99 protein-coding genes, 1 tRNA gene, 1 other RNA gene and 1 pseudogene (1 of these 102 running past the window's edge) are annotated in these 115,343 nt (G+C 67.6%); 31 read left to right on the forward strand and 71 right to left on the reverse strand.

Going from position 1 to position 115,343, the window contains the following annotated elements:
* Window positions 1-329 precede the first annotated feature (329 nt).
* The 18 genes from tyrS to infC all read right to left on the reverse strand — a co-directional run bounded on the left by tyrS (window position 330) and on the right by infC (window position 20,122).
* On the reverse strand, window positions 330-1,598 hold the full coding sequence (tyrS, locus tag ACY48E_RS09060) for a tyrosine--tRNA ligase (protein ID WP_462871826.1): 1,269 nt from the start codon (window positions 1,596-1,598) through the stop codon (window positions 330-332).
* A 21-nt stretch (window positions 1,599-1,619) separates the two neighbouring features.
* Window positions 1,620-2,240 (reverse strand): DNA-3-methyladenine glycosylase, encoded by a 621-nt coding sequence (locus ACY48E_RS09065; protein ID WP_462871827.1) that lies wholly within the window; start codon window positions 2,238-2,240, stop codon window positions 1,620-1,622.
* Complete coding sequence (locus tag ACY48E_RS09070; protein WP_462871828.1) at window positions 2,221-2,454, reverse strand: Trm112 family protein; 234 nt, start codon at window positions 2,452-2,454, stop codon at window positions 2,221-2,223. Before ACY48E_RS09070 ends, ACY48E_RS09065 begins: the two co-directional genes overlap by 20 nt.
* Before the next feature lie 89 nt (window positions 2,455-2,543).
* Window positions 2,544-5,537 carry an AMP-binding protein gene (locus ACY48E_RS09075; protein ID WP_462871829.1) on the reverse strand — a complete coding sequence of 998 codons (2,994 nt, stop codon included), beginning with the start codon at window positions 5,535-5,537 and terminating at the stop codon, window positions 2,544-2,546.
* 117 nt (window positions 5,538-5,654) lie between these two features.
* On the reverse strand, window positions 5,655-7,082 hold the full coding sequence (argH, locus tag ACY48E_RS09080; protein WP_462871830.1) for an argininosuccinate lyase: 1,428 nt from the start codon (window positions 7,080-7,082) through the stop codon (window positions 5,655-5,657).
* Window positions 7,079-8,278: an argininosuccinate synthase gene (locus tag ACY48E_RS09085; protein WP_462871831.1), complete on the reverse strand. Its 1,200-nt coding sequence runs from the start codon at window positions 8,276-8,278 to the stop codon at window positions 7,079-7,081. The genes argH and ACY48E_RS09085 overlap by 4 nt, the downstream gene beginning before the upstream one ends.
* 59 nt (window positions 8,279-8,337) lie before the next feature.
* Complete coding sequence (locus ACY48E_RS09090; protein ID WP_462872056.1) at window positions 8,338-8,853, reverse strand: arginine repressor; 516 nt, start codon at window positions 8,851-8,853, stop codon at window positions 8,338-8,340.
* Window positions 8,850-9,776 (reverse strand): ornithine carbamoyltransferase, encoded by a 927-nt coding sequence (argF, locus tag ACY48E_RS09095; RefSeq protein WP_462871832.1) that lies wholly within the window; start codon window positions 9,774-9,776, stop codon window positions 8,850-8,852. Before argF ends, ACY48E_RS09090 begins: the two co-directional genes overlap by 4 nt.
* The gene (locus tag ACY48E_RS09100; RefSeq protein ID WP_462872057.1) at window positions 9,776-10,963 is read right to left on the reverse strand and encodes an acetylornithine transaminase; all 1,188 of its coding nucleotides are present in this window, start codon (window positions 10,961-10,963) and stop codon (window positions 9,776-9,778) included. The genes argF and ACY48E_RS09100 overlap by 1 nt, the downstream gene beginning before the upstream one ends.
* Window positions 10,964-11,034: 71 nt before the next feature.
* On the reverse strand, window positions 11,035-11,922 hold the full coding sequence (gene argB, locus ACY48E_RS09105) for an acetylglutamate kinase (RefSeq protein WP_462871833.1): 888 nt from the start codon (window positions 11,920-11,922) through the stop codon (window positions 11,035-11,037).
* On the reverse strand, window positions 11,919-13,148 hold the full coding sequence (gene argJ, locus ACY48E_RS09110) for a bifunctional glutamate N-acetyltransferase/amino-acid acetyltransferase ArgJ (protein ID WP_462871834.1): 1,230 nt from the start codon (window positions 13,146-13,148) through the stop codon (window positions 11,919-11,921). Before argJ ends, argB begins: the two co-directional genes overlap by 4 nt.
* Window positions 13,145-14,200: an N-acetyl-gamma-glutamyl-phosphate reductase gene (gene argC, locus ACY48E_RS09115; protein WP_462871835.1), complete on the reverse strand. Its 1,056-nt coding sequence runs from the start codon at window positions 14,198-14,200 to the stop codon at window positions 13,145-13,147. Before argC ends, argJ begins: the two co-directional genes overlap by 4 nt.
* A 47-nt stretch (window positions 14,201-14,247) precedes the next feature.
* Window positions 14,248-16,767: a phenylalanine--tRNA ligase subunit beta gene (gene pheT, locus ACY48E_RS09120; RefSeq protein WP_462871836.1), complete on the reverse strand. Its 2,520-nt coding sequence runs from the start codon at window positions 16,765-16,767 to the stop codon at window positions 14,248-14,250.
* A 46-nt stretch (window positions 16,768-16,813) separates the two neighbouring features.
* A complete protein-coding gene (pheS, locus tag ACY48E_RS09125; protein ID WP_462871837.1) occupies window positions 16,814-17,848 on the reverse strand; it encodes a phenylalanine--tRNA ligase subunit alpha in 1,035 nt (344 codons plus the stop codon).
* Window positions 17,849-17,959: 111 nt separating this feature from the next.
* Window positions 17,960-18,793, reverse strand: a complete 834-nt coding sequence (locus tag ACY48E_RS09130) for a TrmH family RNA methyltransferase (RefSeq protein ID WP_462872058.1) — start codon at window positions 18,791-18,793, stop codon at window positions 17,960-17,962.
* A complete protein-coding gene (rplT, locus tag ACY48E_RS09135; RefSeq protein ID WP_462871838.1) occupies window positions 18,793-19,182 on the reverse strand; it encodes a 50S ribosomal protein L20 in 390 nt (129 codons plus the stop codon). Before rplT ends, ACY48E_RS09130 begins: the two co-directional genes overlap by 1 nt.
* A gap of 46 nt (window positions 19,183-19,228) precedes the next feature.
* A complete protein-coding gene (gene rpmI, locus ACY48E_RS09140; RefSeq protein ID WP_462871839.1) occupies window positions 19,229-19,423 on the reverse strand; it encodes a 50S ribosomal protein L35 in 195 nt (64 codons plus the stop codon).
* Between the two features lie 39 nt (window positions 19,424-19,462).
* Window positions 19,463-20,122 carry a translation initiation factor IF-3 gene (gene infC / locus ACY48E_RS09145; protein WP_462871840.1) on the reverse strand — a complete coding sequence of 220 codons (660 nt, stop codon included), beginning with the start codon at window positions 20,120-20,122 and terminating at the stop codon, window positions 19,463-19,465.
* A 327-nt stretch (window positions 20,123-20,449) separates the two neighbouring features.
* Between infC and ACY48E_RS09150 the strand changes: the two genes are divergently transcribed.
* Window positions 20,450-20,785: a DUF1844 domain-containing protein gene (locus ACY48E_RS09150; RefSeq protein WP_462871841.1), complete on the forward strand. Its 336-nt coding sequence runs from the start codon at window positions 20,450-20,452 to the stop codon at window positions 20,783-20,785.
* A gap of 61 nt (window positions 20,786-20,846) precedes the next feature.
* On the opposite strand, the gene uvrA is transcribed toward ACY48E_RS09150, so the two are convergent.
* Window positions 20,847-23,759 (reverse strand): excinuclease ABC subunit UvrA, encoded by a 2,913-nt coding sequence (uvrA, locus tag ACY48E_RS09155; protein ID WP_462871842.1) that lies wholly within the window; start codon window positions 23,757-23,759, stop codon window positions 20,847-20,849.
* A 162-nt stretch (window positions 23,760-23,921) separates the two neighbouring features.
* Here uvrA and ACY48E_RS09160 point away from each other — a divergent pair, with 162 nt between their 5' ends.
* Both ACY48E_RS09160 and ACY48E_RS09165 read left to right on the forward strand, forming a co-directional pair.
* Window positions 23,922-24,614: an MBL fold metallo-hydrolase gene (locus tag ACY48E_RS09160; protein ID WP_462871843.1), complete on the forward strand. Its 693-nt coding sequence runs from the start codon at window positions 23,922-23,924 to the stop codon at window positions 24,612-24,614.
* Entirely contained in the window at window positions 24,611-26,989 is a 2,379-nt protein-coding gene (locus ACY48E_RS09165; protein ID WP_462871844.1) for a HelD family protein, read from the forward strand. Before ACY48E_RS09160 ends, ACY48E_RS09165 begins: the two co-directional genes overlap by 4 nt.
* Here ACY48E_RS09165 and ACY48E_RS09170 read toward each other — a convergent pair.
* Window positions 26,870-27,322 (reverse strand): universal stress protein, encoded by a 453-nt coding sequence (locus tag ACY48E_RS09170; RefSeq protein ID WP_462871845.1) that lies wholly within the window; start codon window positions 27,320-27,322, stop codon window positions 26,870-26,872. The genes ACY48E_RS09165 and ACY48E_RS09170 overlap by 120 nt on opposite strands.
* Window positions 27,323-27,447: 125 nt before the next feature.
* Between ACY48E_RS09170 and ACY48E_RS09175 the strand changes: the two genes are divergently transcribed.
* Together ACY48E_RS09175 and ACY48E_RS09180 are read left to right on the forward strand one after the other, a co-directional pair.
* Window positions 27,448-30,324, forward strand: coding sequence for an alpha/beta fold hydrolase (locus ACY48E_RS09175; protein ID WP_462871846.1), 2,877 nt, complete (start codon window positions 27,448-27,450; stop codon window positions 30,322-30,324).
* Window positions 30,321-31,178, forward strand: a complete 858-nt coding sequence (locus ACY48E_RS09180) for an ABC transporter permease (protein WP_462871847.1) — start codon at window positions 30,321-30,323, stop codon at window positions 31,176-31,178. Before ACY48E_RS09175 ends, ACY48E_RS09180 begins: the two co-directional genes overlap by 4 nt.
* A gap of 31 nt (window positions 31,179-31,209) precedes the next feature.
* Here ACY48E_RS09180 and uvrB read toward each other — a convergent pair whose 3' ends face one another.
* Window positions 31,210-33,375, reverse strand: a complete 2,166-nt coding sequence (gene uvrB / locus ACY48E_RS09185; RefSeq protein ID WP_462871848.1) for an excinuclease ABC subunit UvrB — start codon at window positions 33,373-33,375, stop codon at window positions 31,210-31,212.
* Window positions 33,376-33,425: 50 nt separating this feature from the next.
* On the opposite strand from uvrB, the gene ACY48E_RS09190 reads away from it, so the two are divergent.
* On the forward strand, window positions 33,426-33,953 hold the full coding sequence (locus ACY48E_RS09190; RefSeq protein ID WP_462871849.1) for a ribonuclease FAU-1 family protein: 528 nt from the start codon (window positions 33,426-33,428) through the stop codon (window positions 33,951-33,953).
* Window positions 33,954-33,979: 26 nt separating this feature from the next.
* On the opposite strand, the gene coaE is transcribed toward ACY48E_RS09190, so the two are convergent.
* Window positions 33,980-35,197, reverse strand: a complete 1,218-nt coding sequence (gene coaE, locus ACY48E_RS09195; RefSeq protein WP_462871850.1) for a dephospho-CoA kinase — start codon at window positions 35,195-35,197, stop codon at window positions 33,980-33,982.
* Between the two features lie 144 nt (window positions 35,198-35,341).
* Between coaE and ACY48E_RS09200 the strand changes: the two genes are divergently transcribed.
* Window positions 35,342-35,557 (forward strand): hypothetical protein, encoded by a 216-nt coding sequence (locus tag ACY48E_RS09200; RefSeq protein WP_462871851.1) that lies wholly within the window; start codon window positions 35,342-35,344, stop codon window positions 35,555-35,557.
* Between the two features lie 83 nt (window positions 35,558-35,640).
* Here ACY48E_RS09200 and rpsA read toward each other — a convergent pair whose 3' ends face one another.
* Window positions 35,641-37,119: a 30S ribosomal protein S1 gene (rpsA, locus tag ACY48E_RS09205; RefSeq protein WP_462871852.1), complete on the reverse strand. Its 1,479-nt coding sequence runs from the start codon at window positions 37,117-37,119 to the stop codon at window positions 35,641-35,643.
* A gap of 177 nt (window positions 37,120-37,296) precedes the next feature.
* Between rpsA and ACY48E_RS09210 the strand changes: the two genes are divergently transcribed.
* Entirely contained in the window at window positions 37,297-38,208 is a 912-nt protein-coding gene (locus ACY48E_RS09210) for a class I SAM-dependent methyltransferase (protein ID WP_462871853.1), read from the forward strand.
* Here the strand turns inward: ACY48E_RS09210 and ACY48E_RS09215 are convergent.
* On the reverse strand, window positions 38,195-39,295 hold the full coding sequence (locus ACY48E_RS09215) for an isocitrate/isopropylmalate dehydrogenase family protein (protein ID WP_462871854.1): 1,101 nt from the start codon (window positions 39,293-39,295) through the stop codon (window positions 38,195-38,197). The two genes, ACY48E_RS09210 and ACY48E_RS09215, sit on opposite strands and share 14 nt — an antisense overlap.
* Window positions 39,296-39,306: 11 nt before the next feature.
* On the opposite strand from ACY48E_RS09215, the gene ACY48E_RS09220 reads away from it, so the two are divergent.
* Together ACY48E_RS09220 and trxA are read left to right on the forward strand one after the other, a co-directional pair.
* Window positions 39,307-39,843, forward strand: coding sequence for a 2'-5' RNA ligase family protein (locus ACY48E_RS09220; protein WP_462871855.1), 537 nt, complete (start codon window positions 39,307-39,309; stop codon window positions 39,841-39,843).
* A gap of 88 nt (window positions 39,844-39,931) precedes the next feature.
* Window positions 39,932-40,297, forward strand: a complete 366-nt coding sequence (gene trxA / locus ACY48E_RS09225) for a thioredoxin (RefSeq protein ID WP_462871857.1) — start codon at window positions 39,932-39,934, stop codon at window positions 40,295-40,297.
* A gap of 49 nt (window positions 40,298-40,346) precedes the next feature.
* Here the strand turns inward: trxA and polA are convergent, their stop codons facing one another.
* Window positions 40,347-43,010 (reverse strand): DNA polymerase I, encoded by a 2,664-nt coding sequence (gene polA / locus ACY48E_RS09230; protein WP_462872059.1) that lies wholly within the window; start codon window positions 43,008-43,010, stop codon window positions 40,347-40,349.
* A 273-nt stretch (window positions 43,011-43,283) separates the two neighbouring features.
* On the opposite strand from polA, the gene ACY48E_RS09235 reads away from it, so the two are divergent.
* Genes ACY48E_RS09235 through ACY48E_RS09250 form a run of 4 tightly spaced genes read left to right on the forward strand, consistent with a single transcriptional unit; the run spans window position 43,284 to window position 47,432 of the window.
* Complete coding sequence (locus ACY48E_RS09235; protein ID WP_462871858.1) at window positions 43,284-44,594, forward strand: branched-chain amino acid ABC transporter permease; 1,311 nt, start codon at window positions 43,284-43,286, stop codon at window positions 44,592-44,594.
* 3 nt (window positions 44,595-44,597) lie between these two features.
* Window positions 44,598-45,587: a branched-chain amino acid ABC transporter permease gene (locus ACY48E_RS09240; protein WP_462871859.1), complete on the forward strand. Its 990-nt coding sequence runs from the start codon at window positions 44,598-44,600 to the stop codon at window positions 45,585-45,587.
* Window positions 45,580-46,587, forward strand: coding sequence for an ABC transporter ATP-binding protein (locus ACY48E_RS09245; RefSeq protein WP_462871860.1), 1,008 nt, complete (start codon window positions 45,580-45,582; stop codon window positions 46,585-46,587). The genes ACY48E_RS09240 and ACY48E_RS09245 overlap by 8 nt, the downstream gene beginning before the upstream one ends.
* Window positions 46,584-47,432: an ABC transporter ATP-binding protein gene (locus tag ACY48E_RS09250; protein ID WP_462871861.1), complete on the forward strand. Its 849-nt coding sequence runs from the start codon at window positions 46,584-46,586 to the stop codon at window positions 47,430-47,432. Before ACY48E_RS09245 ends, ACY48E_RS09250 begins: the two co-directional genes overlap by 4 nt.
* A 62-nt stretch (window positions 47,433-47,494) precedes the next feature.
* Here the strand turns inward: ACY48E_RS09250 and ACY48E_RS09255 are convergent, their stop codons facing one another.
* Window positions 47,495-48,829: an ABC transporter substrate-binding protein gene (locus tag ACY48E_RS09255; RefSeq protein ID WP_462871862.1), complete on the reverse strand. Its 1,335-nt coding sequence runs from the start codon at window positions 48,827-48,829 to the stop codon at window positions 47,495-47,497.
* A 179-nt stretch (window positions 48,830-49,008) separates the two neighbouring features.
* Window positions 49,009-49,620 carry an ANTAR domain-containing response regulator gene (locus tag ACY48E_RS09260; protein ID WP_462871863.1) on the reverse strand — a complete coding sequence of 204 codons (612 nt, stop codon included), beginning with the start codon at window positions 49,618-49,620 and terminating at the stop codon, window positions 49,009-49,011.
* A 137-nt stretch (window positions 49,621-49,757) separates the two neighbouring features.
* On the opposite strand from ACY48E_RS09260, the gene ACY48E_RS09265 reads away from it, so the two are divergent.
* From ACY48E_RS09265 to ACY48E_RS09275, 3 genes are all read left to right on the forward strand, one after another.
* A tRNA-Leu gene (locus ACY48E_RS09265) sits at window positions 49,758-49,831 on the forward strand.
* A 45-nt stretch (window positions 49,832-49,876) separates the two neighbouring features.
* Window positions 49,877-50,077, forward strand: a complete 201-nt coding sequence (locus ACY48E_RS09270) for an IS3 family transposase (RefSeq protein WP_462871864.1) — start codon at window positions 49,877-49,879, stop codon at window positions 50,075-50,077.
* 102 nt (window positions 50,078-50,179) lie between these two features.
* A complete protein-coding gene (locus ACY48E_RS09275; protein ID WP_462871865.1) occupies window positions 50,180-51,526 on the forward strand; it encodes a hypothetical protein in 1,347 nt (448 codons plus the stop codon).
* Window position 51,527: 1 nt separating this feature from the next.
* Here the strand turns inward: ACY48E_RS09275 and ACY48E_RS09280 are convergent, their stop codons facing one another.
* Complete coding sequence (locus tag ACY48E_RS09280; RefSeq protein ID WP_462871867.1) at window positions 51,528-52,706, reverse strand: TRM11 family methyltransferase; 1,179 nt, start codon at window positions 52,704-52,706, stop codon at window positions 51,528-51,530.
* Window positions 52,706-53,962 (reverse strand): DNA methyltransferase, encoded by a 1,257-nt coding sequence (locus tag ACY48E_RS09285; protein ID WP_462871868.1) that lies wholly within the window; start codon window positions 53,960-53,962, stop codon window positions 52,706-52,708. Before ACY48E_RS09285 ends, ACY48E_RS09280 begins: the two co-directional genes overlap by 1 nt.
* Before the next feature lie 567 nt (window positions 53,963-54,529).
* Between ACY48E_RS09285 and ACY48E_RS09290 the strand changes: the two genes are divergently transcribed.
* Window positions 54,530-55,978 carry an NAD-dependent succinate-semialdehyde dehydrogenase gene (locus ACY48E_RS09290; protein ID WP_462871869.1) on the forward strand — a complete coding sequence of 483 codons (1,449 nt, stop codon included), beginning with the start codon at window positions 54,530-54,532 and terminating at the stop codon, window positions 55,976-55,978.
* 22 nt (window positions 55,979-56,000) lie between these two features.
* Here the strand turns inward: ACY48E_RS09290 and pyk are convergent, their stop codons facing one another.
* The 10 genes from pyk to ACY48E_RS09340 form a co-directional block, all read right to left on the reverse strand.
* Entirely contained in the window at window positions 56,001-57,416 is a 1,416-nt protein-coding gene (gene pyk, locus ACY48E_RS09295) for a pyruvate kinase (protein WP_462871870.1), read from the reverse strand.
* A 67-nt stretch (window positions 57,417-57,483) separates the two neighbouring features.
* Window positions 57,484-58,986: a glutamate synthase subunit beta gene (locus ACY48E_RS09300; protein WP_462871871.1), complete on the reverse strand. Its 1,503-nt coding sequence runs from the start codon at window positions 58,984-58,986 to the stop codon at window positions 57,484-57,486.
* Window positions 58,979-63,565, reverse strand: a complete 4,587-nt coding sequence (gene gltB, locus ACY48E_RS09305; protein WP_462871872.1) for a glutamate synthase large subunit — start codon at window positions 63,563-63,565, stop codon at window positions 58,979-58,981. The genes ACY48E_RS09300 and gltB overlap by 8 nt, the downstream gene beginning before the upstream one ends.
* A gap of 250 nt (window positions 63,566-63,815) precedes the next feature.
* Window positions 63,816-64,565 (reverse strand): TM2 domain-containing protein, encoded by a 750-nt coding sequence (locus ACY48E_RS09310; RefSeq protein ID WP_462871873.1) that lies wholly within the window; start codon window positions 64,563-64,565, stop codon window positions 63,816-63,818.
* A complete protein-coding gene (gene lgt / locus ACY48E_RS09315) occupies window positions 64,562-65,581 on the reverse strand; it encodes a prolipoprotein diacylglyceryl transferase (protein ID WP_462871874.1) in 1,020 nt (339 codons plus the stop codon). Before lgt ends, ACY48E_RS09310 begins: the two co-directional genes overlap by 4 nt.
* Window positions 65,578-66,393: a tryptophan synthase subunit alpha gene (trpA, locus tag ACY48E_RS09320; RefSeq protein WP_462871875.1), complete on the reverse strand. Its 816-nt coding sequence runs from the start codon at window positions 66,391-66,393 to the stop codon at window positions 65,578-65,580. Before trpA ends, lgt begins: the two co-directional genes overlap by 4 nt.
* Window positions 66,390-67,712, reverse strand: coding sequence for a tryptophan synthase subunit beta (gene trpB, locus ACY48E_RS09325; protein ID WP_462871876.1), 1,323 nt, complete (start codon window positions 67,710-67,712; stop codon window positions 66,390-66,392). Before trpB ends, trpA begins: the two co-directional genes overlap by 4 nt.
* 71 nt (window positions 67,713-67,783) lie before the next feature.
* A complete protein-coding gene (gene trpC, locus ACY48E_RS09330; RefSeq protein WP_462871877.1) occupies window positions 67,784-68,593 on the reverse strand; it encodes an indole-3-glycerol phosphate synthase TrpC in 810 nt (269 codons plus the stop codon).
* Between the two features lie 107 nt (window positions 68,594-68,700).
* Window positions 68,701-69,387 (reverse strand): TIGR02234 family membrane protein, encoded by a 687-nt coding sequence (locus tag ACY48E_RS09335; RefSeq protein WP_462871878.1) that lies wholly within the window; start codon window positions 69,385-69,387, stop codon window positions 68,701-68,703.
* Entirely contained in the window at window positions 69,384-70,955 is a 1,572-nt protein-coding gene (locus ACY48E_RS09340; RefSeq protein ID WP_462871879.1) for an anthranilate synthase component I, read from the reverse strand. The genes ACY48E_RS09335 and ACY48E_RS09340 overlap by 4 nt, the downstream gene beginning before the upstream one ends.
* A 164-nt stretch (window positions 70,956-71,119) precedes the next feature.
* On the opposite strand from ACY48E_RS09340, the gene ACY48E_RS09345 reads away from it, so the two are divergent.
* Window positions 71,120-71,617: a MarR family winged helix-turn-helix transcriptional regulator gene (locus ACY48E_RS09345; protein WP_462871880.1), complete on the forward strand. Its 498-nt coding sequence runs from the start codon at window positions 71,120-71,122 to the stop codon at window positions 71,615-71,617.
* A gap of 9 nt (window positions 71,618-71,626) precedes the next feature.
* Here the strand turns inward: ACY48E_RS09345 and hisI are convergent, their stop codons facing one another.
* The 13 genes from hisI to nadA are packed head-to-tail and all read right to left on the reverse strand — an operon-like array spanning window position 71,627 to window position 82,406.
* Window positions 71,627-71,971: a phosphoribosyl-AMP cyclohydrolase gene (gene hisI / locus ACY48E_RS09350; protein WP_462871881.1), complete on the reverse strand. Its 345-nt coding sequence runs from the start codon at window positions 71,969-71,971 to the stop codon at window positions 71,627-71,629.
* Window positions 71,968-72,732: an imidazole glycerol phosphate synthase subunit HisF gene (hisF, locus tag ACY48E_RS09355; RefSeq protein WP_462871882.1), complete on the reverse strand. Its 765-nt coding sequence runs from the start codon at window positions 72,730-72,732 to the stop codon at window positions 71,968-71,970. Before hisF ends, hisI begins: the two co-directional genes overlap by 4 nt.
* The gene (locus tag ACY48E_RS09360; protein WP_462871883.1) at window positions 72,732-73,550 is read right to left on the reverse strand and encodes an inositol monophosphatase family protein; all 819 of its coding nucleotides are present in this window, start codon (window positions 73,548-73,550) and stop codon (window positions 72,732-72,734) included. Before ACY48E_RS09360 ends, hisF begins: the two co-directional genes overlap by 1 nt.
* Window positions 73,547-74,293, reverse strand: coding sequence for a bifunctional 1-(5-phosphoribosyl)-5-((5-phosphoribosylamino)methylideneamino)imidazole-4-carboxamide isomerase/phosphoribosylanthranilate isomerase PriA (gene priA, locus ACY48E_RS09365; RefSeq protein WP_462871884.1), 747 nt, complete (start codon window positions 74,291-74,293; stop codon window positions 73,547-73,549). Before priA ends, ACY48E_RS09360 begins: the two co-directional genes overlap by 4 nt.
* 31 nt (window positions 74,294-74,324) lie before the next feature.
* Window positions 74,325-74,555, reverse strand: a complete 231-nt coding sequence (locus ACY48E_RS09370) for a hypothetical protein (protein WP_462871885.1) — start codon at window positions 74,553-74,555, stop codon at window positions 74,325-74,327.
* Window positions 74,556-74,577: 22 nt separating this feature from the next.
* Window positions 74,578-75,207: an imidazole glycerol phosphate synthase subunit HisH gene (hisH, locus tag ACY48E_RS09375; RefSeq protein ID WP_462871886.1), complete on the reverse strand. Its 630-nt coding sequence runs from the start codon at window positions 75,205-75,207 to the stop codon at window positions 74,578-74,580.
* Window positions 75,204-75,818, reverse strand: coding sequence for an imidazoleglycerol-phosphate dehydratase HisB (gene hisB, locus ACY48E_RS09380; protein WP_462871887.1), 615 nt, complete (start codon window positions 75,816-75,818; stop codon window positions 75,204-75,206). Before hisB ends, hisH begins: the two co-directional genes overlap by 4 nt.
* Entirely contained in the window at window positions 75,815-77,020 is a 1,206-nt protein-coding gene (locus ACY48E_RS09385) for a histidinol-phosphate transaminase (protein WP_462871888.1), read from the reverse strand. The genes hisB and ACY48E_RS09385 overlap by 4 nt, the downstream gene beginning before the upstream one ends.
* Window positions 77,017-78,357, reverse strand: coding sequence for a histidinol dehydrogenase (gene hisD, locus ACY48E_RS09390; RefSeq protein WP_462871889.1), 1,341 nt, complete (start codon window positions 78,355-78,357; stop codon window positions 77,017-77,019). Before hisD ends, ACY48E_RS09385 begins: the two co-directional genes overlap by 4 nt.
* A 37-nt stretch (window positions 78,358-78,394) precedes the next feature.
* Entirely contained in the window at window positions 78,395-78,862 is a 468-nt protein-coding gene (locus ACY48E_RS09395) for an SRPBCC family protein (RefSeq protein WP_462871890.1), read from the reverse strand.
* Between the two features lie 37 nt (window positions 78,863-78,899).
* A complete protein-coding gene (nadC, locus tag ACY48E_RS09400) occupies window positions 78,900-79,769 on the reverse strand; it encodes a carboxylating nicotinate-nucleotide diphosphorylase (RefSeq protein WP_462871891.1) in 870 nt (289 codons plus the stop codon).
* Window positions 79,766-81,358, reverse strand: coding sequence for an L-aspartate oxidase (locus ACY48E_RS09405; protein ID WP_462871892.1), 1,593 nt, complete (start codon window positions 81,356-81,358; stop codon window positions 79,766-79,768). The genes nadC and ACY48E_RS09405 overlap by 4 nt, the downstream gene beginning before the upstream one ends.
* Before the next feature lie 13 nt (window positions 81,359-81,371).
* A complete protein-coding gene (nadA, locus tag ACY48E_RS09410; protein ID WP_462871893.1) occupies window positions 81,372-82,406 on the reverse strand; it encodes a quinolinate synthase NadA in 1,035 nt (344 codons plus the stop codon).
* A gap of 88 nt (window positions 82,407-82,494) precedes the next feature.
* On the opposite strand from nadA, the pseudogene ACY48E_RS09415 reads away from it, so the two are divergent.
* Window positions 82,495-83,220: pseudogene (locus tag ACY48E_RS09415) on the forward strand (NUDIX hydrolase); the annotation flags it as partial.
* Here the strand turns inward: ACY48E_RS09415 and ACY48E_RS09420 are convergent.
* Both ACY48E_RS09420 and ACY48E_RS09425 read right to left on the reverse strand, forming a co-directional pair.
* The gene (locus ACY48E_RS09420; protein WP_462871894.1) at window positions 83,160-83,738 is read right to left on the reverse strand and encodes a DUF2567 domain-containing protein; all 579 of its coding nucleotides are present in this window, start codon (window positions 83,736-83,738) and stop codon (window positions 83,160-83,162) included. The pseudogene ACY48E_RS09415 and the gene ACY48E_RS09420 overlap by 61 nt on opposite strands.
* The gene (locus ACY48E_RS09425; protein WP_462871895.1) at window positions 83,735-84,781 is read right to left on the reverse strand and encodes a patatin-like phospholipase family protein; all 1,047 of its coding nucleotides are present in this window, start codon (window positions 84,779-84,781) and stop codon (window positions 83,735-83,737) included. Before ACY48E_RS09425 ends, ACY48E_RS09420 begins: the two co-directional genes overlap by 4 nt.
* A gap of 114 nt (window positions 84,782-84,895) precedes the next feature.
* On the opposite strand from ACY48E_RS09425, the gene ACY48E_RS09430 reads away from it, so the two are divergent.
* A complete protein-coding gene (locus ACY48E_RS09430; RefSeq protein ID WP_462871896.1) occupies window positions 84,896-85,498 on the forward strand; it encodes a TetR family transcriptional regulator in 603 nt (200 codons plus the stop codon).
* Here ACY48E_RS09430 and ACY48E_RS09435 read toward each other — a convergent pair.
* Complete coding sequence (locus tag ACY48E_RS09435) at window positions 85,495-86,589, reverse strand: GGDEF domain-containing protein (protein WP_462871897.1); 1,095 nt, start codon at window positions 86,587-86,589, stop codon at window positions 85,495-85,497. The genes ACY48E_RS09430 and ACY48E_RS09435 overlap by 4 nt on opposite strands.
* A gap of 265 nt (window positions 86,590-86,854) precedes the next feature.
* Between ACY48E_RS09435 and ACY48E_RS09440 the strand changes: the two genes are divergently transcribed.
* The 3 genes from ACY48E_RS09440 to treY are packed head-to-tail and all read left to right on the forward strand — an operon-like array spanning window position 86,855 to window position 92,591.
* Window positions 86,855-88,120 carry an endonuclease/exonuclease/phosphatase family protein gene (locus ACY48E_RS09440; protein WP_462871898.1) on the forward strand — a complete coding sequence of 422 codons (1,266 nt, stop codon included), beginning with the start codon at window positions 86,855-86,857 and terminating at the stop codon, window positions 88,118-88,120.
* Between the two features lie 9 nt (window positions 88,121-88,129).
* Window positions 88,130-90,232 (forward strand): glycogen debranching protein GlgX, encoded by a 2,103-nt coding sequence (gene glgX, locus ACY48E_RS09445; protein WP_462871899.1) that lies wholly within the window; start codon window positions 88,130-88,132, stop codon window positions 90,230-90,232.
* Window position 90,233: 1 nt separating this feature from the next.
* The gene (gene treY / locus ACY48E_RS09450; RefSeq protein ID WP_462871900.1) at window positions 90,234-92,591 is read left to right on the forward strand and encodes a malto-oligosyltrehalose synthase; all 2,358 of its coding nucleotides are present in this window, start codon (window positions 90,234-90,236) and stop codon (window positions 92,589-92,591) included.
* A gap of 9 nt (window positions 92,592-92,600) precedes the next feature.
* Here treY and ACY48E_RS09455 read toward each other — a convergent pair whose 3' ends face one another.
* The 12 genes from ACY48E_RS09455 to ftsE all read right to left on the reverse strand — a co-directional run bounded on the left by ACY48E_RS09455 (window position 92,601) and on the right by ftsE (window position 103,868).
* Window positions 92,601-93,416, reverse strand: coding sequence for a DUF1295 domain-containing protein (locus tag ACY48E_RS09455; RefSeq protein WP_462871901.1), 816 nt, complete (start codon window positions 93,414-93,416; stop codon window positions 92,601-92,603).
* A gap of 3 nt (window positions 93,417-93,419) precedes the next feature.
* Window positions 93,420-94,706 (reverse strand): class I SAM-dependent methyltransferase, encoded by a 1,287-nt coding sequence (locus tag ACY48E_RS09460; RefSeq protein ID WP_462871902.1) that lies wholly within the window; start codon window positions 94,704-94,706, stop codon window positions 93,420-93,422.
* Window positions 94,703-96,007 (reverse strand): class I SAM-dependent methyltransferase, encoded by a 1,305-nt coding sequence (locus ACY48E_RS09465; RefSeq protein WP_462871903.1) that lies wholly within the window; start codon window positions 96,005-96,007, stop codon window positions 94,703-94,705. Before ACY48E_RS09465 ends, ACY48E_RS09460 begins: the two co-directional genes overlap by 4 nt.
* The gene (locus ACY48E_RS09470; protein WP_462871904.1) at window positions 96,004-96,783 is read right to left on the reverse strand and encodes a DUF1365 domain-containing protein; all 780 of its coding nucleotides are present in this window, start codon (window positions 96,781-96,783) and stop codon (window positions 96,004-96,006) included. The genes ACY48E_RS09465 and ACY48E_RS09470 overlap by 4 nt, the downstream gene beginning before the upstream one ends.
* A complete protein-coding gene (locus tag ACY48E_RS09475; protein WP_462871905.1) occupies window positions 96,783-98,081 on the reverse strand; it encodes an NAD(P)/FAD-dependent oxidoreductase in 1,299 nt (432 codons plus the stop codon). The genes ACY48E_RS09470 and ACY48E_RS09475 overlap by 1 nt, the downstream gene beginning before the upstream one ends.
* A gap of 38 nt (window positions 98,082-98,119) precedes the next feature.
* Window positions 98,120-98,794 carry an alpha/beta fold hydrolase gene (locus ACY48E_RS09480; protein ID WP_462871906.1) on the reverse strand — a complete coding sequence of 225 codons (675 nt, stop codon included), beginning with the start codon at window positions 98,792-98,794 and terminating at the stop codon, window positions 98,120-98,122.
* A gap of 80 nt (window positions 98,795-98,874) precedes the next feature.
* Window positions 98,875-99,245, reverse strand: a transfer-messenger RNA (tmRNA) gene (gene ssrA / locus ACY48E_RS09485).
* 59 nt (window positions 99,246-99,304) lie between these two features.
* Window positions 99,305-100,816 carry an SDR family oxidoreductase gene (locus ACY48E_RS09490; protein ID WP_462871907.1) on the reverse strand — a complete coding sequence of 504 codons (1,512 nt, stop codon included), beginning with the start codon at window positions 100,814-100,816 and terminating at the stop codon, window positions 99,305-99,307.
* 31 nt (window positions 100,817-100,847) lie between these two features.
* On the reverse strand, window positions 100,848-101,711 hold the full coding sequence (locus ACY48E_RS09495) for an EamA family transporter (RefSeq protein WP_462872060.1): 864 nt from the start codon (window positions 101,709-101,711) through the stop codon (window positions 100,848-100,850).
* Between the two features lie 8 nt (window positions 101,712-101,719).
* Window positions 101,720-102,193 carry an SsrA-binding protein SmpB gene (gene smpB / locus ACY48E_RS09500; RefSeq protein ID WP_462871908.1) on the reverse strand — a complete coding sequence of 158 codons (474 nt, stop codon included), beginning with the start codon at window positions 102,191-102,193 and terminating at the stop codon, window positions 101,720-101,722.
* Window positions 102,194-102,225: 32 nt separating this feature from the next.
* Window positions 102,226-103,131, reverse strand: a complete 906-nt coding sequence (gene ftsX / locus ACY48E_RS09505; RefSeq protein WP_462871909.1) for a permease-like cell division protein FtsX — start codon at window positions 103,129-103,131, stop codon at window positions 102,226-102,228.
* Between the two features lie 47 nt (window positions 103,132-103,178).
* Window positions 103,179-103,868 (reverse strand): cell division ATP-binding protein FtsE, encoded by a 690-nt coding sequence (ftsE, locus tag ACY48E_RS09510; protein WP_462871910.1) that lies wholly within the window; start codon window positions 103,866-103,868, stop codon window positions 103,179-103,181.
* Window positions 103,869-103,963: 95 nt separating this feature from the next.
* Here ftsE and ACY48E_RS09515 point away from each other — a divergent pair, with 95 nt between their 5' ends.
* From ACY48E_RS09515 to ACY48E_RS09530, 4 genes are read left to right on the forward strand one after another with little or no spacing between them, the layout of a single operon-like run.
* Entirely contained in the window at window positions 103,964-104,719 is a 756-nt protein-coding gene (locus ACY48E_RS09515; protein ID WP_462871911.1) for a glycosyltransferase family A protein, read from the forward strand.
* Between the two features lie 28 nt (window positions 104,720-104,747).
* A complete protein-coding gene (locus tag ACY48E_RS09520; protein ID WP_462871912.1) occupies window positions 104,748-106,169 on the forward strand; it encodes a class I adenylate-forming enzyme family protein in 1,422 nt (473 codons plus the stop codon).
* Window positions 106,169-107,263: a hypothetical protein gene (locus ACY48E_RS09525; protein ID WP_462871913.1), complete on the forward strand. Its 1,095-nt coding sequence runs from the start codon at window positions 106,169-106,171 to the stop codon at window positions 107,261-107,263. The genes ACY48E_RS09520 and ACY48E_RS09525 overlap by 1 nt, the downstream gene beginning before the upstream one ends.
* Before the next feature lie 4 nt (window positions 107,264-107,267).
* Window positions 107,268-108,194, forward strand: a complete 927-nt coding sequence (locus tag ACY48E_RS09530; RefSeq protein WP_462871914.1) for an NAD-dependent epimerase/dehydratase family protein — start codon at window positions 107,268-107,270, stop codon at window positions 108,192-108,194.
* 16 nt (window positions 108,195-108,210) lie between these two features.
* Here ACY48E_RS09530 and ACY48E_RS09535 read toward each other — a convergent pair whose 3' ends face one another.
* From ACY48E_RS09535 to prfB, 4 genes are read right to left on the reverse strand one after another with little or no spacing between them, the layout of a single operon-like run.
* Window positions 108,211-110,235: a glycoside hydrolase family 31 protein gene (locus ACY48E_RS09535; RefSeq protein ID WP_462871915.1), complete on the reverse strand. Its 2,025-nt coding sequence runs from the start codon at window positions 110,233-110,235 to the stop codon at window positions 108,211-108,213.
* Between the two features lie 11 nt (window positions 110,236-110,246).
* Window positions 110,247-110,507: a hypothetical protein gene (locus tag ACY48E_RS09540; protein ID WP_462871917.1), complete on the reverse strand. Its 261-nt coding sequence runs from the start codon at window positions 110,505-110,507 to the stop codon at window positions 110,247-110,249.
* Window positions 110,508-110,521: 14 nt separating this feature from the next.
* On the reverse strand, window positions 110,522-111,424 hold the full coding sequence (locus tag ACY48E_RS09545; RefSeq protein ID WP_462871918.1) for a mechanosensitive ion channel family protein: 903 nt from the start codon (window positions 111,422-111,424) through the stop codon (window positions 110,522-110,524).
* Window positions 111,424-112,539 (reverse strand): peptide chain release factor 2, encoded by a 1,116-nt coding sequence (prfB, locus tag ACY48E_RS09550; RefSeq protein ID WP_462871919.1) that lies wholly within the window; start codon window positions 112,537-112,539, stop codon window positions 111,424-111,426. Before prfB ends, ACY48E_RS09545 begins: the two co-directional genes overlap by 1 nt.
* A gap of 102 nt (window positions 112,540-112,641) precedes the next feature.
* Between prfB and ACY48E_RS09555 the strand changes: the two genes are divergently transcribed.
* From ACY48E_RS09555 to ACY48E_RS09565, 3 genes are all read left to right on the forward strand, one after another.
* Window positions 112,642-113,445, forward strand: a complete 804-nt coding sequence (locus tag ACY48E_RS09555) for an inositol monophosphatase family protein (protein ID WP_462871920.1) — start codon at window positions 112,642-112,644, stop codon at window positions 113,443-113,445.
* Window positions 113,446-113,514: 69 nt separating this feature from the next.
* Window positions 113,515-114,915 (forward strand): acyl-CoA dehydrogenase family protein, encoded by a 1,401-nt coding sequence (locus tag ACY48E_RS09560; RefSeq protein ID WP_462871921.1) that lies wholly within the window; start codon window positions 113,515-113,517, stop codon window positions 114,913-114,915.
* Between the two features lie 45 nt (window positions 114,916-114,960).
* Window positions 114,961-115,343, forward strand: the 5' portion of a protein-coding gene (locus tag ACY48E_RS09565; protein WP_462871922.1) for an acyl-CoA dehydrogenase family protein. The gene runs 841 nt beyond the window's last position; 383 of the gene's 1,224 nt are visible here — the first part of the coding sequence; it begins with the start codon at window positions 114,961-114,963; its stop codon lies off the right edge, out of view.

Consider the following 115,343-nt stretch of genomic DNA (forward strand, 5'->3'; position numbering starts at 1 on the left):
CCACGCCAGCACAAAAAATGTACTGACAAAAACCAGCCCCCCACACACAGCACGGAGGACCAGCAAACCAAAAAAAATTGGCACTGACATTCATCGACACACTGTTGAGTTCTCAAAGAACACGCACACACCACCACGCACCACACACAGCAGCACGATCCGGGGCAACCGAGCTAGGCTAACCACCTCGCGGCCCAGAGTCAAAGCCCGGAGTCTGCGAGCGAAAGCCTGGCGGAAGTTCGAAGACAACCGCTCCTCGCTGGCTCCCGCTAAGTTACGCGACGGATAACAGCTCGTCAAATCTGCAGGTCAACCCGGTGGCCGGCCGATCACGCCAGGCGGACGCCCGCGAAGTTGCGCCTCCCGCGTCTGAGCACGAGCAGGGAACCGTGCAGTGCATCGGCACGGTCCGGAACCCATAGCTCATCGGACACCCTGTCGTTGTTGACCGACACACCGCCCTCTCGAACCGCACGCCGCGCGGCGCCCTTGCTCTCGCACAGCCCGGTCGCGACCAACAGGTCCACGATCGACGAGTCGGCTCCCGAGCGATCGACGTCGATCAGCGTGGCTTCTCGCAGCGCCGCCACGAGCGTCGACTCATCCAGGTCGGCGAGGTTGCCTCGACCGAACAGCGCCGAGCTGGCCAACTCCACCGCCCGAGTGTTGCCCTCACCGTGAACCAGCGTGGTCATCTCCGCCGCAAGGCGCTTCTGGGCCGAGCGCAGTTGCGGCCTCTCGCTCAGTTCGGAGGCCAGATCGTCGATCTCGTCCCCGGTGAGAAAAGTGAACCAGCGCAGGTATCGGATCACGTCTGCATCAGCGGTGTTGACGAAGTACTGGTACCACGCATACGGCGAGGTCAGGTCCGGGTCCAGCCACAAACTCCCGCCACCGGTGGACTTGCCGAACTTCGTTCCGTCCGCCGCGGTCACGAGGGGGACGGTGAGCGCGTGCGTCGATTCGCCGTCCACGCGGCGATTGAGTTCGACGCCGCCGACAATGTTTCCCCATTGGTCCGACCCGCCGACCTGCAGCGTGCAGTCGTACGTGCGGCGCAAGTGCAGGAAGTCGTACGCCTGCAGGAGCATGTAGCTGAACTCGGTGTACGACATCCCGTCGCCGTCGAGCCGTCGCCTGACGGTCTCGCGAGCGAGCATCACGTTGATGGAGAAGTGCTTACCCACGTCTCGAAGAAGCTCGATCGCCGACATCGACGCTGTCCAGTCGAGATTGTTGGCCACGATCGCCGACGTGGGGCCCGACCCGATCTCGACGAACCGCTCGAGCTGCCCCCGAATGCGTTCCGCCCACTCCGCGACGGTGTCGACCGAGTTCATCGTGCGCTCAGCCACATCGCGCGGATCGCCGATCAGGCCCGTGGCACCGCCGGCGAGCACGATCGGACGGTGCCCGGCCAACTGGAACCTCCGGAGGACCAGCAGGGGCACGAGGTGTCCGGCGTGCAACGACGGCCCGGTGGGATCGAAGCCCGTGTAGAGGGTGATCGGACCCGCTGCGACCGCCGCGCGCAGGGCGTCGACATCGGTGGACTGTGCGATCAGGCCGCGTTCGGTCAGGTCGTCGATGATGCTCACTGCTCGATCTTGCCGCACGCGCTACCCCCGCGGGGCCCGGGGGCTACGTCGATAGGTCGAGACCTCGGGTGCACCGTCAATCCAGAATCGCCACGGGCGGTCCGCTGCTCGCGACACCCCGACGCGCGGCCCGCAGACGATCGGGACACCTGGATCGGTGGCCACCAGACGGATGGGTGCACCACCGGTCAGCGCAGACGTCCCCGACCACTGCAGGTCAGCACCGAGCACGCGGCCCAATGAACCGGGCCCGCGCCCGAGAGCGCTGTCTCGATCCACGCCCGGGCGACGGCGACGAGCACAGGACACCCCGCCCGTCACCGCGGCAGCGCGCAGCAGTACCGCGGCCGCCTCGCCGTCGGGTCCGCACGAGATGTTGACGCACAGGTGCACGCCGTACGAGCGGTAGACGTACAGCTGCCCGGCCGGTCCGAACATGGACTGGTTGCGTGCCGTCGGCCCGCACCAGGAGTGGGACGCCGGATCCGGCCATCGGCCGTCCGCCGGCCCTCCGTACGCCTCGGTCTCCACGACGACGATCCGGACGTCGTCGGTCTCGAACGTCGCCCCGACCAGCCGACGGGCGGCGGTTTCGGGGTCTGCGTCGGCGAGTAGACGCTGATCAGGAAAGTTCGGACGCATCCGACGATGGAGCGACCGCGCGAGCGAGGATCCTCTCGTGCTCGCTGTCGTCGACATCGCGCGCATCGTCGATCAACAGAACGGCGATCCCGTCGACGATGGGGTACGACCTGCGCAGGCGAGGGTTGTAGAGCAACTCGCCCTGAACGAGCAGCAACGGGCCCCGATCCTGCGGACAGGCCAACATCCTGTGCAACTCGGAGTCGATGATCACGAACTACCTCTCGACGGGGCCGAATGGATGGAGCGAACGAATTCTCGAAGACGTCGAACCCTGTCCGTCTCCTGAGGCAAACCCTACCGTCAACCCGCGAATCGCTCGGCGACGACGGCCTTGGTGAGCCGCCGGTAGGTGGCCGACGACGGATCGAAGTACCAGGTTCGAACACCCGGGCGTGGAAGACCCTGTTCGATGAGGTCGGATACGACCGGGCGGAAGGACGCACCCAGGGAGATCTCGGGGACGACATGCACGACGTCCGGACGCTCGCCGGGCAGCAGGGTGCCGACGGCCTCGGTGATCTCGCGCGCCGACAGCGCCACTGCTCCGCGGCTCCTGGCGCCACCGCCCGTCGGCCCGCCGGCCGTTCGCAGGGTCACCGCGCACACCGCGTACTGGTGGCCCACCGGGCCGACGCCGTACGCGACCGCGAGGTCCACCTTGTCGAGAACGCCGACCGCGTCTGCGATGGACTGCGGGAACATCGGTCCGCGAGAGGTCGTGATCACCGCGTGGCGATTGCCGAGGTACCAGTAGTCGCCGTCGGAATCGCAGCGAAACATCAGGTCCGTCGGGACCCACATGTCGCCGGGTGCGAACACCCCGCGCATGACCGCGGTGCTCGGATCCACGTCCAGGCCCGGGCGCGCGAGCAGCAGCCCCGGTTGGTCGACGCCACTGCGACGTACGAATCCGTCCTGCTGGATCTCGACCTTCGCCGTGACGGGGTCGTATGCGGCGATGGCCAACTTCGCGCTGCCGGGAAGCGGGCGGCCCTTGGAGCCGATCTTGGCACCCCGAACGTTGGCGAGGATGATGTCACCCTCGGTGGAGGCGTAGAACTCGAGAACCCCGGCGGGAGCGAACTTCTCGAGGCATCGGCGCCACAGACCGGTCGGCATACCGGATCCGATGAGAAGACGCACCGAGTGCGTACCGGGCTCCGGGAAGGCGGGCGAGTCGACCAGCGCACGCATCATCGCCCAGGTGTACGAGACCACGGTGACGCCGTACCGCAGAACCTCGCCCGCAAATCGTTCCGGGTCCACCCCGCGCGAGAGCGCAATGCGCGATCCTCCTGCGAGTGCCCCACCGACCGCCACCAGCAATCCCGCCGAATGGTGCAGTGGTGCAAGGCAGTAGACGGTGTCACCTGAACCCAGACCCGCCGCGCTGGCAGTGCCATAGGCGGACAGGGCCCACCGGTAGTTGGTGATCGGCCGGGCCTGCATCCCACCGTGTGCCACACCGAAGATCACGAAGGCCAGCTCGCCCGCCAGACCCGGATTGGGGGTGTACCAGGCAGGTAGTTCGACCGAAGTGTGGTCGAAGAACTCGAGATCGACCACACCCGCCGACGTTCGGGCGGTTGCCGGGGGGCGGTGGTCGCCGCCACCGAGAACCATCAGGTCGAGCTCGAGCTCAGCGGCGGCCGAGAGGTTCTCAGGGTCGACCACGACGGATTCGACGCGCCCGAGTACCACCGCCTGCGCGAGATCGCTGCCCGGTTGCATCAACACTGCCACCGCACCGATCCGCGACAGGGCGGCGACTGCAGCGAGTCCGCTCGGTCGGGTCTCCATCAGCACACCGACCCGGGTGGCCGGGCGAACCCCATGACCGATGAGACCGGCGACAACTCGGTCGATCCGGGCGTCGACCGCCGAGTACGAGTAGACACGGTCGTCGAAGACGAAACACTCGTCGTTCGGTGAGCGACGCGCCTGCTCGGCGACCAGTCGACCGAACGAGACCTGCGAGTGAGGCTGCAACTGGCCGAGTCGAGCCAGACGCGGAAGGGTCCGCACGGCCTCCGACGAGATCTCCCGCGTCCCACGCACCGCACCGATCGCGGCCGCGACGACACCGCGACCGATTCCGACCCCCACCTCGGCCACCGAGGCGGCCGTGTGGAGCACTCGGTCGGTGACGGAGACACCGGACGTGTCCTCGGCGTGCACGTCGTGAACCATCGGAGCAATGCCGGGCGGACGCGGCCCGAGGTCCTCACGCCACCGGATCCACGCCGCGGTGGTCGGCCATGTCTGGGCAGCTGCGGTCGAGCCGACGACGAGACCGAAGTGGCCGGCGCGCAATGCGGCTTCGAACACCTCCGAACGCGGCGCGGCCCGCTTGATGCCGCGGACCGCGAGGGGCTGACCGATGTCGTCGACCTCACCCACGAACGCGAGGATCGGCACCGTCAGCTCGGCCAGAGTCACAGCCTTGCCGTCGATGACGAACCCGCCGGTCATCATCCGGTTGTGGACCACGAACTGCTTCAACAGCTCCGCTACTGCGGGGCCGGACCAGGCAACCCACCCGTCCATCGCCAGGAATCGGCGCTGCTGCTCACGCGGGAGCAGGGCATCTCGGTCGTGCAGCTGCATCAGGAAGTCGATGCGTGACTTGACCGTCTTTGCCGGATCGAGCAACTGGAACCCGGTACGAGCCATCCAACCCGACACCGCGAGACGGGTGAAGACGTGGTCTGCGAGGAACTCGGCAGTGCGTGTTGCCACCCCCGCCGGGATGCCGAGCGGCAGAGCCGCCAGGGTGTCCACCGGCGCCCCGAATGTGATGATGCCGGCCAGGTTCCTGCTGGCGCGGTACGCGGCGGCCTGATAGCAGAACATCCCGCCCTGGGAGTAGCCGGCGAGATGTACCTTGCGGCCGGTGTGCTCGCTGACGGTGTCGACGATCTCGCTGATCGCGACCACATGGTCGGCCAACGTACGGTTCCAGCCGCCCTCCTCGGTCTCCGGTGAGCCGAAGTCGACGACCCACGGATCGAGCCCGGCAGCATGCAGGATGCCCACGGCGCCCTGGTCTCTCGTGACGTCGTACACCTCGGCGGACACCATCATCGGCGGGACGAGAATCACCGGGGGTCCGTACTGCTCGGAGTCGGGGAAGTAACGCCGGAGCCGGTACATCGGGGTGCGGTCGACCACACGGAAGGGCGAGGGCGCGACGTCGGTCTCGAGACCGCCGAGGCGGATGACCTCGAGGCCGTTCTGCGCCGTCGCCACCAGCCGCTTGAGCTGCGAACCGATCGAATTGTTGCTCACGCCCACCGGATCCCACTCATCACACTCACCGATCTGCTCCCCACATCATTGCCACCGGGCCGAGGCGGTTCGTAGCGTCTCACACGATGCTCGGACCCGACCGCCGTTTCGCTCACGAGCGACTCAGGTCACTGTCCAGCTGCGCAGCACCTCGGTACGAGTGCGTGCCCGTGCGAGTTGCTCGGCCACTCTCGCCGGGGATGTTCCACCCGCGGCGTCGCGCGCACCGACGGAACCGTCGACCGTCAGAACCTCGCGCACGGCGGGCGTGAGGTCCACCGAGACGGCGGCGAGCTCGTCGTCGGTGAGCTCCTCGAGTCCCACCCCCCGCGCCTCGGCCATCCGCACGCACTCACCGGCGGCCTCGTGCGAGACCCGGAACGGCACACCACGACGCACCAGCCACTCCGCTATGTCGGTTGCAAGTGTGAACCCGGCGGGGGCGAGTTGCCGCAGGCGAGCGGTGTCGAAAGTCAGGGTGCTCACCAGACCTGCCAGCGCCGGGAGCAGGAGTTCGAGCTGCGCAACCGAATCGAACACCGGTTCCTTGTCCTCCTGCAGATCGCGGTTGTACGCCAACGGCTGAGCCTTGAGAGTGGCGAGCAGACCCGTGAGATTCCCGATCAACCTCCCGGTCTTCCCGCGCGTCAGTTCTGCGACGTCCGGGTTCTTCTTCTGCGGCATGATCGAGCTGCCTGTCGACCATTCGTCGGCGAGCGTGACGTATCCGTACTCCGGAGTGCACCAGTAGACGATCTCTTCGGCCAGTCTCGACAGGTCCACCGCCGTCATGGCCAACACGAAGGCGGCCTCGGCGGCGAAGTCGCGTGCAGAGGTTGCGTCGATGGAGTTCTCCGCCGATGCACTGAATCCGAGCTCGGCGGCGATCTTCCCCGGATCGAGGCCCAGCGATGATCCTGCGAGGGCGCCCGACCCGTAGGGCGACACGTCGGCCCGTCGGTCGAAGTCCTGGAATCGCTCGACGTCGCGAAGCAGCGGATGCACGTGTGCCAGCAGGTGGTGCGCCAGCAACACCGGCTGGGCGGCTTGCGAGTGAGTCTTTCCGGGCATCACCGCGTCCGGGTGCGCCGCCGCCTGCACGACGAGCGCATCGACCACGTCCAGGACCCCGGCACAGACGCGACGTGTGGCATCGCGCAGCCACATCCGAAACAGCGTGGCGACCTGGTCGTTGCGCGATCGTCCGGCCCGCAGTCGACCACCCAACTCCGCGCCCACACGCTCGATCAGCCCGCGCTCGAGTGCACCGTGCACGTCCTCGTCGAATTCGGCCGCGGTGAAGGCGCCCGAGACGACATCGTCCAGGAGGCTTTCCAGTCCGCCGAGCATCGTCTCGAGATCGCTCGCTGTGAGCAGTCCCGCCGCGTTGAGCACGCGGGCGTGAGCCATCGACGCCCGAACGTCGTACGGAGCAAGAACCCAGTCGAAGTGGGTGGACTTGCTCAGCGCTGCCATCGCGTCCGCGGGCCCTGCCGCGAACCTGCCGCCCCACAGAGCGCCGGTGTTGGTCCCGTGCGAGTTCGCACTCACGCGCGGCGGTCCCGCTCTGCCGAGATCTTCGACGACAGACCGTGCAGCTGGACGAATCCTTTGGCGGCGGACTGATCGAAGGTGTCACCCTCGTCGTAGGTGGCCAGGTTGAAGTCGTAGAGCGAGGACTCGCTCCGGCGGCCGTTGACGATGATCGAGCCCGCGTGCAGAACCAGTCGGATCTCGCCGGACACGTACTGCTGCGTGTGGTCGACGAACGAGTCGAGAGCGGCCTTCAGCGGCGAGTACCAGAGGCCGTCGTAGACCAGTTCCGCCCACTTCTGATCGGTGCGGCGCTTGTACCGGCCGAGCTCGCGCTCGAGGGTGACGTGCTCGAGCTCCTCGTGCGCGCGAATCAGCACCATGGCACCGGGTGCCTCGTAGATCTCTCGACTCTTGATGCCGACGAGACGATCCTCGACGACGTCGAGGCGCCCGACGCCCTGCGCCCCGGCTCGGGTGTTGAGCTCCTGGATGGCCTCGAGTACCGAGACCGGGCGACCGTCGATCGCAGTGGGTCGGCCCTGGTCGAAGGTCAGGATCAACTCGTCCGGTGCGTTGAAGTTGACCGTCGGATCCTGCGTGTAGTCGTAGACATCCTTGGTCGGTGCGTTCCAGAGGTCCTCGAGGAACCCTGTCTCCACGGCGCGGCCCCACACGTTCTGGTCGATCGAGAACGGCGACTTGGTGGTGACGTTGATCGGGATGGCGTTGTCCTCGGCGAACTTGATCGCCTTCTCGCGAGTCCACGCGTAGTCCCGCACCGGGGCGAGGACCTCGAGCTCGGGAGCGAGAGTGTTGAACCCGACCTCGAATCGAACCTGATCGTTGCCCTTCCCGGTGCACCCGTGTGCGACGACGGTTCCCCCGTGGGCCCGAGCGTTGGCTACCAGGTGCTTGACGATGAGAGGTCTGCTGATGGCCGAGACGAGCGGGTAACGGTCCATGTAGAGAGCGTTGTTGCGCACGGTGGGCAGGCAGTACTCCTCGGCGAACTCGTCGCGGGCGTCGACGACGACCGACTCGACGGCACCGCAGTCGAGGGCGCGCCGGCGGACCACCTCCATGTCCTCGCCGCCCTGCCCCAGGTCGATGGCCACCGCCACCACCTCCTTGCCGGTTTCCCGACCGATCCAGCTGATGGCGACGGAAGTGTCCAATCCGCCGGAGTAGGCGAGAATGACGCGCTCGGCCATGGGGTGTGTGCTCCTCGATGATCAGGGTTGGGTGTGGTGTTGGTTGTGTAGAGCCCGGCTCAGGCGAGCCGTTCGATTCGGTCTGCGACCTCGCGCCCGGTGAGCGGTTCACGCGCGATCACGAGAATGGTGTCATCGCCGGCGATGGTTCCCACCACCTCCGGCAGGCATGCCCTGTCGAGCGCACTGGCCAGGTAGTGGGCAGCACCCGGCGGCGTGCGCAGAACAGCCTGGTTACCGCTGGCATCGGTGGAGACCAGGAGTTCCCCGAGCAACCGGCCGAGGCGATCGGTGCCTCCGGAGACCCCGCGCACAGGGCTCCCGTCCTCGGGCACCACGTACACCCCGGCTCCGCCATCGGCTGCTCGCAGCTTCACCGCCCCCAACTCGTCGAGATCACGCGAGAGGGTCGCCTGAGTCACCTCGATCCCCTCTTCGGCCAGCAGCCCGGCGAGTTCGATCTGGCTGCGTACCTGATGCGCCGACACCAGCGCCACGATCCGCGACTGTCGGCCCGATCGAGTGTTGGCCACGACGGGCGACGCGCTCGGAGTCGGCTCCGATCCGGCGGTCATGATCGGTCGAGCAGCCATGTCAACACCGCCTTCTGGGCATGGAGCCGGTTCTCGGCCTCGTCCCACACCGCGCTGGACGGGCCGTCGAGAACGTCGTCGGTGATCTCCTCGCCGCGGTGGGCGGGCAGGCAGTGCAGGACGACGGCGTCGGGATCGGCTCGATCGAGAAGCGCCGCGTCGATGCGGTACGGCAGGAACGGCGCTGTGCGATCGCGCCCGTCGTTCTCCTGACCCATCGACGTCCAGGTGTCGGTGACCAGGGCGTCGACACCGGCAACGGCAGCCGCCACGTCGGTGGTGACCGTGATGCGCCCGCCGGTGGCCTCGGCGCGCGAGGACGCATCGGCCACGACGGCCGGATCGGGTGCGAACCCGGGCGGTGACGCGACGGCGATCTCCATACCCGCCGTCGCGCCACCGAGAAGCAGGGAATGGGCCATGTTGTTGGCGCCGTCGCCGACATAGGTCAGGCGAAGACCGGCCAGTGCGCCCTTGCGCTCGGCGAGGGTCTGCAGGTCGGCGAGCACCTGGCAGGGGTGGAACTGGTCGGAGAGAGCATTGATCAGTGGAACGGTGGCCCCGGCCGCCATCGCCTCCAACCGATCCTGACCGAACGTGCGCCAGACGATCGCGTCGACGTACCGCGAGAGCACCCGTCCGGTGTCCTCGAGGGTCTCCTCACGCCCCAGCTGCGTGGTGGAACCGTCGACGACGACCGCGTGACCGCCGAGCTGCGCGATGCCGAGTTCGAAGGAGAAACGGGTCCGCGTCGAGTTCTTCTCGAAGATCACCCCCACCCCGCGAGGCCCGTCGAGCGGACGCCGCGAGAATGGCGCTGCCTTCAACTCCGCTGCCAGCGCCAGGATCTCGGCTTGCTCACCGGGCTGTAGGTCGTCGTCGCGAAGGAAGTTCCGCACGGTCATCACTGTGCCTCCTGTGTCGCGGTGTCGAGGATGGTCGGCAACGCGTCGACGAACGAGTGCGCCTGCTCGTCCGTGAGGACCAGGGGTGGAGCCAACCGGAGTACGCCCGGCTGGGCTGCGTTGAGCAGGAAGCCGGCCGAACGCGCCACACGTTCCACGACAGGAGCCACGGGGCGGGTGAGGGCGACGCCGATCAGCAGGCCCGACCCCCGAACATGGTCGACGAGCGGATGATGGAGATCCTCGATGTCCTGCCGGATCGTCTTGCCGAGACGGTCGGCATGCGCGAGCAGATCGTCGGCGTCGAGGGTGTCGAGCACGGCCAACGCGGCCGCCGCACACACCGGGTTGCCTCCGAACGTGGTGCCGTGCTTGCCCGGCTCGAGCAGATCGGCAGCGCGGCCGATACCGATGCACGCGCCGATCGGCAGTCCACCGCCCAGACCCTTGGCAAGGGTCATCACATCGGGAACGATGCCAGCCGCCTGGTGTGCGTAGAACCAGCCCGTTCGACCGATACCGGTCTGGACCTCGTCGAGGATCAGCAGCGCGCCGCGTTCGGCGGTGATGGCCCGGGCGGCGGCGAGGTAGCCGTCGGGCGGAACCACCACGCCACCCTCGCCCATGATCGGTTCGAGGAACACCGCAGCGGTGTTCTCGTCCACCGCGGCCGCGAGCGCGCCGATGTCTCCGTAGGGAACGTGCGAGACACCGGCAGGCATGGGCTCGAACGGTCGCCGCTTGTCGGGTTGCCCGGTCAGCGCCAGCGCACCCATGGTCCGGCCGTGGAACGAACCCTCCGCAGCGATGATGTGGGGTCGACCGGAGGTGCGGGCGATCTTGAAGGCGGCCTCGTTCGCCTCGGCACCGGAGTTGCAGAAGAAGACTCGTGCGTGCAGGTCGTCACCGCTCGACCCCAGCCGGCTTCGAAGGCGCTCGGCCAGTTCCACCGTGGGACCGGTGGCATACAGGTTCGACGTGTGTCCGAGCGTGCGAAGCTGCGCGGTGACGGCTCCGACGATGGCCGGATGCGCATGCCCGAGAATGTTCACCGCGATACCGGCCAGCAGGTCGAGGTACTCGCGGCCGTCCGCGTCGACGACCACGGCGCCGGATCCGGACACGAGTGCGACGTTCGGCACGCCGTAGTTGTTCATCATCGATGCAGCCCATCGCTGCTTGATCAGCGTGGTGGGCGTGTCATCGGCGGTGCTCGTGTGCTGAGTACTCGTGTGCTGAGTGCTCGTGTGCTGGGTGCTCACCGGCAGACCTCCTCCGTGTGCGTGACCATGGTTCCGATCCCCTCACCGGTGAACAGCTCGAGCAGCACCGCGTGCCGCACCCGACCATCGATGACGTGCGCCGACGGCACACCACCGGTGACCGCCCGCAGACATGCCTCCATCTTCGGGACCATGCCCGCATCGAGCGAGGGCATCAACGCCGACAGCGCTGCGGAGTCGATTTCCGACACCAGCGACGAGCGATCCGGCCACGACGTGTACAGACCTTCGACGTCGGTGAGAACGACCAGCTTCTGAGCGCGAAGAGCCTGCGCCAGGGCTGCAGCGGCAGTGTCGGCGTTGATGTTGTACACCACGCCGTCGGCGTCGGGAGCGATGGTCGAGACCACCGGGATACGTCCTGCGGCAAGCAGGTCCAGCACGGCGGCCGGATCCACCGAGGTGACGTCCCCCACCAGACCGATGTCGGTCTCACGCCCGTCCACGGACACGGTTCGGCGGGTGGCGGTGAACAAACGGGCATCCTCGCCCGAGATGCCGACGGCGAGGGGGCCGTGTGCATTGATCAGCCCGACCAGCTCCCGGCCCACCTGACCGAAGAGCACCATGCGGGCGACGTCCATGACCTCGGGGGTGGTCACGCGGAACCCACCGCGAAACTCGCCCTCGAGGCCCAATCGGGTCAGCATCGCGGTGATCTGAGGCCCACCGCCGTGTACGACGATCGGATTGATCCCGACCGTTCGCAGGAAAGCCATGTCCGCGGCGAACCCGCGCTGGAGGTCACGATCGATCATCGCGTTGCCGCCGTACTTGATCACGATGGTGGTGCCGGCCCACTTCTGCAGCCACGGCAGAGCGCCCGCCAGTATCTCCGCCTTGTCGACGGCCGTGATGGTCACGACGAGTACGCCGAGTTCTCTTCGACGTACCCGTGCGAGAGGTCCGTGGTTCTGATCGACGCGCTCCCGTCACCGAGTCCGAGATCGATCTCGACGGTGATGTTCGTGCCCGAGAGATCGACGTCGCGGGCTCCGGGAGCGCCGACGCCGTCGACGCACACATCGGTCCCGTTGAACGAGACCGCGATGAGGTTCGGGTCCAGGTCTATCGGGGCGATCCCGACGGCGGCCACCACGCGACCCCAGTTGGGGTCCGAGCCGAACAGTGCCGTCTTCACCAGGCTGTCGCGTGCGACGGTGCGAGCCGCGACGAGGGCGTCGTCGATGGTTCGTGCACCCGTAACGCTCACCTGCACATGCTTGGTCGCACCCTCCGCGTCGGCCATGAGCTGATCGGCGAGGTCGTCGCACACCGCGAGTACCGCGGTATCGAGGTCGGCCTGTGCAGCCGCGACACCACTGGCCCCGGATGCGAGAAGCAGAACGGTGTCGTTGGTGGACGTCGCGCCGTCCACGTCGAGGCGGTCGAAGGACAGCGCGGTGGCGGCGCGCAGGGCACGATCGAGTTGGTCTGCGGTGGCCACCACATCGGTGGTGATCACGGCGAGCATCGTGGCCAGAGCGGGCGCGAGCATCCCGGCGCCCTTGGCCATACCACCGACGTTCCAGCCGTCGGCGTGATGGATCGCGGCCTGTTTCGGGACCGTGTCGGTGGTCATGATGGCGCGTGCGGCGTCGTCACCGCCGCCGAGTCCACCCGCGAGTTCGTGCACGATCTCGGAGACCGCGGGCAGTACGCGGTCCATCGGCAGCCGATCACCGATCAGGCCGGTCGAACACACCGCCACCTCGACAGCGCCGGTCTCGGTTCCCCAATTGCTGAGCGCTTCGGCGAGCGCCTCGGCGGTGCGATGGGTGTCCTGGAATCCCGGCGCCCCGGTGCACGCATTGGCGCCCCCCGAGTTGAGGATCACTGCACGCAGGCGCCCGGTCGTGAGGACCTGCTGCGACCACAACACCGGCGCGGCCTTGACCTTGTTGACGGTGAAGACCCCGGCGGCAGCGTGATCGGGACCCTCGTTGAACACCAGCGCGAGGTCGAGTGCGCCGCTCGCCTTGATGCCCGCAGCGATCCCGGCGGCACGGAAACCTGCGGGCGCGGTCACTCCCTGCGTGCGAATCAGGACACCGGGAACCGGCGTCTCGGAGCCGGGTGCAGCGCTCACGGGGCCACTCCTACGGTGCTCAGGCCGTCGGTTTCCGGGAAACCGAGGGCGAGGTTCATCGATTGCACGGCAGCTCCTCCCGTGCCCTTCGTGAGATTGTCGAGTGCGCACACGGCCACCAGGAGCCCCGCGCGGGCGTCGACGTCGACGGTGAGGGCAACCGCGTTCGATCCGACCACCGCTCCTGTCTGCGGCAGGGCACCCGCGGGCAGCAGGTGGACGAAGGGCTCCTCGGCATAGGCCTTCTCATAGACCTCCCGCACCTGCTCCACCCCGGCCGAAGTGACCGCGGTACAGGTGGTGAGGATGCCGCGCGGCATCGGCGCCAGAACCGGCGTGAAGGAGACGGTGACGGGCTCGCCGGCGAGCGCCGAGAGGTTCTGCGCGATCTCGGGGGTGTGCCGATGCCGACCGGCGATCGAGTACGCCCGCGCGGAGCCCATCACTTCCGACGCGAGCAGGTCGACCTTCGGGGCACGTCCCGCCCCGGAGGTCCCACTGACGGAAACCACGGTGACCCTCGGCTCGACGAGACCGGCGGCGACCGCAGGGGCCAGCGCGAGGGTGGCGCCGGTCGGGTAGCACCCCGGCACGGCGATGCGACGCGCCCCCACCAGTTGCTCACGTGCGCCGGGTAACTCCGGCAATCCGTAAGGCCAGTGACCGGCGTGTTCGCCTCCGTAGTAGTGCACCCAGTCGGCCGGGTCGACGAGGCGGAAATCCGCGCCACAGTCGATCACCACGGTGTCCTCCCCCAGCTCGACCGCCAACGCAGCCGAATGACCGTGTGGAAGCGCGAGGAACACGACCTCGTGCCCGGCGAGGGACTCCGCGGAGGTCTCGACGAGCGCCTTCTCGGCCAATGGGAGAAGGTGCGGATGGTGGTCGGCGAGCAGGGTGCCCGCGTTGCCGCCGGCCGTCAGTGCCCCGATCTCGAGATCGCCGCGCACCAGTGCCGGATGGGCGAGCAGGAGCCGCAGAATCTCTCCACCGGCGTACCCACTCGCCCCGGCGACAGCGACCCGGACGGGCGTGGAGTTCGTGGACTGCATTCGATGATTATGCATGAGCATGCAAGCTCATTCACATTCGGGTCTGGCTACGACCGCAGGTCGGCCCCCACTGCCTCGTGAGCAGCTGCCACGGCGCTGTCGCGGGCGGCGCTCGCCTCACCTTCGGTGAGGGTGCGGTCCGCAGCCCGGAAACGGAGGGCGTACGCCAGAGACTTTCGTCCCTCGCCCACCTGTGAACCCGTGAACACGTCGAACAGTCGAATGTCCTCGAGGAGTTCCCCCGCTCCCGCACGCAGAGCAGCCTCGACATCCGCCGCCGGGACGGACGCGTCGACGACCACCGCCACGTCCTGCAGCACCGCCGGGAAGGCCGACACCGATGGTGAGGGCAGTGTCTGCGTGACGGGAATCGCATCGAGATCGAGCTCGAGAGCACACGTCCGGGGCGGCAGAGATGCTCGCTCGAGCATCGCCGGGTGCAGTTCCCCGGCCCACCCGACAACGGAGCCGTTCACCAGCACCTGCGCACAGCGACCCGGATGCCACGGATCATGTTGCCCTGCACGCAGTTCCACCTCGACCCCCGAGGCATGTGCGATCGCCTGCACCGCGGCGAAGGCGTCGGACGCCTCCACCGGACGTCCGGGGCCCCACGGTCCAGCGGGATCACGCAGCCCGGCGTACACCGCGCACACGTGCACGGGCTGTTTCGGCAGCGAGTGGTCGAGTTCGGCGATCTGATCGTCGGTCGGGCGCCGGTCGACGGGCAACGCCGGCACTGGCGCGGTTCCCTCGTGCGGCTGGACCACCTGCGCCACCGCGAACAGGCTCACATCCCGCTGCCCTCGCGCGACGTTCCTCGCGAGAATTTCCAGAACGCCGGGGAGCAGGGTGGTTGCCAGTTCGGGGCGGTCGGCCTCGAGAGGGTTGAGTACCCGTGCGGTACGGCGTCGCGGATCGTCCGCTGCCAAACCCCACACGTCGAACACGCCCGCCGGCAGGAACACCGGAGCGAGGACCTCCACGTGACCGCTGTGTGCAAGAGCTCGCCCGATCGCCCGGCGCCGCCTCTGCTCGGCGGTCAGGCCACGGCCCGCAGGCGCGGACGGCAGGATCGACGGAATGCGCTCGAGGCCCTCGAGCCGCAGGACCTCCTCGACCAGATCGGCAGGTTGGGTCAGGTCGGGACGCCATGTCGGCGGCGTGACCACGAGGCGTCCGTGCCCGTCCTCTCCGGCGACGACCTCGACATGGCAGCCGATCTGTTCCAGACGCCGGGCGGCGGTCCCGTTCGGATACTGGACCCCGGCCACCCGATCGGGCAGGTCGAGTTCGATCGTCACAGCCGGACGAACCACGACGTGGTCCACCGTCACCACATCGGTCAGCGCCCTCTCCACGCGTCCGCCCGCGATCTCGGCCAGGAGCGTCGCCGCACGATCGAGTGCACGCACGGCCAGCGCCGGATCGACGACGCGCTCGAACCGCCTGCTCGCCTCGCTGGGAAGTTTGTGGCGGCGGGCCGTCCGGAATATCGCCAACGGATCCCACACGGCTGCTTCGAGAAGCACCTCGGTGGTCGATGCCGTGACCTCGGTGCTCGCTCCGCCCATGACTCCGGCCAGAGAGATGACCCCGGTCGAGTCGGCGATGACCACGTCCTCCGGGTCGAGGGTGCGCGTGACGCCGTCGAGGGTGATCAGCTCCTCACCCGCTCTGGCGCGACGAACCACGAGGTCACCGTTCACGCGGCCACTGTCGAAGGCGTGCAGCGGGTGCCCGAGTTCGAGCATCACGTAGTTGGTGACGTCCACTGCCGGCGAGATCGGCCGGATTCCACACAGCAGCAGGCGCCGCGCGACCCACCACGGTGTCACCGCGTGTGGGTCGACTCCGATGACCGAGCGAAGCGCGAACCGTGTGGCCCCGCATCCTTCGCTGAGCTCCACCTCCCGAACGATCGCCTCGTCGGCCGTGCGAGCACCCGCCGATCCGACTCCGACCGCACGATCCGCGGGGTCGGCGAACTCGAGATCGAACCCGCAGGCCAGTTCACGGGCCAGGCCCCGGACGCTGAGTGCGTATCCGCGATCCGGGGTGACGTTGACATCGAAGACGGTGTCGTCCAAACCCAGGATCGCGTGCGCCGACGCACCGGCGGCCGCCGTACCCGGCGGAAGGACCAGGATCCCCGAATGATCGGTTCCCAATCCGAGTTCGGACACCGAACAGATCATCCCGTCGGACACCCGGCCGTACGTCTTGCGTGCAGCGATCGCGAAGTCGCCGGGCAGGACGCTGCCCGGCAACGCAACGACGACCAGGTCGCCGACCGCAAAATTGGTTGCACCGCAAACTATTCCGCGAGGCGCAGCCTCCCCCACGTCCACCGAGCAGAAGCGGATCGGCTTCTTGAACTCGGCCAGCTCCTCGATCGAGACGACACGACCGATCACGACCGGACCGCTCACCGGGCCGAGAGTTTCGACCGACTCGATCTCGAACCCGACGTCGACGAAACCGCTGTCGAGCTCATCGGCGGACACCACCCAGCCCGGACTCGCCCTCTGCACGACCTCGGTCAGCCAGGACTGCGGTACTCGCACGTCGACTCAGCTCTCTCCCACTCGTGGTCCCGACGGGACCGGATGATCAGTCTCGAACTCCGAAAGGCACGCCGAATCGAACGTCACCCTCGACGATGTCGCGCATATCGGCAATATCGTTGCGGAACTGCAGGGTTCGCTCGAGTCCCATGCCGAAGGCGAAACCTCGGTGGACATCGGGGTCGACACCGCTGGCGCGCAGGACGTTCGGATTGACCATGCCGCAACCACCCCACTCCACCCATCCGGGCCCGCCCTTCTTCCCGGGAAACCACACGTCGACCTCTGCCGACGGCTCGGTGAAAGGGAAGTAGTTGGGCCGCATACGGGTTCGAGTCTCGGGTCCGAACAGCGCGCGCGCAAACGCATCCAGCGTTCCGCGCAGGTGCGCCATGGTCAGCCCCCTGTCCACCGCAAGCCCCTCGACCTGGGAGAACACCGGCGTATGAGTTGCGTCGAGCTCGTCGGTACGGAAGGTGCGGCCCGGACAGACGACGTATATGGGCAGCTCACGCGACAGAAGCGAGCGGACCTGGACGGGCGAGGTATGGGTTCGCAGCACCTGCCGCGAGCCTTCGGGAGCAAGGTGGAACGTGTCCTGAAGGGTCCGAGCCGGATGATCGGGAAGGAAGTTCAACGCGTCGAAGTTGAAGTGCTCGGTCTCGACCTCGGGACCCTCAGCCACCTCCCAGCCCATGGCCACGAACACGTCGGCCACCTGCTCGGCGATCACCGTGATCGGATGGCGAGCGCCGGCCGGTCGACGCACGGACGGCAGGGTGACGTCGATGGACTCCGAGACCAGCACTGCCGCATCGCGTTCGGCCTCGAGAACCAGTCGGCGAGCATCGAACGCCGCCTGCACCTGCTCGCGAGCCGCCTTCACGCGCCTACCGGCGTCCGCCCGCTCGGTGGTCGGGAGCGACCCCAGGGCGCGTTGAGCGAGCGCGAGTGGAGCCTTGTTCCCGATGTGCGACGCCTTCACCGCGGCCAGTGAGTCGAGGTCGGTGGCGGCGGCGATGGCGTCGTCCGCGGCAGCGACCGCCGCGGTCAGCGCGGCGTCGGTCAGCGAATCGGCCACCAAGTTACAACTCCTCGTTCCGTAGGACTGTCACCGGCTCGCGGTTCCCTCGTACTGTCACCGGCTCGCGGCGCCGACCGAAAGCGTAGGCGATGGCCTCGACGCTAGCGATCATCGGTTGCCCGCACCATCGGCCCGGCGCTGCGCTCGCGCCGATGCGTACAGACACACCGCCGCCGCCGACGCCAGATTCAGACTCTCGGCGCGTCCGTGGATCGGTATACGCACGCGATGGTCGGCGGCCTGCAGAACCTCGACCGGCAGTCCGTGCGCCTCGGAACCGAACAGCCATGCCGTGGGAGCGGCGAGGAGCTCGTCCGCCTCGTCGAGATCGACCTCGCCGTCGGCTGCCGTGGCCAGCACGGTCGGGCCGGCTGATCGAATCGCCGCCAGCGCGACGGACACGTCCCGCTCACGAGCGAACGGGACGTGGAACAGGCTGCCCGCCGACGCGCGAACACACTTTCCATTGTGCGGATCCACCCCGTCCCCGGCGAAGATGACGCCGTCGGCGCCGCTCGCGTCGGCGACGCGCACGATCGTTCCCGCATTGCCGGGCTCGCCCACCTCGACCGGCACCACCACCAGGCGTGGCCGATCGCCCAGAACGGCGCCGAGATCGGTGTCCAGGACCCCGCACACGGCGACGACACCGGGCGCGGTGACGGTATCGGACAGCCCGGAGGCGGCGCGCTCGGTGACCGCAGTCGGGAGCACGCCGGCGGCTGCCGCCTCTGCCTCGAGATCGGTGCCGCGCCAGCGATCGGTGATGAACAACTCGCGAACCACCCCGGCCCGCACGGCCTCGAGGACGGCGTTCTCGCCCTCGGCCAGGAACAGGCCGCGCCGTCGACGCTCGGCCGAACGATGGAGCTTGACAGCGGAAACGACCCGCGGAGTCCGCTCTGTGAGCGGATCCGCGGGCCGTCCGTGCGGATCAGAGATCAGGCTGCTTCCCCGGCAGGGGCGTTGACGTCGGCCGGGAGGGCCGCCTTCGCGACAGCCACGAGAGCGGTGAACGCTGCCGCGTCGGACACGGCGAGCTCGGCGAGAATCTTGCGATCGACCTCCACGCCGGCAGCCTTGAGGCCCTGTACGAAGCGGTTGTAGGTGATGTCGTTCGCGCGCGCAGCAGCGTTGATGCGGGTGATCCACAGCTTGCGGAAGTCGCCCTTGCGCGCACGACGATCCCGGTAGGCGTAGGTCAGCGAGTGGAGCTGCTGCTCCTTGGCCTTGGTGTACAGACGCGACCGCTGTCCGCGGTAGCCACTCGACGCTTCGAGAATCGAACGCCGCTTCTTCTGGGCATTGACTGCCCTCTTTACGCGTGCCACTGGTCAATCCTGTCGATCGTGGGGCGTGAGCCCCTAGGGGTCAAGGTCAGATGCCGAGAAGGCGCTTGATGCGGGGGGCGTCCTTGGGGCTGACCACCGCGGTGCCGTCGAGCCGCCGGGTCACCCGCGAGGACTTGTGCTCGAGCAGGTGGCGACGTCCGGCCTTCTGGCGCACGATCTTTCCACTCCCCGTCACCTTGAAGCGCTTGGCGGTGCCGCTGTGGGTCTTGGACTTGGGCATGAATCCTCAGTTCTGGGTCGGTGCAACTATCGGTGGTTCTCAGGCCCCGGCGGCAGGTTCGCCCGCCGTGGCCGGTGGAGCGTCGACGCCCTGCTGCGCCTTGGCTCTCGTCTTGGCACCCTTGTGTGGCGCCAAGACCATCGTCATGTTTCGGCCGTCCTGCTTGGCCGAGGTCTCCACGAATCCGTGCTCGGCCACATCGGCTCCCAGCCTCTGCAGAAGTCGGTACCCCAGTTCGGGCCGGGACTGCTCACGACCGCGGAACATGATGGTGACCTTGACCTTCGACCCGGCATCGAGGAAGCGGATCACGTGGCCCTTCTTCGTCTCGTAGTCGTGGTCGTCGATCTTGGGGCGGAGCTTCTGCTCCTTGATGACGGTGAGCTGCTGGTTCTTGCGTGACTCGCGTGCCTTCTGCGCGGCTTCGTACTTGAACTTGCCGTAGTCCATGATCTTGCAGACCGGCGGACGAGCATCGGGCGCGACCTCGACGAGGTCGAGGTCTGCTTCCAGAGCCAGGCGTAGTGCATCCTCAACACGCACGATCCCAACCTGCTCCCCACCCGGTCCGACAAGTCGGACCTCGGGAACTCGAATGCGATCGTTGATGCGGGTCTCAGTGCTGATGGGGCCTCCTCGGTAGTACGGGTACGTCGGTGGTGCGGCGACTTCGGCGGTGGATGGGCGTTCCCTCGACATCCCGGCTGAACCGAAAAGAACCCCGGTCACCTTCGTCAGAAGGCCACGCGGGGTCCGATGCCGACCGGTCTTCGCCGCACAGGACGTGCTGCGCGATGCCCTTCGACAGGCATCACCCGACTTGCGTCGAGGACCGGACCGCGGATCGGCGTACCGAACAGCGGTGGGAGGCGGACTCCACTTGTGCGGTCGCCCCGAACGGGCCGACCGCGGTCGTGCGTCAAGGCTAACACCCCGGGGGCTCCCGAACCCAATCCGTTCGCGTCGACTGCCCGCCCAGCGTGGGCGCGTGTTCGCCACCGCGGACCGCGTGAGACGCTCGTGGGCATGACCGAGCCGCACGACGTCCGCGATCTGGCCGACGTCCCTGCCGTCGAAGTGATCAGTCGAGCAGCGGTGATGTTGATGAGCTCCGCGGCGGAGAAACTTGGCCTGTCCGATCCGGACCCCGACGCCAGCCCGCACCTGGACCTGGACGAGGCCCGGCGGGTGATCACCGCTCTCGCCGGACTGGTGACCGCCTCCGCCGAGTACCTCGGACCGCACGCCGGGCCGATTCGCGACGGGTTGCAGGCACTCCAGCGCGCATTCCGCGAGGCCTCGGCGCATCCGGACGAGCCGGGTGCAGGACCCGGCGAGAAGTACACCGGCCCGGTCTACTGACGGTACTGGGATACCGACGGTACCGGCGTGCGGGGACACCGACGGTACCGGCGTGCGGCGATCAGGACGCCGTTGCCACCTTGCGCCGCGTGCGCTTGACGGGTGCGGCTGGACGACGTTCGCCGAGGACCTCGCGCAGGAACTGACCGGTGTAGCTGCCGTCGACCCCCGCGACGGTCTCCGGAGTGCCCGCCGCGACCATCGTTCCCCCGCCCGACCCGCCCTCCGGCCCCATGTCGATGACCCAGTCCGACGTCTTGATCACATCGAGGTTGTGCTCGATGACGATGACGGTGTTGCCCTTGTCGACCAGCCCGTTGATCACGAGCAGCAGCTTGCGAATGTCCTCGAAGTGAAGACCCGTCGTCGGCTCGTCGAGCACGTAGACCGTGCGACCCATGGACCGCTTCTGCAACTCTGCGGCCAACTTCACCCGCTGAGCCTCGCCACCCGAGAGGGTGGTGGCCGGCTGGCCCAGACGCACGTAACCCAGACCGACCTCGTCGAGAGTCTGCAGGTACCGATGAATCGAGGTGACCGGTCGGAAGAACTCCGACGCCTCCTCGATCGGCATGTCGAGAACCTCGGCGATGGTCTTGCCCTTGTAGTGCACCTCGAGGGTCTCGCGGTTGTATCGGGCACCCTGACAGACCTCGCACGGCACGTAGACGTCGGGTAGGAAGTTCATCTCGATCTTCAGGGTCCCGTCCCCGGTGCAGGCCTCACACCGACCGCCCTTGACGTTGAACGAGAACCGCCCCGGCTGGTACCCCCGGACCTTCGCCTCCGTGGTGGCGGCGAAGAGAGTTCGAATCTTGTCGAAGACGCCCGTGTAGGTGGCGGCGTTCGACCGGGGCGTGCGGCCGATCGGCGACTGGTCGACCCGCACGAGCTTGTCGAGCTGATCCAATCCGGTCACCCTGGTGTGTCGGCCCGGCACCTGCCGGGCGCCGTTGAGCTTGTTCGCCATCACGGTTGCCAGAATGTCGTTGACCAGGGTGGACTTACCGGAACCGGACACACCGGTCACCGACGTGAGCACACCGAGCGGAAAGCTGACGTCGATGCCCGTCAGGTTGTGTTCGCGGGCTCCGACCACCGTGACGACCCGCCGCGGATCGACCGGCCGCCGGGTGACCGGAACAGGGATGCTCGCGCGCCCGGACAGGTAGGCGCCGGTGAGGCTGTTCTCGTTCTTCAGCAGGTCTCGATACGGACCGCTGTGCACCACACGGCCACCGTGCTCACCGGCGAGCGGACCGATGTCGACCACCCAGTCGGATGTGCGGATGGTGTCCTCGTCGTGTTCGACGACGATGAGGGTGTTGCCGAGATCGCGCAAGCGCGTCAAGGTGTCGATCAGGCGCCGATTGTCACGCTGGTGCAGGCCGATGGAGGGCTCGTCCAGGACGTACAGCACTCCGACCAGACCGCTGCCGATCTGGGTGGCCAACCGGATTCGCTGCGCCTCGCCACCGGAGAGCGTGCCTGCCGCCCGCGACAGGGTGAGGTATTCCAAACCGACATCGAGCAGGAACCCCAGGCGCGCCTGGATCTCCTTGAGGACCTGACCGGCCACGGCCTCCTCCCGTGCGCCCAGGGTCAGACCGTTCAGGAATCGAGAGCATTCGGCGATCGACAGCGATGCGACGTCGGCGATGGACATCGCTCCGAACTCCCCCGCCTCGATGGTCACCGACAGGATCTCCGGACGCAGCCGCGCACCGCCGCATGCCGGGCAGTCGACGTCGCGCATGTAGCCGTCGTACCGCTCCTTCATCTGTTCGGAGTCGGTCTGCTCGAGGCGCCGCTGCAGGAACGGCATCACTCCTTCGAACTCGGCGTAGTACGAGCGGGTGCGGCCGTAGCGGTTGCGGTACCGGACGTGCACCTGGTGATCGCTACCCTCGAGAACCGCACGCCTGACCTTGGTCGGGAGTCGGCGCCACGGGGTGTCGATGTCGAACCCCATCGCCTCGGCAAGGCCAGTGAGCAGGCGTCCGAAGTACTCCGAGGTCTGGCCCATCGACCAGGGGGCGATGGCCCCGTCCGCCAACGACAGATCGGGATCGGGGACGACGAGTTCGGGATCGACCTCCTTACGGATGCCCAGACCGGAGCACTCGGGGCACGCGCCGTAGGGCGAGTTGAAGGAGAACGACCGCGGTTCGAGTTCGTCGACTGCGAGTGCGTGCCCGTTGGGGCACGCGAGCCGCTCGGAGAAGCGACGTTCGCGGTCGGGAGCCGCGGTGTCCCGGTCGACGAACTCGAGGACGACGATCCCGTCCGCCAGTCGCAGAGCCGTCTCGATGGAGTCGGTCAGCCGCTGCTTGGACGACGCCTTCACGGCCAGGCGGTCGACGACCACGTCGATGTCGTGCTTGTCCTGCTTCTTGAGCTTGGGCGGATCGGTGAGCTGGTGGACGGTTCCGTCGACCCTGATCCGCGAGTAGCCCTGGGTGGTGAGCTGCTCGAACAGGTCGACGAACTCTCCCTTCCGCGTGCGTACGACGGGTGCGAGGACCTGGAAACGCACGCCCTCCTCCATGGCGAGCACCTGATCGACGATCTGCTGCGGTGACTGCTTGGCAATGCGCTCGCCACACACAGGGCAGTGCGGCGTGCCGGCGCGGGCGTAGAGCAGACGCAGATAGTCCGACACCTCGGTGATGGTGCCGACCGTCGAGCGAGGATTGCGGTTGGTCGACTTCTGGTCGATGGACACAGCGGGCGAGAGACCCTCGATGAAGTCGACATCCGGCTTGTCCATCTGCCCTAGGAACTGCCGGGCGTACGCGGAGAGCGACTCGACGTAGCGTCGCTGCCCCTCGGCGAAGATGGTGTCGAAGGCCAGGCTCGACTTTCCGGACCCCGACAGCCCGGTGAACACGATGAGCGAGTCACGCGGCAGATCGAGATCGACCCCCGTCAAGTTGTGCTCACGCGCACCCTTCACTACCAGGCGATCCGCCACGGTCGTCCTCTTCTCGTCTCGGAACCGGTACCGATGTTTCGGAACCGGCGCCCCATGCGGTGCCGTCTGCGCCGTCGACACTCCTCGCGTACGACCCTATGCGTCCCCACCGACATCGGTCGCTCGGGCGGTCTCGGTACTCCCGGCGGTAATGTCGCCGTCATGACTGGAACCACCGGACCGCTGGTGTCCGACCACTACACCGGTGATGTCTCGGTGGGTGGTGGCAGCCAGCGGCGCACACTCTCCAACGCCTCGATCATCAAGACCGCCGTCGGTCCGATGGACAACAACTCCTACCTCGTCGTGTGCGCACGAACCGGCAAGGCCCTGCTGATCGACGCTGCCAACGACGCGGCCACCCTCGCGGAGGTGATCGACGACCAGGCCCCCGCACTGGCGCTGGTGGTCACCACACACGGGCACGCCGATCACTGGCAGGCGCTGGCAGACATCGTGGCCGGAACGGACTCACCGTCCGCCGCGCACCGACTCGACGCCGCAGACCTGCCGGTCACTCCGGGAACGCTGCTCGACGACGGCCAACGCATCATCGTCGGCGACCTGGAGTTCACCGTCATCCATCTGCGCGGACACACACCGGGTTCGGTGGCCCTCGCTCTCACCGATCCGGGCGACGGAGTGGTTCACCTGTTCACCGGGGACTCGCTGTTTCCCGGCGGAGTGGGCCGCACCGATGGCGCCGAGAACTTCACCGCGCTGATCGACGACGTCGAGAACAAGCTGTTCGCGCCCTACCCCGACTCGACCGTGGTGTACCCGGGTCACGGCAGGGACACCACCCTCGGCGCCGAGCGCGCCGACCTCGGCCAGTGGCGCGCCCGCGGGTGGTGAGCTCTCGACCGGATCCCGGCGCACAGGTGCGCGCCGAACAGGACACCGTGACCCTGCTCTACGAGCAGCTCGACGCGATGCGTCGGTATGCGCGCACTCGCCTGGACACCGTGCTGCTCGAAGTCGGCGAGACGCCGCAGGAACGAAGCGAGCGGGAGTCGTTCACCGCCCTCTACACCGCCGACCTCGCCAAGTACGACGCCGCCGAGAACGGACTGTGCTTCGGGCGTATCGACCCGCATGGGGAATCGCCGCGGTATATCGGCCGGATCGGAATCCTCGACGAAAAGGGCGAGCACGACTCGATTCTCTACGACTGGCGCGCTCCCCTGGCTCGACCGTTCTACCTCGCCACCCCTGCCGCACCGGAAGGACTGACGAGGCGGCGCCACATTCGTACCCGCGGACGATCGGTGACCGGCGTCAGCGACGAGTACCTCGACGCCGAGGCCGCCGCGGCCGCTGGGATCACCGACGGGACAGCCGATGTCGCTGGTGAGAGCGCTCTACTGGCTGCGCTCGATGCCGCTCGCACCGGACAGATGAACGACATCGTCGACACGATCCAACGCGAGCAGGACACGATCATCCGATCGACGCATCGCAGCGTTCTCGTCGTCCAGGGCGGACCGGGCACCGGCAAGACCGCCGTCGCGCTGCACCGGGCGGCCTACCTGCTCTACACCTATCGGAAACAGCTGGACAAGAGCGGTGTGCTGATCATCGGTCCCAACACCACCTTCCTCGACTACATTGGCCAGGTACTGCCCTCGCTCGGCGAGACCGGGGTGCTGCTGGCCACCATCGGAACCCTCTACCCCGGTGTGGACACCACCCGAGCCGACACCGTCGACGCAGGCCTGATCAAGGGCTCACTGGACATGGTCGCGGTCCTGACGAAGGCCGTACGCGACCGGCAGGTGGTGCCCCGCGAACCGATCGTCGTCCGGTTCGACTCCCATGACCTGCTCATCGACCGGGCGATGGTCACCCGTGCGCGCGGTCGAGCGCGGTCGTCACGGCGGCCGCACAACCTGGCGCGAGGAATCTTCGTCGACGCCATGGTCGACGCGCTGGCGGAGCAGTACTCCGCCCGGATCGGCTCGGACGTCGACGGACGCGCGACGCTGCTCAGCCGCGACGACATCGAGGAGATCCGCGAGGACCTGCGCGAGGATCCCGAGGTCATGAACGCCGTCGGCGACCTGTGGCCGGAACTGACACCGGAGGAGGTGCTCGCTGGGCTGTTTGCATCCCCGGAGCTACTCCGAAAGGCCTTGGGCACAGATGATTCGCACACCGTCGCGGCCCTGGCACGAACGGATGACGGATCGTTCAGCGAGGCCGACGCTCCCCTGCTGGACGAGCTCGCGGAAATCCTCGGCCTCGACGACACTGCAGCTCGAGAGCGCGAGGATCGGCTCTGGAAGGCGCGCATCGCCGACGCCCAGGGCGCCCTCGACATCCTGACCGGTTCGGCACCACAGGATCTCGAGGACGACCTCGATCCGGAGATCCTCATGGCCTACGACCTGGTCGACGCCGACAGCCTCGCCCGCCGCCAGGACGCTCGGACACGACGCACGGCCGCCGAGCGCGCGGCCGGTGACCGCACCTGGACCTACGGGCACGTGATCGTCGACGAGGCCCAGGAACTGTCTGCGATGGCCTGGCGAATGGTGATGCGTCGCATACCGAATCGGTGGATGACGCTGGTGGGCGACGTTGCGCAGACCGGCGATCCGGCCGGGGCGTCGTCATGGCAGGACGTTCTCGGGCCGTACGTGGCGCGGCGATGGAAGCTGGCCGAACTCACCGTGAACTACCGGACGCCGGCCGCCATCATGGCCGTGGCGCACCGCGTCCTCGCCGAGCTGGACCCCACGGCTCGTGCGCCACGATCGGTGCGCGACAACGGGATCGAGCCCGCCGCCCATCGGTGCACGGACCGCGACCTGCCGAACGTGGTGCGAGACCTCGTGGCCCGACACCCACGACCGGGGCTGTCGGCAGTGTTGGCCCCCGCCGAGATGGTGGCCCGTCTCGCCGATCTGGCCGGTGGTGAGGTGTCGGTGAGCACCATCCACGACGCCAAGGGCCTCGAGTTCGACAACGTGATCATCGCCGAGCCGCACCTGATCCTGGAGGGTGCGCGGGGCCTCAACGATCTCTACGTCGCCCTCACCCGCGCCACCCAGCGACTCGAAGTGGTTCACACCGAGCCGCTACCGGCACTGCTGCAGGGGCCGATGGGGTCAGCGGACGGTGTGGACGATCAGAACGTCGCAGGCGGCCTTTCGAGCGATGTCCGACGGAACCGACCCGAGGAGCCGGCCGGTCAACGAGTTGAGTCCGCGGTTACCCACCACGAGTAGATCGGCCTTGCTCTCACGGACGAGCTCGAGCAACGAGTCCACCGGGTTTCCCACCACCGGGCGCTCGGTGACCGACGTGGCACCCGCGGCGGTCGCCCGCTCACGGGCCGTGCGCAAGATCTCGGTCGTCGGTGCCGAACCGGTGATCTGGTACGCGTCTTCCTTGAGAGCGTCGGCCGCCTGCGTGGTGTCCTTGGGATCGATCGGGTAGTACGCGCACGCGATGATCAGCGTGGCACCCGCGTCACCCGCGAGAGCCCCGGCCTTCTCCACTGCCCGCAGGGACGAATCGGAGCCATCGGTTCCGACGACGACGGTGCGGTAGGCGCTCATTCAATTCCTCCAGTGTGTTGCTCGAGCCGGTCGAGGTACTGAGGCGACAGTAGTCCTAGGGCGGTATTTCTCGGGCGCTTCGGGTCACACACGTGCACCCCGGACTCGTCCCCTACATTGGTGTGATGCGCCTGCCCGCACTTCGATCGCTCCTACGCCCGCGGGTGTTGGCCTCTCTCGCGCTGGTGGCGCTCCTGATCGCGGGCGCGGTGATCGTCTCGGTGGTCCGTTCAGGGCCGGACGCCTCGATCCGCACCGAGGACGCCAAGAGGACCGTGCCGGCCGCGCCGGGATCGGCGGACACCGTCGAGCTGGACACCCGGCTGTATCTGCCCGACTCGTCCGCACCGGCGCCGGCCGTCCTCCTCGCACACGGTTTCGGCGGCGACAAGAACTCGGTGGACGGACAGGCGCGCGACCTCGCCGCCCGCGGACTGGTCGTTCTCGCCTACACCGCACGCGGTTTCGGTGCCAGCACCGGGACCATCTCGCTCAACGACCCCGACCGTGAGGTCGCCGATGCGCGCGCGCTCATCGATTACCTGGCCACTCGCAAGGAGGTCCTCCTCGACGCCCCGGGCGATCCCCGAGTCGGTGTCGCCGGTGCGTCGTACGGCGGCGCCCTGGCGCTCATGACCGCCGGTACCGACCGCCGAGTCGATGCCGACGCCGCGTCGATCACCTGGAACGATCTGGGGCAGTCTCTGTTTCCCAACTACGCGGCTCCTGCCGACAGCCCCGCCGCGCAGCTCGCACCCACTCCCGGCGCCTCGGTCTCCGGCGGTACGGGTGTGCTCAAGCGCGGTTGGGCAGGTGTGTTCTTCGGAGCGGGCTCCGGCGCGTTGCGGCTCGGCGGTTCGCCCTCCGGCTCGGGAACACAGCCCGGATCGACTCCTGCCGCGGGTGCGGCGCCGTCGCCGAACCAAGCGGCATCGGCCGGGCCGTGCGGGCGATTCGACGTCACGTTCTGCCGGGCGTACTTGTCGTCCGCAGTGTCAGGGGTGCCCGGCCCGGACGTAACTGAGCTGCTCTCACGCAATTCGCCGGCCCGGTTCAACGGGTCGATCACCGCTCCCACACTCATTCAGCAGGGTCAGCAGGACAGTCTCTTCGGACTGGATCAGGCAGACGCCAACGCGCGCCAGATCGCGGCTGCCGGAGCGCCGGTGGAGCTCCAGTGGTTCGACGGCGGACACGACGCCGGCGGCACCACCGCCCGAAGCGACGCGGCGATGTCACAGTTCCTCATCGATCACCTGACCGATCCGTCGAAGGGCATCGATCCCGAGTTTCGGTTCACTCTCTCCGGCGACCCCACCGACCAGGGCCGTCGCACGCGCACCCAGGTGGCCTCCGACTACCCCGGTCTGCGCACCGGATCGAGCGTCGGATCCACCACGGCGACTCTCTCCTCGGCCGGACCGACGTCATCGGTGATCCGCCCACCCGGCGCGAGCCCATCGGCCATCTCGTCGCTCCCCGGTATCGGGTCGGCGCTCACCGCACTCGGTGCCACCGGCGTCGGCTCCCTGCTCACCGGCGATCTGCCCGGCCAGTCCGCCGCGTTCTCCACCGAACCGCTGACATCCGATCTGACGATCGCCGGGGCCTCCCGGGTGACCATCAAGGTCGCCACGATCACCGCTCCGCAGCAGGCAGTTCTGTTCGCCAAGCTCTACGACGTGGGACCGGACGGGCGCAAGACGCTGCCGAGCGGGCTGGTGTCGCCGATCCGCCTGCCCGACAATCTATCCGCGAGCACGCCGATCACGGTGTCCTTGCCCGCGATCGGATACCGAATCCCGGCCGGGCATCGCCTCGAAGTCGCGTTCGCGACCACGGATCAGGCGTTCGCCACACCGTTGGAGCCGGCGCAGTTCACGATCTCGCTCGCCGATACGGCCCTGACCATCCCCACTGTCACGTCCCGGTCGGTCGGATCCTCGACGGTGCCCGTGCTCCCCCTTGTCGGCATCGCCGGTCTCGTGGTCCTGGTGGGACTCGTCGTCGCGGTCACCACGATTCGCGGTCGCCGACGCACCGCGGCCGACCTCGATCCCGACCTCGAGGACGTTCCCCTCGCCATCACGGACCTGGCCAAGACGTACTCGAACGGGTTCACCGCCGTCAGCGACGTCTCGTTCACGGTGGAGCGGGGTCAGGTACTGGGCCTGCTCGGTCCCAACGGCGCCGGCAAGACGACGACGCTACGGATGCTGATGGGCCTGATCAGCCCGACCCGAGGCGAGATACGCGTCTTCGGACACAAGGTCTCGCCCGGCTCTCCGGTGCTCTCGCGACTGGGGTCCTTCATCGAGGGGTCCGGCTTCCTGCCCCACCTGTCGGGCCTGGACAACCTGCAGCTGTACTGGAAGGCGACCGGGCGGCCCACCGAGGATGCACACCTCGAGGAAGCGCTCGAGATCGCCGATCTCGGCGACGCGATCCACCGCAAGGTGCGCTCGTACAGCCAGGGCATGCGGCAGCGACTTGCCATTGCACAAGCGATGCTCGGTCTCCCCGACCTGATGGTTCTGGACGAACCGACCAACGGTCTCGATCCGCCACAGATCCGCACCATGCGCGACGTGCTCATAAGGTACGCGGCCACCGGGCGAACGGTGTTGGTGAGCAGCCACCTGCTGGCCGAGGTCGAGCAGACCTGCACACACGTCGTCGTCATGAACAAGGGCGCGGTGATCAGTTCCGGCACCGTGGCCGAACTCATCGGAGGCAACGGTCCCACGGAGTTCCGCGCCGAACCCGTCGAGCGGGCTCGTGAGGTGGTCGCGGCGATGTCCGGCGTGGGGGCCGTGACGACGGGCGCGACCGACACCTCGATCATCCGCGCGGAACTGGGCGAGGTCGATACCGGCGATGTGGTGCGCGCGCTGGTGGCAGCCGACGTCTCGGTGCGGTCGGTGTCGAGGGCCACCCGCCTCGAGGACGTCTTCCTCGACCTCGTGCACGACGACCAGCCCACGACGAAAGGATCAGCGTGAGCGAGCTGCAGTCGGACGGCCGCGCGCCGGGCTACTCCGCCCGCTCGACCCTGCCCTACCGAACCGAGCTGGCGCGCCAGTTCACTCGACGCCGAACCCAGATTGCGCTCGGATTCCTGGCAGTGCTGCCGGTGATCCTGGCGATCGCCTTCACCTTCGGAGATTCCGGAGGCGATTCGACCAATGGGAATCTGATCGAGCTCGGCACCAGTTCCGGAGTGAACTTCACGGTGTTCGCGCTCTTCGTCTCGGTCGGTTTTCTCCTCGTCGTGGTGGTCGCGCTGTTCTTCGGCGACTCCGTCGCCAGCGAAGCGTCGTGGTCGAGTCTTCGCTACCTTCTCGCGATACCGGTCCCACGGAATCGGTTGCTCGCCCAAAAGACCGCTGTGTCGGCAACCTTGTCGCTCATGGCTCTGGTGACTCTGGTAGGCGTGTCGTTCGGACTGGGGGTTCTCCTGTACGGCGCGGGATCGCTGGTGTCTCCCTTCGGCGACTCTCTCGGGTTCGGAGAAGCTGTGGGGCGCTTGGCCATCGGAGTCACATTCATCGGCATCAACCTCGCCTGGGTAGCGGGCCTCGCGCTGGCGCTGTCGGTGTCGACCGACGCCCCGCTCGGCGCTGTGGGCGGGACGGTGATGGTGTCCATCGTGACCCAGATCCTCGATCAGATCACTGCTCTGGGCTCGATCCGCAACGTGCTCCCCGGCCACTACGGCAACTCGTGGGTCGCCATCCTCTCCCCGACATTGAGGTGGGACGACCTGGTGGTGGGGTCGTTCTCGTCACTGGCCTACGCGACGCTGTTCGGTCTCATCGCATGGCGCCGATTCGCCACCAAGGACATCACGAGCTGACCGGCAGTATCCGGTCGGCGGACACCGGGCGCTACTTCAGACCGGCCGCGTCCATTCCCCTCAACTCCTTCTTGAGGTCCTGAATCTCGTCGCGCAACCGCCCGGCGAGTTCGAACTGCAGCTCGCGGGCGGCATTCATCATCTGCTCGGTCATGTTCTGGATCAGGTCGGCCAGCTCGGCCCGCGGCATCGACGACACGTCGCGACCCTCGTACAGTTCGGAACTCACCGCGCGCCCCTTCTCGCCCTGAGCCCGACGACCACGGGTGCTGTTGCGCCCCGAGCCACCGATGTCGATGACGTTGCTCTCGGTGTCGACGGCCTCCTCGTAGACCTGATCGAGGATGTCGGCAATCTTCTTGCGCAGTGGCTGCGGATCGACTCCACGCTCGGTGTTGTAGGCGATCTGCTTCGCACGACGCCGTTCGGTCTCCTCGATCGCGTACGCCATGGAATCGGTGATCTTGTCCGCGTACATGTGGACCTGACCGGAGACGTTGCGCGCCGCGCGCCCGATGGTCTGGATCAGACTGGTGCCGCTACGCAGGAACCCTTCCTTGTCGGCGTCGAGAATTGCCACCAGGGACACCTCCGGGAGGTCGAGACCCTCCCGCAGCAGATTGATCCCGACGAGTACGTCGTACTCACCGAGCCGCAGCTGCCGGAGCAATTCCACGCGACGGAGGGTGTCGATGTCCGAGTGGAGGTAGCGAACGCGAATGCCCTGTTCGAGGAGGTAGTCGGTGAGGTCCTCGGCCATCTTCTTGGTGAGGGTGGTGACGAGGATGCGCTCGTCCTTCTCGGTGCGTATGCCGATCTCGTGAACCAGGTCGTCGATCTGCCCCTTGGTGGGCTTGACCACGATCTCCGGATCGACGAGCCCGGTCGGGCGGATGACCTGCTCGACCACCTCACCACCGGTGCGCCCCAACTCGTACTTGCCGGGAGTGGCCGACAGGTACACCGTCTGTCCGATTCGGTCGGCGAACTCCTCCCACGTCAACGGCCTGTTGTCCGTGGCCGACGGCAACCGGAATCCGAACTCGACCAGGTTGCGCTTACGCGACATGTCACCTTCGAACATTGCTCCGATCTGCGGGACCGTCACGTGGGACTCGTCGATGACCAGCAGAAAGTCCTCGGGGAAGTAGTCGATGAGGGTGGCCGGCGCGGTGCCCGCCGCGCGACCGTCGATGTGTCGCGAGTAATTCTCGATGCCGGAGCAGAACCCGACCTGCTTGATCATCTCCAGGTCGTACTGAGTGCGCATCCGCAACCGCTGGGCCTCGAGCAGCTTGCCCTTGCCCTCCAGTTCTGCCAGGCGCTCCTCGAGTTCGGCTTCGATGTCGCGCACGGCCCGCTCCATCCGCTCGGGACCTGCGACGTAATGGGTGGCCGGGAAGATTCGCACGCTGTCGACGCGCCGAACCACGTCCCCGGTGAGGGGATGCAGGTAGTACAGCGCCTCGACCTCGTCGCCGAAGAACTCGATGCGCACCGCGAGTTCCTCGTAGGAGGGGATGATCTCGACGGTGTCGCCGCGCACCCGGAACGATCCTCGGGTGAAGGCCATGTCGTTGCGGGTGTACTGCACGTCCACCAGCAACCGGAGGAACTGATCACGTGGCACCTCCACCCCGACGTCGAGTCGCACCGATCGATCGAGATACGACTGTGGTGTGCCGAGACCGTAGATGCACGACACCGACGCGACGACGACGACGTCGCGCCTCGACAGCAGGTTGGACGTGGCGGAGTGGCGCAGGCGCTCGACGTCGTCGTTGATCGAGGAGTCCTTCTCGATGTAGGTGTCGGTCTGCGCGATGTACGCCTCGGGCTGGTAGTAGTCGTAGTACGAGACGAAGTACTCGACGGCGTTGTGCGGCAACATCTCCCGCAGCTCGTTCGCGAGCTGCGCTGCGAGGGTCTTGTTCGGCGCCATCACCAGGGTGGGGCGCTGTACCTGTTCGATGAGCCAAGCGGTGGTGGCGGACTTGCCGGTGCCGGTGGCCCCGAGCAACACCACGTCCTTCTCACCGTTGCGGATGCGACGTGCCAGCTCCTCGATGGCGGCCGGCTGATCACCGGCAGGACTCAGATCACTGACCACCTCGAAGGGTCGATCCTGGCGCTCGATCTCGCCGACCGGACGAAACTCCGAGTGCGCGACCACCGGGTGTTCTGCTGCAAATGCCATGCAACCGAGGGTAGACCGACCCACCGACACAGACCGGTACGGTGTCCTCCATGGTCGTGCACCCCCCGAAGGTCGAATACTTCGACGTGGACGCAGGCACGAACACCGATCCCAAGGGGTTCGTCCGCGAGGTCGCGCAGTACCGCGTGGAACCGTGGGGTCTGTACATGGCGCGAACCGCCGATCACCCGAGGTTCGATTTCCTGCAGTCGTGGCTTCTCCCCGACCTCGGGCTGCGGGCCACGATCTTCCACTTCGTGCCGGGCCAACTGCGAGATCAGGAATACTACGTCGACCTCGGCCGATTCACAGCGGATGGATCGCGGTGGACGTCGATCGACCACTACCTCGACATCGTGGTGCGCACCGGAATCGACAGCTCTCTCATCGACGTCGACGAACTTCTCGAGGCCCACGTTGCCGGCCTCGTCAGCGCGCAGGAGGCCGAGAACGCCATCGGGTGCGCTGTCAGAGCCATCGATGGGATAGCCGCAGCAGGCCACGATCTCGACGCCTGGCTGTGGAGCATCGGTCGACCCGTCACCTGGGCGCCGTACGAGCTTCGCCCGGTGCGCTGACTCGATCGGTCTCGACCCAGCACTGCTCAGCCGACCCAGCCGGTGCTCGCCGCCCACTCCCACACCCGGGTGTACGCGATCTCGAACCAGGGGTCCTTGGCGGTGATGTAGGCCGCCATCGCCTGTTCGGGGTCGTCGATCTCCGCCGCGGCAGCGGCTGCCCGAGTCTTGACGTTCAGGTACTCCGCCGCCTGTGCCGGCTCGGCCGTCAACCAGTCGCGGAACGCCAGGGCGAACTGCTGGCCGGGCGAGCCGTCGACGCGCAGATGAACGTGGGCGGGCCTGCCCGGATCGGCGGATGCGTGCAGCCGCTTGTGCCACAGCGTCGGATCGGCCTCGCCGGGAACTCCGAACGGCGGCTTCGGGTCGTCCGCGGTGACGTTCACCCGGCACGGGAACCCGATGGCACGCAGCGGCTCGGCCAGGGAATCGGCGGCGTCGAGATCACGCACGGTGATCTGGATGTCGAGCACGTCCTTGGCCGGCATGCTGGGCACTGCCGTGGATCCGACATGATCGATGCGCACCGCACGGTCGCCACACGCGCCGCGCAGCCGCGAGATCAGGCGCCCGGCCTGCGTCGGCCAGAGCAGGTCGGGTCCGACCAGAACCGGACGCCCGGGCACCGTCCGGCCGTCTCGGACATTGGCCGCGAACGGCTCGAGGCGCTCGGTCCACAGCTCTCGCACGGCCTCGGCCAGCTCCTCCTCGGTTCCCGAGTTGTCGAGCCAGACGTCCGCAGCAACTCGACGTTGATCGTCGGTGGCCTGAGCGGCGATGCGTGCGCGCGCATCCTGCTCGGTGATCCCGCGGATCTCGACCAGGCGCCGCACGCGTTCCTCGACGTCGACGTGGACCACGATCACCAGTGCGAACCATGGTGCTGCACCGGATTCGATCAGCAACGGAATGTCCTGGACCACGATCGCGTCGTCGGGCGCGGCGTCGATCAGCTCCTGACGACGTTGCCCGACGAGGGGATGGACGATCGCGTTGAGCGCCAGTCGGGACTCGTCGTCGGCGAAAGCGATCGCGCCGAGGGCCGCACGGTCGAGTGACCCGTCCGCGGCGAGAATCGACGAACCGAAGCGTTCTGTGACAGCGGCCAATCCGGGTGTGCCCGGCTCGACGACCTGGCGTGCGATCAGATCCGCGTCGACGATCACAGCACCCAGCGACGCCAGCACTGTCGAGACCGTGGATTTTCCGGCTCCGATTCCACCAGTGAGCCCAATGTTCAGCACGGCCGCCAGTCTGCCACCCCGATTTCGGCCGCCGAATCGAACACGCCGAGAACCACGAGGCACAAATACCTCTGGTTACACATGGCGTCGGTTATCTTCGTCAAAGACGAGACGTTTGACCCGCAATTCAACTGTGAGGACGACATGGATGCTCAACGAAACCTGCCCGGTCGGCATCGACTAGGCATGGTCGGCGGTGTCCACTGCATCTTGATTCCCGAGGTTGCCGACGCGCTGGCCGAGCACCGACGGAACTGGTTCACCACGTTCTTGAACCTGTCCCCCGCACGCCATACCTTCGCCTCGATTCGTCGCCGCGGTGAGGTACTGACCGTGCAGTGGGCGGCCACCGCCGGCTGACTCGCACACTCGTGCCAACGAGTAAGGCCCCGAACCCTTTCCGGTTCGGGGCCTTACTCGTTGTAGACGCTGGAGCTGCGGTGTCAGGCGTTGCCGGACAGCTTCTCGCGCAGCGCAGCCAGTTGGGCATCGCTGGCCAGCGATCCACCGGCCTCCGGTGCGGCGGCCGCGGGCGCGCCGTCCTCGGACGCGGGAGCACCCGTCTCCGACGAGTAGCCGGCAGCTGCGTTGGCAGCCTCCTGCGCCTCGTCGGCTGCGGTCTTCTCCATCTGCGCGGTGTGCATCTTGTGTCGACGCTCGGCCTCGGCGTACCGGCCTTCCCACTCCTCGCGCTGCTTGTCGTAGCCGTCGAGCCACTCGTTGGTCTCGGCGTCGAAGCCCTCGGGGAACACGTAGTTGCCCTGATCGTCGTACGAGTCGGCCATGCCGTACTTGGACGGATCGAACTCGGCGTTGTAGTCCTCGTTCGCCTGCTTGAGCGAGAGGGAGATGCGGCGACGCTCGAGGTCGATGTCGATGACCTTCACCAATGCGTCGTCGCCGACCCCGACCACCTGATCGGGCACCTCGACGTGGCGCTCGGCCAGCTCGGAGATGTGCACCAGGCCCTCGATGCCCTCCTCGACGCGGACGAACGCGCCGAACGGAACGAGCTTGGTGACCTTGCCGGGAACGATCTGCCCGATGGCGTGCGTGCGTGCGAACTGACGCCACGGATCTTCCTGCGTCGCCTTGAGCGAGAGGGAGACGCGCTCGCGATCGAGATCGACGTCGAGAACCTCGACGGTGACCTCGGTGCCCACCTCGACGACCTCGGACGGGTGATCGATGTGCTTCCAGGACAGCTCGGAGACGTGCACCAGACCGTCGACGCCGCCGAGATCGACGAACGCGCCGAAGTTGACGATCGAGGACACGACGCCCTTGCGGACCTGCCCCTTCTGGAGCTGGTGCAGGAACTCGCTGCGGACCTCGGACTGGGTCTGCTCGAGCCACGCACGGCGCGAGAGCACCACGTTGTTGCGGTTCTTGTCGAGCTCGATGATCTTGGCCTCGATCTCCTTGCCGACGTACGGCTGCAGATCGCGGACGCGACGCATCTCCACCAGCGATGCGGGCAGGAAGCCGCGCAGCCCGATGTCGAGGATCAGACCGCCCTTGACGACCTCGATGACGGTGCCCTTGACGGCCTCGTCCTTGTCCTTGAGCTCCTCGATGGTGCCCCAGGCGCGCTCGTACTGGGCGCGCTTCTTCGACAGGATCAGCCGCCCTTCCTTGTCCTCCTTGGTGAGGACGAGAGCTTCGATCTCATCTCCGACGGAGACGACCTCGTTGGGGTCGACGTCGTGCTTGATGGAGAGCTCGCGGGACGGGATGACACCTTCGGTCTTGTAACCGATATCGAGCAGAACCTCGTCACGGTCGACCTTGACGATCGTCCCCTCGACGATGTCACCATCGTTGAAGTACTTGATCGTGGCGTCGATCGCGGCGAGAAAATCCTCGGCGGAGCCGATGTCGTTGACGGCTACCTGCGGCGAGGTGACGGTGGAGGAGGGCATGTGTTGGGTTGCTCCGGACGGGTTGTGGGTCGTTGGATGGACAGGTAAGCGGGTTGTTCACGTGTGCCGACGCCCGGAAGAAACGGACGCGGGCATGGACGGGCCAGCGGCGCGCACACGCGTACCACAGGCTACTCGCGGCGTCATCCGGTGAGCAAACCGGGTTAGCGTGGCACCGTGTCACACGAGCAGCCCCGGCCCGGCGACCTGTCACCCCCACACGGCGATACACCGGCACCGACGGCGTCCGGTGCGTCACCGGTCGACCCGACCGCGCCGCCGGGATCGGGCCGCCGACGCGTCGACTCCGCCACCAGCGCGAGGGCTTCTCGCAGCTGGTGGGACTCCGACGCCGACGACTATCACCGCACCCACGGCGATTTCCTCGGCGTCGCGAGCGCGACCGGCGCGTTCATCTGGTGCCCCGAGGGTCTCCACGAGGGCGATGCACGCCTGCTCGGCGACGTGAGCGGCCGGTGGATCCTGGAGGTGGGATGCGGTTCGGCGCCGTGTACGCGGTGGCTTGCCGACCAGGGCGCACACGCGGTGGGCATCGACATCTCGCGCGGGATGCTCGCGCACGCGTCCGCCGCGCCGCAGACCCGCCGGCCGACGCGGCTGATCCAGGCCGGCGCCGAGAACCTTCCGTTCGCGGACCAGACGTTCGACAAGGCGTGCTCGGCGTTCGGAGCGGTACCTTTCGTCGCGGACTCCGCCCGCGTGATGCGCGAGGTCTTCCGAGTGCTTCGGCCGGGAGGACGCTGGGTGTTCTCCGTCAACCATCCGATGCGGTGGATCTTCCCCGACGACCCGGGTGAAGCCGGCTTGACCGCGCTGATCCCCTACTTCGATCGAACCCCGTACGCGGAATACGACGCCTCGGGCGCCGTCACTTACGTCGAGCACCACCGCACGATCGGCGATCGGGTACGCGAGATCGTGGGCGCGGGCTTCGTTCTCACCGACATCGTCGAACCGGACTGGCCGGAGTGGCTCGACCGCGAATGGGGCCAGTGGTCGCCGCTGCGCGGCGCACTCTTCCCGGGGACGGCCATCTTCTGCTGCGAGAAGCCCGTCACCGTCGAGTGAGGATCCGCGCCACCACCTGCTCGACCACGTCGCTCGTCGAGGCGAGGCCGCCGAGGTCGGCGGTCGCCACACCGGAGCCCACCGTCTCACGCACGGCCGCATCGATCAGCGCGGCCGCCGCTGCGGCATGTTCGGCGATCCCGCGGCGGCCGATCCGATCGAGCATCATCGCCGCCGAGAGCATCAGCGCGATCGGGTTCGCCCGATTCGTCCCGGCGATGGTCGGCGCGGCACCGTGCGCTGCCTGCGCCATCACCTTCGTCGCCGAGGTGTTGATCGACGGGGCGGTACCCAACGAGCCGGACAACTCTCCGGTGAGGTCGGACAGGATGTCGCCGAACATGTTCTCCGCGACGATCACGTCGAACTCCGTCGGCGAACGCACCAGATGCGCGGTCAGCGCGTCGATGTGTTCGGACCGCACCTGCACATCCGGGTAGTCACGGGCGACGTCGAGGCACACGTCCCGAAACAGGCCGGTGGTCATGGCCAGCACGTTCGCCTTGTGCGCAATGGTCACCCGACGCGAACGCGTCCGTGCCAGCACGAACGCCTCGTGGGCGATCCTCTCGCAGGCTTCGCGGGTGAAGACCCCGACGGCGAGGGCGAGATCGGGGGTGGGCATGAACTCCCCGGAACCGACTGCCATGTTGCGGTCGGCATAGAAGCCCTCGGTGTTCTCCCGCACGATCACCAGGTCCATCCCCGGCGCCACGGCCTGCACTCGGGGAAGGGACCGCGCGGGCCGAATGTTCGCGTACAGGCCGAAGTGTCGGCGCAGGGTGCCGCCTGGGGCGAGCACGCGGCGGGCCGCCTCCGGATACGACGCGTTGTCGTGCGGGCCGCAGATCCACCCCGGGAGCTCCGCGAGTGCGTCGAGTGTGCTCTCCGGCACCGCGCTGCCGGTGGCGTCGAGCGCGGCCCGACCGAAGGGCAGGTGCACCCACCGAACCGCGGGCACACTCAGGGACTCGAACGCGGCGTCGACCACGGCCACAGCTCCGGGGACGATGTCGGCCCCGATCCCGTCGCCCGTGAGGACTCCGATCGCGAGGGTGGATCCGTGCACGCTGCCGGTCTGCGTCATCATTGCTCTCCATGGTCCAGTCCGTGGAACTTCTCCTCGACACTGCCACCGAGACCGCCGTGCGTGAGCAGTGGGAGCAACTTCGGGCGGCCGGCCTGCCGAGTCACGCCCGATACCCGGGCGCGCGGCCACACATCACCATCGGGGTGGCCGAGGAGGTCGACGACGAGGTCGAGGACGAGCTGCGCGCGGTGGTGGCCGGTGCGCCCGCCGAACTCGGATCCGTTCGGCTCGGCGGGTTGGTGACCTTTCGGAATGCTCGGTGTTCGAGCACGGGTTTCGCACTGGCCAGGGCCGTCGTGCCGACCCGCGCGATGCTCGATCTTCAGCGCGCGGTCCACGGCGTACTCGCGCACTGCACCGGACTGTCCGATCACGTCTCCCCGGGTAGGTTCACACCGCACGTGACCCTGGCCATGCGTCTCGAACCCGAGCAACTCGCGGCCGCGGTGGGCTCGATCGTGGTGAGCACGGTTCCCCTCACGGGCAGCGTCACGGGGGTCCGCAGGTGGGATGGCCGCACTCGGCGGGAGTGGCTGATCGGATAGCGTCAGGAATGGCCGTGGGGTAGTCGACGTTGCACACATCGAACAGCCGGCCGCGCCCCGCGCGCCGATATCGATGGAGAGGAATCCCGTGCCCACACGCACACTGACCCGGCAGAACTTCGACGAGACCGTCACCGGCAACGACATCGTGCTGGTCGACTTCTGGGCGGGCTGGTGCGGCCCCTGCAAGCAGTTCGCTCCGACGTTCGAGGCGTCGTCGGACAAGCACCCGGACGTGGTGTTCGGCAAGATCGACACCGAGGCGGAGCAGGAACTCGCGGGTGCGGCCAACATTCGCTCGATCCCCACACTGATGGCATTTCGCGAGGGCATCCTCGTCTTCGCCCAGCCGGGCGCGCTCTCACCCGCGCAGCTCGAGGACCTCGTCGGCCAGGTCAAGGGCCTGGATATGGAGGAGGTTCGGCGACAGGTCGCCGAGCACACCCCGAGCTGACCGGAGGCGAGTCGACCCGTCCGGGTCGGCTGTGGACGGGGCCGACGCGTCAGTGAGCGGCCTCGTCCCATGTTCGGCCCGTTCCGACGGAGACCTCCAGCGGCACCGACAGGTCGATCACGCCGGCCATCCTGTCGCGCACCAGAGCCTCGACCACCTCGAGTTCGGAATCGACCACCTCGAGTACGAGCTCGTCGTGAATCTGCAGCAGGATCCGCGACGCCAGCTTCGCCTCGTCCAGAGCTGACTGCACGTCGATCATCGCCACCTTCATGATGTCGGCCGCGGTGCCCTGGATGGGCGCGTTGAGGGCCGCACGTTCGGCGACCTCGCGCCGCTGACGGTTGTCGTTGGTCAGATCGGGCAGGTACCGCCGCCGCCCGTACAACGTGGAGGTGTACCCGACCTTGCGGGCGTTCTCGACCACCTCGTGAAGGTAGTCGCGCACTCCGCCGAACCGCAGGAAGTACGCGTCCATCTGCGACTTGGCCTCCTCGGTGGAGATCTTCAACTGCTGCGAGAGCCCGTACGCGCTGAGCCCGTAGGCCAGCCCGTAGGACATCGCCTTCACCCGCCGTCGCAACTCCGGGGTGACCTCCTCGATGGGCACCCCGAACGCACGGGCTCCGACGAACGAGTGCAGATCCTCACCGGTGTTGAAGGCCTCGATCAATCCCTCGTCATTGGACACGTGCGCCATGATGCGCATCTCGATCTGGCTGTAGTCCGCCGTCAACACGCGGTCGAACCCGTCGCCGACGACGAAGGCATTGCGGATCTCACGACCGGTCGGTGTCTTGACGGGAATGTTCTGCAGGTTGGGATCGGTCGAGGACAGTCGGCCCGTCGCCGCGATCGTCTGGTTGAAGGTGGTGTGGATACGCCCGTCATCGGCCACGGACTTCAGCAGCCCGTCCACCGTGACCTTCAACCGTGTCGCGTCGCGGTGGTCGAGCAGGTGCTGAAGAAACGGATGCTCGGTCTTGTCGTAGAGACTCTGCAACGCCTCGGCGTCGGTGGTGTACCCGGTCTTGGTGCGCTTGGTCTTGGGCATGTCGAGCTTGTCGAAGAGCACCGTCTGCAACTGCTTGGGTGAACCGAGGTTGATCTGTTCACCGATGACGTCGTACGCCGCCCGGGCGGCCGAGGCGACATCCTCGGCGAACCGGGATTGCAGACCTTCGAGGTGAGGGACGTCGATCGCGATGCCGGTGCGTTCGATGCGCGCCAGCACACCCAGCAGGGGAAGTTCCATGTCGACGAGAAGCGACGACGACTCGATCACCTCGAGCTCGACGTCCAGCGCCGCGGCGAGGTCCAGAACGGCACGCGCACGCAGGATCTCGGTGTCCGCCCGCTGAGCGGCGTCGGCGTCCTCGGCGTCGAGCAGCGAGAGCTGACCGGCCCCGCCGTCCTCGGCTCGGAGCTCGCGCTTGAGGTAGCGCAGCGACAGATCGTCGAGTGCGAAACTTCGTTGGCCGGGCCGCACGAGGTAGGCAGCGAGCGCGGTGTCACTGGTCAACCCGGCGAGAACCAGCCCACGACCGGCGAGCGCATGGATGGCCCACTTGGCCTCGTGCAGGGCCTTGGGTCGCTCGGCGTCGGCGAGCCAGGCGGCCAGTGCCGCCTCGTCGTCTGCGGAGAGCGCAGTGGTGTCGACGTAGGCGCCCTCCCCGTCGGCCGCGGCGAACGCGATGGCCGAGACCTCGCCCTCGTACGGGGTCCGCGTGCCCACCACCGAGAGCGCAGTGCGCTCGCCGACGGCGGTGTGATCGGCGAGCCACTGCGACAACTCGCCGGGGGCGAGCATCCCTCCCCGCACCTCGAAGCCCTCCTCGGCCTCGGGCTCGGTGGAGGTCAGAGTCTCGAACAGTCGGTCACGCAGAACACGAAACTCGAGGTCGTCGAAGAGCGCGTGCACGCGGTCGCGGTCCCAGGCACCGAGTTCGAGTTGATCGGGCACCAGCGGCAGCGGCACGTCACGCACCATCTCTGTCAGGCGCCGGTTGAGAACGACGCTCGAGAGGTTCGCCCGCAGCGACTCACCCACCTTGCCTCGGACCGCGTCGACGTTGTCCACCAACGACTCCAGGGAGCCGTACTCCTGGATCCACTTGGTGGCAGTCTTCTCCCCCACACCCGGTATGCCGGGAAGGTTGTCGCTGGGGTCGCCGCGCAGCGCCGCGAAGTCGGGGTACTGCGCCGGGGTCAGGCCGTACTTCTCCTGAACTGCCGCGGGCGTGAACCTTGTCAGGTCCGAGACCCCCTTGCGCGGGTAGAGCACCGTCACGGTGGGACCGACGAGTTGCAGCGAGTCGCGGTCACCGGTGACCACGAGAACTCGGTAGCCCTGCTCGACGGCGCGAGTGGTCAGGGTGGCGATGATGTCGTCGGCCTCGAAGCCCGGCTCGGCGAGAACGGAGATGCCGAGGGCCCGCAGGACGTCACCGATCAGATCGATCTGCCCGGCGAACTCGTCCGGGGTCTTGATCCGGTTCGCCTTGTACTCCGGGAACATCTCCGCCCGGAAGGTCTGTCGAGAGACGTCGAAGGCCGCCGCGACATGGGTGGGACCCTCGTCGCGCAGAAGATTGATCAGCATCGAGGTGAATCCGTAGACCGCGTTCGTGGTCTGGCCGCTCGTGGTTCGGAAGTTCTCCGCCGGCAGCGCGTAGAACGCGCGGTAGGCCACCGAGTGGCCATCGATCAACATCAGGGTCTTCACCCGCGTGTCGGTCGTGGACGGGGCGGTCTCGGCTACAGGGCTCACCTGACCAGTCTAGGTACGCACTCACCACACCTGCGATCGGCACGATACGAGACCGAAACACTCCGGTCATGGAAGTGGCCCGTCGATCCACGACGAACCCGATAGAGTCCCAACGATTGCCGAAAACAGCTCGAGCCGAACGACCGTCCCCGATCGTTCTCTACCGTCCGGAGGACCCGCGTGCCGCCCACGAGTACACGCTCGTCCGGTCGAAGGATGGTTTCGGCCACCCTCGCCCGGATACTCGCAATATCCCTGTTCGGCCTGGTCACCTTCGCGTGGTTCGGTGGGACCGCGCTCGCCCAGGGCCCGACGCCCGCACCTGTGCCCGGCACCGCCACTCCCGCCGACGGCGTCGAGGTTCGCGGGACGCTGAACAACGCGGGCACGCGCCTGGCCGACGTCGCGGTGCGCGCGCTCGACTCGTCCGGCGCCGAGGTCGCCCGCAGCACATCGGGTCCCAACGGTGTCTGGACCCTGAGCCTGTCCCCCGGCACCTACACGTTCGAGATCGTCGCCGACACCCTTCCCAGCGGAGTATCCGTCCAGGGGACGGTCGAACGCTCGGTGTCCGCCGGGGTCGGGAACAACGTGATCTTCTCCTTCGGAGAGGCGCGGTCGTCGACGGTGATCCCGTTCTGGGAGAAGTTCGTTCGCATCACCGTCGACGGTCTGCGATTCGGTTTGGTGATCGCCCTCTCGGCGGTGGGACTGAGCTTGATCTTCGGCACCACGAGCCTGACGAACTTCGCCCACGGTGAGTTGGTCACCATCGGAGCCGTCGCTGCATGGGTGTTCAACGTCAAGGTCGGGATGCAGTTGATACCCGCGACCGTGGTGGCGATCGCGATCGGGGTGATCGTGGGCTACCTCAACAACGCCATGGTCTGGAGACCGTTGCGCAAGAGGCGGACCGGCCTGATCGCGCAGCTGGTCGTCTCGATCGGTCTGGCGATCCTCTTCCGCTACCTCATCCTGATCTTCTTCTCCGATCGCTCCCAGTCGTTCGACGACTATCGCTCGCAGAAGGAACGCGACTGGGGTCCCTTCGCCATCACCAACGTCAACCTGGCCTGCATCATCATCAGCATCGTGGTGCTGGTGCTGGTGGCGCTCATGCTCCAGCGCACGCGGATCGGCAAGGCCATGCGTGCGGTGGCCGACAACAAGGACCTCGCCGCGTCGTCCGGCATCGACGTCGAGCGGGTCATCACGTTCGTGTGGTGTCTCGGCGGTGGATTGGCCGCGCTCGGCGGCGTTCTGTTCGGGCTCTCCGAGCTCGGCGGAACGGTGCAGTGGGAGATGGGATTCAAGCTCCTGCTGCTGATGTTCGCCGGTATCACCCTCGGCGGACTCGGCACTGCGTACGGCGCCCTTCTCGGCTGTGTGATCGTCGGTCTGCTCGTGCAGTGGTCGACGCTGGTGATCAACCCCGACCTCAAGTACGTCGGCGGCCTCCTCGTCCTGATTCTCATTCTCATCGTCCGGCCTCAAGGCATCCTCGGCGCGCGGCAAAGGATCGGCTGACCCATGGACATAGTCGGTGCTCTTCAAATTTCTCTCGCGCAGCTCATCGGGCCGTCGGCCATCTTCTACGCGCTGCTCGCGATCGGCCTGAATCTGCACTTCGGATACGCCGGGCTGCTGAACTTCGGCCAGATCGGGTTCGCCCTGCTCGGCGGGTACGGGGTCGGCATCATGACCATCACCTACGACCAACCCCTGTGGTTGGGCATCCTGGTCGGACTGGCGCTGGCCGGGTTGCTCGCGCTGGTCCTGGGCATCCCCACCCTGCGGCTACGGGCGGACTACCTGGCGATCGTGACGATCGCCGCCTCGGAGATCCTGCGGCTGGTGTTCCGCTCGACCGCGAGCAACGAGGTCACCGGCTCCACCAACGGCCTGTTCGGGTTCGCCGATCCCTTCACCTCGCTGTCCCCGTTCGACTCGGGCAAGCAGTACTCGCTGCTGGGCGTGAAGTTCTACGGCGACGACCTGTGGTCGATGGTGGTGGGGTGGACCCTCGTCGCGCTGCTCTGCGGGCTGGTCTACCTCCTCACCCACAGCCCGTGGGGCCGTGTACTCAAGGCCGTGCGTGAAGACGAGGACGCCGCTCGATCGCTGGGCAAGAACGTGTTCGTCTACAAGATGCAGGCGCTGGTTCTCGGCGGCGTCATCGGCGGCATGGGCGGAGTGTTCAACGCTCTGCAGACCAAGTCCATCAACCCGGACTTCTACTCCACGGCGCAGACGTTCTTCGCGTTCGGCGCCCTGATCCTCGGTGGTGCGGCCACCGTCTTCGGACCCGTCGTCGGAGCAATGCTCTTCTGGTTCCTGCTCTCGATCCCGGACGTGCTGCTGCGACAGGCGACCTCCGGGGACAACCCCCTGATCGACCTCACCGATCAGCAGGTCGGCGCCGTCCGCTACATCCTCCTGGGTCTGCTGATCGCGCTGCTGATGGTGTTCAGACCCCAAGGAATCCTGGGCAACAAGCGGGAGGTCCAACTCGATGCCTGACACCACCTCACGCACACCCTTGACCGCGGGTGAGCGCACGGCACTCTTCGATGCCGTCGAGTCCGTTCCCGGCTCCAGCAAACCCGATCCCACCCTGGTGGTGGACGGGGTCTCGCGCACATTCGGCGGACTCAAGGCCGTCGACGTCGACCACCTCGAGATCCAGCGCGGCTGCATCACCGGGCTCATCGGGCCCAACGGTGCGGGCAAGACCACCCTGTTCAATCTGCTGACCGGGTTCGATCAACCCGACACCGGCACCTGGTCGATGGACGGCAAGTCTCTGGGCAAACTCACACCGCACCAGGTGGCTCGTCAGGGTGTGGTGCGCACGTTCCAGCTGACCAAGGCGCTCTCGAAGCTCACCGTGCTCGACAACGTCCGCCTGGGCGCCACCGGCCAGAAGGGCGAGCGCATCGTCAACACCCTCATGCCGTGGACGTGGCGGGCCCAGGAGAAGGCGATCACCGACCGGGCCCTCGAGATGCTCGCGCGTTTCAAGCTCGACGCCAAGGCCGACGATCTGGCGGGCTCGCTCTCGGGTGGACAGCGCAAGCTGCTCGAGATGGCCCGAGCTCTGATGACCGACCCGGCGGTGGTGATGCTGGACGAGCCGATGGCAGGGGTCAACCCCGCGCTGACGCAGAGTCTGCTCGGACACATCAAGTCACTGCGCGACGACGGCATGACCGTGGTGTTCGTCGAGCACGACATGGACGTCATCCGTGACATCAGCGACTGGGTGGTGGTGATGGCGCAGGGCAGTGTCATCGCCGAATCGGCACCCGAGCAGTTGGCCGACAACACGGCGGTGGTGGACGCGTATCTCGGCACGCACCATGACCAGGCGCTCGAGTTCGACGACGACGGCAATCCGATCGGCGACACCGCCACACTGGCGCAGGCCCTCGAGAAGGCCACGCTGGACACCGTCGCGGCGGGCGGCGACCTCGGTGACGCGGAACCCGTCGTCACACCGCCCACGAAGGAGAAGTCATGACCGACTCCCCCACCGGCGGGCTGACCGCTGCGGAGTTCGCCGCCACCCCCGAGGAGCACGCGCGTCTGGCCGAGGGCGCTCTCGTACGGGCCGACAATCTCGTGGCCGGATACATCCCCGGGGTGAACATTCTCAAGGAGTGCAACTTCTTCCTCCGTGAAGGCGAGATCGTGGGAATCATCGGCCCCAACGGCGCCGGCAAATCCACACTTCTCAAGGCCTTGTTCGGGCTGATCCCGATCCGGGAGGGGACGGTGCGCCTGCGCGGTGACGACATCACCTCCGCTGCCGCGCACGTACTGGTGACCAAGGGCGTGGGGTACGTCCCGCAGACGCAGAACGTGTTCCCGTCACTGACCATCGAGGAGAACCTGGAGATGGGCATCTACCTGCGCCCGTCGCAGTTCTCGGAGCAGTTCGACTTCGTCAGCGAGCTGTTCCCTCTCCTGCGGCAACGCCGGAAGGTCAAGGCGGGTGCACTGTCCGGCGGCGAGCGGCAGATGGTGGCGATGGGGCGGGCGCTGATGATGCAGCCGTCGGTTCTGCTGCTGGACGAGCCCTCGGCCGGCCTGTCGCCGATGTTCCAGGACGAGGTGTTCATCCGCTGCAAGAAGATCAACGCGGCGGGCGTCTCGATCATCATGGTCGAGCAGAACGCTCGCCGGTGTCTGCAGATCTGCGATCGTGGCTACGTCCTCGATCAAGGACGCAACGCCTACACCGACACCGGTACCAACCTCATGACCGACCCCAAGGTGATCGAGCTCTACCTCGGCACCCTGGCGGGCAGCAAGGAGAAGAGCGCCGCCCCCACGCAGGAGAAGATCGAGCTCGACAAGAGCTGACCCCGAACACGCGAAAGCCCGGATCCTCCTGGAGGATCCGGGCTTTCGCGTGGTGGGACCCGCTACTTCTTGACCACGATGTAGCCGGGGGTGGGCTCGATGAGCTTGTTGTCGGGCCCGAACTCGAGACGACCGTACGACCCGACGGACGGCTCACCCGAATCGGTGAACGACAGCTCACCGGTGATGCCGTCGTAGTCGATGTCGGTGCCGGCCTTCACCAGGGGCAGGCACTGCGCGAAGCTGGTGCACTTGGTGCCGTCCTTGGTGACCTTGTTGATGTTCGCCGCGATGTCGGTGCCCGCGGTGGACTTGGCCTGCTCTGCCGCGAGGGCGGAGATGACGACCGCGTCGTACGACTCACCTGCGTAGTTGAAGTCCACCAGCGCAGGGTTGACGGCCTTGAGGCGTGCCTGGAAGTCCGGGCTCGTGGCGGTGAGCGGGGTGGTGCCCTTCATCCCGGCCAGCAGACCCGGAGCGACGGCCTCACCGAGGGCGTTGCCCATGTTTCCGTCGACGCCGTAGACCTTGACCTTGCCGTCGGACGGGCCGATACCCACCTCGTGCATGCGGGTGATGATCTTCGCCGACTCGTCGAACCCGATCACGGCGACGGCGTCGGGGTTGAAGTTCTTCACCTGGTCGACCTCGGCGTTGAACGACTGGGCGTTGGGGTCGTAGATGATCTTCTGAACCTGATCGGACTTGATCCCCGCAGCCTCGAGGTCACGCACGGTGTTCGCGGCCAAGCCGGTTCCGTAGGGGTCGTTCAGGGCCAGGATCGACACGCGCTGTCCGCCGTCGTCGGCGATGAGCTGCGAGAGCGCCTGCGCCTGCAGAACATCGGTGGGAGCGGTGCGGAAGTACTGGCCCTTGTCCGGGTAGCAGACGAACTGGTCGGAGGTGTTGGCCGGCGAGAACTGCACCACGCCCGCGCTGGCGATCTTGTCGATGACCTTCAGCGATACCGAGGACGAGGCCGCACCGACGATGACCGACACACCCTGCGCGAGCACGCGGTCGACCGTCGCATTGGCGGTGTCGGTGGTGGTGTCACCGGAATCGCCGGGGAACAGCTGAACGGGCTGAGCCAGAACCCCGCCCGCGGCGTTGACATCGTTCACGGCGAGCTGCACGCCGGCGACCTCGGGCGGGCCGAGGAAGGCCAGGGACCCGGTCTCCGGGAGGATCGTGCCGATCTTGAGCGGCGTGGTCACCGGGGTTGCCCCCGCTGTCGCCTGGGGTGGGGTGCAATTGGTGTCGACGGTGGTCTCCGACGACGCACTGCCCGACGACGCGGAACTGCCCGAGGAGTTGTCACTCGAGGAGCAGCCGAACAGGGCGAGCGACGCGACGCTCACCACTGCGGCCGTGCGGACGACTGTCCGTGTTGCCATCAATGTTCTCCTAGCAGGGATCGGTGCGAGGCTTACCCGAACGCGCCACGCGTGTGGGAGAACGCTATATCCCCCGTCGGGTTAACGAGTCCCCGCGACGCCCTCGTGACCTGACTGTTATACGAGTATTGGTGGATTTAACGCGCCGGTATCACTGGCCCGGCGCGGACGGGAATCGCTCAGGTCTCGGGTGTGGGCGCGAGGGTCTCGATGATCACCAGTGCGACGTCCTTCATGGTGCTGCGTCGGTCCATCGCCGCGCGCTGGATCCAGCGGAACGCTTCCGGCTCGGTCAGCGATTGCGACACCATCAGAAGACCTTTCGCGCGTTCGACCGTCTTGCGCGTGTCCAGACGCTCCTTCAGATCGGCCACCTCGGACTCGAGTGCCGCGATCTCCTGGAAGCGGCTGACCGCCAACTCCACTGCAGGCACGAGGTCGCCCTTGGTGAAGGGTTTGACGATGTATGCCATCGCACCGGCGTCGCGCGCGCGCTCGACGAGGTCGCGCTGACCGAACGCCGTCAGGATGACCACCGGCGCAATGCGATTCGCGGCGATCTCCGAGGCGGCGTCGATACCATCACGACGGGGCATCTTCACGTCCATGATCACCAGGTCCGGGCGGAGCTCGGTCGCCAGGTCCACGGCCTGCTGGCCGTCGGCGGCCTCCCCCACCACGTCGTACCCCTCCTCCCGGAGCATCTCGACGAGGTCGAGCCGGATGAGCGATTCGTCCTCGGCGACGAGCACGCGGCGGGAGGGGCCGGCCTGATCGGACGGACCGGTCATGGGGGCCTCCAAATTCTGTTCCGCGTGCGGGGTGGGCCGTGAGCGACGATCCGGCCACCGGTCGAAGGGTACCGGTGCTCCGCTGGACCTGCCGATCTTCTACACTCGGCTACCGCACGGCCGACGCCGGTCGAGCTGCCCTCGTATCCCAATTGGCAGAGGAAACGGATTCAAAACCCGTGCAGTGTGAGTTCGAGTCTCACCGAGGGCACCGCATGACGCTTACTCGAACCCTCACGGAGGAGATGGGAGCTTGATGGAGTCGTTCTGGTCGACGATGCAACGTGAGCTGCTCGACACCCGATCGTGGGACAGCAGAGACCAGCTCGCCTCTGCGATCTTCGAATGGATCGAGGCCTGGTACAACCCGCATCGCCGGCACTCCGGGATCGGCTACTCCTCGCCGGTGGACTACGGACACGCCTACCAGCAACGGGTCACCTCAGACGTGGCCTGAACACCCAACCCGAACTGCCCGGGAAACCGGGTCAAGCTCCCATCAGCAGCCTGATGCCATCCCTATGCTGACACGCGGCGTACGCACGCGGAGAGGCTGGACATGGCGCGGAACAACAAGCTCGCTGGCAAGACCGAGTGGGCAGAACGCCGACGCCCGATGACCCGTCGCGCTGGGTACTCGGTCAAGGCTCAGGTGCGCGTGGACACCGAGCAGCTGGACGGGTACCTCCTTGACGCCGGACAGACGCTCACGATCACGTTCAGCGTTCCCGACTCCCTGGACGACGAGTTCGCTGGCTTCGGTGGCTGGTTCATCGCGGATGATGGCATCGACGTCGGTCTCGACTTCGGTGGCAAGCACATCCTGACGGAGTACGTGAACCCCAACTGGAACAAGGTCGGCACGCAACTCCAGGGTCCGCACGACGCGTACGACGCCGTCCTGACGTTTACAGCAGCACGGCGCGGGATCGTCACTATCTACGACATGCAGGCGGGCGGAATTCAGCACGACTACATCGATGAGACGCTGGAGGCGAAGCCGCAGGTCCTCAAGAACCAGTGGTTCATCGCCCCTGAGGCCAACTTTCACGACCCCGAGCGCCCCGGGCACGTCCACTTCCATGACAGCCATCTGTCGCGCGTCCATGGAGCCGAGATCCTGCTCAAGGCATGCAATCGCTGCGGCCGCTTCCTACCGCTCAACTCGGCCAACGAGCGCAACACGCTCAGCTACAGCAACCACCACGCCACCCCGACCTGCACGCACGCCACCTTCGGCCGGATCGCGGTCGAGGGCTCCGATGAGGTTCGGACCTTCTCGTATGGCTTCCAGATGGAGTGCCGCTTCTGTAAGAAGTTTGAGGTGAATCTGGCGCTCAATCCCCAGCGCACGGCCGGGCAGATGAAGGAGGACGGCCAGCGACGGCGGCACTTCCAGCTGCTCCTGGAGCACCTGTACCGGGGTTCAGACCTGCTCCGATACAAGAGCCGGACGGGCCGCGAGCTGTCGGCGGACATCTACGACAAGTTCGATGGCCGGTGCTTCAAGTGCGGTACGGCGATTGCCAGCGAGAACGAGATGCACCTCGACCACACGCGTCCACTTGCCATGCTCTGGCCGCTCGATGAAACGGCGACCTCGCTGTGCGCTACTCACAACTCCGAGAAGCGCGACCGAGCTCCGGCCGAGTTCTACACCGCCGACGAGTTGGAGAGGCTGGCTGAAATCACGGGCATCCCGCTCGCTGAGCTGCAGGATCCCGGCCCAAACGTCGAGGCGGTCGACCTCCTCGGCCAGAAAATCGACTGGTTCTATGACGAGTTCTTGGTGCTGCCCGCGCTGCAGCGCGTCCACGACGGCAAGCGCACCGCAGACCTGGTCCTGAAGGCGCTCCGCCGCGTGCTAGACCGTTACCCTGGCGGAGCTCCATACAAGCTGGAGTGATTCAGTCCTTCGCGGTCGCGAACACGTACCAGTGCGCAACCGTCGAACCCTTGTCGCGGAGCCCATGGCTTTCGGTGTCTGTGACGGACTCGCGGCCGACGAAGCGAACGTCGAAGTGGTTTGAAAGCTGCGGCTGGATTGCCGTGGCCATGTTGACGGTCGCCGTCTCACCGAGGTGCATGATGAGCGGAGCGCCAGGCTTCATCACCCGCGCCATCGACTCGGCGAACTCGCCGTACGCATCGAAGTGGTTCTTCTGCTCGACCTCGAGGAACTTGTTCGGCTCACTCTTGAAGTCCTCAGGCTCCCAGCCGGCGAACCAGAGGCGCATCCAGTTGCTCGTCCAAAAGCGGATCGACTTCGAGAACGGAGGCGACGTGATGACCGCGTCGACAGGCTCGCCCAGGTCCAGCTTCCGGAAGTCAGTCAGGTGCGCTTCGCCAGCGGGGCCATCCAGTTCGAGTGCGTTCAGGTGCGGCACGATCCGATCCAGCCGCACACGGAGCGCTTCTCCGACTGGGCGGTAGATCGTCGGCCCGGTCGGCGCGAACGGCGTGACCGGGTGCGATCGGCGCGACAGCGCATAGGGGCGATTGCCGTGCAGGATATGGAGCAGGCTGCTCTTGATGACGTCGCGGGCAGCGTCGCTGACGTCCATCTGCTCGTTGAGGAAGTACTGGCGGGCGAGCAGAATCTCTCGCAGCGTGTCCTCGTGGAAGTAGGCCGAGATCGGGCCATTGAGGCCGAACTCCGCATGCCTCATGTCTGGCTTCGCGCCCGGATCCTTGATGTACGTCTCGAGGTCCTTCAGGCCGCGCCAGACGTCGGCCTCGTCGAACGTCTCCAGCTTCGCTCGCGAGACGGCCACCGCCAGAGGACTCAGATCGGTAGAGATGCCCACGCGACCGAGGCGCCTAGCTTCGAGCGGGATCGAACCGACGCCGCCCATCGGGTCAAGCACGCGGTCGCCCGGCTTGGTGAACCACTCAACGAGGAATCGAGCGATAGATGGCTTGAGCTTGCCCTGATACGAGCACAGGGAGTGCAGGGGCCCGCCCCAGTTGCGCTTTGCGAACTCGCCGACGCGGTGCGGTGCGGTCTCGCAGAACCTCAACGCCCGGGCCGCGATGTCCTGATCCGCGGCGGGGGAGGCAACAAGATCGAACAGTGCTTCAGACATCAGATGGCCTCGAAGTGCATGAGGACCTGGGTCAGCTGCGAACCGTCGTACGAGCGCCGCGTCCGCAGCACTTCCTCGTCGAGGAATCCCCAGCCAACCTCCTCGGCGATCGTGCGCAGGAGCGTGTGGGTCGGAACGTGGATTCCGGAGTATCGGCTGTCGCCGATGTCGAAATACATGCGCGCACCCTTCACGGCGTGCTTCCGAACCTGCGTCAGTGCGCCCTTCATGTCCGAGAAGTACGTGCGCACGAGCGTGGGGATGCGCACGTCGTAGGCGACCTCATCGAGCTGTTGGGCAACCTGCTCGACGCGCTCAATGGTCTCGGCCTCGACACGACGCTTGGACACGTTGTTGATGCCTGCGGAGATCATCGAAACCCGGAGGTTGGTCAGGTCCTTCTCACTCTTGATGAAGCCCAGCGTGAGCAGTTCGAGCTTTGTGTTGCGGCAGTAATTGGTGCCGTTCAAGTATGGCGGCGACGTCACCACAACCGACACTTCGGGCTCCTCGACCCACTGGTCACGAACATCACCCGCGATGTGCTTCACGGAGCCATGGATCGAGCCTGCGTGCTCGTCAACGTCAGAGGCGAACTCGTGGAGGTGGCGAGCAACGGTCTCGATCAGGTTGTCCGGTGCCTTGTCGCTCGGCACACGCTTGCGAAGGTCAGTGCGACGCACCATGTTGCTCGAAGGGACCAGCGAGCTTCCGAGCGCGAGGCGAGCCACTTCACGGGCGCCGCTGGTCAAGGTCTTGTCGATCAGGGCCTCGATGGCAACTACCTGCTCGGCCACGCCGTCAGGGAAGTAGCCACGCACCCGGTCAGCTACCAGAAGGGGGTGCTCCGAATCGGCGGGCGGCAGAGGTCCATTCAGCTCGGCAGCGAGTGCACGAAGCTCACCAGAGGTGCCGTCAGCGGCAACGTGTCGCGACTGGTTGATCTTGACGTCTGCAACCCACGCCATGTATGGGTTCACTTCTGCGAACACCGAGTCGCGACCGAGCATCGCAGCAGCCAATGCCGTTGTTCCAGATCCGCCGAACGGGTCGAGCACAGTGCCAGGGGTGGACTGCTCCCTTAGCGCTCGCTCCACGAGATCCGCGCTGTAGCCCTCCACGAACGGGTACCAGCGGTGGAACGGCCGTGCCTTGTTGGCGCCGAAGACGCCGAGACCATTGCGTCCTGTCCCGCCCCCGGTTCGGCGGGATGGCTGGGACCGGACGGGCTTGGCGAGGGGCGCGGTCGTTGGCATGGGATGAACTTACGCGACCGGACCGACACTCCTTGGACGGCGCACAGCGTCTGTGGACAACTGCGAGAAAGCGCACGCATGTGGAGAAGAACTGGTCATTCAATGCATCGCGCTGCTGCTTCTGCGCTTACCGTGCCGGACGAGTGCGACCAGCAACGATGAGCCGCACGCTGGCCTCGAGCACGCCGGTTCGCCGAACGATCTTCAGAACCTGCATGCCCGCGTCCCAAGAGTCCTGGATCTCGTCTAGCTTCGCTCGCGACACAGACCCTCGTTTCGGCGACACGCCAGCCGCTTGAAGCACCTTTCGGATCGAGTAGTCACTTACCCGGAACTGCTCGGCAAGGGCGGCAAGCGACACGTCTCCGGACTGGTAGGCCTGGATGATGGTCAGCTGGTCCGTCTGCGACAATTTGTCCGCAGGGAGCCTCGCCGCCGGGCGAACTGGACGTTCGACACGAACCGGATTCGCCGGAAAGTACCGCTCCAGCGACCTCAACAGGTGGTCGGCTTGGTTCGAGTAACGTCGCATGATGTGCACCGCGGCCGACAAGTAGAGTCCCGGCCATGACGGCCGCCTCGGAACTCATCGGTTCACTGCCCACGGATCTGTGGCTGGGCGGGGTGCAGACCCCCACGCCCGATCGGTTTCCGGTGTTCGACCCGGCCACCGGGCAGCAGTTGACCACCGTGGCCAACGCCTCGGCGGCCGACGGTATGGCCGCGCTGCATGCGGCGGTGTCGGTGCAGGGCGAGTGGGCACGCACTCCCGCACGCGATCGCGGCGAGATCCTGCGTCGCGCATTCGAACTGATTCATCGGCGGGCGGAGGAGTTCGCTCTCGTCATGACCCTGGAGATGGGTAAGGCCTTGCGCGAGAGCCGGGGCGAGGTGGCCTACGGGGCAGAGTTCCTTCGCTGGTTCTCCGAGGAGGCGGTGCGCATCGGTGGTCGGCTCGGCGCGGCCCCGGCCGGCAACGGTCGAATCCTGGTGAGCAAGGCACCCGTCGGCCCGGTACTGGCCATCACGCCGTGGAACTTCCCCCTCGCGATGGGCACCCGCAAGATCGGTCCGGCTCTGGCAGCGGGGTGCACGGTGATCGTCAAGCCTGCCGCCGAGACCCCGCTGACCATGCTCCTGCTCGGCCAGGTCCTCGCCGATGCCGGAGTTCCACCCGGCGTCGTGTCCATCCTGCCCACCACCGACGCCGCCGGGGTCACCGGCCCGCTCATCGCCGACCCCCGCCTACGCAAGATCACGTTCACGGGTTCGACCGCGGTGGGGAAACGATTGGTCCGAAGCGCCGCCGACCGCCTGCTGCGCACGTCGATGGAACTGGGCGGCAACGCCCCGTTCCTGGTGTTCGACGACGCGGACATCGACGCGGCCGTCGACGGGGCCATGCTGGCGAAGTTCCGCAACGGCGGCGAGGCGTGCACGGCGGCGAACCGCCTGTACGTTGCGAACTCGGTGCGCGAGGAGTTCACCGACAAGTTCACCGCCCGTGTTCGGGCGCTGCGCGTGGGTCCCGGACAGGAGCCGGACACAGACATCGGTCCGCTGATCTCGCAGGCTCAGCTGACCACCGTCAGTGATCTGGTCGACGACGCCGTCTCGCGCGGAGCGACGGTGCGAACCGGCGGCAGCGCGCCCGATGGACCGGGATTCTTCTACACCCCCACGGTGCTCGACCGGATTCCCGGCGACGCGGCGTTGCTGCGGGAGGAGATCTTCGGGCCCGTCGCCGCGATCATCGGGTTCGACACCGAGGCCGAGGCGATCGACGCGGCCAACGACACCGAGTACGGGCTGGTCTCGTACTTCTTCACCCGAGATCTCGACCGCACCGTGCGCGTGGCCGAGGCACTGAACTCCGGGATGGTCGGGGTGAACCGCGGCGCCATCTCCGACGCGGCCGCACCCTTCGGTGGGGTCAAGGAGTCCGGCTACGGACGTGAGGGTGGCGCCGAGGGCATCGAGGAGTATCTCGACACGAAATACATCGCCCTGCAGTAGAACTCGCGATCGACGGCCGGGGTCAGTCGTCCTCACCGATGCGGTGCACGCGAATGAGGTTGGTCGATCCGACCGTGCCCGGAGGCGCACCGGCCACGATCACCACCTGATCGCCGCGCCCGTACCGGTCCAGCCCGAGGAGCGAGCGATCGACCTCACGCACCATGGCGTCGGTGCTGTCGACGGCCGGCACCAGGAACGTCTCGGTTCCCCATGTCAGGGCGAGCTGGCTGCGCACCTCGGCCTTGGAGGTGAAGGCCAGCAGCGGCAACCGCGAGTGCAGACGCGACATGCGCCGAACCGTGTCACCGGACTCGGTGAACGCAACCAGGGCCTTGGCATCGAGGCGCTCACCGATGTCGCGCGCAGCGTAGGAGAGCACGCCGCGCTTGGTGCGCGGAGTGTGGGTGAGCGCCGGGACGGCATCGCCCTGCGTCTCCACGGTCTCGACGATCCGCGCCATCGTGCGCACGGTCTCCATGACGAACTTGCCCACCGAGGTCTCGCCGGAGAGCATGACCGCGTCGGTGCCGTCGAGGACGGCGTTCGCGACATCGGACGCCTCGGCGCGCGTGGGCCGGGAGTTCTCGATCATCGACTCCAGCATCTGGGTGGCGACGATGACGGGCTTGGCGTTGGCGCGCGCAATGTGGATGGCGCGCTTCTGAACCAGCGGGACCTGTTCGAGGGGAAGCTCCACACCGAGATCGCCGCGAGCGACCATCACCGCATCGAACGCGAGCACGATCGCCTCGAGGTTGTCCACTGCCTCGGGCTTCTCGATCTTGGCGATCACCGGCACACGGCGACCGACGCGATCCATGACATCGTGAACCAGCTCCACATCGGCCGGTGAGCGAACGAAGGACAGGGCGATGAAATCCACGCCCAGATTCAGCGCGAACTCGAGGTCCTCGCGGTCCTTCTCCGACATCGCCGGCACCGAGACGTCCATGCCCGGAAGGGAGACGCCCTTGTTGTTGCTCACCGGACCGCCCTCGGTGACGCGACAGAGAACGTCGTTGCCCTGCACGCTCTCGACGATCAGACCGACCTTGCCGTCGTCGACCAGCAGTCGGTCACCTGGCTTGGCGTCCTGAGCAAGTTCCTTGTAGGTGGTGGAGACCCGGTCGTGGGTTCCCTCGCACTCGTCGACCGTGATCCGAACCTGCTCGCCGTTGGCCCAGGTGGTGCGCCCCTCGGCGAAACGACCGAGGCGAATCTTCGGCCCCTGCAGGTCGGCGAGGATGCCGACGGCCTTCCCGGTGGCGTCGGACGCGGCCCGGACCCGTCGGTAGTTGGCCTCGTGATCGGGGTAGTCACCGTGACTGAAGTTCAGCCTCGCGACGTCCATTCCACTCTCGACGAGCTCGACGATCTTCTCGTCGGTTGCTGTTGCCGGTCCCAGGGTGCAGACAATTTTCGTTCGACGGGTCACAACGACGACAGTAGACGCTGAGCACGACCTTCTCTATCGATCCAGTCCGGTTCGTCCGGTTCTGCGATCACAGCACCGTGAGGGGAAGAGCAGTCGGATGCACCGGCGCCGGCAGGTCCGACTCGCCCGTGAGGTACGCGTCGACGGCGTGCGCGGCCGAGCGGCCCTCCGCGATCGCCCACACCACCAGTGATGCGCCCCGATGCGCGTCCCCGCACACGAAGACCCCGGGGGCCGATGTCTGCCAGTCGGGTCCGCAGGACACCGCCCCGCGCTTGGTCAACTCGATCCCGAGATCGTCGAGCAGGACACTCGGCTCGGGACCCTCGAACCCGATCGCGAACAGGGCCAGGTCACACGGGATCTCGATCTCGTCGCCGACCGGGATGATGGTTCGCTTGCCACCGGTGCGATCGACACGAACCTCGGCCAGCACCACCGAACGGACATGACCGTGGTCGTCGCCGACGAAGCGCTGCACCGCGACCTGGTGCTTGACCACGCCACCTTCGGCGTGAGCAGGCGAGACGCGCATCACCATGGGCCAGGTGGGCCAGGGCGAGGTGGTCTCGTCGCGCTCGACGGGCAGTTCCGGGTTGTAGTCGAGTTGGGTCACCGACAGGGCACCCTGCCGATGCGCGGTACCGAGGCAGTCCGCACCGGTGTCCCCGCCACCGATGATCACCACATGCTTGCCGGAAGCCGTGATCGGGGCCGGGCCGTCCCCCTCGCGCTCACGGTTGGAGGGAACCAGGTGCTCCATCGCCAGGTGCACACCATTGAGGTGGCGACCCTCGACCTCGATGTCGTCGCGGGCCGCCAGCGCGCCGACGGCAAGGATCACGCTGTCGTACTGGCCCCGCAACTGCTCGACGGTCACGTCGACCCCGACCTCGCACTCGGTGACGAAATGCGTTCCCTCGGCGCGCATCTGCATCAGACGCTGATCGAGCACGGCCTTCTCCAGCTTGAACTCGGGGATGCCGTAGCGCAGCAGTCCACCGAGACGATCATCGCGCTCGTACACGGTCACATCGTGACCGGCACGGGTGAGCTGTTGCGCCGCAGCCAGACCCGCGGGACCCGAGCCGACCACCGCCACCGCCTTGCCGATACTGATCGACGGCGGGGACGGCACGATGGACCCGTCCGACCATGCGCGATCGGCGATGGTCTGTTCGATGCGCTTGATCGTGACGCTGCCCCCGGTGTCGGCCTCGGAGATCGACAGCACACAGGCGGCCTCGCACGGTGCCGGACACACGCGCCCGGTGAACTCGGGGAAGTTGTTCGTCGCGTGCAGCCGGTCGATCGCCGCGCCCCACCGATCGCGGCGCACCAGATCGTTCCACTCCGGAATCAGGTTGCCCAGCGGGCACCCGGCGGTTCCCGAGTGGCAGAACGGGATTCCGCAATCCATGCAGCGGCGCGCCTGAACAGCGACCTCCGCCGACCGCGTCACGATGGGCAGCGGCGCGTAGACCTCGCGCCAGTCGCCGACGCGCTCGGGTATCGGCCTCTTGGGTGAATCCTGCTTGGTGACGGTCAGGAATCCGCGGGGATCAGCCACGTGCAGCCTCCATGATCGCAGTGTCGACGTCGCGCCCCTCGGCGCGCGCCATTCGTGTCGCGTCGAGAACCCGCTGATAGTCGATGGGCATGATCTTCGCGAACTCGCGCGAGCGACGCGGCCAGTCGGCCAGCATCGATTCCGCGACGGTCGAGCCGGTGAGGTCACGATGGCGGGTGACGACCGTGTGCAACCACGCCAGGTCGTCGGGGTCGGGCACCTGCACGGTCACCATGGCGGGGTTGACCGCTGCCGGATCGAGGCGCAGCACGTACGCGATCCCGCCCGACATTCCCGCGGCCATGTTGCGTCCGGTCGGGCCCAGCACCACGCATCGACCGCCGGTCATGTACTCGAAGGCGTGGTCGCCGACCCCCTCGTTGACCGCGATCGCCCCCGAGTTGCGCACCGCGAACCGCTCCCCGACGCGCCCCCGAAGGAACACCTCACCGCTGGTGGCGCCGTAGATGATGGTGTTTCCGGCGATGACGTTGTCCTCGGCGAGGAACCGCGACGACGGCGAAGGTCTGACGATGATGCGCCCGCCCGAGAGTCCCTTGCCCACATAGTCGTTCGCGTCACCGACGAGGTCGATGGTGATGCCGGGCGGCAGGAAGGCACCGAGGGACTGCCCCGCCGAACCCGTGAGCTCGATGTGGATCGTCTCGTCCGGCAGGCCGGCCGCACCGAAACGGCGAGTGACCTCGGAGCCGAGCAACGTTCCCACCGTGCGGTTGATGTTGCGGACCGGCAGTTCCAAGGTCACCGGGTGGGCATCCTCGAGAGCGCCCTCGGCCAACTGCAGCAGGGTGCGATCCAGTGCGCGATCGAGACCGTGGTCCTGATCGCGCATCCGGCGCCGCTGCAGCGGCGGGGCGCCCTCGGCGGGCCGCGCCACCGCGAACACCGGCGAGAGGTCCAGGCCCCTGCTCTTCCAGTGCGCCACCCCCTCCGCGGTGTCGAGAACGTCGGCGCGCCCGACAGCCTCGTCGATGCTCCGGAAACCCAACCGCGCCAGATACTTTCGCACATCGGTGGCGACGAAGCGGAAGAAGTCCTCCACGAACTCGGGCTTGCCGGTGAATCGCTTGCGTAGCTCCGGGTTCTGGGTGGCCACACCCACCGGGCACGTGTCGAGATGACAGACACGCATCATCACGCACCCGGCCACGATCAGCGGTGCCGTGGAGAACCCGAACTCCTCGGCGCCGAGCAACGCCGCGACCACCACGTCACGTCCGGTGCGCATACCGCCGTCGGCCTGCACGGTGATGCGGTCGCGCAGACCGTTGAGAACCAGGGTCTGCTGGGCATCGGCGAGACCGACTTCCCACGGGGCGCCCGCGTGCTTGAGCGAGGTCAGCGGGGCCGCGCCGGTGCCGCCGTCGTAACCGGAGATCAGCACGACATCGGCGTGGGCCTTGCTCACCCCGGCAGCGACGGTGCCGACCCCGACGGAGCTCACCAGCTTGACGTGCACCCGTGCGTTCTCGTTGGCGTTCTTCAGATCGTGGATCAGCTGGGCGAGATCCTCGATCGAATAGATGTCGTGATGCGGCGGCGGGGAGATCAGCCCCACCCCGGGTGTGGAGTGCCTGGTCCGTGCCACGGCCGGGTCGACCTTGTATCCGGGAAGCTGCCCACCTTCACCGGGCTTGGCGCCCTGGGCCATCTTGATCTGGATGTCGGTGGCGTTGACGAGGTAGTCGCTGGTCACGCCGAAGCGTCCACTGGCGACCTGCTTGACGGCGCTGCGTCGCGTCGGGTCGTACAGACGTGCGGTGTCCTCCCCGCCCTCCCCGGAGTTCGATCGGCCGCCGAGTCGATTCATGGCGATGGCCATGGTCTCGTGGGCCTCCGCCGAGATCGAGCCGTAGCTCATCGCCCCGGTGTTGAATCGAGCGACGATCGACTCCACGGACTCCACCTCGTCGAGGGGGACGGGCTCGCGCAGAGTCTCGTCGAAGGTGAACAGCCCACGCAGCGTGCCGCCCTCCCGAGAGAGTCGATCGACCTCCTCGGTGTACTTCTCGAACACCTCGTAACGTCCGGTCCGCGTGGCGTGCTGGAGCAGGAACACCGTTTCCGGTGTGAACAGATGCAGCTCACCCTCGCGCCGGAACTGGTACTCGCCACCGACGTCGAGACGCCGATGAACACGGTCGTTGGGGTTCTCCGGGTACGCACGCCGGTGACGCAGCTCGACCTCGCGGGCGATCACGTCCAAGCCGACGCCGCCGAGTTTGCTGGTGGTGCCGGTGAAGTACTCGGCGATCACGCCCCGATCGATGCCGATGGCCTCGAACACCTGGGCACCGGTGTACGAACCGACCGTGGAGATGCCCATCTTCGACATCACCTTCAGCACACCCTTGCCCAGACCCTTGATGTAGTTGCGGATCGCTGTGGCCGGCTCGACGCCGGTGAGTTCGCCCTCGCCGATGAGGTCCTCGATCGATTCCATCGCCAGGTACGGATTCACTGCCGCGGCGCCGAATCCGATGAGCAGTGCGAGGTGGTGGACCTCGCGGGCGTCTCCGGACTCGACCACCAGCGCAACCTTGGTGCGCTCCTTGGTGCGCACGAGATGGTGGTGCACCGCCGATGTGGCCAGCAGCGACGGGATGGGCGCGTGGGTGTGGTCGGAGTCTCGGTCGGAGATCACCAGCGTTCGATACCCGGCAGCGATCGCTTCCGATGCGCCGGCACGCAGATCCTCGATGGCCTCGGCCAGGCCATCACCGCCGCGCTCGACGTCGTAGAGCGCACGCAGCACGGTGGCGGACAAGCCGGGATGATCGCCGTCGTCGTTGATGTGGATGATCTTGTTCAGATCGGCGTTGTCGAGCACGGGCCACGGCAACCCGATCTGCCGACACGACGCCGCCGTGGGTTCGAGGAGGTTCTGCTCGGGGCCCATCACCCGGGCCAGCGAGGTGACGATCTCTTCGCGTATGGCATCGAGCGGCGGGTTGGTCACCTGCGCGAAGAGCTGGACGAAGTAGTCGTAGAGCGATCGGGAACGTTGCGAGAGAACGGCTTTCGGGCTGTCCGAGCCCATCGATCCGAGGGGCTCGCCGACCGACGCCGCCATCGGCGTCAGCACCATGCGCAGATCCTCCTCGGTGTAGCCGAAGGCGACCTGCCGGCGAACCACCGAGTCGTGGGTGTAGCGCACCCGCGCACGATCGGGAAGCGTGTCGAGGTTGAGCAGACCCGCGTGGAGCCACTCGGAGTACGGGTGGGCCGAGGCCAACTCGTTCTTGATCTCCTCGTCGGGCACCAATCGTCCCGCCACGGTGTCGACGAGGAACATCTTCCCCGGCTCGAGTCGACCCTTGGCCACCACATTCTCCGGCGCCACGTCCAGGACACCCGCCTCGCTGGCGAGGATGATGCGGCCGTCGACCGTCCGCCACCAGCGTCCGGGCCGTAAACCGTTGCGGTCGAGGGTCGCTCCCACGTAGGAGCCGTCGGTGAAGGTCACGCACGCCGGACCGTCCCAGGCCTCCATCAGCGACGCGTGGAACTGGTAGAACGCGCGGACCCGCGGGTCCATGTTCTCGTCGTTCTCCCACGGCTCGGGAACCATCATCATCACCGCGTGCGGAACGCTGCGCCCACCGAGGTGAAGCAGTTCCAGCACCTCGTCGAGCGACACCGAATCCGATGCCCCCGGTGTGCAGATCGGGTACAGCCGCGACAGGTCACCGGGGATCAGCTCACTCGCCAGCAGCGCCTCGCGTGCCCGCATGCGGTTGCGGTTACCGCGCACGGTGTTGATCTCCCCGTTGTGCGCGACGAATCGGTGCGGGTGCGCCAACGGCCACGACGGGAAGGTGTTGGTGGAGAAACGGCTGTGCACGATGGCAATTGCGCTGGTGCAGCGTTCGTCGAGCAGTTCCGGGAAGAACCGTGGCAGCTGCGGCGTGGTCAGCATCCCCTTGTAGGTGATGGTGCGCGAGGACAGCGAGGGGAAGAACAGACCGCTGCCTTCCGCCTCGATGTCGTCGGTCACCCGCTCCGCACGCTTGCGCAGCGGGAAGACCAGACGATCGAGTGCGAGCCCACCGGGACGGACACCGTCACCGTCTGCCGGGGCGGTCACGAACAGGTATCGCATCACGGGCATGCACTCGCGTGCGGTGCTGCCCACGTCGGCGGCGTCCGGGTCGGTGGCGACGTCGCGCCAGCCCAGGATCTCGAGTCCTTCCTCGGCAGCGATCGATTCGACGCGGGCCACCGCGGCGGCGCGCGCGACGGACTCCGTCGGAAGGAAGCAGATCCCCGCAGCGAAGGTGGTGGAGCCGTCCGCGTTCGGCGGCGGAAGCGGGAAATCGACCAGCGCGGTGAGCAACTCGACGGGTAGCTGAAGGAGAATTCCTGCGCCGTCACCGCTGTTGGGCTCGGCGCCCGCCGCCCCGCGGTGTTCGAGGTTCTCGAGCGCCAACAACGCATCGGCGACGATGGAGTGCGAGGGCCGACCGGCGATGTCGGCAACCATCGCCACTCCGCACGAATCGGTCTCCTGCGCCGGATCGTAGAGGCCCTGCTCGGATGGCACCCGGGAAAACAGCACGTCGGCTCCCCTTGGCTCGTGCCGACGAGCCACCGGGATTCGTACCGAAGGTGGTGACCTGATCGGAGCCGAGACGGTGGCCGACGGCGCTCGAATGTCGCTGTCTTGTGTTCCGTCGGGACAACCCTGGCCCTGAGAGCGGGAGGCCAACCCTGCCGAGAGACCAGGCAGGGATGCACGAACACCGCTCGATCAGAGTATCAGCAGCACGACGTGCACCCGGGCCGTGGGACGGGTCGTGGTAGACCTGTCACGGCTTGAGCGGACGCCCCTGTGGGTCACGCGCACCACCGGTGAGGATGATGACCCCGTCGACGAGCGCCCAGACGCCGACGCCCATGAGGATGAAGATCCCGACGATCACGAACAGCCCGAAGAACCCGACGATGGTCAAGATCAGCTGGGTGAGCGCGATGCCTGTCGATCCGATGTAGAACCGGCCGATGCCAAAGCCACCGAGGAAGATCTGCAGCAGGCCGGCCGCGAGGCGCGACTTGTCGGAGTACGGCTCCCCCGTCTGCGGATCACGACCGTAGGGCGCCTGCGGGTCGAACCCGTACCCCGCGAACCCGGCCGGCGGATACCCGCCCTGTCCGTAGCCCGGCTGCTGAAACCCCTGCTGTCCATACCCGGGCTGCTGAAACCCTGGCTGCTGAAACCCCTGCTGTCCGTACCCGGGCTGCTGAAACCCCTGCTGTCCATACCCGGGCTGCTGGAACCCCGGCTGCTGGAACCCTTGCTGTCCGTATCCCGGCTGCTGAAACCCCTGCTGGGAGTGGCCCTGGTCGGAATAACCCGACTGGGGGTAACCCGGCTGGGGGTAGCCGGGCTGCTCCAGAAGCGGCGGATACTGCACCGGAGGATCGACGGGGGTGGCGTACACCGGGAAGTCCGTGACCTCGTCCTTCTCGATGTCCTTCTCGATGTCCTTCTCGATCCGCTTCGTCAGATCCATCCCGGGCTGGGGTGAATCGGCCCGGGGTGAATCGGGTGTGCTCATGGTGTGGACCCCTTCTCTGCCGTACCCGACTTCCCTGCCGTACCCGACTTCCCTGCCGTACTCGATTCGGTGGGGCCATCGCTGTCCGGGCCGTCCTGCGACTCCTCGCCGGTGGACCCACCGTCGCCGGCTACGTCGGCGGAAGTGCCCCCGGGCCGAAGTGACTCGGGCTCGTCGCGGCCGCGTGGTGCTCGCAAGAAGTAGATCACGGCGAGGGCGAACACGATGCTCGCGGTGAAGACGTTGATCCTGATGCCGAGAATGCGGGTGGCGTAGTCGTCACGCATGAGCTCCACGCCGAAGCGTCCCAGGCAGTACCCGGCCACGTACAGCGCGAAGAGCCGTCCGCGGCCGATCGAGAACCGCCTGTCGACCACCACGAGCAGCACGACGATCAGCAGATTCCACAGCATCTCGTACAGGAACGTCGGATGCACGACGCGCTCGACGATCCCGTTGGACACGCCACCGAGGTTGTCGATCCGACCGTTCGCGTCGACCCGCTGGAAGATCTGCAGACCCCACGGCACGGTGGTCTCGCGGCCGTAGAGTTCCTGGTTGAAGTAGTTGCCGATCCGACCGATGGCCTGAGCCAGGAGGATCGGCGGCGCCACTGCGTCACCGAACGCCGGTAGCGGCACACCGCGGCGACGACAGGCGATCCATGCCCCGACTCCACCGAAGAACACGGCGCCCCAGATTCCGAGGCCGCCGTTCCAGATCTTGAGCGCGTCGATCGGACGACCGCCCTCACCGAAGTACGTCGATGCATCGGTGAGGACGTGGTAGACGCGGCCTCCGATCAGTCCGAAGGGGACGGCCCAGACAGCGACGTCGAGCACCGTGCCGGACTCACCGCCACGGGCGACCCATCGGCGATCTCCCCAGATCACGGCCAGGATGATGCCGACGATGATGAAGAACGCGTACGCACGTAGTGCGAGCGGGCCGACGTACCAGACCCCCTGGGGTGGGCTGGGGATGTAGGCCAGGACTGCTGCGGAGGGCGATGTCACGAGGACACGTTAGCCGAGCGCACACCCGCTGCGAGTTCGCCGGTCAGGGCTGCCACCGCATCGAGCCCGTCGTCGACGGCCGCCACCAGGGCGGACCCCACGATCACGGCGTCGGCGTACCCGGCGATCTCGGCGGCCTGCGCACCCGATCGAACGCCCAGGCCCACCCCGATCGGGATGTCGGAGTGCTCGCGGATGCGGGTCACCAGCGCCGGCGCCATCGAGGACACCGCGTCGCGAGCACCCGTGACACCCATCGTGGACGCGGCGTAGACGAACCCGCTGGAGAGGTCGACGGTCCGGGCCAGACGCTCGGGCGTCGACGATGGCGCGACGAGGAAGATGCGGTCGAGGTCGTGGGCGCGCGAGGCGTCCAGCCAGTCGTCGGCCTCGTCGGGGATGAGATCAGGGGTGATCATGCCGACCCCGCCCGCGGCGGCGAGGTCTGCGGCGAAGGCCTCGACCCCGTACTTCATCACCGGGTTCCAGTACGTCATCACCACGGCGTTGCCACCGGCCTGCGCCACGGCCTCGACCACGGAGAAGACATCCTTGACCTTGGCGCCGTTGCGCAGGGCGGTATCGGCTGCCGCGGCGATGGTGGGGCCGTCCATCACCGGGTCGGTGTAGGGGATGCCGACCTCGACGATGTCGCATCCGGCCTCGACGAGCGTGCGCACGACCTCGCACGACTTCTCCACGGTGGGGTATCCGGCAGGCAGGTAGCCCACGAGAACCGCGCGGTGCTCCGAGCGGGCGGTGTCGAACACCTGCTGCAGCCGTGATCGGGCGGGGGTCTGCTCGGTGCTCACGCGCGCGTTCCTTCGCTGTAGTCCGGGCCGGGCTCAGCGTCGCCGTTTCGGCCCGCAGTGTCGGTGATGCGGCCCGCACTGTCGAGGATGCCGAACCACTTGCCCGCCGTGTCCATGTCCTTGTCCCCGCGCCCGGAGAGGTTGACCAGGATCAGCGCGCCGTCGCCGAGTTCCCGGCCGAGTTCGATCACTCCGGCGATGGCGTGGGCGGTCTCGATGGCCGGGATGATGCCCTCGGTGCGCGAGAGCAGTCGCATGGCGTCCATGGCCGCAGCGTCGGTGACGGGCCGATACTCGGCGCGCCCGACATCGTGAAGGTAGGAGTGCTCGGGCCCGACACCGGGGTAGTCGAGCCCGGCCGAGATCGAGTGCGACTCGATGGTCTGTCCGTCCTCGTCCTGGAGCAGGTACGAGAAGGCCCCGTGCAGTGCGCCGGGCGAGCCCGCACCGATCGTCGCTGCATGGCGACCGGTCTCGACGCCGTCGCCTGCGGCCTCGAAACCGATCAGACGAACATCGGGGTCGTCGATGAATGCGTGGAAGATGCCGATCGCGTTCGACCCGCCGCCGACACAGGCGCCGATCGCGTCCGGCAGCCGTCCCACGGAGGAGAGCATCTGAGCACGCGCCTCGAGTCCGATGATGCGCTGGAAGTCACGCACCATCATCGGGAACGGGTGCGGTCCGGCAACCGTGCCGAAGCAGTAGTAGGTGTTCTCGGCGTTGGTCACCCAGTCGCGCAACGCGTCGTTGATCGCGTCCTTGAGGGTGCGTGAGCCGGACTTGACCGCCACGACCTGCGAACCGAGCAGCTTCATTCGCGCGACATTGAGGGCCTGTCGCTCGGTGTCCACCTCGCCCATGTACACCACGCACTCGAGACCGAGCAGCGCACACGCGGTGGCCGTGGCCACACCGTGCTGCCCGGCCCCCGTCTCGGCGATCACACGGGTCTTGCCCATCCGCTGCGCGAGGAGCACCTGGCCGAGCACGTTGTTGATCTTGTGCGAACCGGTGTGGTTGAGGTCCTCGCGCTTGAGGAAGATGCGTGCGCCACCGGCGTGCTCCGCCAGCCGCGTGGCCTCGAAGACCGGTGAGGGGCGACCGGTGTAGTCGCGTTGGAGCCGGTCGAGTTCGTCGAGGAAGGTTCGATCGGCACGGGCCTTCTCGTAGGCCGCGGTGACCTCCTCGATGACGCCCATCAGCGCCTCGGGAACGTACCGGCCGCCGTACTTGCCGAAGTGGCCACCGGCGTCGGGGTCGTGCGTGGTGCGCTCGGTGATGCCGAAGCTGGAGGACGGGATCTCGCTGATCGTCACCCCTCGAGTTTGCCCCACCGGACGCGCGTCCGGGCAGCCGGGTCGGCCGAACTGGCGTGTATCGGTGCCGCTCAGCGAGCGGGCTTGGGGCACGAGGGATGGGTTCCCGCCGTGACGAGGTCGCGCACCGCAGCGCGAGGATCGCCACTGGTGACCAACCCTTCACCCACCAGCACTGCATCCGCGCCGGCGCCGGCGTAGGCCAGCAGATCGGCCGTACCCCGTACGCCCGACTCGGCGACGCGGATCACACCCGACGGCAGACCCGGCGCAATGCGACCGAAGGTGTCCGGGTCGACCTCGAGGGTCTTGAGGTTGCGGGCGTTCACACCGATCACGCTGGCACCGGCTTCGAGCGCGCGGTCGGCCTCCTCCTCGGTGTGGACCTCCACCAGCGCGGTCATACCGAGCGACTCGGTGCGATCGAGCAGCGATACCAGCGCCTCCTGCTCGAGGGCTGCCACGATGAGCAGGATCAGGTCGGCGCCGTGCGCCCGTGCCTCGTGGATCTGGTAGGGCCCGACGATGAAGTCCTTGCGAAGGACCGGGATGCTCACCGCACGACGAACAGCGTCGAGATCGGCGAGGGAGCCGCTGAATCGGCGCTCCTCGGTGAGCACGCTGATGATGCGGGCACCGCCGTCCTCATAGGCCGAGGCCAGGATCGCCGGGTCAGGGATGTCGGCCAGCGCGCCCTTGGAGGGGCTTGCTCTCTTGACCTCGGCGATCACCGCGATGCCCGGCTCGAGGAGCGCAGCGGCGGCGTCGAGCGGAGCGGGAGCCGACCGTGCGGCGGACTTGATCGAGGTGAAGTCCACCACGGACTCACGGGCCGCGACGTCCGCACGCACACCGTCGAGGATCGAATCGAGAACCGTCATCAGAGCCCCCACTGTCCTTTCCGACAGGTGATCGCATCAATGCTCGCCCGTCCAGTGCTCCACAGAGTAGAGGCATCGGACCTTTCGGACGTCGGCGGGTGGGCTCGTCACCGCGAACCCGGGTCCTCACCGGCCTCGGCCGTCGGATCGATCCCCGCATCGAGCGCGTCCCAGATCTCGCGCTGGCTGGGTTCGACGGTGCCGTCGGCGTCGGTGCCGGCGCGCTCGGCCCGCTCGGCGGTCGCAGCACCCGCCCGCTCCCGACGTACCGCCGGGGCGTCGTAGCGACCGGACAACCCTCGCCGTGCTCCCGATGACCGAACGATGGCGATCGCGGCGATCACCCCCAGAACCGACGCGAGCAGCACGAGCAGAGCCGGCGCGACGGAGATCTCGACGCGCGAGACGTCGGCCCGATCGGGAAGTTCGGCGAGAGCGGATGCGGTGCCTGCGTCCGCACCCGAGACGATCAGCGTCGCAGCGGGTACCGCGGCCAGCACTGCCACCAGTGAGACGAGGGCGGCCACCACCAGCGTCCACCGACCACGGACGGCGAACATTGCGGCAACCGCCGCCACCAGCACCAGTGCCAGTGGCGTGGTGGCCGCTGCCCAGGTCCCGCCGACCAGAACGGACGTGCGCTCCTCCCCCAGGCCGTCGACGGAGAACACGCGGACCCACGTCATTCGCGAAGCCGCCCACAGCGCCAGCGCCGACGATGCGAGCAGCACGGCGATCACCGCCGAGGCCCGTCGCGGGCGTTGGTCGCGGTGCGGCGTGGCGGCGGCGGTCACGGGGCGGCCACCGGCGAGTCGAACTCGTGTGTTCGAAGCGGCGCTGCCGGGGCGATGGTCTGCGCCGCGGTCACCGCCGCCAATACTGCCATGGCCTTGTTGCGCGCCTCCTGATCCTCGTACGCGCCCACCGAGTCCGCCACCACCCCTGCACCGGCCTGCACGTATGCGGTGCCGTTCTTGATCAGCGCCGAGCGGATGCAGATGGCGGTGTCGGCGTCGCCGGCGAAATCCAGATACCCCACCACTCCGCCGTAGATGCCCCGCCGAGTGGTCTCGAGTTCCTCGATCAGCTCCATCGCGCGGACCTTCGGTGCCCCGGAGAGAGTGCCTGCGGGAAAGCAGGCGGCGACCGCGTCGATCGCGTGCTTACCCTCGGCGAGGGTTCCGTGCACCGTCGAGACCAGATGCATCACATGGCTGTAGCGCTCGATGTGGCGGTAGTCGGTCACCTTCACCGTGCCGGGGGCGCACACACGGCCGAGATCGTTGCGGCCGAGGTCGACGAGCATGAGGTGTTCGGAGTTCTCCTTCTCGTCCGCGAGCAGGTCCTTGGCCAGGAGGATGTCGTCCTCCTCCGTTGCCCCGCGCCACCGGGTTCCCGCGATGGGATGGGTGGTGGCCACCCCCTCGGCAACCGTGACCAACGATTCCGGACTGGACCCGACGATGGAGAAAGCAGTGTTGCCCGCGCTGTCCGGCACGTGCATCAAGTACATGTACGGGCTCGGATTCGATGCCCGCAGCATCCGGTAGACGTCGAGTGGGGACGCGTCGGTGTCGATTTCGAACCGCTGCGAGAGCACCACCTGGAACGCTTCACCGGCCTCGATCTCCGAGACGAGCCGCTCGACACCCGCCTCGAACTCCGGGGAGGTGGTGCGGCGGCGGAACTCGGGGGCGGGACGGGCGAACTGCGACACCGTCGACGGCGAGGCCTCAGCGAGCGCGGCGGTCATCTCGTCCAGGCGCACGATCGCGTCGTCGTATGCGGCGTCGACGTTCTGCGCGGTGTCGTTCCAGTTCACCGCATTCGCAATGAGGGTGATCGCACCCTCGTGGTGGTCGACGGCAGCGATGTCGGTGGCCAGCAGCATCACCATCGCCGGAACCCCGAGATCGTCGACCGTGGAGTCGGGGAGCCGCTCGAGGAAGCGCACCGCGTCGTACCCCAGATAGCCGACCATGCCGCCGGTCAGGGGCGGCAGATCCGGAAGGCGTTCGGAGCGAAGCAGTTCCAGCGTCGCGCCGAGCGCCTCGATCGGGTTGCCACCCGACGGCGCGCCCACCGGCACCTCCCCCATCCACGTCGCCTCACCATCGACCACGGTCAGCGCCGAGCGCGACCCCGCCCCGATGAACGACCACCGCGACCACGATCGACCGTTCTCCGCGGACTCGAGCAGGAACGTCCCCGGCCGATCCCGGCCGAGTTTGCGGTACGCCGAGAGGGGGGTCTCGGAGTCGGCCAGGACCTTGCGCACCACGGGGACCACCCGATGTTCGGCCGCGAGGGCCCGGAACTGCTCGCGCGTCGTCGTCGCGGACGTCACTGAATCGCCAGACATGCCCTCAGTGTCCCGGGTGGGCGCCGACGACCCGAACATCAGGTTCGGTTGTAACGAGCACCACTGGTGGATGCGACACTCAACGGGCGGCCATCCCGGCCGCAGACTGGCCTCCGCGTACCGAGACATCGGCTGCGCCACCACCGAGAGGAGGGCTCACGCACATGGCGCATCCCGCCGAGGAACCCCGCGAGCCACGGTGGTTGAGCCCCGATCAGCAGCGAGCATGGCGCGCACTGATCCCCGTGCTGACCAGACTCCCCGCCTCCCTGGACACGCAACTACAACGTGACGCGGGATTGACGCACTTCGACTTCACGGTTCTGGCCACACTGTCCGAGGCGGAGGACCGCCGGGTCAAGCTCCGCGACCTCGCCGAATACTCTGCCGCCTCCCTCTCACGGCTTTCCCACGTGGTCACCAAGCTCGAGCGACTGGGCTGGGTACGACGGGAGAACGTCGAGGGCGGCCGCGGCTCGTTCGCCGTGCTGACCGATGCGGGCTTCGCAAAGTTGGAGTCCGCGGCGCCCGGTCACGCCGAGACCGTGCACCGGCTGATCTTCGACGGACTCACCGAGACCCAGGTGGGTGAACTCGAATCCCTGGGACTGGTACTGGTCGAGCAGATCGACCGTACGATCGCGCAGGGCCTGCGGCCCTGAAGGTTCTGTTCACTGCTCGCCGAGCAGCACATCCGCATCGAAGCAGGTGGTGGTCCCGGTGTGGCAGGCAGGCCCTACCTGGTCGACGACGACCAGAAGCGTGTCACCGTCGCAGTCCAGGCGTACCTCGTGCACGTACTGGGTGTGACCGCTGGTCTCACCCTTGACCCAGTACTCCTGCCGCGAACGTGAGAAATACGTGCCCCGGCGGGTGGCCAGTGTGCGCGCGAGCGCCTCGTCGTCCATCCACGCCATCATCAACACGCGGCCGGTGCCGCGCTCCTGCACCACCGCGGGCACCAGGCCGTCGGCTGTGCGGGTGAGCCGCGATGCCACGGCGGGATCGAGGCTCATCGAACCGTGATCCCGTCCGCAGCCATGGCTGCCTTGACCTCGCCGATGGTCAGTTCACCGAAGTGGAAGACACTCGCCGCGAGCACCGCATCGGCACCGGCGTGGACGGCCGGGGCGAAGTGCGCGGCAGCACCGGCGCCGCCGGACGCGATCACGGGCACTGCCACGGCCGCGCGTGTCGCGCTGATCATCGCCAGGTCGAACCCGGCCTTGGTGCCGTCGGCATCCATGGAGTTCAGCAGGATCTCGCCGACGCCGAGTTCGGCGCCACGCACCGCCCACTCGATCGCGTCGATACCCGTGCCGCGACGCCCACCGTGGGTGGTGACCTCCCAGCCGGATGCCGTCGGTGTCTCGCTGGTGCGTGCATCGACCGAGAGCACGATGCACTGCGAACCGAACTGCGCACTGAGCTCACCGAGCAGCTCGGGGCGCGCGATCGCCGCGGTGTTCACGCTGACCTTGTCCGCGCCCGCACGCAGAAGGGCATCGACGTCGGCGACACTGCGGACACCACCACCGACCGTCAACGGGATGAAGACCTGCTCCGCCGTGCGCGTGACCACGTCCAGCATGGTCGCCCGCCCTCCTGACGACGCCGTGACGTCGAGGAACGTCAACTCGTCGGCCCCGTCCGCGTCGTACTTCGCGGCAAGTTCCACCGGGTCGCCGGCATCACGGAGCCCCCGGAAGTTCACGCCCTTGACCACCCTGCCGCCATCGACGTCGAGACACGGGATCACCCTCACGGCGAGAGTCATCACACCTCCTCGGGGACGACCGGCGCGGTGGCCGCCGCGACGATGTCCAGGAGCTCGGCGTGCACGCCGGGGGCCGCTGCCAGAACCGAACGTGACGCGAGGGTCCACGGCTGCCCGGCCAGATCGGTCACCACCCCGCCGGCGGCCTGCACCATCAGGGCACCGGCCGCGTTGTCCCATGCGCGATATCCGAACACCAGGGCCCCGCCGAGCGCCCCGGCTGCCGTGTACGCGAGATCGAAACCGGTCGAGCCGTGCATCCGCACACGCGAGGACAGGATCGAGACCTCGCCGAGGATGCGGGCGCGAACCGCGCCCGGTATCGAGCCACCACCCGCGGCATTGAACGTCCCGAACGCGACGATGGACTCGTCGAGTCGCGTCGGCGCGAGCGGCGGCAGGGGCGTGTCGCCGCTGTGCACCGGTCCGCCCTCGACGGCCCAGTACTCGGCGCCGACGAGCGGCAGCAGCGTCAGACCGATCCGTGGGCGACCGTCCACCACGAGCGCGAGAAGCATTCCGGCCGTGGGTAGTCCGCTCGAGTAGTTGAAGGTGCCGTCCACCGGGTCGAGAACCCACACGGCGCCGGACTCGAGCGACGGACCGCCGAACTCCTCACCGTGCACCGCGATCCCGGTGCGATCCTCGAGTTCGGCGGTCAGTCGCCGCTCGAGAGCGAGGTCGATGTCGGTGGCGAAATCGTCCGGACCTTTGCGCACACTGCTCGGAGCGCCCACGCCGTCGACGAAGGTGTCCCGGACCCCCCGCAACAGCCCGCGAGCGGTGCTCGCCAGCGCTTCGAGATCGAGATCGGTCACGGTCGGACGGGCGCCGAGACGGCCTCCAAGGCCTGCGGCAGGGTGAACTTCCCCGCGTACAGCGCCTTGCCGACGATCGAGCCCTCGACACCGTGACCGGTGAGCTCGGCGATCGCGACGAGGTCGGCGATGGTCGACACTCCCCCGGACGCGATGACGGGCGCATCGGTGGCAGCGCAGACCTGCTGCAGCAGTTCGAGATTCGGTCCGGTGAGCGTTCCGTCGCGGGTGACGTCGGTGACCACGTAGCGGGAGCAACCGTCACGATCGAGCCGTTCGAGCACCTCCCACAGGTCACCGCCGTCGCTCACCCATCCGCGGCCCCGCAGGCGATGACTGCCGTCGACGATTCGCACGTCCAGTCCCACGGCGATGCGGTCCCCGTACTCACCGATGGCGCGAGCACACCACTGCGGGTCCTCGAGGGCTGCGGTCCCCAGATTGACGCGCGCGCACCCCGTCGCCAGGGCTGCGACGAGGGACTCGTCGTCCCGAATGCCACCGGACAGTTCGACCTTGACGTCGAGTTCGCCGACCACCGATGCCAACAGTTCGCGGTTGGAGCCTCGACCGAACGCCGCGTCGAGGTCCACGAGATGAACCCACTCGGCGCCGTCGCGCTGCCACGCCAGAGCCGCATCGCGCGGTGAACCGTACGTGGTCTCACTGCCCGCCTCTCCCTGAACGAGGCGAACCGCCTCGCCGTTGGCGACGTCGACTGCGGGGAGAAGTACCAGGCTCACGAGGTAGAAGGGTACTGCCCGCGGCGGGTTTTCATTTCTCCGGGTCGGTGCCGTCGGTGCCGTCGGTGATCCGGCGGACAGCGCGGCGAGAGAGCATCGAGATGCTGAGCACGACACCCACCAGCGCGGCGCCGGCGACCAGCAGTCCCACCGCCGGAGCGGGTTCGATCACCGCGATCAACACCGTCGCGGTGATCAGGAACGCTGCTGCGGCCGCCAGCGCCGTGGCCGCCAGCCGCGCGAGGGAGATCTCGTCGTTCATGTCGCCTTCCCCGATGGTGCGGTCAGAGCGAACGCAACCAGTTCTCGAGCAGGCTCGCACCCGCGTCTCCCGACTTCTCGGGGTGGAACTGCGTTGCGGCCAGCGTGCCGTTCTCGACCGCTGCGAGAAACCGTACCCCGTGCTCCGCCCAGGTCAGGTGTGGCGGAGCGATCACATCGCTGCGCTCGGCGGTCCACTGCTGCGCTGCGTAGGAGTGCACGAAGTAGAAGCGTGTGCCGGGATCGATACCGGCGAACAGCACGCTCTCGGGTGGAGCGTCGACGGTGTTCCAGCCCATGTGCGGCAGCACCGGGGCCTCGAGACGGTCCACCACCCCCGGCCACTGGCCACAGCCGCGACTGTCGATGCCGAACTCGATGCCTCGCTCGAACAGAACCTGCATACCCACACAGATGCCGAGAACCGGTCGTCCTCCGGCGAGCCGCCGATCGATCAGCGTGTCACCGCGCACGCCGCGCAGCCCGTCCATGCACGCCGCGTAGGCACCGACACCGGGCACCACCAGACCGTCCGCAGCGAGGGCCACCGCATGGTCGCCGGTCACCGTGACCTCCGCACCCACCCGTGCGAGCGCCCGTGCCGCCGAATGAAGGTTCCCCGAGCCGTAGTCCAGCAGCGCTACCGTCGTCACAGACTTCCCTTGGTGGACGGAACGCCGAGCACACGCGGGTCCGGTTCTACCGCGGCGCGCAGCGCACGCGCCACCGCCTTGAACTCGGCTTCGGTGATGTGGTGCTGATCGCGGCCGTAGATCACCCGCACATGCAGGGCGATGCGCGCGTTCGATGCGATGGATTCGAAGACGTGCCGGTTGATCACGGTCGCGTACGGCGTACCGGGGTAGCCGCCGATCACCGCGTGCAGCATGTGGTCGGGCTCGCCGACGTGGACGCAGTACGGGCGGCCGGAGACGTCGACGGATGCGTGTGCGAGCGTTTCGTCCATCGGAACGAAGGCGTCGCCGAATCGGCGGATGCCCTTCTTGTCCCCGAGCGCCTGACCGAGAGCCTGGCCCAGCACGATCGAGGTGTCCTCGACCGTGTGGTGCGCCTCGATCTCGATGTCACCCTTCGCCTGCACGGACAGATCGAAGCTCGCGTGCGTACCCAGTGCGGTGAGCATGTGGTCGAAGAACGGCACCCCGGTCGAGATGTCGACCACACCGGTGCCGTCGAGGTTCAACTCGACGGTGATGTCCGATTCCTTGGTGCTGCGCTCGATACGGGCGGTCCGGCCGGTCATGGGTTCTCCTGCAGTGAGTGGTGACGGGCGTCCCCTGCGGATGCAGCGTCGTAGGTCCGATCGGTGGCCGCAATGTCTGCGGACGCGGCGAGGAAGGCGTCGTTCTCCTCGGCCAGCCCGATACTCACCCGAAGGTGACCGGCGATGCCCGGGTCCCGGATCAGGACACCCCGGTCGAGATAGCGCTGCCAGGACGCCGACGCGTCGATCATCCCGCCGAACAGAATGAAGTTGGCCGTGCTGGGTATCACCGCGAAACCCATCTCGGTCAGGGCCGATGCCACTCGATCGCGCTCCCGCGCGAGTTCGGCGACGCTGGCCAGGGTGTCGTCGGCATGTCTCAGGGCCGCCCGCGCGGCCGCCTGGGTGAGCACCGACAGGTGGTAGGGCAGCCTGACCAGCAGCATCGCCTCCACCATCGCCGGCGCCGCCACGAGGTATCCGAGCCGTCCGCCCGCGAACGCGAACGCCTTGCTCATGGTGCGGCTGACCACCAGCCGGGCCGGAAAGCGATCGATGAGCGAGATAGCACTGGGCTCGGCCGAGAACTCCGCGTACGCCTCGTCGACCACCACGATTCCCGGTGCGGCGTCGAGGATGCGCTCGAGGTCGGCGAGTCCGACGCTCTGCCCCGTGGGGTTGTTCGGGCTGGTGACGAAGACGACGTCCGGCGCCCTTCTCCGCACCTGCGCAACCGCGGCGTCGATGTCGACGGCGAAGTCGGGTCGACGCAGAACGTCGATGAACTCGGTCTGGGTGCCCGCGGCGATGATCGGATGCATCGCGTACGACGGCACGAAACCCAGCGCGGTACGGCCCGGCCCGCCGAACGCCTGCAGCAGCTGCTGCAGGATCTCGTTGGATCCGTTTGCCGCCCAGACGTTCTCGGTGGCCACGCGCACACCGGTCTGCCGCGTGAGGTAGGCGGCGAGGTCGCTGCGCAACGCTGTTGCGTCGCGATCGGGGTACCGGTGCAGCTCGCGCGCGGCGGCCCGAACGGATTCGGTGAGGTCGTCGACCAGAGCGGCGGTCGGCGGGTGCGGATTCTCGTTGGTGTTCAGACGCGCGGGCACCGACAGCTGCGGAGCGCCGTAGGGCGAGAGCCCACGCAGGTTCTCGCGGATCGTCAGATCGGTCAGCGCGACACCGGATCCCGCGACACCGACACCGAGTGCTGTGGCCTCGCTGCCACCCCCGCTCACGGGGCCACCCTCTCGAAGCGCGCCCGGACGGCTCGACCGTGCGCGGGAAGGTCCTCCGCGTCGGCAAGAGCCACCACGTGGTCGGCGACCTCCTCGAGGGCGTCGCGGGTGTACTCCACGATGTGGATGCCACGCAGGAAGGTCTGCACGCTCAACCCGGACGAGTGCCGCGCGCACCCGGCCGTCGGGAGAACGTGGTTCGAGCCCGCGCAGTAGTCACCCAGACTGACCGGTGACCATGCCCCGACGAAGATGGCACCCGCGTTCCGCACGCGCGCGGCAACCGCGGCCGCGTCCTCGGTCTGCACCTCGAGGTGCTCGGCCGCCCACGCGTCGACCACTGCCAGGCCGTCGTCGATCGAGGAGACGAGAACGATGCCCGACTGCTCACCGGACAACGCCGTCGCCACCCGCTCGGCGTGCTTGGTCACCGACAACTGCGCGGTCACCGCGGCGTCGACGGCGTCGGCAAGTTCCTCGGAGGTGGTCACCAGGACCGATGCGGCGAGCACATCGTGCTCGGCCTGGCTGATCAGGTCCGCCGCGACATGCTGCGGGTCCGCGGTGTGATCGGCCAGTATCGCGATCTCCGTGGGTCCGGCCTCGGAGTCGATCCCGATCACCCCCCGGCACAGTCGCTTGGCCGCGGTGACGTAGATGTTGCCGGGCCCGGTGACGATGTCGACGGGATCGAGCGGGGTGCCGTCGGTGTCGGTGCCGCCGTAGGCCATCAACGCCACGGCCTGCGCGCCGCCGACGGCCCATACCTGCGTGACGCCGAGCAGGTGAGCGGCGGCCAGGATGGTCGGGTGCGGCAGTCCGCCGAAATCGGCCTGCGGCGGGCTGCACACCACCAGCGACCGCACACCCGCGATCTGGGCCGGCACCACGTTCATCACCACCGACGACGGATACACGGCGTTACCGCCGGGAACGTAGAGCCCGACACGGTCCACCGGCACCCACTTCTCGGTGACCGCGGCCCCGGGTGCCGGTCGGGTGACGGTGTCGGTGCGGCGCTGGTCGGCGTGAACGAGTCGAGTGCGGTCGATGGCCACTTCGAGTGCCGCGCGCACCGACGGGTCGAGCCCGGCCAGGGCGGCCTCGAGTTGTGCGGCGGGCACGCGGACGGTGTCCGGACGCACACCGTCGAACTTCTCCCCCAGCTCGAGCGCCGCCTCGGCGCCGCGCTCACGGACCGCGTCGACCGTGGGCGCTACAACGGGCAGCACCGAGTTCACGTCGACCCCGCCACGCGGCAGGACGGACCGCAGATGTGCGGTCGACGGCGTCCCGGCACGCAGGTCGATTCGGCGCAGATCGGCGCGGGGGGTCATCGAGATCGGTCCTTCCGACGGGTGTGTGCGGTCTCGCTCAGGCGTAGCGCGCGGCGAGCTTCTCGAGGGTGGCCGTGATGCCCTTGGCGTTGGCCTTGGGCTGGCCGAGCAGTTCGAGGACTGCCGGGCCCTTGGAGGTGTCGTAGAGAAAACTTTCCGTCACCTCGGTGACACCGGGGGCGCTCTGCACCATCTCCCAGCGCCACCGGTGGCCCGCCGGATGCTGCCACTCGACCACCTTGCGCGTGTCCTCGTCGACGATCTCGGTGACGACGCTGGTGATGGAGTACGGGAGGCCGAACTGCTTCATACCCACCGAGAACTTGTCGCCGGGGGCGAGTTTCTCGGGCCCGGTCACCTTGGGCCGAACCGTTCCCGATCCGTCGAGTTCCGCATGCCGATGCGGGTTGGCGACGAGCGCGAAAATCTCGCCGGGGTCGGTGTTGACGGTCACCCGTCGCGCCACTGCGCGCTTGCCTGCATCCACTTCGCTCACTGTTGCCATGATCCAACCCTACCGGCGGCCCTCACCGCGTCGTACGTCAGAAGTCCAGACCCAGATCCAGCACGGACACCGAGTGGGTCAGTGCCCCGACGGCGAGGAAGTCGACACCGGTTCCGGCGTACTCGGCCGCCACGTCCAGGGTCAGCCCACCGGAGGACTCGAGCCGGGTGGTGGGCGCGAGCCGATCACGTCGCTGCACCGCCATCTGTGTCTGCCACAGTGGGAAGTTGTCGAGCAGGATCAGATCGACACCCTCTGCGAGCACCAGATCCAGCTGTTCGAGACTGTCCACCTCCACCTCGCACGCGATGTCCGGGGCGAGGGCTCGCACCGCGTGCAGTGCGGCGACCACGGACCCCGCGGCCACCACGTGGTTGTCCTTGATCAGCGCCGCGTCGCCGAGGCCCATGCGATGGTTGTGTCCACCACCGGCGCGGACCGCGTACTTCTGCAGAGCCCTCAGGCCGGGGAGCGTCTTGCGGCTGTCGCGGATGACGCACCCGGTACCGGCGACGGCGTCGACCCAGGCCGCGGTGGCGGTGGCGATGCCCGACAGGTGGCACGCGATGTTGAGCATCGTCCGCTCGGCGGTGAGAAGTTGCCGCGTCGGCGCATCGACCGTCAGCACGGCGTCGCCGCGCTGGACACGTTCCCCGTCGCGGCGGCGTTCGACCACCGACCAGGTGTCTCGGCCGGCGACCTCCTCGAGAACGAGGAGAGCGATGTCGAGCCCGGCCACCGTCCCGGGCGATCGGGAGATCACCGAGGCGGTGGTGCGAGCCTCGGCGTCGACGGTGGCCATGGTGGTCACGTCCGGTCCGTACCGCAGGTCCTCGTGCAATGCGGTGCGGATCAGCGCGAGCACCTCGTCGCGGTCGAGTCCTGATCCTGCGAGATCGACTGTCATGGCGTGGCTCCGGTGAGGGTGGGGATCGGGGTGTGGCCTGGTGGGTCGACCATCACCACGGCTCCGGCGGCATCGAGGGCGTAGGCGGTGCTGAGGGCCAGCACGGCGTCGGTGTTCGGGTGATCGAGGCGGGTGTGTGCGCCGCGCGTTTCGTTTCGCTCCGCCGCGGCCCGCGTGACGATCGACGCGACCAGGGTCAGGGCTGCGTCCTCGGCGTCGGCGACCGTGGAGATGGTCCGTCGCGGCGACGCGGCCAGATCGTCGGCGGCGCGGGCGAGACCCTCCGCGTCGCGGATCACCCCGACTCGATCGGTCATGATGTGCTGCAGTGTGTCCCGTTCGAGCGCGGGGGCCGACCAGGAGCCGGCCAGGACGTCGCCGATGTCCGTGGTGGCCGGGTCGAGGTGCATGCCCGCTCGCTCGCGCGCAGCGATCCCGACGCGGGTGCCCACCACAGCGCCCTCGACCAGAGAGTTCGACGCCAAACGGTTGGCCCCGTGCAGGCCCGTCCGCGCGACCTCGCCTGCGGCGTACAGCCCCGGGACCCGCGTGCGACCGTGCACGTCGGTGACCACCCCGCCGCACGCGTAGTGCGCGGCGGGCGCTACGGGCAACCGATCGGTGGACGGGTCGAGCCCGACGGCTCGGCAGGAGGCGGTGATCGTGGGGAACCGGGTGGCGAAGTCCTCGATCGCACGGGCATCGAGGAGCACGTGGTCCTCCCCGCGCTCACGGAGTCGGGTGGCGATGGCCCGCGAGACCACGTCACGCGGGGCCAGGTCACCCATCGGGTGAACGCCCTCGGTGACCGATGCGCCCGCGAGGTCGACCAGGATGGCGCCCTCGCCACGAACGGCCTCACTGATCAGCGGTCGACGACCACGACCGGCCGGGTCGAAGAGCACCGTGGGGTGGAACTGCACGAACTCGAGATCGGCAACGAGGGCTCCTGCTCGCAGCGCCAACGCGACACCGTCGCCGGTGGCGGCGGACGGGTTGGTGCTGCACGCGTACATCTGGCCGAGACCACCGGTGGCCAACAGGACAGCGGGTGCGCGCAGCACCCCGAATCCGTGCTCGCCGGAGACCAGCACACCGCTCACGCCCTGAGGCCCGGTGAGCACGCGCACCGCGGACGTGCCCAGCAGAACCGTCGGACCGGCCGCCGAGAGCACCCGCTGCACCTCGGCGCCGGTCGCGTCCCCTCCCGCGTGCACGATGCGCGGGATCGCGTGTCCACCTTCACGGGTGAGGGCGTACGAGCCGTCCGGGCGGCGATCGAACACGGCGCCGAGCCCGGTCAGGGTGTTCAGCGCCGCGGGCCCGCCGGCGAGGATCGACCACACAGCGCCCTCGTCGCAGATCCCCGCACCGGCGGCGCAGGTGTCCGCGACGTGGGAGGCGAGGTCGTCGCCGTAGCTGATGGCGATGCCGCCCTGGGCGTAGTTGGTCGACGTCTGGCCGGGATCGGCCTTGGCGACGGTGACCACGCGGAGCCCGCCCCGGACCGCCTCGATGGTGGCGGCGAGCCCGGCGATGCCGCCGCCGACCACCACGAGGTCGACCTCGGCGTCATAGATACCGCTCACACGCGGCTCCCGTTCACTCGCCGCCGCCGGGCTGACCGATGGCGATCATGCGCTCGACGCTCGCACGGGCACGCTCGGCCATCGCCGCGTCGACGAACACCTCGTCCTCACCCTCGCGCAGGCAGCGCAGCAGGGCGGCCGGGGTGATCATCTTCATGTATCGGCACGATGCCCGATCGTTGACCGCTTGGAAGTCCACTCCGGGAGCGGCCTTGCGCAACTGGTGGAGCATCCCGATCTCGGTGGCCACCAGTACCTCGGTGGCCCCGGTGCGGCGGGCGGCGTCCAGCATGCCGCCCGTGGAGAGGATCTTCACCTTCTCCGGTGGGAGGAATCCCTCCCCGGCCAGGTAGAGAGCCGATGTGGCACAGCCGCACTCGGGGTGGACGTACAGTTCGGCGCTCGGGTGCGCGCGCGAGCGTGCGGCAAGTTCGTCGCCGTTGATGCCGGCGTGAACATGGCACTCACCGGCCCAGATCAGAAGGTTCTCACGCCCGGTCTGCCTCTTGACGTGGGCGCCCAGGAACTGATCCGGCAGGAACAGCACCTCGCGCTCGGGATCGATCGACTGCACCACCTCGACGGCGTTGGACGACGTGCAGCAGATGTCGGTGAGCGCCTTCACCTCCGCGGTGGTGTTGACGTAGGACACCACGACGGCGTCCGGATGCTCGTCCTTCCACTCCTGCAGTTGCCGCGCGTCGATCGAATCGGCGAGCGAGCACCCGGCGCGGGCGTCGGGGATCAGGACGCGCTTGTCAGGGCTGAGGATCTTCGCCGTCTCGGCCATGAAGTGCACACCGCAGAAGACGATCTCGTTCTCGGGTACCTCGGCGGCGATCCGCGACAACGCCAGCGAATCGCCCACATGGTCGGCGACATCCTGGATGGCGGGCAGCTGGTAGTTGTGGGCGAGGATCGTCGCGCCGCGCTCGCGGGCGAGCCGGGAGACCTCCGTGGCCCACTCGGGGCTCGGCTCCACACCGCTGTAGCCGCCGGGTCCGTCCTGGATTCGTTGCTCCTGCGCCCACGTCGTCGCGGTTGCCATGGCGTTCTCCTTCACCCGTGCGCTCCCTCACCCGTGCGGTGTGATCGGGCGCTTCCGATGTCGAGGTTTTCGACTTATGATCGGAAACATGCCACATCCTAGCACCGTTCACGAGGTCCTCAGTGTGGTGTTCCAGGTTCGACACAGATACGGGACCGGGCAGGGACATGAGACCGGGCGGGGACATGAGAGCGGACGGACCGAATTGGCCGTCCTGCTGTGGGAACGCGGTTTCGACCCCGGTCGCGGCACCTGGTCCCTGCCGGGCGGCGAGCTCGGCGACCGCGAGGACCTCCCCTCGTCCGCCGGCCGACACCTCGCCGAGAAGGTCGACGTCCGCCGCGTGGCGCACCTGGAACAACTGTCCGTGTTCTCCGACCCCGACCGGGTACCGGGCGGGCGACGGATCGCATCGACCTTCCTCGGCCTGGTACCCCTCGGAACGGAACCGGCGCTGCCCACCGACACCGCGTGGCACGACGCCACATCCCTGCCGCCCACGTCCTTCGATCACGGAGTGATGGTCGAGCATGCTCGCGCACGCCTGGCCGCCAAGCTCAGCTACACCAACATCGCCTTCGCTCTGGCGCCTGCAACGTTCACCCTGTCGGTTCTCCGGGAGATCTACTGCGCCGCACTGGGCCACACGGTCGACACCACCAATCTTCAACGCGTCCTCACTCGACGCGGGGTCATCGAACCCACCGGCGACACCGCCCCACCCGGACGCTCGGGCGGCCGCCCGGCAACCCTCTATCGGTTCGTCGAATCGTCCTTGCGGGTCACCGACGAGTTCGCCGCGCTCAGACCCCCCGGCAGATCAACTGCCGCGTCGGCGTCCACGCCTGTGACACCCAGGTCGTCCCGACGGCTGACGAAGGCCAGCAGCAGCAACAGCACGGCCGCGACCAGCGGCTGTGCCACCAGAACCACCGCAGAGGTCAGACCGGGAGGCTCGGAGATCACCGACCCCACGGCAGGCGAACTCGGTCGCGTGTGGACCACCCGCGCCACCAGCAGCCCGATTCCGGCAGCCGCTGCCGAGCCGACGACGCTGGCCGCGACCACCGTCGACACTCCCGCGGGCCCGCGCAACCGCCGCACCGACCACGCGCCGATCGCGGTCGCTGCGCCGAGAACGGCGCCGCCGATCACGAAGATCGCCACGGCGGCGAACCTGGTGCCGCTCTCCCCGTCACGAAGAACTCCGCGATCCGCCGCCACGACCGTCAGTTGTTCGGCAGGTGCCAGCAGAGCCCACAGAACCCCGGCGGTCACCGACACCGCGACCACGATCACGGCCAGCACCACGTGCACTCTGCGCGTGGTCATTCGACGGCGGCCGCAGCGGAGTCGGACGACGCGGGTGACGCGTGCGGCACCGGCCGAGTGGGCGCGAGGGTTCGCGCGGCGTGCTCGTCGAGCGCCTTCTCCGTGAGCGTGCGACCGAGTTCGATCATCTCGGCGGCTCGGTGGAAGTCCAGGCTGTTCATCGAGGTCCGCGGGATCTGGATCAGCAGGTCCGGCGGGAACGACGCCAACTGATAGCGCGAGAGTGCCTCCTGCATGATGTCGATCGAGCGGTCCATGACGGCGAACGCGGACAGATTGCTCATCGCCGCGGCCGATCGAGTGTCGAGGTCCGGCTCGACCGCGGGGGCCTCGGCGGCGGCGGAGGCAGCGTCGGCGGAGGCAGCGTCGTCGGCGCCGAACAGCATGGCGCCGAGTGAGCGGACCACGTCGTTGTCCACCAGCGGCGCCGCGGTGCGCACGAACGACTCCCACAGGCCGTGCCGCTCCTGCTCGCCGGCTTTGTCGTGCACGCGGGGCGAGTCGGCACCGAGGTCCACACCGATGATCATCTCGGCGCCGTGCGCCATGAGTGGCCCCAGAGGCACCGGCTCGATCAGACCGCCGTCCACGAACACCCTGCCGTCGACCACGTGCGGGGTGATCACCCCCGGGATGGCGATGGAGGCGCGGATCGCGGTGTCCACCGGTCCGCGCTGAAACCAGGTCGGTCGACCCGACGCGAAGTCGGTCGCGACGGCGGTGAAGTGAACGGGAAGGGTCTCGATGTGGACGTCACCGACGATCTCGCGAACCTTGCCGAGGATCCTGTCGGCGTGGATCACGCCGGGGGCGGAGAGGGAGATGTCGAGCAGCTTCATCACTTCCCACTGCCCGAGTCCGCGCACCCATTCGGTGTAGGCCTCGAGGCGACCGGCCGCGTAGAGGCCACCGACAAGTGCCCCCATCGACGACCCCGACACCGCGACCACGTCGTAGCCGCGCTCGGTGAGGACCTCGAGTACCCCGATGTGCGCGTAACCCCTCGCGCCCCCACTCCCCAGCGCCAGGGCAACCGTCGTCACGACGCGGGCACGGTGGTCGCAGGTACGCCTGAACTCATGCGCCCACCCTACGAGCAATGCGATCGCTCGGACCGTCGGAAGCGTCTTGAACACCGTTCAAGATAGGGTCACCGTATGCAGCTCCACCGACGGGACGTGGTCGACGGTGCCCTGGCCATCCTGGACGAGTACGGCCTGGCGGATCTGACGATGCGACGTCTGTCCTCCGCTCTGGGTGTGGGCCCGGGGGCGCTCTACTGGCACTTTCCCAACAAACAGGCGCTACTCGGGGCGGTCTCGGACGCCATCCTCGAACCCGTGGTTCCCGAGCTCGCCGCCCCGGACTGGACCGCACGCGTCCGCAGCCTCGCGATCGCGTTGCGCGAGGCCCTGCTCGCACGTCGGGACGGGGCCGAAGTGGTGGCGTCGTCCATGGCGGCGCGCACCCTGTCGAGCCCGGTTCGCACCTTCCTGATCGACGCGGTGGTCGCGGGTGGTCTCACCCGATCCGACAGCGAGTCCACCGCAGACGCACTGCTCTACTACGTTCTCGGTGCCGTGATGGACGAGCAGTCGCGCGTGCAGATGGACTCGATGGGAGCGGTGGCCGGTCGGGCGAGCACCCTCGCCGACCTGGTGGGGGCGCCGTCGGCAACCGACCGGTTCACGTTCGGGCTCACCCTGTTCGTCGGCGGCGCGCGAGCTTTCGCATGCGACCCCGAGGGCGCCGAGCGCTAGCGTCGCTGCGTCGACCCGCCGGCGGGTCCTCCCGAATCGACCTCGATGCAGTTGCCGCCGCGTGACTTGGCGCCGAACATCGCGCGGTCCGCGCACGAGAGCACCAGGTCGACGTCCGCACCCGCGCGCACCGGTCCCGACGCGACCCCGATGCTGACGGTGGCGCCGAGCTCCAACGCCTCGAGACTGCGCATCATCTCGCGAGCGCGCACCACGGCCTCGTCCACTCCGATGGTGGTGACCACGGCGAACTCCTCGCCGCCGGTGCGTGCGGTTGCCGAGGGCAGGGGAAACGCTCCGCCGAGGGTGTGGGCCGTCCGGCGAATCACGAGGTCACCGTGAAAATGTCCGTAGGTGTCGTTGATGGACTTGAAGTTGTCGAGATCGACCACCACCGCGACGACTGCCGTGCCGGTGATGACGGCCCGGTCGGCCACCTCCTGCGCCGCGAGGGCAAGACCTCGACGGTTGAGCACACCGGAGAGAGGATCGATGAACGCCGAACTGAGGTCGGCGCGCTGCTGAATCTGCAGCCGGTAGAGCGACACCGGCGCCAGGACCAGCACCAGCATGATCACGCATCCGAAGATCACGGCCACCGATGCACGTTCCGGGTACGTCACGAGCGAGCGGACCAGGAGCACCACCGCGACCCCGACGACGAACAGCTGGTGCACAACGAACACCTTCGGTGGGTGGAAGGTCGTGGTGTAGGTGGTCGCAACGGCGAAGAGCAGCACGCACGGTAGTGCCACCAGAGGATCCGCCAGGAGGAGCAGCATCGCCGCGACCCCGATGTCGGCATAGACGATGAACGCCAACGACATGATCCGACCGGGCCAGTCGCACACCACCCAGGCGAGCCCCACGGCCAGCGTTCCGACCGCGTTGGCAAGGATGAGCCACATGGCGGCACCGGAGGGTGCCACCGGCTCGGTGAGGGCGAACAGGACGAACAGAGCCGCGAAGAGCACACAGGCACCACCGATGAGCGCGCGCGTGATCTTCAGGTTGGTCGTGGACTCGAAGTACCCGACCATCCAGTCGTAGTCGACGCTCTGGGACAACCAGCGCCGGAACGTACGGATCACCGTTGTCGCTCCCCACACCTTCCGTAGGTCCACAATCCGTAGGCCCACAATCCGTAGGCCCACAATCCGTAGGCCCACAATCCGCAGGCCCACAATCTGGCGGCCCACAATCCGTCCGCGCATATCCCGACCAGCGATCCGAGAAGGCATCGCGAGCGCTCTGCGATTCAATCAGAGATGTCCGACGCTCGTGGCCGAGCGCCGAACACTCTCGACACCTGCAGTACACCGATTGTTTGCTGGGCTACGGATAGATTCTTCGTTCATGAGACTGCGCCTTCCCTCGACGCTCCGCCCGACCACGGTTTTTCGCCCGATCACCACATTTCGATGGACCTGGCCCGCAATCGCCGCGGCCACCCTGCTTCTCGTCGGTGCGTGCAGCAGCGGATCGACGGCATCGCAATCGACCCCGTCGGAGGCCGCGGTGACACCGACGTCGATACGCGTGGCGACCTATAACGCAAGCCTCAACCGGGCGACGGACGGGCGCCTGGTCGCCGACCTGACGACCGGCGCGGACCCGCAGATCAAGGCGGTCGCGGAGATCATTCAGCGGAACCGTCCCGACATCATGCTCGTGAACGAGTTCGACTACGTGGCCAACAATGCCGCGGCCGACCTTTTCCGCTCGAAATACCTTGCGGTGTCCCAGAACGGGCAGACACCCGTCGACTATCCCTACGCGTTCACCGCACCGGTGAACACCGGGGTTCCCACCGGTCGCGATCTCGACGGCGACGGAAAGGCCGACGGGCCGAATGACGCGTTCGGGTTCGGCGCCTTCCCGGGGCAGTACGGAATGCTCCTGCTGTCGAAGTTCCCGATCGACACCGCCGCGGTCAGAACCTTCCAGAACTTCCTGTGGAAGGACATGCCGGGAAACCTTCTGCCCCGCGAGTACTACGGCGCCAACGCCGATATTCTGCGGCTGTCCAGCAAGTCGCACTGGGACGTACCCGTCGAGGTCGGCTCGCGCACCGTACATGTCATCGCCTCGCACCCCACTCCCCCGTCGTTCGACGGCCCGGAGAATCGCAACGGCCTCCGCAATCACGACGAGGTTCGCCTGTCGGCGGACTATCTGCGGGGCGGACCGCAGGCCGACTACCTCTACGACGACAAGGGGGTGCGCGGCGGACTGGCGTCGGGGTCGTCGTTCGTCTTCCTCGGCGATCAGAACAGCGACCCGGCCGACGGCGGCTCGGTACCGGGGACCATCCAGCAGGTTCTCGACCTACCGTCGCTGACCGATCCCAAGCCGACGTCTCGTGGCGCAGCCGAGCAGGCAGACCCTGGCCACCGAACCCCTGCCGAACTGGACACCGCCGATTTCGCCTCGCCGGACCCGGGCAACCTGCGAGTGGACTACGTCCTACCCAGCACGGATCTGACCGTCACGGGGTCGGCGGTCTTCTGGCCGGCGTCCGGTGAGGACGGGGCGGCACTGATGCCTCCGACGGTCAGCAGCGACCACCGACTGGTGTGGGTGGACCTCACGCTCGGCGCGGGGGCCGGTGGTGCGGGATAGGGTGCGAGCATGCCCGCTCCCGGAGATCCACCCGCCACCTGGCCAGGATCTCCGTATCCGCTGGGGGCGACCTACGACGGGGCGGGCACCAACTTCGCGGTGTTCTCCGAGGTCGCCGAACACGTCGACCTCTGCCTGATCGACGGCGAGGGCGCGGAGCGTCGCGTCCGGCTCGACGAGGTCGACGGATACGTCTGGCACGCGTACCTGCCGGACGTGCAGCCCGGCCAGCGTTACGGCTTCCGCGTGCACGGCCCGTGGGACCCGGCGGCCGGGTTGCGATGCGACCCGAGCAAGTTGCTGCTCGACCCGTACGGCAAGGCTTTCGACGGCACCTTCGACGGCGACCGGTCGCTGTACAGCCACGGGCGTGATTCGCTCGGACACACCATGACCACCGTGGTGATCAACCCATATTTCGACTGGCAGAACGACCGCGCACCACGACGGCCGTACAACGAGACCATCATCTACGAGGCCCACGTCAAGGGCATGACCATGACCCATCCCGAGGTTCCCGACGACCTTCGCGGGACATATGCGGGCCTGGCCCATCCCGCGATCATCGCGCATCTGACCACGCTCGGGATCACGGCGATCGAACTGATGCCGGTGCATCAGTTCATGCACGATCAGACCCTGCTCGATCAGGGCCTGAGCAACTACTGGGGTTACAACTCGTTCGGATTCCTTGCCCCGCACCAGGACTACGCGTACTCCACGCACGCGGGCGCGGCCGTCTCCGAGTTCAAGACGATGGTTCGCGCGTTCCACGAGGCCGGCATCGAAGTCATTCTCGATGTGGTCTACAACCACACCGCCGAGGGCAATCACCTGGGCCCGACGATCTCGTTCCGCGGCATCGACAACGCCGCCTACTACCGCCTGGTCGACGGCGATCCCGAGCACTACATGGACTACACGGGCACAGGCAACAGCCTCAACGCCCGGCATCCACACACGCTGCAGCTGATCATGGATTCCCTGCGCTACTGGGTCACCGAGATGCACGTCGACGGGTTCCGATTCGACCTCGCCTCCACGCTCGCGCGTGAGCTGCACGATGTCGATCGGCTGAGCGCATTCTTCGATCTGGTGCAGCAGGATCCGGTGGTCAGTCAGGTCAAGCTCATTGCCGAGCCCTGGGACATCGGCGAGGGCGGCTATCAGGTGGGCAACTTCCCCGGCCTGTGGACCGAGTGGAACGGCAAGTATCGCGACACCGTCCGCGACTACTGGCGCGGCGAGCCGGCAACGTTGGGCGAGTTCGCATCTCGCCTGACCGGGTCCTCGGATCTCTATGAGCACACCGGGCGTCGACCGGGTGCCAGCATCAACTTCATCGTCGCGCACGACGGCTTCACCATGGCGGATCTGGTGAGCTACAACGACAAGCACAACGACGCCAACGGCGAGAACAACAACGACGGCGAGAGCCACAACCGGTCATGGAACTGCGGCGTCGAGGGTCCCACCGACGATCCGGACGTGCTCTCGTTGCGCGGCAGACAGATTCGCAACCTGTTGGCAACGCTGCTGCTCAGCCAGGGCACGCCGATGATCGCTCACGGTGACGAGATGGGACGAACGCAGCTGGGCAACAACAACGTCTACTGCCAGGACTCGACGCTGTCGTGGATGGATTGGACGCTGGCCGAAACCAACTCCGACCTCGTCGAGTTCACGGCGAACGTCATCGCCCTGCGCAGGGCCCATCCGGTCTTTCGCCGCCGTCGATTCTTCGAGGGCCGCCCGATTCGCTCGGCCGAACAGATCCGGGACATCGCGTGGCTCACACCCGCCGGCGAGGAGATGACCGGCGAGGACTGGGACAGCGGCTTCGGAAAGTCGCTCGCGGTGCTGCTCAACGGCGAGGCGATACCCGAACCCGATCAGCGTGGTAACCGCATCGTCGACGACACGTTCTATCTGTGCTTCAACGCCCACTACGAGGCACTCGAGTTCACCACCCTCGACGGCGAGTACGCCTCGACGTGGGCGGTGGCGATCGATACCGCCGCACCCACCGGGGTCACCGGGGACACGGTGACGGCCGGGGCGGCGGTCACCGTGGAGGCGAGGTCGCTTCTCGTGCTGCGCCGGACAGCCTGAGATGACGTCGCGCCGGACGCCGACCAGCACCTATCGTCTCCAGCTGCGGCCCGATTCGCTCACCCTCGACGATGCCCGTGACCTCGTGGACTACCTCGACGCGCTGGGCATCTCGCATCTCTACCTCTCCCCCGTCCTGACCGCGGCGCCGGAATCGATCCACGGGTACGACGTCACCGATCCCACGGCGGTCTCCCCGACCCTCGGCGGCCGCGCGGCCCTTGTCCGACTGGCCCACGAATGTCGGTCACGGGGTATGGGCCTGGTGGTCGACATCGTGCCCAACCACCTGGGAGTCGCCCGCGCCGAGGACAACCGGTACTGGTGGGACGTTCTGCGCAGGGGCGAGCATTCGACCTACCGCGACCTCTTCGACATCGACTGGGCCGGCGGGCGCGTGGCCCTGCCGGTCCTCGCCGACGACGGCGCCGCCGAGCTCACCGTGGACCGCTCGGGAATCGAACCCGTTCTGCGGTACCACAACTCACGTTTTCCCATCGACCCCGCCACCGACGACGGTTCCGACGATGCCGACACCGTGCACGACCGGCAGGCCTACCGCCTCGTCGGCTGGCGAAGTGGGCAGGTGGGCTACCGCCGCTTCTTCACCGTCAGTGACCTCGCCGCCGTTCGCCAGGAGGACCGGGCGGTGTTCGACCTGACGCATCGGGAGATCGCATCCTGGTTCACCGACGACCTGGTGGACGGCCTGCGCGTCGACCACCCGGACGGATTGGCCAACCCCGCCGGCTATCTGACGTGGCTGCGCAGGGTCGTCGGTGATCGGTGCTGGCTGGTGATCGAGAAGATCCTCACCGGCGACGAGCATCTCGATCCCGCCCTTCCGGTGGACGGCACCACCGGGTACGACGCCCTTGCCGACATCGGCGGAGTATTCGTCGATCCTGCGGGCGAGATTCCCACCACCGAGATCTCGCAGCGTGTCACCGGCACTGCCGGGGATCGAGCGTGGTTGCGCGCGAACGAGTTCGCCATCAAGACCGAGATCCTGCGCACCGACCTCGGAGCAGAGGTGCGGCGAGTCGTCGCGGCCGTGGCCCGCGCTGACAACTCTCCCCGATCGGTCGATCGCGAGCGACTGTCCACCGCCCTGGTGGATCTGGTGACGCGGATTCCGTTCTACCGCACCGACTACGGGCCCCTCGAGGGTGTGCTGGAGACACTGATCGAGGAGCTCGCGGAGGATCGACCCGAACTCGCCGACGAGGTCACGGCTATCGCCCGCGCGGTCGCCACCGACGGTGAATGCGCCACGCGGGTGCAACAGTTGGCCGGAGCCGCGATGGCCAAGAGTGTCGAGGACACGCTGTTCTATCGAACGGCACGGCTGGTGTGCCTCCAGGAGGTCGGTGGCGACCCGGCTCGATTCGGGTGCTCTCCGGGCAGGTTCCACGCGCGGATGGCCCAACGGGCTCTCTCGTGGCCCGCCACCATGACCACCCTCTCCACACACGACACCAAACGGGGCGAGGATGTGCGGGCACGCATCGCAGTTCTCGCACAGGTGCCGACCGAGTTCGCCCGCAACCTCGAGACGTGGATGCGGATGGCTCCGCCACCCGACGGTGCGACGGCACTACTGTTGTGGCAGAACATCATCGGAACATGGCCGGTGAGCGGCGCGATCACCGACACCTATCGCGACCGTATCGGTGACTACGCTCGAAAGGCCATGCGGGAGAGCGGAGTGCACACGAGCTGGTCCGACGTCGACGAGCGGTTCGAGGCGTCGGTGAGCGCGTGGCTGGATCTCATCCTGTCCACGCCCATCGCCGAATCGGTGACTCGGTTCGTGAACATGGTGGCACCACACGGGTGGTCGGATGCTCTAGGGCAGAAATTGTTACAGATCATCGGGCCCGGAGTACCGGACCTTTATCAGGGGACCGAGCTGTGGGAGGACTCCCTCGTGGACCCCGACAACAGGCGGGTTGTGGACTTTGCAGCCCGTCGTCGCATGCTGGGAGCGATCACGTCTGCTCCCCCGATCGATGATTCCGGCGCAGTCAAGATGTGGGTCACCGCAACGGCTCTTGGCCTGCGTCGGGCTCGGCCGGACAGCTTCGTGGGAGGTTCCTACACCCCGGTCACGGTGGCCGGGCCCGCCGCCGAGCATCTCGTGGGGTTCTCGCGTGGGCCCGCCGACGCCCCCGCGGACGTCGTTGCCGTCGCCACCCGCCTGAGCGTCGCTCTCGCGGACAGCGGGTGGGGGCGAACCACGGTGCCCCTGCCGGCCGGCACCTGGATCGATCGACTGACCAGCCGGGAGTACGCGGGTGACGTCGAGGTGGGTCGGTTGCTGGAGGTGCTCCCCGTGGCTCTTCTGGTCAGCGCCTGATCGCCGGCCTCACGACGCCCGGCGCGGCGGCCAGGGCACGAAGAAACTTGTGCGCTCCTGGTATTCGGCGTAGCCGGGTCGCGTCGCCATCGACTTCTCCAACAGTCGCGCGCCGGTGGCCTCGACGAGGAAGTACGTCATCGCGACGGGTGAGAGCACGGTGAGAACACCCGGCCAGTGGGCGGCGGCGATGACGAACACGCCCCACCACACGCACGCGTCGCCGAAATAGTTCGGGTGCCTCGTCCACGCCCACAGCCCGCGATCCATGACACCGGGGCGCTGATCCTCCGGCATCAGCGCCTTCGCTCGACGGAACCTGTCCATCTGCCGGTCACCGACCGCCTCGAAGGTCAACCCGACCACCCAGAGGACGATTCCGACCACGGTCAATACCCCGAACGACCCGAAGGAGACCGCCGAGACCTGTAGGGGCAGCGAGATGAAGAACATCGCGAGCGCCTGCACGAGGTAGATCTTGCGGACCACCACCCACACGCGATGACCGGGGCTGCGTTCGAGCATCGCGACGTAGCGCGGGTCCTCACCCTTGCCGTGCGACCGGATCGCCAGGTAGGCCGCCAGGCGCAGACCCCAGATTCCGATCAGGACGAGCAGCAACCAACGCCGCCAGGCGTCCCCGGTACCCGACGCTGCGGACACCGCGGCCACCACCACGAAGCCCAGCGGCCAGGCGACGTCGACGATGTTGTGGCGTCCGATGCGGAACCCGACGACAGCCGTCACCGCCTGCAGAACCGACACACCGAGCAGGCTCAGCCCTGCAGTTGCCAGGAAGTCCGCCCAGACGAAGGTGCCGGACATCGGTCACCGACTCCAGGTGGGTCGCACCGGCGGCATCGACGATCGGCCGCGTTCGTCGGGTCGGACGGCCAGGATCTGATCGACACCCATCCGCCCGTCCCGAAAGGCCATGCCACCGCCGACGAGGTACAGCCGCCACACGCGAGCCACCTCTTCACCGACCATCGAGACCACCTCGTCCCACCGCTTCTCGAAGGTGGCGTACCAGGCGTCGACGGTTCGGACGTAGTGCTCACGCATGGCGTGCACGTCGCGTACCTCGAGCCCGGACTCCTCGATCATGGCCACGGTCGCGCCCACCGGACGCATGAACATGTCCGGGGCGATGAAGGACTCGATGAACGGTCCACCACCAGGGTGGTTGCCGGCCTTGCGGGACATCTGCTGAACCAGGACGCGCCCGCCGGGAACGACGTTGGCGTGCAGGGCCGCGGCGTACGTGGGGTAGTTCTCCTCGCCGACGTGCTCGCCCATCTCCAGGGACGCGACCGCGTCGAACGGACCGTCGGGTACCTCGCGGTAATCCTGAATGCGGATCTGGACGCGGTCCGCGAGCCCGCGCTCGGCGGTCCGCTGGTCGATGAATGCCTTCTGCTCCTTCGAGATGGTCACCCCCACCACGCGCGCATCGAAGTGCTCGGCGGCGTAGAGACTCAGCGAACCCCATCCGCATCCGACGTCCAACAGGCGCATACCGGCGCGCTGATCGAGACCGACCTTGCGGCACACCATGTCGAGCTTGTCGTTCTGGGCGTCGACGAGACCATAGTCCGGCGCATCGGAGGTCCAGTACCCGCTCGAGTACGCCATGTTGGGGTCGAGCACGAGCTCGTAGAACTCGTTGGACAGGTCGTAGTGATGGCTGATGGCCGCCTTGTCGCGACTCAGGGAGTGCAGGCGGCCGGTGACCTTGGCCTGCGATGCCGGCGCGGGCAGCGGACGTCCGAACGCGCGGTACGAGCTTGCGACGCGCACCATCTCGAAGAGCTTGCCGGGAGTGGGCCGAACCGCGGACAGACCGCGCTCGCGCGCCACCGACCACACATGGGTCAGGGCGGCGTCGAGGTCGCCGTCGACATCGATCTCACCGGTGACGTACGCCTGCGCGGCGCCGAGCTCACCGGGGTTCCACAGCAGGCGACGCAGCACGTTGGGGCTGCGCACGATCACCCGCGGTGCGTCCTCGGGGCCGGCGGTCGAGCCGTCCCACGCGGTGAGGTGAACCGGTAGCTCGCCTCCGACGAGAGGTTCGAGAATGCGCGCCAGGGTGCTCGCGACGGGACCGCTCACGTGGTGCTCCTTCGATCCAGGATGATCTGCTGGACGTCGATGTAACCGGACCGGAAGCCCGCCTCGGAATAGCACAGGTAGAAGTGCCACATTCGAGCGAACACGTCGTCGAACCCGAGCTCACGCGCTTCGGCGGCGCGGGCGGCGAACCTCTCGTCCCACAGGCGCAGGGTGTGGGCGTAGTGATCGCCCATCGACATCCGTTCGCGCACACGCAGGGTGGTCTGCTTCTCGGTGACGTCGACCAGTGCGCGCACCGAGGGCAGGAACCCGCCCGGAAAGATGTACTTGTGCACCCAGGTGTAGGTGTTGCGGGTGGCGAGCATGCGGTCGTGCGGCATCGTGATCGCCTGGATGGCCACCCGTCCACCCGGGGCCAGGAGCCGGTCGATCGTGGAGAAGTACTCGCCCCAGTACTGATGTCCGACGGCCTCGATCATCTCCACCGAGACCACCGCGTCGTACTCGCCGTCGATCAGGCGGTAGTCCAGCAGGTCCACCTGCACCCGATCGGCGAATCCGGCATCGGCGATGCGGCGCACCGCGAGATCGAGCTGCTCGGTCGAGAGCGTCACGGTACGCACCGTTGCGCCACGCGAAGCCGCGCGAATTGCCAATTCGCCCCAGCCGGTTCCGATCTCGAGGACACGTGTCCCCGGACCCACCTTCGCGCCGTCGAGTAGCCGGTCGATCTTCGCTCGCTGGGCGTCGGCGAGACCGTCCGCGGTGGGGGCGGGTTGGAGGGTGGGGAACAGCGCGCTCGAGTAGGTCATCGTGGGATCGAGGAACAGCTCGAACATCTCGTTCGACAGATCGTAGTGACGGGAGATGTTCGACCGTGTGTTGCGCGTGGTGTTGCGTTCGGCGCGTGGCTGCTTCGGGATGTAGAGGCCACGCAGACGCTGGAGCCACTCCGGGATCAGCGTCGCCATGCGTGCAGCGAACACCCCGAGAGCCGCGGTGAGATCAGGGGCCTCCCAGTCACCGGCCATGTAGGCCTCACCGAAGCCGATCAGACCGCTCTCGCCCACGCGACGAGCGAAGTGATCCGGTCGCACGACCACCATCAGGGGAGTATCCGGATCGTTCGCACCACCGCCGATCACCTCTCCCCCGGGCATCTGCACACGGATCGGCAGTCTCGCCGCGGCGTTGCGAAACAGGGCGGATGCGACAGGAGCCGCGATCCGCGCCTTGGCGCCGGACGGTACGCGCACGATGCTGGGCCACCGTTCGGCGTCGACGCCGGTCACATGCGGGCCGTTGCCATCCCTGCGATCGCGAGGTGTCGTCGTCGTCATCTCACTGCCTCCTGCGGGCTCTGCTCCGGGCGGGCGATCACGGGTAGTCCGCGCCGCCACAGGGTGATTCCCTGGATTCGAATACGGATGGCGGCCACCAGTGGGGCCATCGGGTGGGCTGCGAGCAGTCGGGTGAGCGAGGCGGCGGTGCCGGGACGGCGACGGCCCGTAACCCGCGCGACGAACGGCGGCTGATCCTCGCGGTGCAGCGTGATGGTCAGTGCGAGTTCGCTTCCCGGCTCCGGCAGGCTCATCCGGTACTCACCGTCGACGTCGTTGAACGGCGAGACGTAGAACTGCTTGGCCGTGCGCGCGCGGGCCTTCTCATCGGTGTGCAACAGATAGCAGTGCCGCTGACCGTAGGTGTTGTGCACCTCGGCGATCACGCACACCAGGGCGCCGTCGCGGTCGTGGCACCAGAACACGCTCAGCGGATTGAACACGTACCCGAGGACGCGTGCCGATGCCAGCATCGTCACCCGCCCGCCGCGAAGGTCGATGTCGTGACGGGCGAGGAACGCATCGACATTCTCGCGCAAGGTCCTCGCGGGGTCCCCGAGGTGGTCTGCGGAACGGAACCGTGCGAAGGGCCGCAGTACCGCGGGCAGAGACGGCAAACGGTCGACGTCGACGAACCACCAGTAGCTGGCGTAGGTGAAGCTGTTCTTCACCGGTGCCGACCGCACGTGGCTGATCGTGGTCTCGTACAACGCGGGCGTGCTGGGGTACCGGTCACCACTCGAACCGCCACTGCTGAACCGGGCACCACTGGACATCACGACCAGGCTCCGCCGATGCGCTCGGCCGCCCGAAGACCGGACAGCGCGCCGTCCTCGTGGAATCCCCACCCGTGATACGCGCCGGCGAACGCGAGTACGTCGCAGTCCAGCTCCGCCAGACGGGCCTGGGCGGCAACCGATTCCGGGGTGTACTGCGGATGCTCGTAGTCCATGGTGTCGATCACCGTCTCGGGGTCGACGATGTCGGAGCCGCCGAGCGTCACCACGTACCGCTCACCGGTGTCCGGCAGGCGCTGCAACCGCGTCATGTCGTACGAGACCAACACGGTGTCCGGCTGGGCATCGCACCCTGGCATCGCGTAGTTCCACGACGCCCGCGCTCGGGCGGTGCGCGGAAGAACCGAGGTATCGGTGTGCAGTTGTGCGCGGTTGGGCGAGTACCGCATCGCACCGAGCACCTGGTGCTCGGTGCTGGTGGGCTCGGCCAGCATCTTCAGGGCTGCGGTCGGGTGGGTGGCCACCACGCATGCGTCGAAGGTTTCGCTGCGATCGAGGCCGTCGTGCACCTCGACTCCGCCCGGACGGCGGTAGACGGCCTGCACCGGGGTTCCCACCCGCACCGACGACACGGCTCGTGCGACACGCGAGACGTACTCCACCGAGCCACCGGTGACGGTGCGCCACACCGGCGATCCCGTGACGCCCAACATGCCGTGATGGTCGAGGAAGGTGAACAGGTAGCGCGCCGGATAGGCAAGGGCCACAGCCGGATTGCACGACCAGACGGCGGAGATCAACGGTGTCATGAAATGCTGGGTGAAATACGGCGAGAAGCCACCCGCAGCCAGGAAGTCGTCGACCGTGGTCTCGGTGTCGGCGCTCGGCTCGGGCGCGCTGGAGAGCAACGCGCGCGCCTGGCGGTGGAAGCGGGTGATCTCGACGAGCATCCTCAGGTATCGCGGCCGGACCGCCGTGCTCACGCTGGGCAGGATCCCCGACAGGCCCTGCCCGCCGGAATACTCGAGCCCGCAGCCACCGCAGGATATCGACATGCTCATGTCGGACTCCTGCGTCTGCACGCCGAGTTCGGCGAACAGCCGAAGCAGCGTGGGGTACGTGCGGTCGTTGTGGACGATGAACCCGGTGTCGATCGGCAGAGGCCCGAGCGAGGTGGGGACGACGTGTGTGTCGGCGTGGCCGCCGAGTCGGGTGTCGGCCTCGTACAGGGTGACGTCGGCCGACTTCGAGAGCACCCAGGATGCCGTCAGCCCGGCAACCCCGCTGCCGACCACAGCGATCCGCCGGCGTCCGGACGTGGAATGGTCAGTGCTCACTGGGCCTTGGTCTCCTGTTGGATGCTCCGGGTTTCGGCTCAGGAGTGTTTCGTAGCCCCGGCCTCCGGTGATTGGTCTATCACGAATCGGCGGACCTGTTGCGTCCATCGCCACGGCGCCGCGAGCATGAAGTGTCCTGCCCAGCGAACCGCGATGAACCTCGCATCGATCCCGCGACGACGTGCGGCCTCGGTGGCTCGTCTCGACAGCGTGGGATCGGTCCATCGATCCCAGAGTCCGTGCATGGTCGACAACGCCTGGCCCGGGCGCATCGTGGACGTCTCGTCACCGTCGGGCCACCACGGAGCGAGCGCCTTCACCGCGGTGACCGACCGGTCGTCGGCGACCGCGGCGGCGGTACGCCCGCCCATCGAATGACCCACCAGGACCACCGGAACGTCTCCGTACCGACGGCGAATTTCATCGAGCGCCCAGCGCGCATCGGCCACGGGACTGCGATCATGGCCGTTCCAGCCGCGGTACCGGTACTGCAGCATCGTCACTGCGGCCGTAGGACCGAGTGCGCGTTCGAGCGCGCGAACGAACGGCACCATCCGCAGGCTCGACAGCTGCCACCGTTCGGCGGACGCATAACTTGCCACCTTGCCGCCGTGGAGCACCAGCACGGCCATCGTGACCGGCCCGCGTGGGCGACGACCGTGCAGGACGGGGGTGGGAGCGGGAGTTCGGGTATCGGACACCATGGCAGTCATTCGATCCTGTGGTACGGGGAAGATCGGGTGCGGAACGAGAAAGATCCCCCACCCCGCGGCGCGGGGTGGGGGATCTGTCGACGTGGAGCTGCCGGGAATCGAACCCGGGTCCTGTGTCGGTTTGCCAGGGCTTCTCCGTGTGCAGTTCGCTACGCCTCTACTCGGATCTCCGAATCTCGCGAACACGTCCGGATGACGATCCCAGCCACTGTGTGATGTCCCGCCCCACCCCGCAGCCGGGTGGAGAGGTTAGCCCTCTAGCTGATGCCAGGACCCGGCCCGAGGGCGAGACCGGACTGACAGACACGCAGTCGCTACTTAGGCAGCGAGTGCGTAGTCGCGCTGATTGGAATCGGCGCTTATATTTTTGCGATGACGCTTGCGGTGGTCTCTCGCCTGCACCGACACGCTTCCCCTGACGCGACGCACACAGTCGAAACCGTTCAGCCCCGCTGTGCCCCCGACCAGGATCGGCCGGGGTCGTCCAGTGTAACCCCCACCGCCACCACATCATCCTGCCGTCGTCCTCTGGCCGGTGACCGCCCGGCTGCGCTCGGCCTTGGTGGTGATGTTCTCGAGCATTCCCCGGAAGATGACGCCGTGGAACGGCATGATCGCGTACCAGTACACGCGTCCTCCGAGGCCCTTCGGGAAGAAGATGGCCCGTTGCTGGTACCTCGACCGACGGCCCCCGTCCAGCGGCAGCACCCGCAGTTCGAGCCACGCCCCGCCCGGCGCCTTCATCTCGGCGCGCAGTCGCAACAGCGACCCGTGCTCGATCTCCTCCACACGCCACCAGTCCAGCGCCTCGCCGGTCACGAGGGACCGGGGATTGCGACGGCCACGCTGTAGCCCGACCCCGCCGACCAGCTTGTCCATCCATCCGCGGATCGCCCACGCCGCGGGGAAGGAGTACCAGCCGTTCTCCCCGCCGATTCCCTCGACGACTTCCCACAGCAGCTCCGGCGTCGCGTCGCAGTCCCGGGACCGCTCGTCGAGGAACACCTCCGCACCCGCCCAGTCCGGGTCCGAGGGAAGCGGCTCCGACGGTGCGGAGCCGGGCGAGGCGTTGGCCCAGGTGGTCTCCACCTCGCCCTGATCGATCTTGCGCAGCGCCAGCCGTACCGCCTCGGTGTATCCCGTCAGTCCGCCCTCGGGAGGTGGAACCACGGCGTCGATGTCTCTCTCGTGGGCGATCGCGTCGTACTGCAGCGATTCGATCAGCGGCATCGCCAGACCGCGTGGAATGGGCGTGACCAGGCCGATCCAGTGACCGGCGAGGCGTGGGGTGAGTACGGGCAGCACCAGCATCTTCCGCTTGCGCAGCCCTGCGGTGACCGCGTAGCTGTTCATCATCTGGCCGTACTCCATGACGTCGGGTCCGCCGACGTCCCAGGTACGGCTGGTGGTGAACGGCGCCGCAGCGGATTCGATCAGGTAGTGCAACACGTCTCGAACCGCGATGGGCTGGATGAGGTTGTGCACCCATTTCGGCGTCGTCATCAGCGGGAGCCGGTTCGTGAGGTGGCGGATCATCTCGAACGACGCCGACCCGGACCCGATCACCACCCCCGCCTGCAACACGACGGTGAGGATGCCCGAGTCGATGAGCACCTGGCCCACTTCGGCGCGCGAACTCAGGTGGGGTGAGAGCTCACCGGTGGGCGGGTGGAGACCACCCAGATAGATGATGCGTTGCACCCCGGCCGCCTTCGCTGCTGCCGCGACGTTCTCGGCGCTGCGTCGCTCGGCCTGATGGAAGTCCTCGTCGCCGCCCATCGAGTGCACGAGGTAGTAGACGATGTCCACACCGGCGAAAGCCGCCTCGAGCGATGAACGGTCGCCGAGGTCGCCCTCGACAACCTCCGCATCGGCGGCCCACGGTACGTCGCGCAACTTCGACGGCGTTCGAGCCAGCACCCGAACGCGGTAACCCCTGTCGAGCAGACGGGGCGCGAGCCGACCGCCGATGTATCCGGTCGCGCCGGTGACGAGCACGCGCGCAGAGCGTGGAGGTTCCATACCGTCCATTCGTACCCGATGGCGCCTACGTTCACCCGGCGGCGATCAGCCCCACCGCGGTGAGGGCCAGGACCATACCTACCCGCTGGACGCCGTCGACCCGCTCGCCGAGCACCATTGTCGCCAGCAGAACCGTCGCGGCCGGGTACAGCGAGGCGATCACGCTCACCACGGACAGCAATCCACCGTTGAAGGCGTACAGGATGGCCGTGTTGGCCACGAAGTCCAGGATTGCGATGCCCACGCCGAGGGTCACCAGTCGTCGGTCGGGTCGGCCGAACGTTCCGGTGGCGACGGCGACGAGCCCGATGACGGTGGTTGCCGCAATCCGTGAGGCAACGAGGGGCCACAGGCCCGCATCCGGGTTGTCGACCCGGTCCAGGGCGATGAAGCTCAACCCGAACAGGATCCCGGAACCGGCCGTGAAGAGGGCCACCGTCGCAGTGAACCGAGCGTGCGGCCGACGGGGAGCGCCGTGCCCGTCGGCGACCGGCTCGTCGGGGGACTCCCTGCTGACCAGCACCACGGCGATCAGTGCCAGCGCGATGCCCCCGGCGGCGAGGGCGGTCGGTCGTTCACCGGTGCCCAGACCCACAGCGACCGGGATTCCCGCCACCAGGATGGCGGTGATCGGTGACACCACCGACATCGGGCCGCCCGCCAGTGCGAGATAGAACCACCAGATGGCCAGGCCACTGGCAGCACCCGACACCGCACCCCACACCAGCGACGACTGGGTGATCGTTCCGCCCACCACGAACGCTGCGGCGGTGGTGATGACCACGGAGATCGGATACGACACGCTGACCACACGCAGCGCCGCAACCCTGCGCGAGGCGAGGCCACCGACGAAATCGCTGACCCCGTATCCGACGGCGGCGGTCAGGGCCAACAGCACCGATATCAGCGCATGCCCTTGATTCGACGGCCCAGCTCCCGGGTGACCTCACGTTCGGCTGTCCGCCGAGCCAAGTCCTGGCGCTTGTCGTAGTCCTGCTTGCCCTTGGCGAGGGCCAGTTCCACCTTGACCTTGCCCTCGTTGAAGTACATCGACAGCGGGACCAGCGTCATGTTGCCCTCACGGGTCTTGCCGATCAGGTGCTCGATCTCGCGCTTGTGCAACAGCAACTTGCGGTTCCGGCGCGGCGCGTGGTTGGTCCAGCTTCCCCGTGAGTACTCGGGAATGTGCAGCCCGCGCAGCCACACTTCGCCGTCGTCGACGGTGGCGAAGGAGTCCGCGAGGGATGCCTTACCGTCACGCAGACTCTTGACCTCGGTGCCGACCAACGCGACACCCGCCTCGTAGGTATCGACGATCGTGTAGTTGTGTCGGGCCTTGCGATTGGTCGCAATGGCCTTGCGACCCTTCTCCTTCACGGTCTCACCTCGCCTTCACGTTCCACACGATGTCACTGACGGACGTACAGACGCAACGTGACGTACGAGGTGACGGCCGCCATCCCCACTCCCGCGAGCAACAGGATCGGCGACACGAGGAGCACGTCGCTGGTGGTGATGCGCGCGAGGATGTTGGCCTGATAGAGATCGTTCAACACCGAATCGATGAACACCGTCTTGGCCGTGAAGAGCGCCGCGATGGCCAGCACCGCACCCACCAGGGCCGCGACGACGGCCTCGACGAGGAACGGCAACTGTGTGTACCACCGGGTCGCGCCCACCAGCCGCATGATGCCCACCTCGGTGCGACGGGTGAATGCAGCGATCTGCACCATGTTGGCGATCAGCAGCACCGCGGCGATCGCCTGGACGACGGCGATCGCGAATGCTGCGTTACGCACGCCGGTGAGCACGCTGAACAGTCGATCCACGAGGTCGCGTTGGTTGAGCACGCTCTGCACGCCGGGTCTGGCGGCGAACTGATCGTTGATCACCCCGAACCGTTCGGGGTCGCTCAACTTGACCTTGAACGAAGCGGGAAAACTGTCCTGGCTGACCAGCGATGCCAGTTCGGGCTGATCCTTGAACACACGGTTGGTGGCGTCGGCGACGGCGTCCGCACGGTTGAGGTACTGCACGGACACCACCGACGGCGTCGACTCGAGGTCCTTGCGCAGGTTCGAGCAGATATCGCCGGTGCAGCCGGGATCGGTGGCCGAGATGTCGTCGGTGAGGAAGATCTGCACCTCGACCCGATCGAGGAAGATCTGCTGGGTCTTGCTCGCCATTTGCACCACCAGCAGACCTCCGCCGAACAGAGCCAGCGAGATCGCGGTCGTGAGGATCATCGCGACGGTCATGGTGATGTTTCGGCGGAGGCCGGTGAGAACCTCTCCGAAGAGGAAACTTGCGCGCATCGTCGGTGACTTTCGATCGAGTGTGGGAAGCGGCGGCTGGGCTGGGACTACCGACCGACGCCGTAGACCCCGCGGGCCTCGTCGCGCACCACGCGACCGTTGTCGAGTTCGACGACCCGGCGCCGCATCGAGTCGACGATGTGGTTGTCGTGTGTGGACATCAGCACCGTGGTGCCGGTGCGGTTGATGCGCTCGAGCAGGAGCATGATGTCGGTGCTCGTATCGGGATCGAGGTTGCCGGTGGGCTCGTCCGCCAGCAGGACCAGCGGGTGATTGACGAACGCTCGGGCGATGGCCACGCGCTGCTGCTCGCCGCCGGACAGTTCGGTGGGCAGGCGATCGGCCTTCCCGGCCAGACCCACGAGATCGAGCACCTCGGGCACCGTGCGAGCGATCACCGACCGCGGCTTGCCGATCACCTCCAGCGCGAACGCGACGTTCTCCGCCACAGTCTTCTTCTGCAGGAGCCGAAAGTCCTGGAACACACAGCCCATACTCTGGCGCAGCTTGGGGACCCGGCGCCCGGACAGCTTGTTCACGTGGAACGACGCGACGTGAATGTTGCCGGAGGAGGGTGTGTCCTCCTTCAGGAGCAGGCGCATGAACGTCGTCTTCCCTGATCCGGAGGGGCCGATCAGGAACACGAACTCACCCTTGTCGATCTCGACCGACACGTTGTCCAGCGCCGGGCGCGTCGACGCTTTGTAGGATTTCGAGACGTTCTCCACGCTGATCACGGGGGTCGAGTCTAGACCGGGGTGCGCTGTATTCCCGGTAGCGCGCCGCAGCGTCGGTGACTGCTGTTCGAACCATCCGAGGAGAGTGCGCACACATGCCGGACGAGAACCGGACCGACGCTCTGTGGGTCCTCGTACCCGCGTTCAACGAGGAAGCTCGTCTCGGGCAGACCTTGACTGCCCTCGCCCACCAGAGCGAGACGGACTTCACGCTCGTGGTGGTCGACAACGCCTCGACGGACGGCACGGGTGCGTTGGCCACCGAGTTCGCCGCCGCGGCACCGTTCCCGGTCGAGGTGATCGTCGAGACCGAGCCCGGTGTGGGGTGCGCGGTCGACACCGGTATGCGGTACGCGATCTCCCGCGGGGCGAGCCGCATCGTGCGAACGGATGCGGACTGCATACCCCGCCCGGACTGGGTGGCCGCCGCCCGCAGGGCGTTCGATACCGGAGCCGACGTGGTGTGCGGAAAGATCGTCGCCCGCCGCGACGAGAACGGGCCACTGGCACGCGCGGGTTTCCGCAGCCTCGTGGTGATCGCAGCACTGTTCGGTCGACTGCGCCCGGCCAACCGCGGCGCCGAGTATCTGGCTCCCTATCGCATGCATTCGGGCAACAACATGGCACTGACGGCGTCGACGTACGAGCGAAGCGGCGGGATCCCGCGCAAACCGGCACCGACGGATCGCGACTTCCTCAATCGCCTGCGCCGCACGACCCCACACATCGCTCAGTGCCCCGAGATGATCTCCGAGAACTCCACCCGACGACTTCGGACGTACGGGATCATCGGGACCGCACGGTGGTACCTCGACCGCGGCCCCGGCCGGCACGACATCGACCCGCGGTGATGGGCCGAGCACGATCGGAAGGGATTCGATGACCACCCACCCCGGACTCGACGACCTCCTCGACGCACTGGCCGGCACTCCCCACGATCCGGCGTTCACGAGCGTGCGCGGTCGCGTGATCAGCCGCGGAGATCTGGCCCACCGGGCACTGTCGATCGCGGGCGAGTTGCATCGTCGTGGGATCGGCAGCGGTGATTCGATCGGTCTGGCGATACGTCCGGGGCCCGAGGCGCTCGCGGTTGTGCTGGCGGCGTTCCGCCTGAACGCGTGCGTGGTGGCGGCGGACCCCCGCATCTCGGCCGAGGTGCTCGATGCGCAGATGCGCACCGCACGGGTGTCACTGGTGCTCACCGAACGCGCCATCCGGGTGGCGACCAGCGCACCCGTTCGCCCGATCCTGCGCCGAACCGGCCGCGAGTTGGCCCGCGTCGACGCCGTGGCACCGGCGATCGTCCTGCCGCGCCGCCTGTCGGCACCCCCTCCGCCGCGCAGACCCGACGGCGAGGGCTCGGTGGTGATCTTCACCTCGGGCACCACCGGCGATCCCCGCGGCGTCGTCCACGGCCCCTCCTCGATCAGCGCCGGGATGGCGGCCGCAGCCGACCTCACGGGAATGACGCGGGGGCGAACGGTGGTGGTTCCCACCATCTTCGCGATGCTGCCCGCGCTCGCCCGGTCGGCGACGGTGTGCCCGTCCCTGTCCGCACGGGCGATCGCCCGACTGCGACCAGACGTCACGTACACGACCCCGCCGCAGGCGCGCGCCCTCCTCGATCGGGGTGCGCGGTTCACGGGCCGAGTGTTCACCGGATCGGCGCCGGCGTCGGCGACTCTGCTCGGCCGACTGCGGGCGGCGGGAGCCGACGCGGCGTGGGGGGTGTACGCGATGACCGAGGCGTTCCCGATCGCCGCGATCGAGGCGGCGGAGAAGAACGCGTACGACGGGACCGGGGACGTCGCCGGCGACCTGCTCCCGGGCATGCACGCGCGAGCCGACGAGACCGGAGGGATTCACGTGTGGGGCGACGGGATGTGCCGCGGGTATCTGGGCGGCCCGCCGCTGACCGAGGTGGACACCGGCGACCAGGGCTCGGTCGATGATCGGCGCATCGTGCTGCACGGTAGGCGCAAGGACATGATCCTGCGCGGCGCGGTCAACATCTACCCCGGCCTGTACGAACCGTCGCTGCATGTTCGGTCGGTGGACACCGCCCTGCTCATCGGCGTTCCGTCCGAGGATCTCGACGAGCAGGTGGTGCTCCTGGTCGAGCCCGTCCCCGGTGCGTCGGCCGAGCAGGTCCACTCCGAACTGCGTGGGCCCGTGGCGGCTCTCGGTGTGGCTCGACCGGATCGGATCGTCATCGGCACGATTCCGCGTTCGGCCCGATCGGGCAAGCCGGACCGCGTGGCCGCAGTTGCACGGCTGCGAGACCTCGGAGTGCACTCGTGATGGGCACGCACTCGAGGGGAACGCCGTCGGCGGGGCGCACGCGCGATCGCCGGGTGTACACGCGCGGCGCCCACCCCGTTCTCTACGGCGTCCTCGGTGCGCTGTGCAGGATCCCCGCTCGGCGCGTCGGCTCGACCGTATTGATCGACGACGCCGACGGCATTCGGCGGACCTTGACCAAGGTTCCCCTCGATCACACCGGTGATCGGACCACGGGTGGCACCTTCCGCAAGCACGAGATCGCCGACACGGTCTTCGATGCCGAGGACGAGGCGAACCGGCAGTCGCGGCGCGAGATCACGAGCGCGCTCGACCCCCGCAACATCGAGAATCTGCGCGGACTGTGGCAACCGCACCTCGACGCCGCCGTCGAGACGCTGATGGCCGGGCGGCGGGTGGACCTGTGCCGGCTCACCGACCAGCTGTCGGGTACCACCGCGGCGACCATGATCGGCCGGACCATGGACGGCCCGGCCATCGCTCGGTTCGCGGAGGCCGCCCGCCGAACAGCGTCGTCGGCGGCCGATTCGGAGCTGCCGTACTGGCGTCGGCGTCGCTTCCACGACCACCTCGCGGACGTGGTCGACCTCGACGCACGACAGACGATGCTCGCCATCGCCACGATCGTCACCACCTACGCCGCACTCCCGCGAGCGGTTGCACGTGTGGCCGACGACGACCTGTGGGACGACGTGCTGAATCCGGATCGGCGGGAGACCCTGATAGCGGAACTTTTCCGCGTCATCGCACCGTCACCGATCATGCCGAGGGTGGCCGGTTCCGCCGCCGAGATCGGGGGGCGTTCAATCCGCTCCCGCGACCTCCTCCTGCTCATGGTTCGACGAGCCGTGGGCGAACGCCATCACGCACTGTCGGTCGATCACCCCGCCCCCGCCGGGGACAGCAGGCTCGTGTTCGGCGCCGGTCGCCGCACCTGCCCCGGCGTGGCCGTCGCGCGGGCACTGATGGACTCCGTTCTTGTCGCGTTCGCACCGTTGATGCCGACAGTGGTCGCCGCAGTCCCCGATCGCTCCGCGTCACTTCCGGCGTGGCAGAGGTTGGAGATCGCCCTGTCGGCGCAAGCACATGGGTGAGCGGATGCGGGTAGCGGTCACCGGCGCGAGCGGGTTCTGCGGCGGCGCTGTGGTCCGGCGGCTGCGAGCCGACGGGCATACCGTGATCGCCTGGGGGCGCCGCCCAGTTCCCGATGCGCACGAGTGGGTGCACTGGGACGCCGTCGGCCCTGCACCGGATCTCTCCGCCGTGGACGCGCTGATTCATCTGGCCGCGGCGGTCGGTGACCCGCGACCGGGGGTGGACGACGACCGATTCGTCCGCGTCAACATCGAGGGGACTGCGCGCCTGCTCGACGCAGCGGCCGCCATCCCGATGGTGGTGGTCAGTTCGTCGAGCGTGTACGACGTCACCGTCGACCGCACCCTGGTTACCGAGAGCCATCCCACCGCGGGCGGGCACCTGAACTCCTACGGCCGTACCAAGGCCGAAGCCGATCGACTGGCCCTGAACGCCGGCGCGGTGGTGCTGCGACCGCGCGCGGTCTACGGACGCGGCGACACGCACCTGCTGCCCAGACTGATCGCGGCGGTGCGGCGTCGATCGATCGTGCTTCCCGGCGCAGACGTGCATCTGTCGATGACCCACGTGGACAACCTCGCGGACGCCTGTGTGCAGGCACTCCGATGGCCGGGCGGGGCGTACAACATCGCCGACCGCGTCCCGGTTGCGCGCGACGCCACTGCTCGCGCGCTGCTCGGTGCGGCACTGGGCGCAGAGGTCACGATCCGTCACATGCCGCTGCCGGTGGCACGGATCGCCGTCGAGCTGGGCGGCCTGCTCGCCCGCGTCACCGGCTCCGAGCCACGAATCACCACGTACTCGGTGGACGCGCTGGCGCACACCTTCGTTCTCGACATCGGGCGCGCGCTGTCCACCGGGTGGGAACCCGAGGATCGGATGCCCGGCTACATCACCGGGCTCCGGAACCGCTCCGAGCAGGCTCGCTGAGGAGCGAGCGGACACGTCACCGAAGATCGAGGCCGATGCCCTCGAGTGAACCGTCGCGCACGAAGACGGGGATCAGGTGACGGGGAGCGTCCACCGTGATGCGCACACCCCCGTCGTGGATCGAACCGGTGTGCATCTCGCGCCACCGCACACCCGCGGGCAGGTACACCTCACGCTCGGATGCGTGGGGCTCGACGACGGGCGCCACGAGGATGTCCGGGCCGAAGAGGAACTGATCGGCCACGTCCCACGCGTGTCGATCGTGCGGGAAGTCGTGGAAAAGACCTCTCATCACCGGTTGGCCGTTGCGGTGCGCCTCGGTCATCGCAGCGCGTGTGTAGTCCCGCAGCTGCTCACGCAGCCGGACGTACGACGCCAGGATCTCGTAGATGTCCTCACCGAAGCTCCACAGCTCGTTGTCCGCCCCCGACGGGCACCGCTCGATACCGTCGGCGCCGGTGACCCGCTCGGTCGGCTGGCGATCGCCGTGCAGGCGCATCACCGGGCAGAAGGTGCCGAACTGGAACCAGCGAATCAGCAGATCGTGAAAGTTCGGGTCGGTGATGTCGCCGTCATGGAATCCCCCGATGTCCGTGGTGAACCACGGGATCCCAGCCACACCCATGTGGATTCCTGCGGTGATCTGGCGGCGCAGATCGTCGTAGGTCGAGTGGATGTCACCCGACCACACGAGGGCACCGTAGCGCTGGCTGCCCGCCCAGGCGCATCGCACCAGGTTCACGATCTCGTTCTGCCCGGCGGCCAGCTGACCCTCGTAGAAGGCACGCGAGAACGCCTGCGGATAGATGTTGCCCACCTCGAGTGTGGGGCCGAGGTGGTAGCGGTAGTTGTCGAAGTCGTACGCGCCGTACTCGGGCTCCGCCTCGTCCAACCAGAACAGCCGCACACCCAGATCGTGGTAGTTGCGCTTGCAGATCTCCCACAGATGTTCGCGCGCGGACGGATTGGTGGGGTCGAGGAACATGCTCGGACCCTGGAACGCCATCTGCACGTCCATGCCGCGCTCCACCCGCACCAGGTGCCCGCGCCGATCGAACTCCTCGAAGTTCTCCGACTTCATCGACACCTGTGGCCACACCGAGACCATCAGTTCGATGCCCAACTCGGCAAGTTCGTCCACCATCGCCTTCGGGTCCGGCCAGAACTCCGGGTCGAACCGGTAGTCGCCCATCTGCGGCCAGTGGAAGAAGTCCGCGACGATCACGTCCATCGGAAGGTCCCGACGGCGATGCTCGCGCGCCACCTCGAGTAGCTGCTCCTGGTTCCAGTACCGCAGTTTGCACTGCCAGAAACCCAGGCCGAACTCGGGCATCATCGGCACGTGCCCGGTGGCCTCGGCGTACGCGGCCGTGATCTCGGCGGGGCTGTCCCCGGCGGTGATCCAGTAGTCGAGGCAGCTCGATGCCTCGGCGACCCATTCCGTGCGGTTGGTCGCGAACGTCGCACGCCCGATCGCAGGGTTGTGCCAGAGAAAGCCGTACCCGGCGGAGGACAGCACGAACGGGATGCTGGCCTGCGAATTGCGATGGGCCAGTTCGAACGTGCTGCCCTTGACGTCGAGGATCGCCTGTTGGTACTGGCCCATGCCGTACAGCTTCTCGCCCGCCGGCGGCTCGAAGGCAGCCGTGATGCGGTGATTGCCGCCGATGTTGGGTCGATAGTGACGGGCTGCGAGCTTGAGCGAGCCGCCGGGATCGATCTCGCGGAGCAGGACTTCCCCCCGCTGGTTGCGGAACTCGAGGGCGCACAGACGGCGCGCGTGTCCGTAGCTCTCGTCGGGAAGGGTGCGCGCGGTCAGCACCACCGTGATGCGACCCTGCACCAGGGTTGCGGTCTCACCGTCGACGGTGATCGTGGGTGTCGAGGGTGCCACCGGCAGCAGAGCGTGATGGTCGTCGCCGACGAGTGGGGTCCGACGCGCTCGCACGCGAATGCCGTCCGCACCCCACGCCTGGACCGTGAGGGTCTCACCTCCACCCCGCCAGACGACGGAATCGGGCGTTGTCTCGAAGCTGCTCATGTGGTTGGCCCTCAGCGTGGAACGGATGTGGTCGTGGTCGGTGTGGTGGTCGTGGTCGGTGTGGTCGTGGTCGTGGTCGGTGTGGTCGTGGGCACGGGAATGGTGATACCCGGAAGCCCGGGGACCGGAATCCCCGCCGGGGCCGTCGTGGTCGCGGGCGGGCGGTTGTAGACGGGAGAGTTCTCGTCGGTGGTCGGATCGGGTCGGACAGCGAGATAGGTTCCCAGCGCAACCGTGAACGCCAGGAGCAAGCCGATGGTGGACGTTCGCATGCCGAGCACCCTCCTCACCGGAGCTCCTGCTCTCGAGCCGATTCGGCGCGACCGGCCTCGGGGTCGACGATGATGCCCTCGCCGCGCAGGGCGAGGGCTATCCTCGCGCGGATCTCGCGGGCGACGTCGAACTGCTTGCCCGGCAGAGTCCGAGCGACCACGCGCAGATTCACGTGATCGACCTCGATGGAATCCACGCCCATCACGGTGGGTTCGTCGAGGAGCAGTTCACGCAGGGCGTCGTCCTCGTACGCGCGGGCACCTATTCCCTTGAGCGTGTCGGTGACGTGCGCGATGTCCGATCCCAGCGGCACGGGTACATCGATCGCGGCGCGCGCCCAATCCTTGGACAGATTCACCGATTTCACGATCTGGCCGTTGGGGAGGGTGATCACCTCGCCGTCGGAGGACCGGATGCGGGTCACGCGCAGGTTGACGTCCTCGACGGTGCCGGTGGCCTCCTCGACTGCTCCGACCACCGCGATGCGCACCACGTCGCCGTAGCCGTACTGCCGCTCGGTGATGATGAAGAACCCGGCCAGGACGTCCTGGACGATGCGTTGGGCGCCGAAGCCGAGCGCGGCACCGAGCACGGTGGCCGGCGCCACGAGACTGGAGATCGGGAAGCCCAGCCGCTCGAGCACCTGAACCGTGACCAGCACATAGATCAACGCGACCACGACCCACGTGATCACCTGCGCCAGCGAGTGCCGGTACTTCGCCGCCTCGCTGCGCACGAGGTCCTCGCTCTGTTCGTACTCGGTGTCGAAGCGGGCGAGCACGGTGCGTCCGGCCCATGCGACGAAGCGCGCGGCCAACATGCCACCGAGAATCAACAGCACGATCTGCAGGCCGTTGGTGCGTAGCCAGAACTGCAGATCCGCCGTCTGGAACGGTCCGAATCCCAGCGTGTGCATCAGGTGTCGTCACCGCGCATGCGCCAGCGAATGCCCGATTCGATGAAGCCGTCGATATCGCCGTCGAGGACGGCGCCCGGGTTGTTGACCTCGTACTCGGTACGCAGGTCCTTCACCATCTGGTACGGGTGCAGCACGTACGAACGCATCTGGTTGCCCCACGAACTCCCGCCGTCGCCCTTGAGCGCGTCCATCTCCGCGCGCTCCTCCTTGCGCTTGACCTCGAGCAGCTTGGCCTGGAGCACCCGCATCGCCGAGACCTTGTTCTGCAGCTGGGACTTCTCGTTCTGACAGGTCACCACGATGCCGGTGGGGATGTGGGTCAGGCGCACCGCGGAGTCGGTGGTGTTCACCGACTGTCCGCCGGGGCCGGACGAGCGGTACACGTCGACGCGGACGTCGCCCTCCGGGATGTCGATGTGGTCGGTCGTCTCGACCACCGGCAGCACCTCGACCTCGGCGAAGGAGGTCTGCCGTCGTCCCTGGTTGTCGAAGGGACTGATGCGCACGAGCCGATGGGTGCCCTGCTCGATCGACAGGGTGCCGTAGCTGTACGGGGCCTTGACGGCGAAGGTCGCGCTCTTGATGCCCGCCTCCTCGGCGTAGGAAGTGTCGTAGACCTCCACGCCGTAGCCGTGCTTCTCCGCCCAGCGGATGTACATACGCATGAGCATCTCGGCCCAGTCGGCCGCGTCGATGCCCCCGGCGCCGGAGCGGATGTTGACCAGCGCGTCGCGCTTGTCGTACTCGCCGGAGAGCAGCGTGCGAACCTCGAGCTGCTCGATGTCGTGACCGAGCGATTCGCGCTCGGCGTCGGCCTCGGCGAGGGCGTCGACTGCCGCGTCGCCCTCCTCGGCCTCGGCGAGCTCGTAGAGCACCGGCAGGTCGTCGAGGCGACCGCGCAGTGCCTCGACTCGGCGGAGTTCGCTCTGCGCGTGCGACAACTCGCTCGTGACCTGCTGGGCGTGTTCCTGGTCGTTCCACAGCTCGGGATCGGCGGCCTGGTGTTCGAGTTCGTCGATGCGGCGTCGAAGCTCGTCCACATCGAGCACCGACTCCACGGTCCGCAGGGTCTGATCGAGTTCGGCGATGGAGGCGGCGACGTCGGGATGCACGGTCAGCCACGCTACCGGGTCCACCCCGGGGCGAGTGTGCAGTAGTCCGTGCTCAGTACCGAATACTGCACACTGTGCTCGATCGTCTATAGCCTCGCAGGCGTGCTCACTCCCGCGGACAGCCCGCCCGACCTCGCACTGGCGCTGCAACTGGCCGACGCCGCCGATGCCATCACCCGAGACCGGTTTCTCGCCACGGACCTGCGTGTCGACGACAAGCCGGACCTGACGCCGGTCTCCGACGCCGACCTCGCCGTCGAGCGCGTGGTCCGGGCAGGTTTGGCAGTCGAGCGGCCGGACGATGCGGTGCTGGGCGAGGAGTTCGGAGGCGACGCCGTTCTGACCGGGCGGCAGTGGGTGGTCGATCCGATCGACGGCACCAAGAACTTCGTGCGGGGGGTTCCGGTGTGGGCCACGCTCATCGCGCTGTTGGAGGACGGTGTGCCCACGGTGGGGGTGGTCAGCGCACCGGCTCTGATGCGGCGCTGGTGGGCTGCGTCGGGCTGCGGGGCCTGGGGCAGGTTCGCCGATTCCGAGCCCCGCCGGTTGACGGTCTCGGCCGTCCACGATCTCGGGTCAGCGAGCCTGAGCTTCTCCAGCCTGTCCGGCTGGCGCGAGTTGGGGCTGCGGGAGAACTTCCTCGACCTGACCGACCGGGTGTGGCGAGTGCGGGCGTACGGGGACTTCCTGTCCTACTGCCTGCTCGCCGAAGGTGCGCTCGACATCGCACTCGAGCCCGAGGTGTCGCTGTGGGATCTCGCACCCCTCGACGTGGTGGTTCGCGAGGCGGGCGGCCGATTCACCTCGCTGAGCGGGGAGAACGGCCCGGCCGGGGGCAGCGCGGTTGCGTCGAACGGTCTTCTGCACGCGGCGGTTCTGAACGGTCTGACATCGGATACCTACTAGGTGGTAGACACCTATCTTACTGCGGAGTAAGATACTCGTCGTCCACGACCGAACACCGAGAAACCACTGGTGATCATGACGAAGCAAGACGTTTCCCCCTCGGCCAAGCGCTCGGCGAAGAACGACTCCGCTGTGGGCCTGAACCCGATCAAGCGGGACGCCATGGGTACAGCCATGCGCGTGCTGTCCAAGATCACCGGTTCGGACCTGGCAGAGAAGTACGGAATCCGCGAGACCATCGACCGCGGCATCTACGAGAGCACCAAGACCGGCTTCAAGACCCTCGGTGCCGCCACCCGCACGTTCGAGAAGGTCACCGGCGGCAAGCCCGAGCGCCTCCCCGATGCCACCGGCGCCCGCAAGGACTACTTCGACCTCACACCCGACGACGAGCAGAAGATGATCGTCGAGACGGTGAAGGAGTTCGCCGAGGAGATCCTGCGCCCGGCCGCGCACGACGCCGACGAGGCCGCTGCCTCGCCGCCCGACCTGGTCAGCCGCGCCGCCGAGCTGGGTGTCACCCTCATCAACGTCCCCGAGCAGATCGAAGGTGCCGCCAGCGAGCGCGGCGCCGTCACCAACGCGCTGGTCGCCGAGGCACTTGCGCACGGAGACATGGGCCTCGCCCTGCCGATCCTCGCACCGAGCGGTGTGGCCGTCGCGCTCACCCAGTTCGGATCCGCTGCCCAGCAGAAGACCTACCTGCCCTCGTTCACCGGCGAGAACGTTCCGAACGCCGCAGTCGTGATCAACGAGCCGCGTGCCCTGTTCGACCCGTTCGCGCTGAAGACGAAGGCCGTGCGCTCCCCCAGCGGGTTCAAGATCAACGGTGTCAAGAGCCTGGTGCCGGCCGCGGCCGCGTCCGAGCTGTTCATCATCGGCGCCGAACTCGACGGGCGCCCCGCGTTCTTCATCGTCGAATCGGACGCCAAGGGACTGCTTGTCGAGGCTGACCCCAGCATGGGCCTGCGCGCGGCAGGGCTCGGTCGCCTGCTCCTCGAGGATGTCGCCGTTCCCGAGAGCGCGCTGCTCGGCGAGGTCGACTCCGCAACCGCACTGAGCAACTACACCGATGCCGTCCACCTGTCGCGTCTGGGCTGGGCGTCGCTGGCCGCGGGCACGTCGCAGGCGGTTCTCGACTACGTGATTCCGTACGTCAACAGCCGCGAGGCCTTCGGTGAGCCGGTCAGCCACCGCCAGGCGGTGGCGTTCATGGTGGCCAACATCGCCATCGAGCTCGACGGCATGCGGCTGGTCACCCTGCGCGGCGCCTCCCGCGCCGAGCAGGGCCTGGCATTCGCCCGCGAGGCTTCGCTGGCGCGTCGCCTGGCCACCGACAAGGGCATGCAGATCGGTCTGGACGGCGTGCAGCTCCTCGGCGGACACGGCTTCACCAAGGAGCATCCGGTCGAGCGCTGGTACCGCGACCTGCGCGCCGTAGGCGTCGCCGAGGGCATCGTCCTCATCTGATCCGAACCCACGACACCCACCGACGTTCTTCAGAAGGAACACACGATGATCAACCTCGAACTTCCCCGCAAGCTCAAGGCTTCGGCGAACCAGGCGCACCAGGTGGCCGCCGAGATCTTCCGGCCCGTCTCTCGTAAGTACGACCTGGCCGAGCACGAATACCCCAAGGAACTCGACACCATGGCGGCCATGGTGGAGGGCATGTCCGACGCCGGTGGCGAGATCGGCGGCGCCGCCGGCGGTCGTGAGAAGGGCGGCGAGGAGGCACCCAAGCCCAGCAAGACCGCCAACGCCAATGGCGGCAACATGTCCGCCCTGGTCAACGTGATCGAAACCTGCTGGGGCGATGTGGGCCTGACCCTGTCGGTGCCGTACCAGGGCCTGGGCAACTCCGCGATCGCGGCAGTGGCCACCGATGCGCAGCTCGA

The organism is Rhodococcus sp. AZ1 (assembly GCF_054979605.1).

Bases quoted from the DNA above. Each gene is read 5' to 3' on its own strand.
- ACY48E_RS09065 (WP_462871827.1), bottom strand. From the start codon at position 2,240: ATGCGTCCGAACTTTCCTGATCAGCGTCTACTCGCCGACGCAGACCCC.
- ACY48E_RS09085 (WP_462871831.1), bottom strand. From the start codon at position 8,278: ATGGCCGAGCGCGTCATTCTCGCCTACTCCGGCGGATTGGACACTTCC.
- ACY48E_RS09090 (WP_462872056.1), bottom strand. From the start codon at position 8,853: ATGACCGCCGGATCGGAGCCGACTCCGAGCGCGTCGCCCGTCGTGGCC.
- argF (WP_462871832.1), bottom strand. From the start codon at position 9,776: ATGACCGTGCGGAACTTCCTTCGCGACGACGACCTACAGCCCGGTGAG.
- argC (WP_462871835.1), bottom strand. From the start codon at position 14,200: ATGCAGTCCACGAACTCCACGCCCGTCCGGGTCGCTGTCGCCGGGGCG.
- rpmI (WP_462871839.1), bottom strand. From the start codon at position 19,423: ATGCCCAAGTCCAAGACCCACAGCGGCACCGCCAAGCGCTTCAAGGTG.
- infC (WP_462871840.1), bottom strand. From the start codon at position 20,122: ATGTCGAGGGAACGCCCATCCACCGCCGAAGTCGCCGCACCACCGACG.
- ACY48E_RS09150 (WP_462871841.1), top strand. From the start codon at position 20,450: ATGACCGAGCCGCACGACGTCCGCGATCTGGCCGACGTCCCTGCCGTC.
- ACY48E_RS09160 (WP_462871843.1), top strand. From the start codon at position 23,922: ATGACTGGAACCACCGGACCGCTGGTGTCCGACCACTACACCGGTGAT.
- ACY48E_RS09170 (WP_462871845.1), bottom strand. From the start codon at position 27,322: ATGAGCGCCTACCGCACCGTCGTCGTCGGAACCGATGGCTCCGATTCG.
- ACY48E_RS09175 (WP_462871846.1), top strand. From the start codon at position 27,448: ATGCGCCTGCCCGCACTTCGATCGCTCCTACGCCCGCGGGTGTTGGCC.
- uvrB (WP_462871848.1), bottom strand. From the start codon at position 33,375: ATGGCATTTGCAGCAGAACACCCGGTGGTCGCGCACTCGGAGTTTCGT.
- ACY48E_RS09190 (WP_462871849.1), top strand. From the start codon at position 33,426: ATGGTCGTGCACCCCCCGAAGGTCGAATACTTCGACGTGGACGCAGGC.
- ACY48E_RS09200 (WP_462871851.1), top strand. From the start codon at position 35,342: ATGGATGCTCAACGAAACCTGCCCGGTCGGCATCGACTAGGCATGGTC.
- rpsA (WP_462871852.1), bottom strand. From the start codon at position 37,119: ATGCCCTCCTCCACCGTCACCTCGCCGCAGGTAGCCGTCAACGACATC.
- ACY48E_RS09215 (WP_462871854.1), bottom strand. From the start codon at position 39,295: ATGACGCAGACCGGCAGCGTGCACGGATCCACCCTCGCGATCGGAGTC.
- ACY48E_RS09220 (WP_462871855.1), top strand. From the start codon at position 39,307: ATGGTCCAGTCCGTGGAACTTCTCCTCGACACTGCCACCGAGACCGCC.
- polA (WP_462872059.1), bottom strand. From the start codon at position 43,010: ATGTTGATCGATGGCCACTCGGTGGCCTACCGCGCGTTCTACGCGCTG.
- ACY48E_RS09235 (WP_462871858.1), top strand. From the start codon at position 43,284: ATGGTTTCGGCCACCCTCGCCCGGATACTCGCAATATCCCTGTTCGGC.
- ACY48E_RS09240 (WP_462871859.1), top strand. From the start codon at position 44,598: ATGGACATAGTCGGTGCTCTTCAAATTTCTCTCGCGCAGCTCATCGGG.
- ACY48E_RS09245 (WP_462871860.1), top strand. From the start codon at position 45,580: ATGCCTGACACCACCTCACGCACACCCTTGACCGCGGGTGAGCGCACG.
- ACY48E_RS09250 (WP_462871861.1), top strand. From the start codon at position 46,584: ATGACCGACTCCCCCACCGGCGGGCTGACCGCTGCGGAGTTCGCCGCC.
- ACY48E_RS09255 (WP_462871862.1), bottom strand. From the start codon at position 48,829: ATGGCAACACGGACAGTCGTCCGCACGGCCGCAGTGGTGAGCGTCGCG.
- ACY48E_RS09260 (WP_462871863.1), bottom strand. From the start codon at position 49,620: ATGACCGGTCCGTCCGATCAGGCCGGCCCCTCCCGCCGCGTGCTCGTC.
- ACY48E_RS09270 (WP_462871864.1), top strand. From the start codon at position 49,877: ATGGAGTCGTTCTGGTCGACGATGCAACGTGAGCTGCTCGACACCCGA.
- ACY48E_RS09275 (WP_462871865.1), top strand. From the start codon at position 50,180: ATGGCGCGGAACAACAAGCTCGCTGGCAAGACCGAGTGGGCAGAACGC.
- ACY48E_RS09280 (WP_462871867.1), bottom strand. From the start codon at position 52,706: ATGTCTGAAGCACTGTTCGATCTTGTTGCCTCCCCCGCCGCGGATCAG.
- ACY48E_RS09285 (WP_462871868.1), bottom strand. From the start codon at position 53,962: ATGCCAACGACCGCGCCCCTCGCCAAGCCCGTCCGGTCCCAGCCATCC.
- ACY48E_RS09290 (WP_462871869.1), top strand. From the start codon at position 54,530: ATGACGGCCGCCTCGGAACTCATCGGTTCACTGCCCACGGATCTGTGG.
- ACY48E_RS09310 (WP_462871873.1), bottom strand. From the start codon at position 64,565: ATGAGCACACCCGATTCACCCCGGGCCGATTCACCCCAGCCCGGGATG.
- trpC (WP_462871877.1), bottom strand. From the start codon at position 68,593: ATGACGGTTCTCGATTCGATCCTCGACGGTGTGCGTGCGGACGTCGCG.
- ACY48E_RS09340 (WP_462871879.1), bottom strand. From the start codon at position 70,955: ATGTCTGGCGATTCAGTGACGTCCGCGACGACGACGCGCGAGCAGTTC.
- ACY48E_RS09345 (WP_462871880.1), top strand. From the start codon at position 71,120: ATGGCGCATCCCGCCGAGGAACCCCGCGAGCCACGGTGGTTGAGCCCC.
- hisI (WP_462871881.1), bottom strand. From the start codon at position 71,971: ATGAGCCTCGATCCCGCCGTGGCATCGCGGCTCACCCGCACAGCCGAC.
- hisF (WP_462871882.1), bottom strand. From the start codon at position 72,732: ATGACTCTCGCCGTGAGGGTGATCCCGTGTCTCGACGTCGATGGCGGC.
- ACY48E_RS09370 (WP_462871885.1), bottom strand. From the start codon at position 74,555: ATGAACGACGAGATCTCCCTCGCGCGGCTGGCGGCCACGGCGCTGGCG.
- hisB (WP_462871887.1), bottom strand. From the start codon at position 75,818: ATGACCGGCCGGACCGCCCGTATCGAGCGCAGCACCAAGGAATCGGAC.
- hisD (WP_462871889.1), bottom strand. From the start codon at position 78,357: ATGACCCCCCGCGCCGATCTGCGCCGAATCGACCTGCGTGCCGGGACG.
- ACY48E_RS09395 (WP_462871890.1), bottom strand. From the start codon at position 78,862: ATGGCAACAGTGAGCGAAGTGGATGCAGGCAAGCGCGCAGTGGCGCGA.
- nadC (WP_462871891.1), bottom strand. From the start codon at position 79,769: ATGACAGTCGATCTCGCAGGATCAGGACTCGACCGCGACGAGGTGCTC.
- nadA (WP_462871893.1), bottom strand. From the start codon at position 82,406: ATGGCAACCGCGACGACGTGGGCGCAGGAGCAACGAATCCAGGACGGA.
- ACY48E_RS09420 (WP_462871894.1), bottom strand. From the start codon at position 83,738: ATGACCACGCGCAGAGTGCACGTGGTGCTGGCCGTGATCGTGGTCGCG.
- ACY48E_RS09430 (WP_462871896.1), top strand. From the start codon at position 84,896: ATGCAGCTCCACCGACGGGACGTGGTCGACGGTGCCCTGGCCATCCTG.
- ACY48E_RS09440 (WP_462871898.1), top strand. From the start codon at position 86,855: ATGAGACTGCGCCTTCCCTCGACGCTCCGCCCGACCACGGTTTTTCGC.
- glgX (WP_462871899.1), top strand. From the start codon at position 88,130: ATGCCCGCTCCCGGAGATCCACCCGCCACCTGGCCAGGATCTCCGTAT.
- treY (WP_462871900.1), top strand. From the start codon at position 90,234: ATGACGTCGCGCCGGACGCCGACCAGCACCTATCGTCTCCAGCTGCGG.
- ACY48E_RS09455 (WP_462871901.1), bottom strand. From the start codon at position 93,416: ATGTCCGGCACCTTCGTCTGGGCGGACTTCCTGGCAACTGCAGGGCTG.
- ACY48E_RS09465 (WP_462871903.1), bottom strand. From the start codon at position 96,007: ATGACGACGACGACACCTCGCGATCGCAGGGATGGCAACGGCCCGCAT.
- ACY48E_RS09470 (WP_462871904.1), bottom strand. From the start codon at position 96,783: ATGTCCAGTGGTGCCCGGTTCAGCAGTGGCGGTTCGAGTGGTGACCGG.
- ACY48E_RS09480 (WP_462871906.1), bottom strand. From the start codon at position 98,794: ATGACTGCCATGGTGTCCGATACCCGAACTCCCGCTCCCACCCCCGTC.
- ACY48E_RS09490 (WP_462871907.1), bottom strand. From the start codon at position 100,816: ATGGAACCTCCACGCTCTGCGCGCGTGCTCGTCACCGGCGCGACCGGA.
- ftsX (WP_462871909.1), bottom strand. From the start codon at position 103,131: ATGCGCGCAAGTTTCCTCTTCGGAGAGGTTCTCACCGGCCTCCGCCGA.
- ACY48E_RS09515 (WP_462871911.1), top strand. From the start codon at position 103,964: ATGCCGGACGAGAACCGGACCGACGCTCTGTGGGTCCTCGTACCCGCG.
- ACY48E_RS09520 (WP_462871912.1), top strand. From the start codon at position 104,748: ATGACCACCCACCCCGGACTCGACGACCTCCTCGACGCACTGGCCGGC.
- ACY48E_RS09525 (WP_462871913.1), top strand. From the start codon at position 106,169: ATGGGCACGCACTCGAGGGGAACGCCGTCGGCGGGGCGCACGCGCGAT.
- ACY48E_RS09530 (WP_462871914.1), top strand. From the start codon at position 107,268: ATGCGGGTAGCGGTCACCGGCGCGAGCGGGTTCTGCGGCGGCGCTGTG.
- ACY48E_RS09535 (WP_462871915.1), bottom strand. From the start codon at position 110,235: ATGAGCAGCTTCGAGACAACGCCCGATTCCGTCGTCTGGCGGGGTGGA.
- ACY48E_RS09540 (WP_462871917.1), bottom strand. From the start codon at position 110,507: ATGCGAACGTCCACCATCGGCTTGCTCCTGGCGTTCACGGTTGCGCTG.
- ACY48E_RS09545 (WP_462871918.1), bottom strand. From the start codon at position 111,424: ATGCACACGCTGGGATTCGGACCGTTCCAGACGGCGGATCTGCAGTTC.